The organism is Streptomyces sp. AC627_RSS907, assembly GCF_019049165.1.
Window position 1 is genome coordinate 69586 of record NZ_JAGMUE010000111.1, and the last position, 98798, is coordinate 168383.

General features: G+C 71.5%; 96 protein-coding genes, 4 tRNA genes, 1 pseudogene and 1 riboswitch (1 of these 102 running past the window's edge). Of the genes and pseudogenes, 41 read left to right on the plus strand and 60 right to left on the minus strand.

Annotation, left to right across the window (positions count from 1 at the left end; translation table 11 throughout):
• On the plus strand, positions 1-437 hold the 3' portion of the coding sequence (locus KUM32_RS23945; protein WP_217144003.1) for a hypothetical protein. Its footprint begins 133 nt before the window's first position; only the last 437 of its 570 coding nucleotides appear in the window; its start codon lies beyond the left edge, outside the window; its stop codon occupies positions 435-437.
• Position 438: 1 nt separating this feature from the next.
• Here KUM32_RS23945 and KUM32_RS23950 read toward each other — a convergent pair whose 3' ends face one another.
• Together KUM32_RS23950 and KUM32_RS23955 are read right to left on the minus strand one after the other, a co-directional pair.
• Positions 439-1308 carry a spermidine synthase gene (locus tag KUM32_RS23950; RefSeq protein WP_217144004.1) on the minus strand — a complete coding sequence of 290 codons (870 nt, stop codon included), beginning with the start codon at positions 1306-1308 and terminating at the stop codon, positions 439-441.
• A 52-nt stretch (positions 1309-1360) separates the two neighbouring features.
• Entirely contained in the window at positions 1361-1753 is a 393-nt protein-coding gene (locus tag KUM32_RS23955; RefSeq protein ID WP_217144005.1) for a hypothetical protein, read from the minus strand.
• Between the two features lie 316 nt (positions 1754-2069).
• Between KUM32_RS23955 and KUM32_RS23960 the strand changes: the two genes are divergently transcribed.
• On the plus strand, positions 2070-3599 hold the full coding sequence (locus KUM32_RS23960) for a hypothetical protein (RefSeq protein ID WP_217144006.1): 1530 nt from the start codon (positions 2070-2072) through the stop codon (positions 3597-3599).
• 123 nt (positions 3600-3722) lie between these two features.
• Here KUM32_RS23960 and KUM32_RS23965 read toward each other — a convergent pair whose 3' ends face one another.
• Positions 3723-4319 (minus strand): histidine phosphatase family protein, encoded by a 597-nt coding sequence (locus KUM32_RS23965; RefSeq protein WP_217144007.1) that lies wholly within the window; start codon positions 4317-4319, stop codon positions 3723-3725.
• 196 nt (positions 4320-4515) lie between these two features.
• Here KUM32_RS23965 and KUM32_RS23970 point away from each other — a divergent pair, with 196 nt between their 5' ends.
• From KUM32_RS23970 to KUM32_RS23985, 4 genes and pseudogenes are all read left to right on the plus strand, one after another.
• Complete coding sequence (locus KUM32_RS23970) at positions 4516-5469, plus strand: phosphatase PAP2 family protein (RefSeq protein WP_217144008.1); 954 nt, start codon at positions 4516-4518, stop codon at positions 5467-5469.
• A pseudogene (locus KUM32_RS23975) lies at positions 5366-6536 on the plus strand (hypothetical protein); the annotation flags it as partial. The gene KUM32_RS23970 and the pseudogene KUM32_RS23975, both read left to right, overlap by 104 nt.
• 262 nt (positions 6537-6798) lie before the next feature.
• On the plus strand, positions 6799-8397 hold the full coding sequence (locus KUM32_RS23980; RefSeq protein WP_217144009.1) for a hypothetical protein: 1599 nt from the start codon (positions 6799-6801) through the stop codon (positions 8395-8397).
• Entirely contained in the window at positions 8394-9755 is a 1362-nt protein-coding gene (locus tag KUM32_RS23985; protein ID WP_217144010.1) for an AAA domain-containing protein, read from the plus strand. Before KUM32_RS23980 ends, KUM32_RS23985 begins: the two co-directional genes overlap by 4 nt.
• 65 nt (positions 9756-9820) lie before the next feature.
• Here KUM32_RS23985 and KUM32_RS23990 read toward each other — a convergent pair whose 3' ends face one another.
• The gene (locus tag KUM32_RS23990) at positions 9821-11005 is read right to left on the minus strand and encodes a helix-turn-helix domain-containing protein (RefSeq protein ID WP_217144011.1); all 1185 of its coding nucleotides are present in this window, start codon (positions 11003-11005) and stop codon (positions 9821-9823) included.
• Positions 11006-11251: 246 nt separating this feature from the next.
• Here KUM32_RS23990 and KUM32_RS23995 point away from each other — a divergent pair, with 246 nt between their 5' ends.
• From KUM32_RS23995 to KUM32_RS24005, 3 genes are all read left to right on the plus strand, one after another.
• Positions 11252-11464 carry a hypothetical protein gene (locus KUM32_RS23995; protein WP_217144012.1) on the plus strand — a complete coding sequence of 71 codons (213 nt, stop codon included), beginning with the start codon at positions 11252-11254 and terminating at the stop codon, positions 11462-11464.
• 83 nt (positions 11465-11547) lie between these two features.
• Complete coding sequence (locus KUM32_RS24000; RefSeq protein WP_217144013.1) at positions 11548-12003, plus strand: hypothetical protein; 456 nt, start codon at positions 11548-11550, stop codon at positions 12001-12003.
• 67 nt (positions 12004-12070) lie between these two features.
• On the plus strand, positions 12071-12712 hold the full coding sequence (locus tag KUM32_RS24005; protein WP_217144014.1) for a bifunctional 2-polyprenyl-6-hydroxyphenol methylase/3-demethylubiquinol 3-O-methyltransferase UbiG: 642 nt from the start codon (positions 12071-12073) through the stop codon (positions 12710-12712).
• A 59-nt stretch (positions 12713-12771) separates the two neighbouring features.
• Here KUM32_RS24005 and KUM32_RS24010 read toward each other — a convergent pair whose 3' ends face one another.
• Positions 12772-13434, minus strand: a complete 663-nt coding sequence (locus tag KUM32_RS24010; protein WP_217144015.1) for a recombinase family protein — start codon at positions 13432-13434, stop codon at positions 12772-12774.
• A 389-nt stretch (positions 13435-13823) separates the two neighbouring features.
• On the opposite strand from KUM32_RS24010, the gene KUM32_RS24015 reads away from it, so the two are divergent.
• Positions 13824-14939 (plus strand): LLM class flavin-dependent oxidoreductase, encoded by a 1116-nt coding sequence (locus KUM32_RS24015; RefSeq protein WP_217144016.1) that lies wholly within the window; start codon positions 13824-13826, stop codon positions 14937-14939.
• Here the strand turns inward: KUM32_RS24015 and KUM32_RS24020 are convergent.
• A complete protein-coding gene (locus KUM32_RS24020; RefSeq protein ID WP_217144017.1) occupies positions 14915-16816 on the minus strand; it encodes a bifunctional diguanylate cyclase/phosphodiesterase in 1902 nt (633 codons plus the stop codon). The genes KUM32_RS24015 and KUM32_RS24020 overlap by 25 nt on opposite strands.
• 333 nt (positions 16817-17149) lie before the next feature.
• Between KUM32_RS24020 and KUM32_RS24025 the strand changes: the two genes are divergently transcribed.
• The gene (locus KUM32_RS24025; protein WP_374227545.1) at positions 17150-18478 is read left to right on the plus strand and encodes a M6 family metalloprotease domain-containing protein; all 1329 of its coding nucleotides are present in this window, start codon (positions 17150-17152) and stop codon (positions 18476-18478) included.
• An 83-nt stretch (positions 18479-18561) separates the two neighbouring features.
• Here the strand turns inward: KUM32_RS24025 and KUM32_RS24030 are convergent.
• From KUM32_RS24030 to KUM32_RS24045, 4 genes are all read right to left on the minus strand, one after another.
• Positions 18562-18635 (minus strand) — tRNA-Lys (locus tag KUM32_RS24030).
• Positions 18626-19234, minus strand: coding sequence for a bifunctional DNA primase/polymerase (locus KUM32_RS24035; protein ID WP_217144018.1), 609 nt, complete (start codon positions 19232-19234; stop codon positions 18626-18628). Before KUM32_RS24035 ends, KUM32_RS24030 begins: the two co-directional genes overlap by 10 nt.
• A 133-nt stretch (positions 19235-19367) precedes the next feature.
• Complete coding sequence (locus KUM32_RS24040; RefSeq protein WP_217144019.1) at positions 19368-19739, minus strand: hypothetical protein; 372 nt, start codon at positions 19737-19739, stop codon at positions 19368-19370.
• Positions 19740-19919: 180 nt separating this feature from the next.
• On the minus strand, positions 19920-20651 hold the full coding sequence (locus KUM32_RS24045) for an aspartate/glutamate racemase family protein (protein ID WP_217144020.1): 732 nt from the start codon (positions 20649-20651) through the stop codon (positions 19920-19922).
• Positions 20652-21316: 665 nt separating this feature from the next.
• Here KUM32_RS24045 and ehuB point away from each other — a divergent pair.
• From ehuB to KUM32_RS24080, 6 genes are all read left to right on the plus strand, one after another.
• Positions 21317-22246 carry an ectoine/hydroxyectoine ABC transporter substrate-binding protein EhuB gene (gene ehuB / locus KUM32_RS24055; RefSeq protein ID WP_217144021.1) on the plus strand — a complete coding sequence of 310 codons (930 nt, stop codon included), beginning with the start codon at positions 21317-21319 and terminating at the stop codon, positions 22244-22246.
• Complete coding sequence (ehuC, locus tag KUM32_RS24060) at positions 22243-22947, plus strand: ectoine/hydroxyectoine ABC transporter permease subunit EhuC (protein ID WP_217144022.1); 705 nt, start codon at positions 22243-22245, stop codon at positions 22945-22947. The genes ehuB and ehuC overlap by 4 nt, the downstream gene beginning before the upstream one ends.
• Positions 22944-23594, plus strand: coding sequence for an ectoine/hydroxyectoine ABC transporter permease subunit EhuD (ehuD, locus tag KUM32_RS24065; protein WP_217144023.1), 651 nt, complete (start codon positions 22944-22946; stop codon positions 23592-23594). The genes ehuC and ehuD overlap by 4 nt, the downstream gene beginning before the upstream one ends.
• Positions 23584-24369, plus strand: a complete 786-nt coding sequence (gene ehuA, locus KUM32_RS24070; RefSeq protein ID WP_217144024.1) for an ectoine/hydroxyectoine ABC transporter ATP-binding protein EhuA — start codon at positions 23584-23586, stop codon at positions 24367-24369. The genes ehuD and ehuA overlap by 11 nt, the downstream gene beginning before the upstream one ends.
• A 221-nt stretch (positions 24370-24590) precedes the next feature.
• Positions 24591-25391, plus strand: a complete 801-nt coding sequence (locus KUM32_RS24075) for an IclR family transcriptional regulator (protein WP_217144025.1) — start codon at positions 24591-24593, stop codon at positions 25389-25391.
• Between the two features lie 45 nt (positions 25392-25436).
• Positions 25437-25510: transfer RNA gene (locus tag KUM32_RS24080), tRNA-Lys, on the plus strand.
• Between the two features lie 43 nt (positions 25511-25553).
• Here the strand turns inward: KUM32_RS24080 and KUM32_RS24085 are convergent.
• The 3 genes from KUM32_RS24085 to KUM32_RS24095 form a co-directional block, all read right to left on the minus strand.
• The gene (locus KUM32_RS24085) at positions 25554-26159 is read right to left on the minus strand and encodes a lytic polysaccharide monooxygenase (RefSeq protein ID WP_217144026.1); all 606 of its coding nucleotides are present in this window, start codon (positions 26157-26159) and stop codon (positions 25554-25556) included.
• 119 nt (positions 26160-26278) lie between these two features.
• Positions 26279-27424, minus strand: coding sequence for an SPFH domain-containing protein (locus KUM32_RS24090; RefSeq protein ID WP_217144027.1), 1146 nt, complete (start codon positions 27422-27424; stop codon positions 26279-26281).
• Between the two features lie 59 nt (positions 27425-27483).
• Positions 27484-28812 carry a peptidoglycan-binding protein gene (locus KUM32_RS24095; protein WP_217144028.1) on the minus strand — a complete coding sequence of 443 codons (1329 nt, stop codon included), beginning with the start codon at positions 28810-28812 and terminating at the stop codon, positions 27484-27486.
• Between the two features lie 232 nt (positions 28813-29044).
• Here KUM32_RS24095 and KUM32_RS24100 point away from each other — a divergent pair.
• From KUM32_RS24100 to KUM32_RS24110, 3 genes are all read left to right on the plus strand, one after another.
• Positions 29045-29118, plus strand: a tRNA-Lys gene (locus KUM32_RS24100).
• Positions 29119-29399: 281 nt separating this feature from the next.
• Positions 29400-31388: a glycosyltransferase family 2 protein gene (locus KUM32_RS24105; RefSeq protein ID WP_217144029.1), complete on the plus strand. Its 1989-nt coding sequence runs from the start codon at positions 29400-29402 to the stop codon at positions 31386-31388.
• On the plus strand, positions 31385-33322 hold the full coding sequence (locus tag KUM32_RS24110) for a kelch motif-containing protein (protein WP_217144030.1): 1938 nt from the start codon (positions 31385-31387) through the stop codon (positions 33320-33322). Before KUM32_RS24105 ends, KUM32_RS24110 begins: the two co-directional genes overlap by 4 nt.
• A 90-nt stretch (positions 33323-33412) precedes the next feature.
• On the opposite strand, the gene KUM32_RS24115 is transcribed toward KUM32_RS24110, so the two are convergent.
• The 13 genes from KUM32_RS24115 to KUM32_RS24175 form a co-directional block, all read right to left on the minus strand.
• Complete coding sequence (locus KUM32_RS24115; protein WP_217144031.1) at positions 33413-34447, minus strand: glycoside hydrolase family 6 protein; 1035 nt, start codon at positions 34445-34447, stop codon at positions 33413-33415.
• A 118-nt stretch (positions 34448-34565) separates the two neighbouring features.
• Positions 34566-34994, minus strand: a complete 429-nt coding sequence (locus KUM32_RS24120) for a VOC family protein (protein ID WP_217144032.1) — start codon at positions 34992-34994, stop codon at positions 34566-34568.
• Between the two features lie 80 nt (positions 34995-35074).
• On the minus strand, positions 35075-35764 hold the full coding sequence (locus KUM32_RS24125; protein WP_217144033.1) for a class F sortase: 690 nt from the start codon (positions 35762-35764) through the stop codon (positions 35075-35077).
• A 3-nt stretch (positions 35765-35767) separates the two neighbouring features.
• Positions 35768-36331 carry a hypothetical protein gene (locus tag KUM32_RS24130; RefSeq protein ID WP_217144034.1) on the minus strand — a complete coding sequence of 188 codons (564 nt, stop codon included), beginning with the start codon at positions 36329-36331 and terminating at the stop codon, positions 35768-35770.
• A 110-nt stretch (positions 36332-36441) separates the two neighbouring features.
• On the minus strand, positions 36442-37221 hold the full coding sequence (locus tag KUM32_RS24135; protein ID WP_217144035.1) for an HAD-IIA family hydrolase: 780 nt from the start codon (positions 37219-37221) through the stop codon (positions 36442-36444).
• Positions 37222-37298: 77 nt separating this feature from the next.
• The gene (locus KUM32_RS24140) at positions 37299-38351 is read right to left on the minus strand and encodes a 2-aminoethylphosphonate ABC transporter substrate-binding protein (protein WP_217144036.1); all 1053 of its coding nucleotides are present in this window, start codon (positions 38349-38351) and stop codon (positions 37299-37301) included.
• 40 nt (positions 38352-38391) lie between these two features.
• Positions 38392-39189, minus strand: coding sequence for an ABC transporter permease (locus tag KUM32_RS24145; protein ID WP_217144037.1), 798 nt, complete (start codon positions 39187-39189; stop codon positions 38392-38394).
• Complete coding sequence (locus KUM32_RS24150) at positions 39176-40048, minus strand: 2-aminoethylphosphonate ABC transporter permease subunit (RefSeq protein WP_217144038.1); 873 nt, start codon at positions 40046-40048, stop codon at positions 39176-39178. Before KUM32_RS24150 ends, KUM32_RS24145 begins: the two co-directional genes overlap by 14 nt.
• Positions 40041-41207, minus strand: coding sequence for an ABC transporter ATP-binding protein (locus KUM32_RS24155; RefSeq protein ID WP_217144039.1), 1167 nt, complete (start codon positions 41205-41207; stop codon positions 40041-40043). The genes KUM32_RS24150 and KUM32_RS24155 overlap by 8 nt, the downstream gene beginning before the upstream one ends.
• Complete coding sequence (locus KUM32_RS24160; RefSeq protein WP_217144040.1) at positions 41207-41917, minus strand: phosphonatase-like hydrolase; 711 nt, start codon at positions 41915-41917, stop codon at positions 41207-41209. Before KUM32_RS24160 ends, KUM32_RS24155 begins: the two co-directional genes overlap by 1 nt.
• A 5-nt stretch (positions 41918-41922) precedes the next feature.
• Positions 41923-43068 (minus strand): TIGR03364 family FAD-dependent oxidoreductase, encoded by a 1146-nt coding sequence (locus tag KUM32_RS24165; protein ID WP_217144041.1) that lies wholly within the window; start codon positions 43066-43068, stop codon positions 41923-41925.
• A 110-nt stretch (positions 43069-43178) separates the two neighbouring features.
• Positions 43179-43934 (minus strand): GntR family transcriptional regulator, encoded by a 756-nt coding sequence (locus KUM32_RS24170; RefSeq protein WP_217144042.1) that lies wholly within the window; start codon positions 43932-43934, stop codon positions 43179-43181.
• Positions 43935-44081: 147 nt separating this feature from the next.
• Positions 44082-45494, minus strand: a complete 1413-nt coding sequence (locus KUM32_RS24175) for an ROK family transcriptional regulator (RefSeq protein ID WP_217144092.1) — start codon at positions 45492-45494, stop codon at positions 44082-44084.
• Positions 45495-45655: 161 nt separating this feature from the next.
• On the opposite strand from KUM32_RS24175, the gene KUM32_RS24180 reads away from it, so the two are divergent.
• From KUM32_RS24180 to KUM32_RS24190, 3 genes are all read left to right on the plus strand, one after another.
• Positions 45656-46759, plus strand: a complete 1104-nt coding sequence (locus tag KUM32_RS24180) for a Gfo/Idh/MocA family oxidoreductase (protein WP_217144043.1) — start codon at positions 45656-45658, stop codon at positions 46757-46759.
• The gene (locus tag KUM32_RS24185; RefSeq protein ID WP_217144044.1) at positions 46756-47250 is read left to right on the plus strand and encodes a heme-degrading domain-containing protein; all 495 of its coding nucleotides are present in this window, start codon (positions 46756-46758) and stop codon (positions 47248-47250) included. Before KUM32_RS24180 ends, KUM32_RS24185 begins: the two co-directional genes overlap by 4 nt.
• A gap of 103 nt (positions 47251-47353) precedes the next feature.
• On the plus strand, positions 47354-48229 hold the full coding sequence (locus tag KUM32_RS24190) for an LLM class F420-dependent oxidoreductase (protein ID WP_217144045.1): 876 nt from the start codon (positions 47354-47356) through the stop codon (positions 48227-48229).
• Positions 48230-48373: 144 nt separating this feature from the next.
• Here KUM32_RS24190 and KUM32_RS24195 read toward each other — a convergent pair whose 3' ends face one another.
• The 3 genes from KUM32_RS24195 to KUM32_RS24205 all read right to left on the minus strand — a co-directional run bounded on the left by KUM32_RS24195 (position 48374) and on the right by KUM32_RS24205 (position 50535).
• Positions 48374-49231 carry a fumarylacetoacetate hydrolase family protein gene (locus KUM32_RS24195; RefSeq protein ID WP_217144046.1) on the minus strand — a complete coding sequence of 286 codons (858 nt, stop codon included), beginning with the start codon at positions 49229-49231 and terminating at the stop codon, positions 48374-48376.
• Positions 49232-49392: 161 nt separating this feature from the next.
• Complete coding sequence (locus KUM32_RS24200; RefSeq protein ID WP_217144047.1) at positions 49393-50124, minus strand: YidC/Oxa1 family membrane protein insertase; 732 nt, start codon at positions 50122-50124, stop codon at positions 49393-49395.
• A 99-nt stretch (positions 50125-50223) separates the two neighbouring features.
• Positions 50224-50535, minus strand: a complete 312-nt coding sequence (locus KUM32_RS24205) for a DUF6412 domain-containing protein (protein WP_217144048.1) — start codon at positions 50533-50535, stop codon at positions 50224-50226.
• A gap of 448 nt (positions 50536-50983) precedes the next feature.
• On the opposite strand from KUM32_RS24205, the gene KUM32_RS24210 reads away from it, so the two are divergent.
• Both KUM32_RS24210 and KUM32_RS24215 read left to right on the plus strand, forming a co-directional pair.
• Entirely contained in the window at positions 50984-52027 is a 1044-nt protein-coding gene (locus tag KUM32_RS24210; protein ID WP_217144049.1) for an SEC-C domain-containing protein, read from the plus strand.
• 147 nt (positions 52028-52174) lie between these two features.
• Complete coding sequence (locus tag KUM32_RS24215; RefSeq protein ID WP_217144050.1) at positions 52175-52639, plus strand: SRPBCC domain-containing protein; 465 nt, start codon at positions 52175-52177, stop codon at positions 52637-52639.
• 1 nt (position 52640) lies between these two features.
• On the opposite strand, the gene KUM32_RS24220 is transcribed toward KUM32_RS24215, so the two are convergent.
• Entirely contained in the window at positions 52641-53510 is an 870-nt protein-coding gene (locus KUM32_RS24220) for an SDR family oxidoreductase (RefSeq protein WP_217144051.1), read from the minus strand.
• A 100-nt stretch (positions 53511-53610) separates the two neighbouring features.
• Between KUM32_RS24220 and KUM32_RS24225 the strand changes: the two genes are divergently transcribed.
• Together KUM32_RS24225 and KUM32_RS24230 are read left to right on the plus strand one after the other, a co-directional pair.
• Positions 53611-54363 (plus strand): TetR/AcrR family transcriptional regulator, encoded by a 753-nt coding sequence (locus KUM32_RS24225; RefSeq protein WP_217144052.1) that lies wholly within the window; start codon positions 53611-53613, stop codon positions 54361-54363.
• 182 nt (positions 54364-54545) lie between these two features.
• Positions 54546-57695, plus strand: coding sequence for a DUF3427 domain-containing protein (locus KUM32_RS24230; RefSeq protein ID WP_374227546.1), 3150 nt, complete (start codon positions 54546-54548; stop codon positions 57693-57695).
• Positions 57696-57726: 31 nt separating this feature from the next.
• Here the strand turns inward: KUM32_RS24230 and KUM32_RS24235 are convergent, their stop codons facing one another.
• Positions 57727-58386 carry an ATP-binding protein gene (locus KUM32_RS24235; protein ID WP_254406033.1) on the minus strand — a complete coding sequence of 220 codons (660 nt, stop codon included), beginning with the start codon at positions 58384-58386 and terminating at the stop codon, positions 57727-57729.
• 207 nt (positions 58387-58593) lie between these two features.
• Between KUM32_RS24235 and KUM32_RS24240 the strand changes: the two genes are divergently transcribed.
• Positions 58594-59436, plus strand: coding sequence for a helix-turn-helix transcriptional regulator (locus KUM32_RS24240; protein ID WP_217144054.1), 843 nt, complete (start codon positions 58594-58596; stop codon positions 59434-59436).
• Between the two features lie 6 nt (positions 59437-59442).
• Entirely contained in the window at positions 59443-59640 is a 198-nt protein-coding gene (locus tag KUM32_RS24245; protein ID WP_217144055.1) for a DUF397 domain-containing protein, read from the plus strand.
• A gap of 86 nt (positions 59641-59726) precedes the next feature.
• On the opposite strand, the gene KUM32_RS24250 is transcribed toward KUM32_RS24245, so the two are convergent.
• From KUM32_RS24250 to KUM32_RS24270, 5 genes are all read right to left on the minus strand, one after another.
• A complete protein-coding gene (locus KUM32_RS24250) occupies positions 59727-60533 on the minus strand; it encodes a DUF6551 family protein (RefSeq protein ID WP_217144056.1) in 807 nt (268 codons plus the stop codon).
• A 648-nt stretch (positions 60534-61181) separates the two neighbouring features.
• A complete protein-coding gene (locus tag KUM32_RS24255) occupies positions 61182-61445 on the minus strand; it encodes a gamma-glutamylcyclotransferase family protein (protein ID WP_254406034.1) in 264 nt (87 codons plus the stop codon).
• A 427-nt stretch (positions 61446-61872) separates the two neighbouring features.
• Positions 61873-62223: a hypothetical protein gene (locus KUM32_RS24260; protein ID WP_217144057.1), complete on the minus strand. Its 351-nt coding sequence runs from the start codon at positions 62221-62223 to the stop codon at positions 61873-61875.
• A 270-nt stretch (positions 62224-62493) separates the two neighbouring features.
• On the minus strand, positions 62494-63603 hold the full coding sequence (locus KUM32_RS24265; RefSeq protein WP_217144058.1) for a peptidoglycan-binding protein: 1110 nt from the start codon (positions 63601-63603) through the stop codon (positions 62494-62496).
• A gap of 459 nt (positions 63604-64062) precedes the next feature.
• Positions 64063-64533 (minus strand): carboxymuconolactone decarboxylase family protein, encoded by a 471-nt coding sequence (locus KUM32_RS24270; RefSeq protein ID WP_217144059.1) that lies wholly within the window; start codon positions 64531-64533, stop codon positions 64063-64065.
• A gap of 762 nt (positions 64534-65295) precedes the next feature.
• Between KUM32_RS24270 and KUM32_RS24275 the strand changes: the two genes are divergently transcribed.
• Positions 65296-66756, plus strand: a complete 1461-nt coding sequence (locus tag KUM32_RS24275; RefSeq protein WP_217144060.1) for a hypothetical protein — start codon at positions 65296-65298, stop codon at positions 66754-66756.
• A gap of 183 nt (positions 66757-66939) precedes the next feature.
• Complete coding sequence (locus tag KUM32_RS24280; protein ID WP_217144061.1) at positions 66940-67242, plus strand: hypothetical protein; 303 nt, start codon at positions 66940-66942, stop codon at positions 67240-67242.
• A gap of 209 nt (positions 67243-67451) precedes the next feature.
• Here the strand turns inward: KUM32_RS24280 and KUM32_RS24285 are convergent, their stop codons facing one another.
• The gene (locus KUM32_RS24285; RefSeq protein WP_217144062.1) at positions 67452-68969 is read right to left on the minus strand and encodes an MFS transporter; all 1518 of its coding nucleotides are present in this window, start codon (positions 68967-68969) and stop codon (positions 67452-67454) included.
• A 73-nt stretch (positions 68970-69042) separates the two neighbouring features.
• Complete coding sequence (locus tag KUM32_RS24290; protein WP_217144063.1) at positions 69043-70452, minus strand: DUF445 domain-containing protein; 1410 nt, start codon at positions 70450-70452, stop codon at positions 69043-69045.
• Between the two features lie 197 nt (positions 70453-70649).
• Here KUM32_RS24290 and KUM32_RS24295 point away from each other — a divergent pair, with 197 nt between their 5' ends.
• A complete protein-coding gene (locus KUM32_RS24295; RefSeq protein WP_217144064.1) occupies positions 70650-72014 on the plus strand; it encodes an SGNH/GDSL hydrolase family protein in 1365 nt (454 codons plus the stop codon).
• 110 nt (positions 72015-72124) lie between these two features.
• On the opposite strand, the gene KUM32_RS24300 is transcribed toward KUM32_RS24295, so the two are convergent.
• From KUM32_RS24300 to KUM32_RS24315, 4 genes are read right to left on the minus strand one after another with little or no spacing between them, the layout of a single operon-like run.
• A complete protein-coding gene (locus KUM32_RS24300; protein WP_217144065.1) occupies positions 72125-72958 on the minus strand; it encodes a DUF1707 domain-containing protein in 834 nt (277 codons plus the stop codon).
• 33 nt (positions 72959-72991) lie between these two features.
• Positions 72992-73996 (minus strand): ATP-binding cassette domain-containing protein, encoded by a 1005-nt coding sequence (locus tag KUM32_RS24305; RefSeq protein ID WP_308408708.1) that lies wholly within the window; start codon positions 73994-73996, stop codon positions 72992-72994.
• Between the two features lie 13 nt (positions 73997-74009).
• A complete protein-coding gene (locus KUM32_RS24310; protein ID WP_308408710.1) occupies positions 74010-74861 on the minus strand; it encodes an ABC transporter permease in 852 nt (283 codons plus the stop codon).
• A 19-nt stretch (positions 74862-74880) separates the two neighbouring features.
• Positions 74881-75687, minus strand: a complete 807-nt coding sequence (locus KUM32_RS24315; protein WP_217144066.1) for an ABC-2 family transporter protein — start codon at positions 75685-75687, stop codon at positions 74881-74883.
• Between the two features lie 238 nt (positions 75688-75925).
• Here KUM32_RS24315 and KUM32_RS24320 point away from each other — a divergent pair, with 238 nt between their 5' ends.
• Complete coding sequence (locus KUM32_RS24320; protein ID WP_217144096.1) at positions 75926-78331, plus strand: transglycosylase domain-containing protein; 2406 nt, start codon at positions 75926-75928, stop codon at positions 78329-78331.
• Between the two features lie 12 nt (positions 78332-78343).
• On the opposite strand, the gene KUM32_RS24325 is transcribed toward KUM32_RS24320, so the two are convergent.
• The 3 genes from KUM32_RS24325 to KUM32_RS24335 form a co-directional block, all read right to left on the minus strand.
• A complete protein-coding gene (locus KUM32_RS24325) occupies positions 78344-78664 on the minus strand; it encodes a multidrug efflux SMR transporter (RefSeq protein WP_189869176.1) in 321 nt (106 codons plus the stop codon).
• A gap of 32 nt (positions 78665-78696) precedes the next feature.
• Positions 78697-78767, minus strand: a riboswitch (guanidine-III (ykkC-III) riboswitch).
• Positions 78768-78840: 73 nt separating this feature from the next.
• On the minus strand, positions 78841-79197 hold the full coding sequence (locus tag KUM32_RS24330) for a co-chaperone GroES (protein WP_217144067.1): 357 nt from the start codon (positions 79195-79197) through the stop codon (positions 78841-78843).
• A gap of 23 nt (positions 79198-79220) precedes the next feature.
• Positions 79221-79553, minus strand: coding sequence for a DUF3618 domain-containing protein (locus KUM32_RS24335; RefSeq protein WP_217144068.1), 333 nt, complete (start codon positions 79551-79553; stop codon positions 79221-79223).
• A gap of 93 nt (positions 79554-79646) precedes the next feature.
• Here KUM32_RS24335 and bcp point away from each other — a divergent pair, with 93 nt between their 5' ends.
• Complete coding sequence (gene bcp / locus KUM32_RS24340) at positions 79647-80114, plus strand: thioredoxin-dependent thiol peroxidase (protein ID WP_217144069.1); 468 nt, start codon at positions 79647-79649, stop codon at positions 80112-80114.
• A 306-nt stretch (positions 80115-80420) separates the two neighbouring features.
• Positions 80421-80505: transfer RNA gene (locus KUM32_RS24345), tRNA-Leu, on the plus strand.
• A gap of 46 nt (positions 80506-80551) precedes the next feature.
• Here KUM32_RS24345 and rdgB read toward each other — a convergent pair.
• From rdgB to KUM32_RS24365, 4 genes are all read right to left on the minus strand, one after another.
• On the minus strand, positions 80552-81154 hold the full coding sequence (gene rdgB, locus KUM32_RS24350) for an RdgB/HAM1 family non-canonical purine NTP pyrophosphatase (protein WP_217144070.1): 603 nt from the start codon (positions 81152-81154) through the stop codon (positions 80552-80554).
• A gap of 49 nt (positions 81155-81203) precedes the next feature.
• Positions 81204-81611 carry a hypothetical protein gene (locus KUM32_RS24355; protein ID WP_217144071.1) on the minus strand — a complete coding sequence of 136 codons (408 nt, stop codon included), beginning with the start codon at positions 81609-81611 and terminating at the stop codon, positions 81204-81206.
• Between the two features lie 173 nt (positions 81612-81784).
• Positions 81785-82522, minus strand: coding sequence for a ribonuclease PH (rph, locus tag KUM32_RS24360; RefSeq protein WP_217144072.1), 738 nt, complete (start codon positions 82520-82522; stop codon positions 81785-81787).
• Between the two features lie 93 nt (positions 82523-82615).
• Positions 82616-82849 (minus strand): glucose PTS transporter subunit EIIB, encoded by a 234-nt coding sequence (locus KUM32_RS24365; RefSeq protein ID WP_217144073.1) that lies wholly within the window; start codon positions 82847-82849, stop codon positions 82616-82618.
• Between the two features lie 170 nt (positions 82850-83019).
• Between KUM32_RS24365 and KUM32_RS24370 the strand changes: the two genes are divergently transcribed.
• Positions 83020-84315 carry a PTS transporter subunit EIIC gene (locus KUM32_RS24370; RefSeq protein ID WP_217144074.1) on the plus strand — a complete coding sequence of 432 codons (1296 nt, stop codon included), beginning with the start codon at positions 83020-83022 and terminating at the stop codon, positions 84313-84315.
• A gap of 218 nt (positions 84316-84533) precedes the next feature.
• The gene (locus tag KUM32_RS24375; RefSeq protein WP_217144075.1) at positions 84534-85784 is read left to right on the plus strand and encodes a PTS transporter subunit EIIC; all 1251 of its coding nucleotides are present in this window, start codon (positions 84534-84536) and stop codon (positions 85782-85784) included.
• A gap of 114 nt (positions 85785-85898) precedes the next feature.
• Here the strand turns inward: KUM32_RS24375 and KUM32_RS24380 are convergent, their stop codons facing one another.
• Positions 85899-86651, minus strand: coding sequence for an MBL fold metallo-hydrolase (locus KUM32_RS24380; RefSeq protein ID WP_217144076.1), 753 nt, complete (start codon positions 86649-86651; stop codon positions 85899-85901).
• A gap of 204 nt (positions 86652-86855) precedes the next feature.
• Here KUM32_RS24380 and KUM32_RS24385 point away from each other — a divergent pair, with 204 nt between their 5' ends.
• Positions 86856-87320 (plus strand): type II toxin-antitoxin system PemK/MazF family toxin, encoded by a 465-nt coding sequence (locus KUM32_RS24385; protein ID WP_217144077.1) that lies wholly within the window; start codon positions 86856-86858, stop codon positions 87318-87320.
• Positions 87321-87330: 10 nt separating this feature from the next.
• Here the strand turns inward: KUM32_RS24385 and KUM32_RS24390 are convergent, their stop codons facing one another.
• From KUM32_RS24390 to clpS, 7 genes are all read right to left on the minus strand, one after another.
• Entirely contained in the window at positions 87331-88281 is a 951-nt protein-coding gene (locus KUM32_RS24390) for a PLP-dependent cysteine synthase family protein (RefSeq protein WP_217144078.1), read from the minus strand.
• 6 nt (positions 88282-88287) lie between these two features.
• The gene (locus tag KUM32_RS24395) at positions 88288-88575 is read right to left on the minus strand and encodes a MoaD/ThiS family protein (protein WP_217144079.1); all 288 of its coding nucleotides are present in this window, start codon (positions 88573-88575) and stop codon (positions 88288-88290) included.
• A 98-nt stretch (positions 88576-88673) separates the two neighbouring features.
• Positions 88674-88769 (minus strand): putative leader peptide, encoded by a 96-nt coding sequence (locus tag KUM32_RS45390; protein ID WP_310873142.1) that lies wholly within the window; start codon positions 88767-88769, stop codon positions 88674-88676.
• A 101-nt stretch (positions 88770-88870) separates the two neighbouring features.
• A complete protein-coding gene (locus tag KUM32_RS24400; protein WP_217144080.1) occupies positions 88871-89293 on the minus strand; it encodes a Mov34/MPN/PAD-1 family protein in 423 nt (140 codons plus the stop codon).
• A gap of 137 nt (positions 89294-89430) precedes the next feature.
• Positions 89431-90858, minus strand: coding sequence for an amino acid permease (locus KUM32_RS24405; RefSeq protein WP_217144081.1), 1428 nt, complete (start codon positions 90856-90858; stop codon positions 89431-89433).
• A 372-nt stretch (positions 90859-91230) separates the two neighbouring features.
• On the minus strand, positions 91231-91839 hold the full coding sequence (locus tag KUM32_RS24410; protein ID WP_217144082.1) for a DUF2017 domain-containing protein: 609 nt from the start codon (positions 91837-91839) through the stop codon (positions 91231-91233).
• Between the two features lie 41 nt (positions 91840-91880).
• Complete coding sequence (gene clpS / locus KUM32_RS24415) at positions 91881-92198, minus strand: ATP-dependent Clp protease adapter ClpS (protein ID WP_217144083.1); 318 nt, start codon at positions 92196-92198, stop codon at positions 91881-91883.
• Between the two features lie 179 nt (positions 92199-92377).
• On the opposite strand from clpS, the gene KUM32_RS24420 reads away from it, so the two are divergent.
• Both KUM32_RS24420 and KUM32_RS24425 read left to right on the plus strand, forming a co-directional pair.
• Positions 92378-93724, plus strand: a complete 1347-nt coding sequence (locus KUM32_RS24420; protein ID WP_217144084.1) for a nicotinate phosphoribosyltransferase — start codon at positions 92378-92380, stop codon at positions 93722-93724.
• A gap of 171 nt (positions 93725-93895) precedes the next feature.
• Positions 93896-94483 (plus strand): nicotinamidase, encoded by a 588-nt coding sequence (locus KUM32_RS24425; RefSeq protein WP_217144085.1) that lies wholly within the window; start codon positions 93896-93898, stop codon positions 94481-94483.
• A gap of 13 nt (positions 94484-94496) precedes the next feature.
• On the opposite strand, the gene KUM32_RS24430 is transcribed toward KUM32_RS24425, so the two are convergent.
• Both KUM32_RS24430 and KUM32_RS24435 read right to left on the minus strand, forming a co-directional pair.
• Entirely contained in the window at positions 94497-94841 is a 345-nt protein-coding gene (locus tag KUM32_RS24430) for a hypothetical protein (protein WP_217144086.1), read from the minus strand.
• A gap of 146 nt (positions 94842-94987) precedes the next feature.
• On the minus strand, positions 94988-97339 hold the full coding sequence (locus KUM32_RS24435) for an immune inhibitor A domain-containing protein (RefSeq protein WP_217144087.1): 2352 nt from the start codon (positions 97337-97339) through the stop codon (positions 94988-94990).
• A gap of 437 nt (positions 97340-97776) precedes the next feature.
• Between KUM32_RS24435 and KUM32_RS24440 the strand changes: the two genes are divergently transcribed.
• Positions 97777-98064 carry a hypothetical protein gene (locus KUM32_RS24440; RefSeq protein ID WP_217144088.1) on the plus strand — a complete coding sequence of 96 codons (288 nt, stop codon included), beginning with the start codon at positions 97777-97779 and terminating at the stop codon, positions 98062-98064.
• Positions 98065-98088: 24 nt separating this feature from the next.
• Here KUM32_RS24440 and KUM32_RS24445 read toward each other — a convergent pair.
• Positions 98089-98798: RDD family protein (locus KUM32_RS24445; RefSeq protein WP_217144089.1), on the minus strand; the 710-nt coding region annotated here is incomplete at its 5' end.

Consider the following 98798-nt stretch of genomic DNA (forward strand, 5'->3'; position numbering starts at 1 on the left):
CGGCCGACGCGTCCGCGCGCGACACCCGGGATCCGGACGGGCCGGCGGGCGGAACGGACTCGCGGACACCGGCGTCGTCCACCAGGCCGCTCCCGCCGTCGGGCAGTCCGTCGCCGACGCCGGGCAGGACCGCGAGGGAGCCGGATCCCGCCCCCTCGCGGACCGCGCCGCCCACCGCTCCCGCGGCCCCGAGGAGCCACTCCCCCACCGCGTCCGGGCAGGTGCGCAGCTACGACACCGACGGCGGTCGCGCGGTGTTCGACCTCGGCGCGTCGTCCGCGTCACTGGTGTCGGCGACGCCGGGCGCCGGCTGGTCGATGCAGGTGTGGAAGACGGAGTCGTGGATCCGGGTGCAGTTCACTTCGGGACCGGACCGGGTGTCGGTGTTCTGCACCTGGCACGACGGCCCGCCGCGGGTGGAGATCGGGAACTACTGAGTCACTGGAAGACGGAGGCCGGCGGCGCGGGCGAGTCCACCGCCGCCGCGTCCGTCACGGGGGCTGCGCCGCCGGTGAAGTCGGTCAGCGCGCGGCCGTGTTCCACGCGCGCGGGGTGCGGGTCGGAGGCGGCGCGGCGGGTGAGTTCGGCGACCGGCAGGGGGTGGTCGCAGGCGACGAGGACCGCGTTGCCGAAGCGCCGGCCGCGCAGCACGGCCGGGTCGGCGACCAGGGCGAGCTCCGCGAAGCGGGCGGCCGCGGTGGCTATCTGGCCGCGCAGATGGGCGAGCGGCGGGCCGTCGGCGAGGTTGGCGACGAAGACCCCGCCGGGCGCCAGCGCGCGCCGGACCTCGTCGAGGAACTCGGTGGACGTCAGATGGGCCGGGGTGCGGGCCCCGCTGAACACGTCCGCGACGACCAGGTGCGCCCAGCCGTCGGGCACCTTGGCCAGCCCGGCGCGGGCGTCGGCGGAGCGCACCCGGATCCGCGCGCCGGGGTCCAGGGGCAGCTCCCGCCGGACCAGGTGGACGAGCCGGGCGTCCCGCTCGACGACCTGCTGGGTGGAGCGGGGCCGGGTGGCGGCGACGTAGCGGGCGAGGGTGAGGGCGCCGCCGCCGAGGTGCACGGCCTGGACGGGCTTGCCCGGTGGGGCGGCCAGGTCGATGACGTGCCCGATGCGGCGCTGGTACTCGAAGGACAGGTACGCCGGGTCGTCGAGGTCGACGTGCGACTGCGGGGCGCCGTCGATCAGCAGGGTCCACGCCCGCGTCCGCTCCCGGTCGGGGATCAGCTCGGCGCGTCCGCCGTCCACGTCCTCGGCGACGGTCTCGGCGGCAGCGCGCCCGCGGCGGGCGTTCCTGGACTTTCCCATCCGGCCATTATCGGCGCACCGGGACGACGCCGTACCGGTGTGCCGGGGTGGCTCAGCGGCAGCTGTCCGCGGCCTCGATCAGCCGGGCCGCCTCCCCCAGCGCGGCCCGCAGCACGGCGGGGTCGGTCGCCGGGTCCGCCTCACCGGGCGGCAGCAGCCAGTCCGAGCCCCGCACCGGAGGCCCGGCGGCCGGGACGAGACTCAGTCCCCGGCCGTCCGTCTCCGTACAGGTGCTTCCCGGCACGTCCCATGCGGCGGCCGTGCCCGGCGGAACGACGAAGCCGAGGGTGTCGCAGCCGTCGTCGTGCATGACGGGGCCCACCGCCTCACCGTCCCCGCGCCTGAGGATGTCGACCGCTTCCAGACCCTGCCGGGTCGGCACGGTGACGACGTCACAGGCGTCACACGGGGGGTCGCTGATCCGTCCGGTCCGTCTGGTCTCCATTCCGGCCTCCACCACGGAACTCCTCCTTGGACGAGCGGGTCGGGAGTCGGGGACCTCCCGGCCCACGGGGTACAACGCGCCGGGCTGTCAATGGCTACGGCACAAGACAGCCGCAAAGGATGGCACTTCATGGCAGATCCTGGAGGAGATATCCGGTTTGTAGCCAAACACCGCGTGGCGGATCCGTCACAGCCGGTACGTTCTTGCTCGCCGGAAGCGGGGACGACAGAGGGGGAAACCCCTTATGTCACCCCAAGTGACCCTATGTCATTCCTTTTCCGGCATGGTTCGACGGTTCGCACGAGAGGACCCGGCCATGGCGTCGTCACCAGTGACCTCCGCCCAGCCCGACCGGCCCCCGCGGCCGAACCTCGCGTTCCGGCAACTGCGCGGACAGCGCTCGCCGGCCGAGTTCGCGGCGGCGGTCCGCCGGGCCGCACGCGAGATCGGCGAGCGGGTCAGCTGTGACGCGCGCTACGTCGGCCGGGTCGAGGCGGGCGAGATCCGCTGCCCCAACTACGCGTACGAACGGGTGTTCCTGCACATGTTCCCCGGCCGCACGCTCACCGACCTGGGGTTCGCGCCCCGCTCGTCGGTCCGCGGACGCCGGCCGGGCCCGACCGAGGACGCGCTCACCGCGCTCCCCGGCCGGCCACCGCGCGTCACGGGTGAGACGCGCGGGGCCGGCGATCCGTGTGCCACACGGGACACACGGGACACACAGGACACGCAGGACCCGTACGACCGGTTCGACCCGTACGACTCGCACGACCCGTACGACCCGTACGACCCGCACGACCCGCACGACCCGCACGACAACAACGAGGAGAGCGACGTGCTGCGTCGCGCATTCATGACGAGCGGGGCCACGGTGGCCGCCGCCTCACTGGGCCCCCTGGTGCTCGCCCTCGACGCCGCGGCGGCACAGCGCCCCGTGCGCCGGCCCGGGGCGGGCGACGCGGGCGCCCTGGAAGAAGCCGTCCGCCGCATCCGGCTGCTCGACGACCGGCACGGCGCCGACGGCCTCTACCGGCGCGCGGCGGCCCCGCTGCGCACCGCGTACGCGCTCCTGGACGCCGGCGCGACCCGGCAGACGACGGCGGACCGGCTGTACTCGGGCGCCGGTGAGCTGGCGATCTCCGTGGGCTGGCTGGCGCACGACTCGGGGCGCTTCGACGACGCGCGCTCCCACTACGCGGAGGCGCTCGCCACCGCCCGGATGACCGGCGACCCGGGCCTGGAGGCGCACACCTTCTGCAACATGGCGTTCCTGGCCCGCGACGCCGGCCGCCCGCGCGAGGCGGTACGGGCGGCCCAGGCCGCGCAGCGTGCCGCCCGCCCGCTGGGCTCGGCCCGGCTGATGTCCCTGCTCGCCCTGCGCGAGGCGGGCGGCTGGGCCGGGCTCGCCGACCGCGTCGGCTGCGAACAGGCGCTGGCCCGCGCGCAGGCCTTCTTCGGGCGGGGCCGCTCGGACGCCGACCCCGAGTGGATGAGCTTCTACGGCGAGGCCGAGCTGGAGGGGCTGGAGGCCCAGTGCTGGTCCACCCTGGGCGACTGGCCCCGGGCCGCCCGGCACGCACGGCGGGCCGTCGAGCTGCAGGGCCCGCACTTCACCAGGAACCTCGCGCTGTACTCGGCGGAACTGGCGGACGACCTGGCCCGCGGCGGGCGGCCCGACGAGGCGGCGGAGGCGGGCATGCGGGTGCTGGACCTGCTCGGCGAGGTGCAGTCCTCACGCGTCCACACGATGCTGGCGGGCACGGCACGGGTACTGCTGCCGCACCGGCGGGCGTCGGGGGTGTCGACGTTCCTCGACCGCCACGCCGCACTGCCCCGGCCGACGTGACATCCCTCACCCCGTGCGGGGCGACCGCCCGCATCCGCCGCGGCCTCGGACAGCCGTGCCACGGGTGGGCGCGGCAGCACGCCGCACCACCGGGCCGCCCCGCACGCCGGGCCTCGCGTGCCGTCAGCCGGCCAGATGTCCCACGTCGTTCCAGTTCTCCAGCGCCGGCTCCCCGTACGCCCAGCCCAGCACCGACAGCGACGTCGGGTTCAGCCGTATCCGCGCGGCGAAGTCCAGCGGCAGACCCAGCCAGCGGGCGCCGATCGACCGCAGGATGTGCCCGTGGGCGAAGACCAGGACGTCGCGGTCCGCCTCGCGCGCCCATGCGACGACCTCGTCCGCGCGCGCGGTGACGTCCGCCAGGGTCTCTCCCTCCGGGACCCCGTCCCGCCAGATCAGCCAGCCGGGACGGACGGCCTGGATCTCGTCCGGCGTCATGCCCTCGTACGCCCCGTAGTCCCACTCCATCAGCGTGTCCCAGGTGCGGGCGCGCTCGCCGAACCCGGCGAGTTCGCAGGTCTCCCGCGCGCGGGAGAGCGGGCTGGTGCGGACCTCGACGCCGGGCAGGCCCTCCAGCGGCGCCCGGTGCAGCCGCTCACCGAGCAGCTTGGCGCCGCGCCGGCCCTCCTCCAGGAGCGGCACGTCCGTCCTGCCGGTGTGCTTGCCGGACAGTGACCACTCGGTCTGTCCGTGCCGGGCCAGCAGGATGCGCGGTGCCATGAACGGGGCCTTCCCGGGAGAGCTGTCGGAGGGGACCCCTCCATCATCGCGCACGCGGGGCCCGGGCAACCCGGGGGGCGGAACCGGCGTCTCTCTGGGCCGAGGGCACTCCGCGAACCGGACGCAGGGAGGCCGTAGAGTGGCACGCCCGTGTCCGTAGTGGCGCGCGCGAGAACGAAGGGGGAGGGCGATCGGATTGCCGCACACCGAGACACCGGGCACCGAGGCGGCCCCGCAGACTCGGCTGCGCTGGTGGACCGAGCTACCGCTCATCGTCCTCGTGTACGCCTGCTACTCCGCCGGCCGCCTCGTCGTCCGGGGCGACGTCTCCGACGCCGTCGACCACGGCCTGGCGATCCTGCGCGTGGAGAAGATGCTCTTCCTCAACGCGGAGCACCCGCTCAACCGCCTCTTCACCCGGGAACCCTGGATCGGCATACCGGCCGACTTCTGGTACGCGTCACTGCACTACGCGGTCACCCCCGCGGTCCTGATCTGGATCTTCCGCTCGCGTGCCGTGCGCTACCGCGCCGCCCGCACCTGGCTGATGACGTCCACGTTCATCGGCCTCATCGGCTTCACGCTCCTGCCGACCTGCCCGCCCCGGCTGCTGGACGCGAGCCACGGCTTCGTCGACACGATGGCCCAGTACAGCTCGTACGGCTGGTGGGGCGGCGAGGCGAGCGCCCCGCGCGGCCTGGGCGGGATGACCAACCAGTACGCGGCCATGCCGAGCCTGCACGTGGGCTGGGCGCTGTGGTGCGGGGTGATGCTGTGGCGCCACGGCGGCACGCGCACGGCGAAGGTGGCCGGTGTCGTCTACCCGCTGGTGACCGTCATCGTGGTGATGGGCACCGCCAACCACTACTTCCTCGACGCGGTCGCGGGCGCGGCCGTGATGGGCACGGGGCTGCTGCTGACGCCGTTCGTGCTGCGGACGGCGGACCGGGTGCGGACCCGGCTCGCGACCCGTTTCTCGCCGGCCGCACCCGCCCCGGGCGGCGCTGGTTCCCCGATTGTCAGTGGTGGATGCCAGACTTCCGCGGGTGAGCGATTTCCACGCCAGCGCGAGCAGCGGCTCGGATCAGGAGCCGAGCCGGACCCCGCCCCCTCGGGCGCGGGGGACGGGGCTCCGGCACCGACTCGCTGAGCTGCGCGGTCCCGACGTACCGGCCAGGGCGCTGGACGCGCGCGCCCTGGCCGCCCTGGCCGCCAACCCGGGGTGCCGGCGCCGCGCCATCCTCGACGGCGCCGGGGTGGACAAGGCGTCGCTGGCGAGCGCGCTGGGCTCCCCGTCGGTCTTCGGGCAGTCGCAGTTCGCGTTCGTGCGGGGCAATGCCTTCGAGGCGCGGGTCAAGGCGGACGGCGGCGCCGAGCTGCTGCGGCTCGTGCACGAGAAGCTGGACCGGGGCGCCGAGCCGCCCGCCGGCGCGCACGTGCCCGACCTCACCGCGACCGGCCCCGAGGGCCGCGCGGCGCGGACGGCGCTGGCCCTGCGCGAGGCCACCGGCAGAGCGGGGACCTGGTCGTTGTTCGACCACCCGATGCTCGCCCTCGACGTCGCCGGCTCCCCCGCCTTCCTGGAGCCGGACGCCGTGGTGGTGCATCCGGACGGCAGCTGGACGGTCGTCGAGATCAAGTCCTTCCCCATGCTGGACGGCGCCGCCGACCCGGCGAAGGTCGGCGCCGCCGCACGGCAGGCCGCGGTGTACGTGCTGGCTCTGGAGCGGGTCGCGGCCCGGCTGGACCCCGCCCCGCACGTGCGTCACCGGGTCCTCCTCGTCTGCCCCAAGGACTTCTCCAACCTGCCCACCGCGTCCGCCGTCGACGTCCGCAAGCAGCGCGCCGTGACCGACCGCCAGCTGGCCCGTCTGACCCGCCTCGCGGACATCGCCGACGCGCTTCCCGAGGGCGTCTGCTTCTCCCCCGCGCTGCCGGCCGAGGAGCTGACGGCCGCGGTCGAGGCGGTCCCGGCGGCCTACGCGCCCGAGTGCCTGTCCGCCTGCGAGCTGGCCTTCCACTGCCGCGCCCGGTCCCGCGAGACGGGCGCGGTGACCTCGCTGGGCCGCCCGGTGCGCGCGGAGCTCGGCGGACTGTCGACGGTGGAGGACGTGCTGGCGGCGGCCCGCGGCGAGGCCGGCGACCCCGACGACCCGGCGGTGGCCGCCCTGCGCAGAGCGGCCGAGCTGCGCGCGGAAGCACTCGCGACAGCGGGCGACAGGCTCAGTGGGACGGTCGGCGGCGACGTCAGCGGGCAGTCCGGCGCTGGCGTCAACGGGCAGTCCGGCGGCGACGTCAGCGGGCTGTCCGGTGCCGGGGTCAACGGGCTGTCCGGTGCCGGGGTCAGCGGGATGACCGGGAGCCGGGCCAGCGGGATGACCGGTGCCGGGGTCAACGGGCTGTCCGGTGCCGGGGTCAGCAGGGTGACCGGGAGCGGGGGCAGCAGGGTGGCCGGGGGCGGGGGCAGCAGGGTGGCCGGGTGTCGTTGATCACCACGCTCGCCCGGCTGGAAGCCGTACGCGCCGGCCGCGCCCAACCTGCCGCCACCGTCCGGCACCGCCACCTGTCCGACCGCCCGCTGGTCTTCGTACCGCTGATCACCGCCGGTGAGGCGGGCGCCCCGCTGGGCGCGCTGGTCGGCACCGACCGGGACGCGCCGCACCTGCTGGTCGTCCCGCAGCCCCGCGACCGCGACCTGCGCTCCGCGTTTCTGGCCGACCTGGCCGGCATCGTGCTGCCGCACGTCGAGGCGTACGCCGACAGCGTCGAGACCGCCGAGCGCACCGAGACCGACCCGGAGACGGGCAAGCGGGTCAAGGTGGAGGTCGACCTGTGCGCGGACGCGGCGCAGCTGATCGTGCCGAGCCGCGCGGGCATCGACTTCGTACGGCTGCTGGGCCGCTCCATGCGGTTCCGGCGTACGGCGGAGCAGGACCCCGAGACGCCGCACCCCGCGCCGCCGAGGGTGCCGCTGCTCGGCCGGTGGCTGACCCACTACGGCGAGCGGGCGAGGGTGCCCGGCTCCTCCCTCCTCCTCGCCATGACCGACCTGCTGGGCCGGCACTGGGCGACCGGGCAGTCCACGCTGGAGGACCAGCACCTGGGGGCGTTGCTCGCCTGGATCGACCCGCGCGACGAGGGGCTGAGCGGCGCGGAGGCCGCCCGGCGGGCCGAACTCGCACGTGACGCCGACGGCCAGCTGCTGTGCCCGCCCGCGGGCCCGGCGACCGACCCGGCCTTCGACAACAAGCTGCTCGCCCCCGCCATCGAGCGCTACGACCGGGCCCGTACCGCGCTCGCCGCCGCCGAGGACGGCCTGGAGGCCGACGACCGGCTCGGCGCGCTCACCGCCGCCGAGCGGGAGATCCGCGCCCTGGTCGAAAGCCGCACGCGGCCCACCTGGGACGCGGTGTGGCGGGGCCTGGACCTGCTGCGGGAGCTGCCCGCCGGGGCGCACGTCGAGGACCGGTGGACCCGCGACCGCTGGTCCTTCACCTCCCACCGGGACCGCGTCCTGGCCGGCGAGCCCCCGCAGCCGCGCCGCGACGACGCGGTGACCGCGGCCAACAAGCTCGCCACGCGCGAGCGCGAGCAGGCCCGGCTGGAGGCCCAGGAGGCCCTGGACGATCCGCTGGTGATGGCCGGGCGGCGGCTGTCCGGGGAGGCGTTCGCGGGCGAGGTCACCGACGTGGTCATGGCGTACAGCGAGAGCAAGCGGCCCAGTCCGCGCCCGCTGGTCACGGTCCGCACGGACGACCGCCCGCACCTGGGCGAGCGGGTGAAGGTGTACCGGTCGCTGGGCGGCAAGCCGCAGGCGGCCGAGTACGTCGGGCAGGAGGACGAGGGTGTCCTCGTGCTGCGCATCGTGGACAAGATGGGCCGCGGCAAGGAGCCCGAGGCCGGGTCGGTGCCCGAGAAGGGCGACTTGGTCTGCTTCACCCTCTTCGAGCACGAGCAGCGGGGCGGCGCGAAGCTGCCCGACCCGGAGCAGACCCCGTGGACGCACGGCGGCCCGCCCGGCGAGACGGCCGCCGTGCCGGAGGCCGCCGACGCCCGGACCGAGGAGGACGTGCTGTGACCGCCGAGGCCCCCACCGCTCCCCTGGACCGGGCCTTCGACCCGGGTGCCGAGGCCGCCCGCGCCACCGCGGCGATCCTCCACGACACCCTGCACGGCGCCGAGCGCGGTGTGGTCGTGGACTCCCCGCCGGGCGCCGGGAAGTCCACGCTCGTCGTCCGGGCGGCGCTGGAGCTGGCCGAGGCGGGCCGCCCGCTGATGGTGGTCGCGCAGACCAACGCCCAAGTGGACGACCTGGTCCTGCGCCTCGCCGAGAAGAATCCCGACCTGCCGGTGGGCCGCCTGCACAGCAGTGACGCCGACCCGTACGACAAGGCGCTGGACGACCTGGTGAACGTGCGCAAGTCGGCGAAGGCCGCCGACCTCGCCGGGCAGGCCGTCGTCCTGTCGACCGCCGCGAAGTGGGCGCACGTCACGGTGGACGAGCCGTGGCGGCACGCGATCGTCGACGAGGCGTACCAGATGCGCTCGGACGCGCTGCTGGCGGTCGCCGGGCTCTTCGAACGGGCGCTGTTCGTGGGCGACCCGGGTCAGCTGGACCCGTTCGCGACGGTGGGCAGCGAGCAGTGGGCGGGCCTGTCGTACGACCCGTCCGCGTCCGCCGTGACGACACTGCTCGCCCACAACCCGGACCTGCCCCAGCACCGGCTGCCGGTCTCCTGGCGCCTGCCGGCGTCGGCGGCACGGCTGGTCTCCGACGCCTTCTACCCGTACACGCCGTTCCGCAGCGGTACGGACCACGGCGAGAGGAACCTGTCCTTCGCGGTGGCGTCGGACGGCTCGGGCCCCGACCGGGTGATCGACGAGGCCGCTCGCTCGGGCTGGGGCCTGCTGGAGCTGCCCGCACGGCACACCCCGCGCACCGACCCGGAGGCGGTGCGGGCGGTGGCGTCGGTGGTCCGGCGGCTCCTCGACCGGGAGGGTGCGGCCGTGTCCGAACGCTCACCCGACCCCGTCCCCCTGACCGCCGGCCGCATCGCCGTCGGCACCGCGCACCGGGACCAGGCGGCGGCGGTACGGGCGGCCCTGGCCGACCTCGGGGTGACCGACGTGACGGTCGACACGGCCAACCGCCTCCAGGGTCGCGAGTACGACGTCACCGTCGTCCTGCACCCCCTCTCCGGCCGCCCCGACGCCACCGCCTTCCACCTGGAGACCGGCCGCCTGTGCGTCCTGGCCTCCCGGCACCGGCACGCGTGCATCGTGGTCTGCCGGGAGGGAGTGGGCGAGCTCCTCGACGACTACCCGTCCACGGAGCCGGTCCAGCTGGGAACGCTGGTGAAGTTCCCGGACGGCTGGGAGGCGATGTTTACCACATGGGATCACTTCCAGGAACACAAGGTGTCCTGGCGGCCGTGACCGTGCAGACCCCAGGGCCTCTGACCAGCGTCTAAGCGTCGGTTAGTTCAGTAAGTTCGGTTTCCTCAGACAGGGATGCCGGACAGCTTGGACAGCCTCAGAAGCTCTGGGTTGCTGCGCCGATGCAGGGACGACAGGACCCGGAAGACCTCCCGCGCCATGGGGTGGATGCGGGCCATCTGGGGAGCGGCCTCCCACGCATCCGACAGGGACTCCAGAGCCCCGTCACGGTCTCCGACATCCAACCGGGCCCTGGCCAGGTTCATACGGGACGGAGCCACACGAGTAGCGGGCAAGCCCTCCAGGGCCGCGTCAAGGTCTTCTGCCACCCTCAGAGCCTCACGGGGCCGTCCCAGGTCCAGCCGAGTAGCCAGAACGTGTGTGGTCGTGTTCTGTGGGCCGAAGATCATGCTGTGACGGTTCCAATCCCGCTGGAACCACTCAGAGGCTTCCCAGGCCGACTTGATGTGCCGTTCCGCCTCCTTCTTTCCTTCCTTCTTGTCCTTGAAGCGTCCCGCCAAGGTCATTCCCCGCAGGTTCAGCAGTCCAACCGCAAAGGCCCTCTCCTGCCCTGACAGGCTGGCCTGTGCCTGGCTGATGGCCCGATCCACCACCATCAGGCCGCCTTCAAAGTCCCCGCCGTTCAGGTAGGCCCCTGCCCTATCCCTGGCAGCAATGGCCATGCCCAGGGGGTTGGTCTTCTGCTCGACGGCCCACCTCTGGCGAGTCACGGCCAGTTCCGCCATGTCCATCCACCTGTGCCGGGCAGCCAGCCAATAGATGCTGCTGTAGACCTCAGACAGGGCCATCCAGCTATCCACCGTGTTGGCGGCATGGGCGTACGTCGTGGCGTCCCTCAGAAGGCCGGGGAGCATCGCTAGGAGCCGGTCTACCTGGGCCTTGTCCCTGTGCTGCCCAGCGGCCTCTACAGAGGCCCTGAGATCGTCTTCCTGTACTTCCTGGCGTCCTGGTAGGTCGTAATCCCGGATAGCCGACCGGAGAGCGGACAAGCGCTCTTCGTCGTTCCTGGCAACAGAGGCTTTCCCCAGTACCTCAGCCATGCTCAGCCCCATGGGCTTGCCCAGGTCGGCAGCAACAGCCGGGGTCAGGGTTCGGTCCCCCACCTCGATCTTGGAGAGCAGAGACACGCTGATGTTGGCCAGCCTCGCTAGCTGGCTCTGAGTCAGTCCACGTTCCTTCCGGAGCGCAGCAAGGTTCGCGCCCGGTGCCAGTTCAGCGGTCTTTCCCATGTGATCAGCCCTACCCGGTAGGTACTCAGCGCACGCTGTGCGCCGCTAGACGGTCGCTGGAGCCATCGTCGCAAGGCTTAACGGGTAACCGCAGCAGGTTCCTTCACTCACCGCCTCTGAGGGCGTGTGGAGCACTGTGCAACTCGTGTGCAAGTTCCCCTGCACTCCCCGCCGTTGACTAGATGCAGTCACCAGCGAAAGGCGGAGGGCATGAGACAGGGAATCGTGTGTGAGCCCGGTACAGCCGTGTTCGACAACGCCAGTCAGATGGTCGGCGTCGTCCAGGCACAGCAGGGCTCCATGCTGATCCTGATTCGCCCCTCCGGCCTCCGCTGGCAGACCCGTGCCATCTCTGTACGTCCCGTCAACGACAGGGAACGCATTCAGCTTGCTGCCTTAGCCCGACACCACCAGCAGGCACGGACGTTGGCGAAGTTGAGACGGCGCGTGACCCACTGAACCCCCGCCCTGATCACCCAGGCACGTACGGGTGGCCGGGGCGGGTCCATCACCCGAGCACGACCACGTGAAGGGAACCACTGATGGCAACAGCGGTACAGGTCCGAGACCCCCGCACCTGCGTCCCCTCCCAGGTGTGGGACAGGGAAGTCCGACTCATCATGCGGGACCACGCCATGGGGCGTGACCTGGCAGAGCGCATCTTCGGTCAGGCCGTCGCCTACCTGGTGACCTCCGCCGAGTGCCCCGAGGTCCGCATGGGGCCCTCTCAGGCCGTGGACCTGGGCGTCCACTCGTTCGTGCTCGACTCGATCAACTACATGGCGTTCTGCGACCAGCACGCGGGCCGCTACATCCACCACGTCCCGCACCTGCCCGGAGAGGGGACCGGGGAGCCCCCCGCCCTGCGGGACACGGTCAAGGCCATCCAGGCTTCCGGCTTCGAGATCGACCCGGAGCTGTGGGTCATGAAGGACGCGGCCGACTGCTCCCAGTGCCACGCTGGGTGCACCGACAGCCCCAACAGCGGGAAGAAGTAGCACAACGCTGACAGTGGCGACTCCCCTCGGCGACGGGGGGAGTCGTCCCCATGAGGAGAGGTTCCGTATGGAGGTCGTTGATGCCTGGGAGCGATACGCCCAGGGACGGACGCCACGGAGAGAGGCCAACGCTTCTGGTGCCCGTACGTGGTTGAACTGGACCCAGTACCCCGACCACGGCCCCGATGAATCGATCCTCGGAGACCTCCAGGGCCGTACCGTCCTGGAACTGGGATGCGGTACCGGCTGCAATCTGGCCCACCTGTCCACCCTTGGGGCGACCTGCACTGGGGTCGATATCGCTCCGAGCCAGCACGAGAAGGCCGTAGCCCGATGGGGACACCTGCCCGGACTCACGTTCCACACGGCAGAGGTGACCGACTACCTGAGCCACACAGAAGGCCCCTTCGATGTGGTCCTGTCCATCTTCGGGCCCGTCTGGTTCACGGACCCTGAACAGCTTCTCCCCCTGGTCCGTAAGAGGCTTTCCCCTGGTGGCGTGCTGGCCTTCTCCCACAAGCCCCCAACGGCCGGCACTCAGCCCGTGGGCCAGCTAAGAGAGGCCAAGGCAGTGACCAGGTGGGACTACACCCCAGAGGAGTGGTCGGCCCTTCTGGCCTCTTCCGGGTACTCGGATATCAAAGCCGAGGTCACCTCTCCCCCGGAAGGGAAGGGCGTAGGAACCCTCTTGGTAAGGGCCTATGTGTGAGGGCTTAACCCCGGAAGGATTCCCCCTACTTTCCCGGTAGGGGGTTTCTTTATGATCGCTTATGAATTGTGACCTAAATCACCTATTCTTCCCCGAGCGTTCCAATCCTTACAGAGCTGGCCCATGTTCCAGCCCTGCTCCGCTATCCGCTCGTACGCTTCCCGGATCAGGGGACCAGTCACGGGGTCAGTGACCAGCTTGTAACGCTGCTTGCCCTTGTGCTCCTGCACGACAGGCCGGTATCCGAACGGCCAGGTACCGCCGCCCCAAAGGGCTTCGTCTCGGTAGTACTGGGTCTGCTTGCGCCGCTTCTTGACGATGGCTTCCCGGTACTCCTGCGCCTGAGTCGCCTTGATGTACGCGATCATGCGGCCCGTGGGGGTGTGGATGTCCAGGGCCGGGTCATCAAGGCAGATGATCTCTTTCCCGCCCTGGTGGCAGCGCTCAGCGAACCTGTCCCAGTGGTGCTGGTTCCTGGTGATGCGGTCCAGGGACGTGACCATGAGGGCGTCCCAGTCGTGCCAGTGGGGAGCCTTCATCCAGCGGCCCAGGCTTGGCCTGTCGTCCAGGTTCACCGCACCTGACACGGTGCTGTCCTCGACCTCACCGGCCACGATCAGGCGGTGTTCCTCGGTGGCTGCGTCCAGCTCCTCACCCTGCCGGACCAGGGCTGAGCTGTCTTCGGTGTCTCGGCTGATGCGCCGCACCTTCAGGACGCGCATACCGGGTAGGACTCGTGTGCTCACTCGTTCAAGCCTCTCACTAGAGGCCCTGGGCCCACTCCGTGTGGTGATCCTGTTTTCCCAGGGCTGGGAGGCGAACCATGCGGTGCTGGCCCACCTCGGGGAACACCGGGTGGCGTGGCGCCACTAGTCCCGGTCGAGCATGGCGTTGACCGCCGCCTGGAGTGGCGGCCAGGCCGGGACCGTCGGGCTCGCGGTCGTCACCGTTGCCAGGTTCCAAAACCCCCGCCCGAGCCGTCCTCACCTTCCCCGCCCCGCCTTCGCCGTCTTCCTCGCCACCCTCAGGGCCCTCGCCGGGGAATAACCGGAGGCTCCCTCCTGTTACGTGGCGCAGCGACCCGTACGCCCATCACAGGAGGCACCCCGCCATGGCCCCAGACGCCGCAGGCACAAGCGCCGCAGAGGAGATCCGGGGCACCGCCCACGGCACCGCTCCCGTCCCCCTGTCCGTACTGGACCTGGTGACCGTCGGTGCCGGCCGGACCGCCACCGACGCCCTGCGGACCAGCGTGGACATCGCGCGCCTCGCAGAGCAGCGCGGCTTCCACCGGTACTGGGTCGCCGAGCACCACTCCATGCCCGGCGTCGCCTCCTCGTCGCCCGCGGTGATCCTGGCCCACCTGGCCGCCCACACCGACCGCATCCGGCTCGGCTCGGGCGGCGTCATGCTGCCGAACCACGCGCCGCTCGTGATCGCGGAGCAGTTCGGGACGCTGGAGGCCATGGCCCCCGGCCGCGTCGACCTCGGCCTCGGCCGGGCGCCCGGCACCGACGGGGCCACGGCCGCCGCCCTGCGCCGCACCGACCGGCTGAACGAGGGCGCCGACGACTTCCCGCAGCAGCTCGCGGAGCTGATCCGGTTCCTGGACGACGACTTCCCGGACGGGCACCCCTACCGCCGTATCCACGCCGTCCCCGGCCCCGTCCAGGCGACCTCCCCCGGCGGCGTCCAGTCCCCGCACCGGCCGCCGGTCTGGCTGCTCGGTTCCTCCGGGTTCAGCGCCCGGCTGGCCGGCACCCTCGGGCTGCCCTTCGCCTTCGCGCACCACTTCTCGGCGCAGAACACCATCCCGGCGCTCGAGCTGTACCGGGAGTCCTTCCGGCCGTCCGCCGTCCTGGACGCCCCCTACGCCCTCATCGGCGTCTCCGCGCTCGCGACCGACGACGAGAAGGAGGCCCGCCGGCAGGTGCTGGCCGCCGCGCTGAACATGGTCCGGCTGCGCACGGGCCGCCCCGGGCTGGTGCCGACGCCCGAGGAGGCGGAGGCGTACGACTTCAGCCCGATGGAGCGGGAGTTCGTGGACTCCTGGAACTCCAACGTCATCCACGGCACCGCCGAGGAGGTCCGGGCCGGGCTCGACGACCTCCACAAGCGCACCGGCGCCGACGAGCTCATGCTGACCGCCAACGCCCACGGCGGCGACGTGCGCCTGCGCTCCTACGAGCTGATCGCCGACGCCTACGGCTTGCCGACCCCGGCCTGAACCCCGGCCGCGCCGGGCCCGGCGGAGCCCAGGAGCGCGGAGATACGATCCGGCGCCACCGGTCGGGAGTACAGCCAGCCCTGACCGGTGTCGCAGCCGATGCGGCGCAGACGGGTCGCCTGGTCGGAGGTCTCCACGCACTCGGCGGTGACGGTGAGGCCGAGGCGGTGGGCGAGCTGGACCATCGCCTCGACGATGACCTCGTCGGCCGGGTTCGCCGAGGACGCGTCGGCGCTCGCGCCGGTGTCCGGGTCCGCCCCGGCGTCCGGGGCCCCGTCGTACTGGAAGCCCCGGACGAAGGCGCCGTCCAGCTTCAGGACGGAGACCGGCAGCCGGCTCAGGTAGGCGAGGTTCGAGTAGCCGGTGCCGAAGTCGTCGATGGCGATCTGGACGCCCATGTCGCTGAGCGCCTTGAGGGCCTGCAGCGGGCGGCCCGCCGACCCCATCACCGCCGACTCCGTCAGCTCCAGCTGGAGCAGGTGCGGGGCCAGCCCCGTCTCCTCCAGGGTCGCCGCCACGTCGGCCACCAGGTCCGAGTCCCAGACCTGACGGACCGCCACGTTGACGCTGACGAAGATCGGCGGGTCGTCCGGGTGGGCCAGCTGCCAGCGTCGGGCCTGGTGGCAGGCCGTGCGCAGGATCCAGCGGCCGAGCGGGACGATCGAACCGTCCTCCTCCGCCAGTGCGATGAACCGATTCGGCGACAGTACGCCGAACTGGGGATGGTTCCAGCGGACGAGCGCCTCGACGCCCCGCACCCGGCCGTCCTCCATGCTCACCAGCGGCTGGTACTCCAGCGCGAACTCACCGCGGTCGATGGCCGGACGGAGCGTGGCGGCGAGGGCCTGGCGGGTCATCCGGTTCGCGTTGCGCTCGGGGTCGAAGAGCGTCCAGCGGGCCCTGCCGTCGGCCTTGGCCCAGTACAGGGTGGTGTCGGCGGCCTGCATCAGGGCGGTGGCGGTGGTGCCGGCGGTGTGGCGCTCGACGACCCCGACCGAGGCGGTCACCGAGAGACGGCGGTCGCAGAGCTCGAAGGGCGCCTGGAGGGCCGTCAGCACCGATTCGGCCAGTTCGGCGAGCTGGTCGGTGCCCGTGGAGTCCTCCACGAGGAGGGCGAACTCGTCGCCGCCGAGCCGGGCCACCAGCGGGGCGCCGGAGCGCGCGTGGGCGGCCTCCTCCGCGCACCGCGTGAGGCGTTCGGCCACGGCGGCCAGCAGCCGGTCGCCGACCCGGTGGCCCAGGGTGTCGTTGACGGCCTTGAAACCGTCCAGGTCCAGGTAGCACAGGCCGATCCGGCCGGTGCCGCCGTGCTCGTACGACTCCGCCTCCAGGGCGCCCGTCAGACGCTCGAAGAACAGGGCGCGGTTGGGCAGGCGGGTCACCGGATCGTGCATCTGCAGGTGCCGCAGCCGTGCCTGGAGCTCGCGCCGGGCGCTGATGTCGGCGACCGAGAGCAGCAGGCCGGGCCCGTCCCCGCAGTCGGCCAGGGGCTCGATCGTCACCTGCGCCCACAGCGAGTGCCCGTCGGCTCCCTTCAGGCGCCGGGTGCAGCGCAGCCGGGGCCGGTCGCCCCGCAGCACCTCGCGGTAGGCGTGCCAGGTGCCGGTGTCGGAGGCCAGGTCGACGAGGTCGGCCGCCGCGCGGCCGGCCAGCGCGGCCGGGTCGGTGCCGAGCAGGGCGCCCAGCGTGTCGTTGGCACTGACGACCTGTCCCTCGGCGTCGACGACGGCCATGGCGAGGGGAGCGGTCCGGAACACCGAACGGTAGGCCGTGGCCCCCGTGCACGGCGTACGAGCCGCCAGGCCGTCGCCACTCTCCGTGACGGTCGACCGGTCGAGGCCTGCCACGGGCGCCGGCCCTTCGGAGGTTCCGTTCACCGCTCGCTCCCGCAGTGCCTCGGTCTCTGTTCGTGCTCTGGTCGTGCAGGAAAGTGTGCCGATCATAGAGGCTGGCAAGAGGCCCTTCCAGCCGCCGTCCCGCCTTCGGGACCGGGCGATCTCCCCGACAGATCGTTCCTGCTCACATCTGGACGGGTTCTTCAGGGCTCCGACCAGTTGTGACGTTCCGTGTACGACTCCGGGATGCCCGGTCGGGAGCCTCCGGTGAATTTCCGGGTGACTCACCCATCCGGTGCAAGCGAACAGGGCGCGGTATGACAAACATGCACAAGCTGGGTGCGGCGTCCCGTTCTACCGCACCCGGAGGTCCCTGTGCCGCGCCAGCTCCCCCTGAGGCGACTTCCCCGGGAGGCACTCAAGGGGTTCGGCGCGGGCCGCCGGGCGGTGGGGACGGCGCGGCCCCGGCTGCGCAGTACGGCGGCGGTGTGCACCACGATGTCGGCGCTCGCCGCGACCTCCCTGTTCACCGCCCCCTCGGTCGCCGAGCCCTTCTCCCCGCGGCCCTGCGCCCTCCAGCGCACCGAGGTGCACCACTCCGAGGGCCTGGACACCTGGAACGCCTCCTATCCGCGGCCGGTCCGCGCGCTGGACGCGGTGATGGTCTTCCTGTCGTTCCCCGACTCCCGGCCGCTGACCGGGCCGGCCGAGATCGCCGCCGACCACTTCCCGGCCACCACCCGCTTCTTCGAGCGCGCCTCCTACGGCAGGTTCACGATCCGCCCGCACCGGCCGCGCGGCTGGATCCCCATGCCGCGGCCGTCGACGGCGTACGACATAGAGCGCGACTGGAGCCCCCGGCACCGGGCCGCCTTCCTGCGCGACGCGCTCGCCGCCGCCGACCGGCACGTCGACTTCTCCCGCTACGACGTCGTCTACCTCATCGCCGACCCGGACGCGCCCGGCGTGGACTCCGACGCCACGAAGGTCGTCAACCTGGACACCCCGATGCGGGCCGACGGCACCGACATCCCCCGGATCGTCACGGTCTTCGAGAACCATCCGCCGGACCGCCTGGTCCTGGCCCACGAGACCGGGCACGTCTTCGACCTGCCCGACCTCTACCACCGGCCCGTGGACGGCAAGGGCGACTGGGACACCCACGTCGGCGACTGGGACCTGATGGGCAGCCAGTTCGGGCTGGCCCCGGACCTGCTCGGCTGGCACAAGTGGAAGCTGGGCTGGCTGGAGCCCCGGCAGGTGGCGTGCGTACGGGGCAGCGGTCCGACGCGGCTGACGCTGGAGCCGCTGGGGGCGGGTCCTGGGGTGGCGGTGACGGGAGCCGCCGGGGCGCCGTCCTTCGGCCTCGGGCGCGGTACGAAGCTGGCGGTGGTGCGCACCGGCGCGGACAGCGTCCTCGCCTTCGAGGCGCGGGGTCCGGTCGGCAACGACGCCGCGGCCTGCCGGGCGGGGGTGCTGGTGTACCGGGTGCGCAGTGCGGCGGAGTCCGGGGACGGGCCCGTCGAGGTGATCGACGCCCATCCGGACACCGAGGCCTGCTGGGAGAACTCGGTCTACCCCCCGCTCGCCGACGCCCCGGTGGGCCTCGGCGAGAGCTTCACGGTGCCGGGCGAGGGCGTGCGGGTGGAAGTGGAGGGACGGACGGTGTCGGGAGCGTGGACGGTGCAGGTCACACCGGGGTGAGCCGCTCACCGTGAGGGCGTGCGCAGACACAAGGATGGCGAGGCCGGTCCGCTTACCGCGAAACCGCCTCGCCATCGGCAACGTGCGCCGCCAGGGACTCGAACCCCGGACCCGCTGATTAAGAGTCAGCTGCTCTAACCAACTGAGCTAGCGGCGCCTGCTGACGTCGTAGACCTTAGCACCCTGGTCGGCGGAGGGAAAAATCGAGATACGGACGGCGGCACGGGCCGCCCGCACCGCGGCCCAGAGCAGCACCTCCGGTCCGGGAAGCCACGGCCGACGGGTATCCGGGGCCACCAGCCAGCGGGAATCCGGGCCGGCGGACGCGCCCGCGGGGGGCGGCACGGTCACCGCGTCCCCGGCGCCGTGGCAGAGCAGCGGCGGCACCGCGCCGGTACGGCCGCCCGCACGGCCTCGCGCGCCCCACTCCTCCCACTCCAGCAGCGACGGCAGCCGCTGGGCCGTGCCCGCCGCGGCGAACAGCAGCATCCGGCCCCGGAACTCCGCCACCGGACCCGACCCCGGCCCCTCTCCCCACATCCGGTCCAGCATCCGGCGCCCGAAGACCGCGGGCGCGCTCACCACGTCGAAGGCGGAGCCGCAGGGCAGGACGACCGGGGCCTCGGGCCGCTCCTCCCAGAGCGCGAGCGTGCCGCGCGGGTGGGCGGCCGCCGAGGCGAGCCAGGCGGCGCCGTCCGAGGTGACGTCCGTGACGTGGAGGGTGTCGTCGAGGGGGGCGTTGTGTGCGCTGCTCATACCGCACACATCTACCGGTTGTGAGGAGGCGGCTCCGCTGGGTTGCGGGAAACCGGGACATGTGCCGGGAGGAGGGGGTATCTTGCCCAGCCGCCTGGCATATGCGGGCGGGGTACCCGGCCGGCCCGTCGCGTCACGCGGGGTCGGCGTGCCCCCGGGCGCCGTCCTCGCCGCCGCGCATCAGGCCCCGGCCGAACTCGACCATCTTCTTGGCGTAGTCCTCGGTCCACTCGGCCCGCTCGGCGATGTCCGCGGCCGTCAGCCGGTCGAACCGCCGGGGGTCGGCCAGCTGCGCCGCGGCCATCGCCTGGAACTCCATCGCCCGGTCCGCCGCCGCCCGGAACGCCTGCGTCAGTTCGGTCGCCCGGTCCAGCAGGGCCCGGGGGTCCTCGATCGAGTCGAGGTCGAAGAAGTGCTCCGGATCGGCGGCCGCCTCGGCCGGCTCGAAGAGCAGGGGCGCGGGGCGTAGCCGCGGCTGGTGACGACGCGGCGCGGGCTCCGCCATGTCTTCTCCTCCTGGTGCGTCATGAACGGCCCCCGTGGAGTGGGCCACCGTCCATTGTCCCGCGCCCGCGCAAGAGGGTCCCGGCCCGGACGTCCGCGCCCGCGGTCGCCGTGCTCCTCGGCGACCGCCTCCCGCACGGCGGGTGCGGTGCGCGCCCGCACCCGGCCGCACGGCCGGGCCTCATACCTGGACCACCGGTTCCCGGGTGAACAGCGCCCCGAGCTCCGGCGCGTTCACCCGCCGGTCGGCCAGCCTGAGGCACTCCCAGACGGTGACCTGGTTCGCGGTGAGGACCGGCTTGCCCAGTTCCTTCTCCAGGAGCGGGATGTGGGCCGCCGTGTGCAGCGCCGTGTTCGGGAGCAGGACCGCCTCCGCGTCCGGGTGGTCGGCGGAGCGGGCCAGCGCCAGGACCTCGGACTCGGTCCAGGTGGCGGCCTCCGCCGCCGTGACGGTGCCGGAGCCGACGGCGGCGACCGTCTCGATGCCGGCGGTGCGCAGGAAGTCCGCGAAGAGCTCGGCCACGTCGTTCGGGTAGGTCGCGCCGATCGCCACCCGCCGGGCGCCGATCTCGCGCGCCGCGTGCACGAAGGCGAAGGAGGTGGAGGAGGCGGGGAGGCCCGCCGTCCGGGCCAGGTCCCGCACCTGCTGCTGGGCGCCCTCCCAGCCGTGCACGAAGCCGCCGCTGGTGCAGGCCCACACCACGGCGTCCGCGCCGGCGAGCCGGAGTTCCGCGGTGCCCGCCTCGAGCCGCTGCGGTGAACCCATCGCGCGCAGCGCGTCCACCCCGAGCGCGTCCTCGCCGATGTCCGTGTGCACCAGGTCCACCCGGATGTCGCTGCCCAGGAGCTGCTCGATGCGTGGATAGTCGTCCTCGCCACAGTGGCCCGGGTACAGGAATCCCAGTGCTGTCATGTCCACCCTTCCTACTGCGGTCCGTCGCCGGAACTCGCGGAGCTTCCGGCAGTACGGTGCCGGCCGTGCCCGGCACCACGGGGCCGGTGCGCGCCGACGGATCGGCCGGCGCCGGATACGGCCCCACGGCACGGGTACCCAGTCGGCGCAGCGCCGCCCACATCGTCACCGGGTTGGCCGAGAACACCGGGATCACCGGGATCCGGAGCCCGGCCGCGGCGGCGAAGCGCGGACCTCGCGGTCGTGGCCGTACGCCGTGGTGCCCGACCCGGCGCCCGCGCGGGCGAAACGGCACGGGTCGCCCGGGATGGGCGTGACGGCCGGGTTCTCCCGTGGCGGGCGCGATGGCCGGGTTATCCCGTGGTGGTGCGGATGTCGTGATGAGCCGGAAGGGAGCGCGGATCCCGTTACGGGCTCCTATGGCGTGATGCGCGTCGCCGGTCGGGGGAGCCGCGTTCCGGCCCGCCGCGCAGGTGACCGGGCACGGTCGTCCGGCGGTCGGGCCGTGCCCGTGATCCCCCGTGTGACCAGCGAGACTTCGGCGCGTCGATCGGCCACGCCCGCCACGGCAGGGGGCCGGGGCGGCGCGGCCCGGGGCGCCGTGCCGTCGGATCGGGCCGAAAAGGACCGGCATAACCTTCGGGGCTTCGGGTAGCTGCGCGCCCATGGCTCCACCACACAGAACCCCTCCATGGGGCATATCCGTCCGCAGGCCCGGGAGTTCGGGGCCCACTCGCCGATCGCTGCTCGCGGGGGTCGCGGCGCTCGGCGCGCTGGGAGCCGCCGGCTGCTCGCGGGTGGCCACGGCGTCGGACGTGGAAGGCGGTGACCTGCTCGACCGCCTCCGGGCGCAGGGCGTGGTCCGGCTCGGCATCGCGGGCGAGATCCCCTTCGGGTACATCGACAGGAACGGCGAGCTGACCGGCGAGGCACCGGAGCTGGCGAAGGTCATCTTCAAGCGGCTCGGAGTGGACCGGGTGCAGCCGGTGCCGACGGAGTTCGGCTCCCTCATCCCGGGGCTGGCGTCACAGCAGTTCGACGTCGTGGCGGCCGGGATGTACATCAACCCGGACCGCTGCGAGCAGGTCATCTTCTCCGACCCCGACTACCAGATGCTCGACTCCTTCATCGTGCGCAAGGGGAACCCCCTGGGCCTGCGCGACTACCGGGACGTCGTGGAGAAGAAGGCCAGGTTCGCGACCGGCACCGGGTACGCCGAGATCCAGTACGCGGTCGAGGCCGGGTACGAGGAGGGCGACATCCTGATCGTGCCCGACCAGGTGGCCGGCCTCAACGCCGTCGAGGCCGGGCGCGTGGACGTCTTCGCGGGCACGGCGCTGACCACCCGCGAGGTGGTGAAGAAGTCCTCGAAGACCGAGGTGACGGAGGCGTTCAAGCCGGTCGTCGACGGCAAGCCGCACGTCGACGGCGGCGGTTTCGCCTTCCGGCCGACCGAGACCAACCTGCGGGACGCCTTCAACGGCGAGCTCCGGAAGCTCAAGAAGAGCGGTGAACTGCTCCGCATCCTCGAGCCGTTCGGGTTCACCGAGGACGAGATGACCGATCTGACCGCGAAGGAGTTGTGCGGCGGATGACGTCCGGACTGTGGGAACTCGTGCTCCAGGGCACCTGGGTGACGATCCAGCTGCTCTTCTTCAGCGCGCTGCTGGCGACGGCCGTCTCCTTCGTGGCCGGCGTCGCGCGCACCCACCGGCTGTGGATCGTCCGCTTCGTCGCGGGCTTCTACACCGAGGTGTTCCGCGGGACCTCGGCGCTGGTGATGATCTTCTGGGTGTTCTTCGTGCTGCCGCCGGCCTTCGGCTGGCAGCTGGTGCCGATGTGGGCGGGCACGCTGGCCCTCGGCCTGACCTACGGGGCGTACGGATCCGAGATCGTGCGCGGCGCGCTCGGCGCGGTCGACCCGGCGCAGAAGGAGGGCGGCATCGCCCTCAGCTTCACGCCCTGGCAGCGGATGAAGCTGATCCTGCTGCCGCAGGCGGTGCCGGAGATGATCCCGCCCTTCTCGAACCTGCTGGTCGAGCTGCTCAAGGGCACCGCCCTGGTGTCGGTCATGGGCATGGGCGACCTGGCGTTCAGCGGCAACCTGGTGCGTCTCGCGCTGCAGGAGAGCGCGGAGATCTACACCTACGTCCTGCTCATCTACTTCGTGATCGCGTTCCTGCTCACGCGGCTGATGCGCGGGCTGGAGAAGAAGCTGAAGGCGGGCGTCGGGAAGGCGGCGCCGAAGCGCGGGGCCGGCACTCCTGAGCCGGCCGGGATCGGGGGTGTCCGATGAAGTGGGACTGGGGCGCGGTCTCCGACTTCATGCCGCACTTCTGGGACGGGCTGCTGGTCACCCTGCAGATCCTGGTGCTCGGCTCGCTGGTCTCGTTCGTGCTGGGACTGGTGTGGGCGCTGCTGATGCGGGTGCCGAGCCGCTGGGTGACCTGGCCCGTCGGCGTGGTCACCGAGTTCGTGCGGAACACTCCCCTGTTGGTGCAGCTCTTCTTCCTCTTCTACGTGCTGCCCGAGTGGGGGCTGACCTTCTCCGCGCTCACCACGGGTGTGGCCGCCATCGGCCTGCACTACTCGACGTACACGATGCAGGTCTACCGGGCCGGCATCGAGGCGGTGCCGGTCGGCCAGTGGGAGGCCGCGACGGCGCTGAACCTGCCGCTGGGACGGACGTGGACGGCGGTCATCCTGCCGCAGGCGATCCGCCGGGTGGTGCCCGCCCTCGGCAACTACGTGATCTCCATGCTGAAGGACACGCCGTTGCTGATGGCGATCACGGTGCTGGAGATGCTCGGTGAGGCACGGCTGTTCTCCCAGCAGAACTTCCAGTTCACCGAGCCCCTGACGGTGATCGGCGTGGCCTTCGTCATCGTCTCCTACCTGGCCTCCCTTGCCCTGCGAGCCCTGGAGCGACGCCTTGCCCACTGACACCCTCCCCAACCCCGAGAAGAGCCCCGAGCGCAGCTCCGGCGAGCTGATCCGGCTGGAGCGGGTCACCAAGCGGTTCGGGGACAACACCGTCCTCGACCACCTGGACTTCTCCGTCGACGCCGGCCGGCACGTCACCCTGATCGGCCCCTCCGGGTCGGGCAAGACGACGATCCTGCGGCTGCTGATGACGCTGCTCAAGCCCGACGAGGGCACGATCACCGTCGACGGGCAGCAGCTGTTCCCGGCCCCCGAGAAGCAGCGCCGCGAGGTGCGCAAGCAGATCGGGATGGTCTTCCAGCAGTTCAACCTGTTCCCGAACATGAGCGTCCTGCGCAACATCACCGAGGCGCCGGTCACGGTGCTCGGGATGTCCAGGGACGAGGCCGTGGAGCGGGCCGAGGGCCTGCTCGACATGGTGGGCCTGGCCGACAAGTGCGACGCCCGCCCGGCCCAGCTCTCCGGCGGACAGCAGCAGCGCGTGGCGATCGCCCGGGCACTGGCGATGCGGCCGAAGGTGCTCCTCCTCGACGAGGTGACCTCGGCGCTGGACCCGGAGCTGGTCGCGGGCGTCCTCGACCTGCTGCGGGACATCGCCCGCAGCACGGACATCACGATGCTGTGCGTGACCCACGAGATGAACTTCGCCCGGGACATCTCGGACCAGGTCCTGATGTTCGACTCGGGACGGGTCATCGAGGCGGGACCGCCGGAGAAGATCTTCAGCGAGCCGGAGCACGACCGGACGCGGGAATTCCTCAGCGCCGTGCTGTGACCCCGTGCTGCCGCGCCCCCGTGGCCGTCGCCGCCCCAACGCCCGAGGCCGGGGCATTGGGGCACGCCTCTGGCATATGCCAGTGGGCCGGCTCCGCAGATGGGAGCCGGGTAATCCCGTCAACTCCCCCTCGCGCCCGCATGCTTGGCGGCTATCGTGAGGGGGATCCGCTGCCCGGATCGGGGCAGGGGCCTCGCTGGCTAGCGCAGGGGGAGACCACCGTGGCGCTGCAGGACCAACCGACCGCGCCGCACCACTGGGCCCAGGGCGCCCTGCGCGTCCTGGAGACGGTGGCGCGGCACACCACCGGAATCACCGGCACGGAACTCGCCCGGCACACCGGCCTCGGCCGGGAGCGACTGACCACGCTCCTGGGCCTGCTGCACCGGGAGGGCTACGTCGAGCGGACCACCGAGGGCACGTACGTCACCGGGGAGGCCCTGGCCCGCCTGGGCTCGGCCCACGGCGGCGAACGGGCCCCGCGCGAGATGCTCCAGCGCACCCTGGACCGCCTGCGCGACGCGGTGGGCGCCGCCGTCTACGTCGGCCGGTACGTCGAGGGCGAGGTCAGCGTCGTCCAGTACGCCGACGGTCCGGCCACCCCCAGGGTGCACGAGTGGGTGGACTTCCGTGACGCGGCGCACGCCACCGCGCTCGGCAAGAGCCTGCTGACCCAGCTGGACCGCGCCGGCCGCCGCGACCATCTCGCCCGGCACAGGATGGCCCGGCTGACCTCGCGCACCATCACCAGCGACGAGCTCCTGCTGTCCCGGCTGGAGTCCCATCCGCCGGCCGCGCCCGTCCTCGACCTCCAGGAGTACGCGGTGGGCACGGTCTGCGCGGCCGTCCCGGTCACGGCCGGTTCCGCCGTGGGCTGCCTGGCCCTGTCCCTCCCGGTCCAGCAGGCCCACCGGCTGCGGCGGGCCGCGGACGAGCTGAACCGGAACGCGGCGCCGGTACTGCTGTCCCTCGCGATCCAGCCCGCGGGCGCCTGGTCACGAGCACCCCTCGGGACCGGGTAGTATTTTCTTCGTCGCCGACCGCGGGAAGCGGACGGCGGGAGTCATGCGCCGCTAGCTCAGTTGGTTAGAGCAGCTGACTCTTAATCAGCGGGTCCGGGGTTCGAGTCCCTGGCGGCGCACAGAAGGAGGGCCCCTCGCTCAGGCGAGGGGCCCTCCGCTCGTTCAGAAGGTCACGTCCGAGCACGCGTAGAACGCGTTGCCCGTGTCGGCGACCGTCCACACCGCGAGGACGACGTGGTGCCCGCTCAGCCCGGACGGCAGCGTGCCGCTGTGGGAGAGCGTGGCCGGCGGGCGCTGGCCGCCGTAGGGCACCGTGAAGAACGGCGTCAGGTTGAGGTCGGACCGGGCCAGGCTGTGGTTCTGGTTCCACCCCTGCTTGGTGACGTAGTACCTGAAGTCGGTCGTGGCGTGCCGGGCGGTGAACTGCCAGCGGAAGGTGTAGCTCTGCCCGCCGTTCACCTTGGTGGTCGGCCACGCCTGGCCGTCCGGCCGCCTGGGGCTGTCGAGCGCGGCGAACGGCCCGTGCCCGGCGGAGCAGATCTTCCCGTCGGCCGGTCCGGAGGCCGGGAAGCCCTTGGGTCCCTCGACGCTCTGCGGCTCCCACTGGATGGCACCGCATCCGGTGACGGTGCCGTTCTGGCAGACCTTCTGCCGGCTGACCGGGAGGTCGGTGTAGCCGTGGCCGCTGGCACCGCCGGACGAGAGCACGAGGGCTCCGGTGGTCGCCATGCCCACCGCGGCGGCATACAACTTGGTCCTTGTGCGCATACTGCTGCTCCTGTGACGTGGGGGAGATTCAGTGAGCCGTGCAGGTCTAGACCAAGTCCCAGATTATGAGCGCACTTTGAACATGTCCATACCAATCGCGGCACGGGTCGGACGCGGGGTCAGACCCCCGGGTCACCCCGCCCCGCGCAGAACGCCACCGTCAGGTCCTTCACCAGCACCTTGCGTTCGTAGTCGTCCAGTTCGACCAGCCCGCGCATGGTCAGCCGGGTCACCGTGTCCTCCACCGAGTCCACGACCGAGGTGAGCACGCTCGCCCGCTGCGCCGCGTCCAGCGCGGCGATCCGGCGCCGGTGCATCGCCGCGGCGACCTCGGGGGCGTACTCCACGCGGACCGGCCGCACCGAGAACACCTCCAGGCCGACCGGCGCCACGTCCGCCGCCACCAGCCGGGTCAGCGTCTCGCCGGCCACGTCCGCCGCACTGCGCACCGTGCCGAGCGGCTCCACCGGGACCCGGGCCAGCGCCGCCTCGACGCACTCGCGCAGATACGTCTCGTGGTCCTCGATACCCAGCGTGGCCCGCGCGGTCTCCCGCACCCGCCACACCACCAGCGTCACCACCCGCAGCGCGACCCCGTTGCCGTCGGCCGCGGGCATCGGTTCGCTGCGCCAGTGCCGCAGCCGGACGTCGACCCGGCGGCGCAGCAGCAGCGGGTTGACCCACATCAGGCCGGTGCGCCGGACGGTCCCCCGGTAGCGGCCGAACAGGCCGAGCACCCAGGCCTGCCCGGTCCGGCCCCGGGCCAGTCCGCCGAAGCCGAACAGCCCCAGCGCCCCGGCGGCCAGATACGCCGCCCACTGCGCGGGCCCGAGCCCCGCACCCCCGTACGCGGGCAGCCCCGGCGCCCCGGCCGCGAGCGGCGGAAGGACCCCCGCCCACCAGGAGGTCACCGCGCAGCCGGCCGCTCCGCAGACCCCGGCGGCCACGCCCGCCACGCCGGGCAGCACCCGGGCCGGGCGCTCCCTCAGCTCCGGGTCGGCCCGCAGCACGGGGCGCGGGCGCGCGGCGCCGGGGCGCCGTGTCCGGGGCCGCTCCCCCGTGCCCTGCCGACGGCCGACGACCGCGGGCCGCAGCGGCACCGGCGTCGGATCGGGGTCGTCGCGGAACAGCAGGTGGACGGGGATCTCGGTGGTGGCCTCGTTGTGGATGACCCGGTTCGGCCGGGGACCGGACTCCGCCGCCGCTTCGGGCCGGGGAGCGGCCGGTGGCCTGATGTCCGGGTTGGTGGAAGAGGTCGTACTCATGCGTGCTCCAGCCTCCGCGCCAGATGCGCCATGAACGGGTGGTCACCGTCGGCGGACGGTCATGAGAAGAGCCGCCGCCAGGTCTCCGGGCCCGGGTGGCCGTTCGCCGCGCCACCGCGCCAGCCCTGGGCACGCTGGAAGGCCTCGACACCCCGCCGGTCCGCCTCGCCCCAGCGCGGACCCGGTCCGGTCGTGTAGTACTCGCCGAATCCCTTCTTCACCAGCTGCCGGCCGAGCCGGGTGACGTACGGGTTGTCCGCGCCCGGTCCGAACAACGCCCGGCCGGGGTAACCGGCCACGCCGTGCGAGGCGGGGCGCGCGGCCGGGGCCGGGATGTCCTTCCCCCTGCCCTCGGCCAGGAGCCGCCAGGTCTTCGGACCGGGCAGCCCGTCGGCGTCCGGGCCCCGCCAGCCCTGGGCCAGCTGGAACGCCCGGGTCGCCCTGCGGTCCGCCTCCGACCAGCGCGTGCCGGGCCCGGAGGGGTAGAAGTGTCCGCCGCCGCGGGCGACGAGCATCCGGCCCAGCTCGGTGATGTGCTCGCCGCTCGCGCCGGGGCCGAAGGAGGACGCTCCCGGGTAGGCGGAGAGCACCCCCCGGGAGGAGGGGGACGCTCCCGGGGCGGAGGCGGCGGACGGCGCCCCGGCCGCCGTGCGCGCCGTGACCCCCTTGTAGCGGTAGGGCAGGTACTTGTCGGAGTTGCTCCAGTAGGCGTAGGGCGTGGCCAGCTCGCGGGTGTGCGGCGGGGTCTGCTCGTAGGCCGTGTAGGTGGTGTGCGCCTGGTCCGTCCAGCCGCCGAAGATCACCACGTGCGAATCCCGCTGCGGGTCGGACGCGTTGTGGAACAGCAGGATGTCGCCGGGTTCGAGTTCCTCCTTGGTGATCCGGTCCGCGAAGGCGCCGAGGCTCCCCGTCCATTCGTTGGTGGGCAGTTTCCACGCCATCGACACATAACCCGAGCAGTCCTGCCGGTAACCGTCGGACCAGTACGCGGTCGTGCTGTACGGGACCTTGGCGGTGACCCAGGCCTTGGCCCGTTCGATGATCTCCGCACGGGTGAGGGCGACCGGTGCCACCGCGGTCGGGGGCGCCACCGGCCTGCCGGTCCGGCCGTGCAGCGCGGCCCTGGGCCCCTGCGGGGTGTCGACGCCCTGGCCCGCGAAGACGCCGCCCGGCCGGGGCGCGGCGTGGGCGGCGGCCGGGGCCGCCGCGGCCTGGGTCGTGACGAGGGCGGAAGCGGCGGCGGCGGCCACGACCAGCACGCGGTGGGCCGCCGGATGGGCGGGGGCGTGGCCGGCCGGGGAATGCGGCAGCACACGGCGCCAGTGCCGGCAACCGGGGCAGTCGCAGTCGCTCGCGGGCTCGAATTCCTCGAATACCGGAGTCTCCATGCGATTCCCCTCACACACCAGGTGGAAATGTCAGCGGCGCTGCACGTCGACGGAGCGCGTCGGTGCGCGGTGATCAGTTTCTCAACCGTCTTGCCCGCGCGCATGTTGACGGACCGAAGGATGCACCCGGGCGGGCGCACGGGAGGACGCCGCCCCGCCCGCCGCCCGCCGCCGACCCCGGGGGACGGTCCGAGCACCCTCCGGGGTCGGGTAGAGTTGTGCAGGTCAGCAGGCGCCGCTAGCTCAGTTGGTTAGAGCAGCTGACTCTTAATCAGCGGGTCCGGGGTTCGAGTCCCTGGCGGCGCACAGACGACTGAAGGCCTCCTGTACCACACGGGAGGCCTTTGGTGTACCCGGACGCGGACATCTTGCGATCACACCGACGGCCGTAGAACCCTGGTCCGGTTGGGGGGACGGATGCCGAGGGGGGCATCATGCAACCGGGGGCCGTCATTCCGTGTCTAGATAAGCTGTGGACGCCGTGGTGACCGCCACCCACCACTGTGTCGTCCGTGACGGTCGAGGGGGACCGGCGCAGGCGAAGGAAGCTACGAAACACGCGTGACGCGCGTGTGGGGGGATGACTCATGACGTCGACGCCGACGGGCGCCGGGCAGGACCACGACCCGTCCCGGACCACCCAGCTCAGGGCGGTCTCGCACCGGAACTGGAACACCGGCTCGTTCCGTCGAATAAAGAAGACCCTGCCGCGGTACGACTACGAGCACTACAGCCGGCTCGCGGGCCCCCTCACCCAGCCCGACCCGCACCGGCCGTACAAGGTCCAGTACCGCTCGCTGATCTCCCAGGAGCCGCACCGCTTCCGGGTCGCCCTGATGCTGGCCGCGGCGCCGCTGCTGTCGGTGGTGCTGCTGGTGTGGCTGCTCCAGCCGGAGCACTGGACCGACCGCGACTACCCGGCCTTCGACTGGCTGCCCGCGCTCGACATCGTGATGCTCGTCGCGATCGGCCTGATCGAGCTGTTCCGCTGCCTGAACGTGCTGTCGAACGCGCACGCCACGCTGGTCGCCCGCGACCCGGTCCCGGTGGTGCCCGAGAGCGGCACCCGCGTCGCCTTCCTCACCTCCTTCGTGCCCGGCAAGGAGCCGCTGGAGATGGTGACGAAGACCCTGGAGGCGGCCGTGAAGATCCGCCACCGCGGTCTGATGCACGTCTGGCTCCTCGACGAGGGCGACGACCCCGAGGTCAAGGCGGTCTGCGCGCGCCTCGGCGTGCACCACTTCTCCCGCAAGGGCGTCGCGAAGTGGAACATGCCCAAGGGCCCGCACCGTGCCAAGACCAAGCACGGCAACTACAACGCCTGGCTGGAAGCCCACGGCGACGAGTACGACTTCTTCGCCTCCGTCGACACCGACCACGTGCCGCTGCCCAACTACCTGGAGCGGATGCTCGGCTTCTTCCGCGACCCGGACGTCGGCTTCGTCATCGGCCCGCAGGTCTACGGCAACTACGACAACCCGATCACCAAGGCCGCCGAGTCGCAGCAGTTCCTCTTCCACGCCCTGATCCAGCGCGCGGGCAACCGCTACGGCTCCCCCATGTTCGTGGGCACCTCCAACGCGGTGCGCATCAAGGCGCTCAAGCAGATCGGCGGTCTGTACGACTCGATCACCGAGGACATGGCGACCGGCTTCGAGATCCACCGCCACAAGAACCCGGCCACGGGCCGCAAGTGGCGCTCGGTCTACACGCCGGACGTGCTCGCGGTCGGTGAGGGACCCAACGCCTGGACGGACTTCTTCACCCAGCAGATGCGCTGGTCGCGAGGGACGTACGAGACGATCCTCAAGCAGTACTGGAAGGGCTGGTACTCGCTGCCGCCGAGCAAGCTCTTCAACTACACGATGATGATCATCTTCTACCCGATGTCGGCCCTGAACTGGATCCTGGCGGCGCTCAGCTGTGCGCTGTTCCTGGGTCTGGGCGCCTCGGGTGTGAACATCGACCCCGCGGTCTGGCTGATGCTCTACGGCAACGCCTCCGCGCTCCAGATCGGCCTGTACGTCTGGAACCGCCGCCACAACGTCTCGCCGCACGAGCCGGAGGGCTCCGGCGGCGTGGCCGGCATGATCATGTCCGCCCTGTCGGCGCCGCTGTACGCGAAGGCGCTCATCGACTCCGTGCTGCGCCGCAAGAGCAAGTTCGTGGTGACCCCGAAGGGCGACTCGGCCAGCCCCGACACGCTGTTCGGGACCTTCCGGTACCACTGGTACTTCATCCTGATCTTCGCCGGTTCGATCACCGCGGGCTTCGTACTCGGGCACTCCCACCCCGCCATGATCATCTGGGCGACGTTCGCCCTGCTGATCACCGCCTCGCCGATGTTCGCCTGGCGCCACGAACTGCGGAAGGCGAAGAAGAAACCGCCGGTCGTGGCGGCGGAGCCGGCACCGCCGGTCCCGCCGCAGCAGCAGTCGGTGCCCGAGCAGGCGCCCGAGCAGGCGTACGCGCCGCACGCGGCGCGGCGGAAGCCCGACTGGGCTGCCCCCTCCGACGGGGACAGCGACCAGACCATGCAGATCGCCCTTGGTGGACTTGGGGGACGTAAGGAATGAAAGACCGTGCCGGCCGCCGCCGCGCCCGTCGCTTCGCGATAGGTACGGCGGTGGTAGTCGCGCTGGCCGGGATGAACGGGCCGTGGCTCTACCGCTTCGGAACCGAGAAATACCACCAGTACAAGATCAACAAGCCGGAGTACAAGGCCGCCAACGGCAAGTGGGAGATCATCGAGTTTCCCGAGGAGTACCGGCAGAACACCATCCACGCGGCGCTGCTGCGCACCGGCAAGGTGCTGCTGGTGGCGGGGTCGGGCAACAACCAGGACAACTTCGACGCGAAGCAGTTCGACACCCGGATCTGGGACCCGGTCAAGGGGACCGTCAAGAAGGTGCCGACGCCGACCGACCTGTTCTGCACGGGCCACACCCAGCTCGCCAACGGCAACCTGCTGATCGCGGGCGGCACCAAGCGGTACGAGAAGCTCAAGGGTGACGTCACCAAGGCCGGCGGCCTGATGATCGTCCACAACGAGAACCCGGACAAGCCGATCACCCTGCCGGCCGGCACCAGGTTCACCGGCAAGGAGAACGGCAAGACGTTCGTCTCCAAGGACCCGGTCCTGGTGCCCCGCGCCAAGAAGGTCTTCGACCCGGAGACCGGCGCGTTCCTGCGCAACGACCCGGGCTTCGGCCGGATCTACGTCGAGGCGCAGAAGAGCGGCGCCGAGTACGAGACGGGCACGCAGGACAACTACACCGTCCAGGGCCTGTCGGGCGCGGACGCGCGCAACACCTACGGCATCGCGCAGAAACTCGCCCTCGACAAGAAGGACTTCCAGGGCATCCGGGACGCCTTCGAGTTCGACCCGGTCGCCGAGAAGTACATCAAGGTCGACCCGATGCACGAGGCCCGCTGGTACCCGACGCTCACCACCCTGAGCGACGGCAGGATCCTCAGCGTCTCCGGTCTCGACGACATCGGCCAACTGGTGCCGGGCAAGAACGAGATCTACGACCCCGAGACCAAGAAGTGGACCTACACCGACAAGGTCCGCCAGTTCCCGACGTACCCGGCGCTGTTCCTGATGCAGAACGGCAAGGTCTTCTACTCGGGTGCGAACGCCGGCTACGGCCCCGACGACGTGGGCCGTGACCCGGGCATCTGGGACGTGGAGACCAACAAGTTCACCAAGGTCCCCGGCATGAGCGACGCGAACATGCTGGAGACCGCCAACACGGTGCTGCTGCCGCCGGCGCAGGACGAGAAGTACATGGTGATCGGCGGCGGCGGGGTCGGCGAGTCCAAGCTGGCCAGCGAGAAGACGCGGATCGCCGACCTCAAGGCCGACGACCCGAAGTTCGTGGACGGGCCGTCACTGGAGAAGGGCACGCGCTATCCGCAGGCCTCGGTCCTGCCCGACGACAGCGTGCTGGTCTCCGGCGGCTCGGAGGACTACCGGGGCCGCAGCGACTCCAACGTCCTCCAGGCCCGGCTCTACCACCCGGAGACCAACGAGTTCGAACAGGTCGCCGACCCGCTGGTGGGGCGCAACTACCACTCCGGTTCGATCCTGCTGCCCGACGGTCGCCTGATGTTCTTCGGCTCGGACTCGCTCTACGGCGACAAGGCGAACACCAAGCCGGGCAAGTTCGAGCAGCGCATCGAGATCTACACGCCGCCCTACCTGTACCGGGACTCGCGGCCGGACCTGTCCGGTGGCCCGCAGACCATCGAGCGCGGCGCGTCGGGCACGTTCACCTCGCGGGCGGCCTCGACGGTCAAGAAGGTGCGGCTGATCCGGCCGAGCGCCTCGACGCACGTCACCGACGTCGACCAGCGGTCCATCGCGCTGGACTTCAAGGCGGACGGGGACAGGCTGACGGTGACGGTCCCGGAGAACAAGAACCTGGTCCAGTCGGGCTGGTACATGATGTTCGTGACGGACGGGGAGGGGACGCCCTCCAAGGCGCAGTGGGTGCACGTCCCCTGACGCTCCCGCAGGCTGTGCCTCGGGGTGCGGGAGCGCTGCGGCTCGTCGCGCGCACGCGGCGGTGGCCGCACCTGTCACAGCCCCGCGCCCCTAGGGGGTCGTCCCTTGCGCCAGCTTCAGTGCGTACTCCGGCCACCATTCGCCGGCCTTCGGGCCGCCCTTGCACTCGCCGTCCGACTCCCCGGGGCGCTTGACCCACAGGTAGGCGTCCACGAGGGGGTCGGCCGTCTTCGTCGTCGGGGTCTCGCCGAGGGCGCGGCCCGGCGGGTTGCACCAGCGCTCGCCCGGATCGCCCTCGGTGTAGGGGCCGTTGCCGTTGCGGCTGGTGTCGATGACGAAGTGCTTGCCGCCGACCTTGGCGGACAGCTGCTTGCCGTAGGCGATGGAGTCCTCGGTGGTGTAGAAGTTCGAGACATTGACCGAGAAGCCGTCGGCCTGGTCGAGGCCGGCCCGCTTCAGCGGTTCGAAGATCTGGTCGGGGTGGCCCCAGCCGGCGTTGCCCGCGTCCAGGTAGACCTTGGTGTTCTTCAGGGCCGTGAGCTTGGCGACGGCGCCCTTGAGGAGGTCGTAGCGCTCCTCGTGGAACTCCTGGGGGGTGCAGCCGTCCACCAGGTGCAGCACCGCGTCCGGTTCCAGGATGACGGTGGCGGCGCGGTCGCCGATGCCCGCGGCCACGCCGTCGACGAAGGCGCGGTACGCGTTGCCGTCGGCGGCGCCGCCGCCCGAGTACTGGCCGCAGTCGCGGTGCGGGACGTTGTAGAGGACGAGCAGCGCGGTGCGTCCGGCCTCGTGGGCGGCCTCGGTGAAACCGCGGGCCTGCTCCTCGGGGTTCTCCGGGCTGATCCACTCGCCGGTCGGCTGCTCGGCGATCTTGCGGATCCTCGCGGCCTGCTCCTTCTTCCCGGACTTCTCCAGGGAGGCCACCTGCCGGGCCGCCGTGCCGTCGGGGTTGACCCAGAACGGGTCGGTCTCCCTGGGCTGCTGCGTGATCCCCGCGCCCGCGTTCTTGTCCTCGTCGTCCCCGTCCCCGGAGGACGAGCAGCCGGCGAGCAACAGCACCGCCCCCAGCACCGCCGCGGACGCTCGCCTCGTGGACAACGCTCCGGCCCCCCTGCTGCCGTACATCCGACCCCCCTGGGTGCACTGTTCCAAGGCTCAATCGTGACATACGCCCACGACAGGCCACGAGTGCGCCGAGGAGCCGTTGCGGGCGGCGCCGGTCAGGGGCCGAGCCGGAGACGTCTCAGTCGATACAGAACTCGTTGCCCTCGATGTCCAGCATCGGGATGCACGAGTCGGTGCCGTCGTACAGCGTTCGCACGTGTACCGCGCCGAGTGGGACCAGTCGCGCGCGTTCGGCCTCGAGCGCGGCGAGGCGCTCCTCGCCCACGAGTCCGGTGCCGACCCGCACATCGAGGTGCACCCGGTTCTTGGCGGCCTTGCCCTCGGGGACGCGCTGGAAGTACAACCGCGGGCCCACGCCGGAGGGATCGACGCAGGCGAACCAGGAATCCCGCTGCTCAGGCGGCTGCGCTTCCTTGTAGTCGTCCCATGTGGCGAACCCCTCGGGCGGTGGCGGTACGACGTACCCCAGCACCTCGCACCAGAAGCGGGCGAGGCGCTCCGGTTCCGCGCAGTCGAAGGTGACCTGGAACTTCTTGGTCTCTGACATCGGCGCACAGTATCAAGGGGCTCTGCCGCCGCTCACGCCCCATGGGCCGGTTTCCCGGCCGACCGTCCTCGTGCCGACGGTCAGTCACGGGCCGCCCCCTGGGCGCCCGTTCCGGTCAGGTACGCCGAGACGATCACGTTGGCCGTGTAGGTGCCGGTGGCGCGGTCGAAGGTGCCGCCGCAGGTGATCAGGCGGAGTTCGGCGCGTCCCGTGCCGCGCGGACCGTAGGCCTGCCGGGCGTCGAAGCCGTCGCGGGCGAGGACCTGGACGTCGTCGACCGTGAACTCGGCGACCTCGGCGTCGTCCCGGACCACCCGGATCGTCTCGCCGGGCTCCAGGGTGCTGACCTCGTAGAAGACGGCGGGCCGGGTCTCGGTGTCGACGTGGCCCACCAGCAGCGCGGTCCCGGCCGCGCCCGGTGTCACGCCGTCCGCGTACCAGCCGACGGTGCCGGGCCGGTCGTAGGGCGGCGGTTCGATGGCGCCCCTGGTGTCGAGGCCGCGGGCCACGACCGGGGCCCGCAGGCCGAGTCCGGGGATGTCCAGCCGCTGCGGCGGCGCCTCGTCGAGCGGTGCGTGGGCGGGCGGCAGCGGTATGTCGGGGGGCCGGCCGGCCGCCGCCATGTCGCCGGTGGCCGGCCGGGGCACGCCCGCGCGCACGTCGGTGGCCTCGCGGCCCCACAGCCACAGCCCGAGCAGCAGCACCACCCAGGCGATGCCGGTCACCGTGCGGCCGGAACCGGCGGGGCTCCGCTCGTCCTGTCCGGACACGGGTCAGCCCGCCCCGCCGTTGCGGCTGCGGACGCCGCGCAGCGCGACGGCGACGGCGGCGATGGCCGCGAGGACCAGGCCGGTCACGGTGTGCGCCGTGCCGGGAGGCGCGGGCCGGGCCTCGTCCCGGGTGTCCGGGGCGGCCAGGCGCACGGCGCCGCCACCGCCCGCGTCGACGGGGGCGACGGGCGAGGCGGGGGCGGTGGGAGTCGCCGGGCGGCGCCGCTCGGCGACGGTGACGGTGCCCCGGCGGACGGCGTCGCCGCACGTGACCCACACGGCGTGGGCGTCGGCGTCCGTGGTGGAGCGGATCCGGCCGGAGCCGACGAGCTCCCCGTCCTCGCCGGCCGGGGAGAGCCGTACCTCGGAGTCGAACGCCGCCGACGTGGCGAGGGCCGTCGTCGCGGCGCAGTCGGACACGCGCAGCGTGACGTCGCCCCCGGGGGCCGGGGAGGACGGAGTCACCGAGACTCCGCCGCCGTCCGCCGCGTACGCGGCCGGGGCGACCGGCGTGAGCACCAGGGCCAGTGCCGCACCGGCACAGACAGTGACCTTCAGCGAACTCATCGTGCACCTCCAGTTACCTGGAGGCTCCCCCGCGAGGCGGGCCCCCGCATCCTGCGCGAGGGCCCGACTGCTCCGATCGGGCTGTCCCCGGGGTCCGCGGGTTTACGGGTTCAGATCAGCTCGACGAGGTCCGCGATCGAGTCGACCACCTTGGACGGGCGGTACGGGAAGTCCTCGATCTGCTCGGGCCGGGTCAGGCCGGTGAGCACGAGGAAGGTCTGCATCCCGGCCTCCATGCCGGCCAGCACGTCGGTGTCCATGCGGTCACCGATCATCGCGCTGGTCTCGGAGTGTGCGCCGATCGCGTTGAGCCCGGTGCGCATCATCAGCGGGTTGGGCTTGCCGGCGAAGTACGGCTGCTTGCCGGTCGCCTTGGTGATCAGCGCGGCCACCGCGCCGGTCGCCGGGAGCGGCCCCTCGGTGGAGGGGCCGGTCTCGTCGGGGTTGGTGCAGATGAACCGGGCGCCGGCGTTGATGAGCCGTACCGCCTTCGTCATGGCCTCGAAGGAGTACGTGCGGGTCTCGCCGAGGACCACGTAGTCGGGGTCGTGGTCGGTGAGGATGTAGCCGATGTCGTGCAGGGCCGTGGTCAGCCCGGCCTCGCCGATGACGTAGGCCGAGCCGCCGGGGCGCTGGTCGTCCAGGAACTTGGCGGTGGCCAGCGCCGAGGTCCAGATGGACTCGATCGGCACCTCCAGGCCCATGCGGCGCAGCCGGGCGTGCAGGTCGCGCGGGGTGTAGATCGAGTTGTTGGTGAGCACCAGGAAGGGCTTGCCGGACTCGCGGAGCCTCTTGATGAAGGCGTCGGCGCCGGGGATCGGCACGCCCTCGTGGATGAGGACCCCGTCCATGTCGGTGAGCCACGACTCGATGGGCTTGCGGTCTGCCATGTGCGGGATCTCCTGCCGTACGCGGTCCTGCGTGCGCCCCAGCCTAAACAGAGCAGGATCTTGTGGGAACGGCCGTCTCAGCTTCCGGTGGCCTCCTTCCAGGCGTCGATGTAGGAGGTGAGGTTCTTCTCGATGTCGTTCCAGTCGGGCTCGAAGACCTCGACGCCGTCCATCAGCTTGGTGAGGGCGATGGCGTCGGCGTCGGTGGCCTTGACGTCCTGGCGGGCCGCGAAGCCGCCGCCGACCTCGCTGACCTGCGCCTGCGCCTTCTGGCTCAGCATGTAGTCGAGGAGCTTCCTGCCGTTGTCGCCGTGCGGGGCCTTGGTGACCAGGCCGGCCGCGTAGGGCAGGGCGAAGGTGGTGGGCCTGCCGCCCTCGCGGGCCGGGAACCAGATGCCGAGGTTCGGCATGGTCTTGGACTGGGCGTAGTTCATCTGGACGTCCCCGTTGGCGACGAGCAGTTCGCCCTTGTCGACCTTGGGGGCGAGCTTGCCGGTGGAGGCGGACGGGCCGACGTTGTTGGCCTGGAGCTTCTTCAGGTACTCCATGGCGGGCTTCTCGCCGCCGAAGTCGTGCATGGCCTTGATGAGGACGGCGGTGCCGTCGCCGGCGACGCCGGGGGTGGAGTACTGGATCTTGTCCTTGTACCTGCCGTCGAGTAGTTCCTCCCAGGTGGTGGGGGCCTGCTTCAGCTCCTTGGTGTTGTGGACGAACCCGAAGTAGTTGTTGACGACGGCGGTCCAGGTGCCGCCCGCCGCCTTGTCGGCGCCGTCGACCCGGTCGGCGCCCTCGGGGACGTACTTCTGCAGCAGGCCCTTGGTGTCGGCCTGCTGGATGAACGGCGGGAGGGTGACGAGTACGTCGGCCTGCGGGTTGCGCTTCTCGCGGACGGCGCGCTGCACCATCGCGCCGGAGCCGCCCTCGACGTACTCGACCTTGATGCCGGTCTCCTTCTCGAAGTCCTTGAAGATCCGGTCGTACCAGCCGTCGCCGTGCTCGCCCTTGAGGCCGTCGGCGCTGTAGACGGTGACGACGTTCTCGTCGGAGGCGGCGGAGTTGCCGCCGCAGGCGGTCAGCGGGAGGGCGAGGACGCAGAGGGCGGCGAGCGGCTTGGCGGTGTTCCTGGGCATGGCGAGGTGAACTCCTTGCACGGGGTGGGTGTGCGGTCGGTCAGCGGTACGAGGCTCTGGTGCGGATCCGGGAGACCGCGAGCAGCACCAGGAGGGTCGCCGCCATGAGGACCACGGCGACGGCGGAGCCGGCGAACAGGGCGCCGCGGTCGGTGGCCGCGTAGATCAGCACCGGCAGCGGGGTCCAGTCGGGCGGGTAGAGCATCATCGTGGCGCTCAGCTCGCCCATGGACAGGGCGAAGCACAGGCCGGCGGCGGCGCTCAGGGACGGCAGCAGCAGCGGCAGCCTGACCCGCCACAGGACGTGGGCCGGGGAGGCGCCGAGGGAGGCGGCGGCCTGCTCGTACGCCGGGTCGAGGCGGGTGAGCGCGGCGGAGACGGACTGGTGGGCGAAGGCGGTGACCAGGACGGTGTGGGCGATGATCACGATCCAGCGGGTGCCGTTGAGCAGCATCGGCGGCTGGGAGAAGGCGACCAGGGTCGCGAGGCCGACGACGACGGAGGGCACGGCGAGGGGCAGCACGAACAGGGCGTCGAGCGCCTTGCGGTGCCGCTTCCTCATCGCCGCCGCCGCGAGCGCGGCCCAGGTCCCGGTGGCGAGGGCGAGGAGGCTGGCGGTGACGGCGGTGACCAGGCTGGTGGTGAGCGCCTGGAGGGCCTCGCCGCGGGTGGCCGCCTGGTAGTGGGCCGTGGTGAGGCCGGAGGGCAGGACGCTGGACCAGTTGGTGGCGAGGGAGGCGCCGAGGACGACGAGGAGCGGGAGGGCGAACAGGGGCAGGAAGAGGAGGAGGAAGACCGTCCACACGGCCCACCTCGCCCTGCGGCTATGCACCAGCACGACGGCTCACCACCCGGTAGAGGCCGTACAGGCCCACGGAGATCAGGACGTTGACGACGGCGACCACGCAGGCGCCCGGGTAGTCGGACTCCAGGATCGCCTTGCCGTAGACGAGCGTCGGCAGGGTCGTGACGCCCTTGGCGCCGGTGAACAGCACGATGCCGAACTCGTTCAGGCACAGGACGAGGACCAGGCTCCCGCCGGCCGCGAGGGCGGGCAGCGCCTCCGGCAGGATCACCTGCCGGACGATGCGGGGCGCACGGGCGCCCAGCGAACTGGCGGCCTCCAGCTGAGCGGTGTCCAGCTGGGAGAAGGCGGCGAGCAGCGGGCGCATCACGAACGGCGTGAAGTACGTGATCTCCGCGAGCAGCACGCCCCAGGGCGTGGTGAGGAACTGGAACGGCCCCTCGGCGGCGCCCGTGACGTCGGTCCACGCCCCGTTGGCCATGCCGACCGAGCCGTAGACGAAGAGCAGGGCGAGCGTGATCAGGAAGGACGGGAAGGAGAGGAAGACGTCGATGAACCGGGAGACGGCGCGGGCGCCCGGGAACGGCACGAAGGCGATGACCAGGGCGAGGACGAAGCCGAGGACCAGGCAGCCGGCGGTGGCGGCGACCGCCAGCCACACCGTGGTCCACAGCGCCTCCCGGAAGGCTTCCGAGGCGAAGACGTCGGCGTAGGGCTGGAGGGAGGTGCCGCCGGTGTCGGGCTGGAAGGACTGCTGGACGACGAGGGCGAGGGGGTAGAGGAAGAAGAGGGCGAGGAGGGCCACGGGAGGCAGGGCCCAGACCCAGGCCGGGACCGTGGCACGGGTCCGTTCCCCGGTGGCCGGGGTGCCGAGCGGCGTCGTCCTAGCCATGCCCGCCCACCTCGGCCGCGAGCAGTACGGCGTCGTCCGGGGCGAAGTGCAGGGTGACCTTGTCCCCGTGGGCGGGCGGGTCCCGCAGCTCGCGCAGGTCGGCCATCACGCGGTGGCCGGCCACCTCGACGTACAGCCGGTGTGTGGAGCCCCGCCACTGGATCTCCCTGAGCGTCCCGGTGAGCCGGTTGGGCCCGTCACCGAGCCCGACCAGGTGCGGCCGTACGCACAGGGTGGCCGACGCGCCCCGCGCGGCGCCTCCCGTGTCGACCTTGATCTCGGTGTCCCCGAGGACCACTCCCCCGCCGCCCACCGTCACCGGCAGCAGGTTCGCGTTGCCCACGAAGGACGCCGTGAACTCGTTGGCCGGCGCCCGGTACAGCTCCCGCGGGGTGCCGCAGGCCTGGAGGCGGGCCTTGTCCATCACGGCGATCCGGTCGGCGAGGGTCAGTGCCTCCACCTGGTCGTGGGTGACGTACAGGAGGGACACGTCGGGCAGTTCGCGGTGCAGGCGGGCCAGTTCGGCGAGCATGCCGGAGCGCAGCTGGGCGTCGAGCGCGGACAGCGGTTCGTCGAGGAGGAGGACGTCCGGCCGGATGGCGAGCGCGCGGGCGATGGCGACGCGCTGCTGCTGGCCGCCGGACAGCTCGCGGGGGTAGCGGCGGGCGTAGGCGCCCATGCCGGTCATGTCCAGCGCCTCGGCGACCCGCTCCCGGATGCCGGCCCGGGGGACCTTGCGGGCGCGCAGCCCGAAGGCGACGTTGTCCGCCACCCGCATGTGCGGGAACAGGGCGTACTGCTGGACGACCATGCCGATGCCGCGCCGGTGCGGGGGCACGTCGGTGACGTCGCGGTCGCCGAGGAACACCCGCCCCGAGGCGGGCCGCACGAACCCGGCGACCGCCCGCAGCGCGGTGGTCTTGCCGGATCCGGACGGCCCGAGGAGCGCCATGACCTCGCCGGGTTCGACGGTGAGGTCCAGGTCGTCGAGCACGACGTTGCCGTCGTAGGCGACGGTGACGTGGTCGAAGCGGATGCCGCTGGTGCCGGTGGGCTTGCCGGTCCCGGTGGTCCTGGTGGGCCCGGTGGTCTTGCCGGTCCCGGTGGGCCCGGTGGTCCCGCTGGTTCCGCTGGTTCCGCTGGTTCCGCTGGTGGCCATCAGCCGGCTCCCCGCAGGAGGGCGGGCAGGCCGGTGACGGAGTCGAGGACGTGGGTCGCGCCCGCCGCGCGGAAGGCGTCGTCGCCGTGCGCGCCGGTGCGTACTCCGGCGACCAGTCCCGCGCCGGCCCGTACGCCGCTGAGCACGTCGTACGAGGTGTCGCCGACGACGGCGACCTGGCGTACGTCGTCGGCGGCCCCGGTGCGCAGGAAGGCCTCCAGCACCATGTCCGGGTAGGGCCGTCCGCGTCCCCCGGCGTCGGCGGGGCACAGGGTGAGCGGCACCAGGTCGCGCCAGCCGAGCGCGTCGAGGATGGCGTCCTGGGTGACGCGGGCGAAGCCGGTGGTCAGGACGACGGTACGGCCGCCGTCCAGGAGTTCCCCGATCGTCTCGCGGGCGCCGGGGACGGGGGCGACCAGGCCCTCGTCGACGAGGGCGCCGTACGCCTTCTCGAAGGCGGTGTTGGCGTGCTGGGCGCGGTCCTCGTCGCCGAACAGGTGCCGGAAGACGGAGATCTTGGACTCGCCCATGGTGGCGCGGACGTAGTCGAGCTTGTGGGTGTGGTCCGGGGTGCCGGGCTCGACGCCGAGCTCGCGGGCGGCGGCGTCGAAGGCGCGCTCGACAAGGCCGCCGTCGGCGACGGTGGTGCCGGCCATGTCGAGGACGACGAGGCGGATGTCGGGGGCGGGGGTGGCGTCGGGGGTCGTCATGGTGTTCACCAGCCCAGTTCGTTCGCGGTGGTCTCGGCTATCGCGGGGGAGCAGGTCATGCCGCGCCCGCCGGGCCCGGTGACCAGCCACACCCCGTCGCGCACCCGCTGGCGGTGCACGACGCGGCTCTTGTCGGTGCACTGCGCGTACACCCCGGCCCAGCGGCGGCGGATCCTGGGCAGCGGGCGGCCGAGGAGGGACTCGACGACACCGGTGAGGTGCTCGTAGGGGTCCTCGACGGTGTCGAAGGCGAAGGGGTGCTCGTACTCGTGGGTGTCGCCGATGGTCAGGCCGCCGTCGGCGCGCTGGACCATCAGCAGCTGCATCTTGTGCTCCGCGGCCGTCGCGGGCTGCGGCTGCCGCGCGTTCAGCTCGTCCAGGGCGGGCGAGCCGTACGCGGGGTAGTAGCGGAAGCTGTCGGCGTCGGCGACCGAGGTGGTCAGCGGTTCGCCGAGGGGGTCGGTCTGCATCATCTGGAGGCGGACCCGGCGCACGGGCAGGTCGGGCCCGGCCAGCTCGCGCACGAGGCCGCCGAGCCAGGCGCCGGTGCACAGGACGACGACGTCGCCGGTGTGGGTGTCGCCGTGGTCGTCGCGGACGGCCCGCTCGCCGACGACGTCGCGGACCTCGCGGCCGGGCAGGAAGGTGTAGCGCGGGGACTTCAGCAGCTCGGCGCGCAGGGCGAGCTGGGCGGTGCGCGGTTCGACGGCGGCGTCACGCTCGCAGTACAGCGCGGCGTCGAACTCGCCGCGCAGGGCGGGGTTGAGGGCGCGGGCCTCACCGGGGGTGAGGAGCTTGTGGCCGCGGGCGGCGGCGTCCGGGCGGGCGACGGCCGCCTCGGCGACGGCGCGTTCCAGGTCGCCGCGCAGGGGGGTCAGGGAGCCGTTCGGGCGGAAGCCCAGCGCCGGGACCCGGCCGCCGATCTCCTCCCACAGCTCCCGGGCCCGCAACGCGGTCTCCAGCTCCTCGCCACCCGCGCGGCCACTGACCCAGATCTGGCCGAAATTGCGCAGCGAGGCGCCGCGCGCCTCGGTCTCGCGCTCGATCTGTACGACCTCGTGGCCGCGGTTCACTGCGTGCCAGGCGTGCATGGTGCCCACCACGCCGGCTCCGACGACTATCACTCTCACGACCGCCACGCTCCTTGACATCGGGGAACCGGAGGAATCCGGCCGACAACGGGAGCGTGAACTGGTCATCACGTTTGGGCTAGACCCGTTATCTTTTCGTTATGAAAACGGGTATGCGACAGGGGTGGTTTTCAGCCACCCAGGTGGGTCGTGAAGGAGAAGCGGTCGCCCCGGTACAGCGTCCGGACGCGTTCCAGCGGGCGGCCCTCCGTGTCCCGCGAGACGCGGTGGATGAGCAGCATCGGAAGGGCCGGCGGGGTGCCGATGAGCAGGGCCTCGCGCGGGGTGGCGAGCACGGTCTCGATGCGTTCGTCGGCGTCACCGAAGGCGATGCCCTGCGCGGCGAGGTGGGCGTAGAAGGACGAGTCCGGGTCGAAGGCGGTGTCCAGGCCGGGGACCCGGGCGACGGCGACGTAGGTGCTCTCCAGGCCGACCCGCTCGTCGTCGGCGAGCAGCACGCGCTCCAGGTGCCAGACGGGCTCCCCGCGGGTGAGGCCGGTCTCGGCGGCGAGCGCGTCGGGGCAGGGGAAGCGGTCGAGGGTGACGAGCGCGCGGCCGGGGGTACGGCCCTGGCGCCGGACGCCCTCGGTGTAGCTGGCCAGGGAGAGCGGCTGCTCCAGCTTGGGGCCCGCGACCACGGTGCCGCGCCCCTGCCTGCGCAGCTTGCCCTCCAGTACGAGTTCGCGCAGGGCCTGGCGCACGGTCTCGCGGGCGACGCCGTACCGCTCGGAGAGGTCCCGCTCGGTGGGGATGGCGCCGCCCTCCCCCAGTTCGCCGACGAGACGGTCGATCCGCGCCTTGACGGCGTAGTACTTCGGCACGCGGCCGTGCTCCGGGATCCCGGAGCGGACGGGGGCGCCCGGGGCCTGGTCGTTCGGGTAGTCCACGCAGGGATGGTCGCAGACGGGGGTGACGGGGGAGCCGCCGCCTCCACCCGGCTCGGCCCCGTCCCTCCGCCGAGGGCGGGTGGGACCGGCCAGGGGCGAGTGGTTGCCGGCCAGGGGCCGAGTGGGCTTCCGTGCCCTCCGGTCTGCTCAGCCTCCGTTCCCCCGTCCGAACAGCGGCGCCAACAGGAGCTGGGCCGCGCCCTCCGCGACCGCGCGGGTCCCTCCGGGCGCGATCCGCACCGGTACGGCGCCGTGGCCGCCCTCGCGCCGGGCGCGGGCGTCGAGGACGGCGCCGACGCCGTGGACGAACGCCTCGGGCGCGGCGGCGACCGTCCGGCCACCCAGCAGGACCAGGTCGATGTCCAGCAGCCCGGCGAGGTTCGCGGCCCCCGCGCCCAGCACCCTGGCCGCCTCCGCGAGGTCGCCGCGGGCGACGGCACCGAGACACAGGGCCTCTACGCAACCGCGGGCGCCGCAGGTGCAGGGCGGCCCGTCCAGCTGGATGACCTGGTGCCCGAACTCCCCCGCGCCGGTCCGTGCGCCCCGGTGCACGGAGCCGCCGATCACCAGGCCGGCGCCGAGCCCCGTACCGAGGTGCAGGTAGGCGAAGGAGCCCCCCGCGCCACCCTCCGCAGCGCCTCTCGCGCCCGCGCCACCACCCGGGGTGCCCACCGCACCGCCCGCGCCGCCCGCGCCGGCACCCGCGGCGTTCCGCGTACCACCGCCTGTCCCGCCGACTTCATCACCACCGGCACCACCGGAGCCGCCGTCTGCCCCACCGACACCACCGGCACCACCGGAACTGCCTGCACCGCCTGCACCACCGGCACCACCTGAACTGCCAGCACCACCGGCACCGCCTGCACCACCGGCACCACCGGCACCACCCCCCCAGCCGCCACCACGCCCCACCCCGCCGACCGCGAGACCGAGCGCCGCCGCGTTGGTGTCCTTGTCGACGACGACCGGCACCCCGAGCCGCCGCGCCAGGGCGTCCCGCAGCGGGAAGCCGTCCCACTCCGGAAAGCCCGTGACCCGGTGCAGCACGCCCCGGACGTGGTCGAGCGGGCCGGGCAGGGCGACGCCGAGGCCGAGGAGGGTGGGGGCCGCGGCGAGGGCACCGCCCGGTGGACGCAGGGTGTCCGCCGCCAGCTCCCCGGCGACCCGCGCCACCGCCTCCACCACGGCCGTCGCGCCCGCGCCCAGGTCCAGCGGGGAGCGCCGCTCCCCCACCACGGCGCCGTCGAGATCGACCAGCACCGCCCGCAGCTCGTCCCGGTCCAGGTGCACGCCGAGCGCGTGGCCCGCCTCCGGCACCAGCCGCAGTACCGTGCGCGGCTTGCCGCCCGTGGACGCGCGGCGCCCGGCCTCTGCGGCGAGGCCCTCCTCCCGGAGCCGGGCGGTGATCTTGCTGACCGCCTGCGGGGTGAGCCCGGTCCGCTCGGCGAGTTCCAGCCGGCTGATGCCCTCGGCGCCGGCGGTGCGCAGCAGGTCGAGCACCAGGGCGGTGTTGTGGCTGCGCAGGGCGAGCAGGTTGGCGCCGCCCGCCGCGCCCCGCATGCCGCTGCCCGACGCCGTCCCCCTCACACCGCGCGCCGCCGCGCGCCGCACGCCCGCGCCCCGCGCGGGGACCGCACCCGTACCTCCGCCGTTCGTCCTGTTCACGCCCCCATTGTCTCCGGCGCTTGCACTTTGGCAACACCGTTGCGAAAGTAGGGGGCATGACTGGTACTCCTCCCGGCAATCCCACCGGCACCGCCCCGGGCGGCCCGCTGCGCGTCGGCCTCGTCGGCTACGGACTCGCGGGTTCCGTCTTCCACGCCCCGCTGATCGCCGCCACCGAGGGCCTGGCCCTGGACACGGTGGTCACCTCGAACCCCGAGCGGCAGCAGCAGGCCCGCGCCGAGTTCCCGGAGGTGCGGACCGCCGCCACCCCCGACGAGCTGTTCGACCGGGCCGCCGAGCTGGACCTGATCGTCATCGCGTCCCCGAACAAGACGCACGTGCCGCTCGCGAGGCGCGCCCTGGAGGCCGGTCTGCCGGTCGTGGTGGACAAGCCGGTCGCGGGCACGGCGGCCGAGGCCCGCGAGCTGGCGGCGCTGGCCGAGGAGCGCGGCCTGCTCCTGTCCGTCTTCCAGAACCGCCGCTGGGACAACGACTTCCTCACCCTGCGCAAGCTGCTCGCCGAGGACGCGCTCGGTGACGTGTGGCGCTTCGAGTCCCGCTTCGAGCGCTGGCGGCCGAAGCCGAAGGGCGGCTGGCGCGAGTCCGGCGACCCGGCAGAGATCGGAGGTCTCCTGTACGACCTCGGCAGCCACGTCGTCGACCAGGCGCTCGTCCTGTTCGGCCCGGCCACGCAGGTGTACGCCGAGTCGGTCGTGCGGCGCGCGGGCGCGGAGGCGGACGACGACACGTTCATCGCGATCACGCACGCGAACGGCGTCCGCTCCCACCTCTACGTCTCCTCCACCGCCGCCCAGCTCGGCCCCCGCTTCCGCGTGCTGGGCTCGAAGGCCGGCTACGTCAAGCACGGCCTGGACCCGCAGGAGGCGGCGCTGCGCGAGGGCAAGCGGCCCGGCCCTGGCTGGGGCGAGGAGGACGAGTCGCTGTGGGGCCGCGTGGGCGCCGGGGAGTCCCCGGTGACCGGCGGCGGAAGCGTGGTGGAGACCGTCCCGGGCGACTACCCCGCCTACTACGCGGCGGTGGCGCGGGCCCTGCTGGCCGGCGGCCCGAACCCGGTCGGCGCCCAGGAGGCGGCCGCCGCGCTGGACGTGCTGGAGGCGGCCCGCCGGTCGGCCCGCGACTCAGCGGTGGTGGCCCTGTGAGCCCCGGCCGCGACAGGTCCCCGTCCTCCCCCGCCCCGACCGTCGAGGAGCTGGAGGCGCAGGAACGCCGCCTGGTCTTCCGCCGGTTCACGAACGACGACGCGTGGGCGCTCGGCTCCCTCCTGGTCGAGCTGGCCCGGGAGCGGCAGGCCCCGGTCGCCATCGACATCCACCGCGCGGGGCAGCAGCTCTTCCACGCCGCCGTGCCCGGTTCGACCCCCGACAACGACGCCTGGATCGCCCGCAAGCGCCGGGTGGTGGAGCGGTACGGCTCCGCGTCGTACCTGGTCGGCTCCCGTTTCCGGGCCAAGGGCACGACCTTCGAGGAGTCCTCGCGGCTCGACGCCGACACCTACGCGGCGCACGGCGGCTCCTTCCCGATCACGGTGGCCGACGTCGGTGTGGTCGGCGCGGTGACGGTCTCCGGGCTGCCGCAGGTGGAGGACCACCGGCTCGTGGTGGAGGCGCTGGAGCGTTTCCTGGGCGAGTAGCCCGTACGGCGGCCCCCGGGAATGCACTCCCCGGTCCCTCCGGTTGGCACGCGGTGCAGGCACGAGGAACGATCACGACACCCCACCGGAGGGATCGCAGCCCATGAACGACGAGACGGCTTCCGTGAAGGAATCGATCGGGCGGTACGGCATCTGGAGCGCGGGCCTGCGCGCCGAGGACCCGGAGCGTGCCGGCGAACGGGCCGAGGCCGCCGCCGAGGTGGAGCGGCTCGGGTTCGGTGCCGTGTGGCTCGGCGGCAACAGCGCCGCCCGGAACGCCGCTCCGCTGATCGAGGCGACCTCGCGCATCGTCGTCGCCACCAGCATCCAGAGCATCTGGGACCACACGGCCTCCGAGGCGGCGGCGGGCTTCGCCGAGCTGGAGGTGGCCCACCCCGGCCGCTTCCTGCTCGGCCTCGGCGTGAGCCACGGCCCGCGGGTGGAGGGGTACAGCCGCCCCTACTCGACGATGGTCGGCTACCTCGACGACCTGGACAAGGCGGGGATGCGGGCCGGTCACCGCGTCCTGGCCGCGCTCGGCCCGAAGATGCTGGAGCTGTCCCGGGACCGGGCGGCCGGCGCGATCCCGTACCTCGTCACGCCCGAGCACACCGCGCAGGCCCGCGAGACGCTCGGCGAGGGTCCGCTGCTCGCCCCGGAGTTCAAGGTCGTCCTCGACGCCGACCCCGCCCGTGCCCGCGCGACGGCCCGCGCCTACCTCGCCCGGTACCTGGAGTTCCCGAACTACACCAGGAACTTCCTCCGCCTCGGCTTCACCGACGCCGACGTCGCGGACGGCGGCAGCGACCGCCTGATCGACGCCGTCTTCGCCTGGGGCGACGACGACACGATCCGCTCCCGCATCGACGCCTTCCACGACGCGGGCGCCGACCACGTGGCCCTCCAGGTGGTGGAGGACGCCGACGCGGACCCCCTCCCGAGAGAGGGCTGGCGCAGGCTCGCCTCCCTCCTGGCGTAGCGGAAAGCCCCTCTGGGCGCGGGGCCGTGGCGTGTGCGGCTGCGCCGCGTGGGCGCGACCAGCCGCACACGGCCCGCGGCCGACGGCACACCGCGGTCCCCCGCGCCCCGGCGGGGCGCCTACGCGTCCTCGAGTTCCTGGCGCCTACGCGTCCTTGAGTTCCTGCCGCTGCCGGCCGAGCCCGTCGATCTCCAGCTCGACGACGTCCCCGGCCCGCAGGTACGGCTTCGGCTCGGGCCGCCCCATCGCCACCCCCGCCGGCGTCCCGGTGTTGATGACGTCACCGGGACGCAGCACCATGAAGCGACTGACGTACCGCACGACCTCTCCCACGGGGAAGATCTGCTCCGCCGTGGTCCCGTCCTGCTTCAACTCCCCGTTCACCCACAGCCGCAGCGACAGCCGCTGCGGGTCGGGGACCTCGTCGGCGGTCACCAGCCACGGCCCCAGCGGGTTGAAGGTCTCGCAGTTCTTGCCCTTGTCCCAGGTCCCGCCGCGCTCGAGCTGGAACTCCCGCTCGGACACGTCGTGCGCGACGGCGTACCCGGCGACACACGCGAGCCCTTCCTCCGCCGACCCCAGGTAGCGGGCCGTGCGCCCGATCACGACCGCCAGCTCCACCTCCCAGTCGGTCCTGGTCGAGCCGCGCGGCACGAGGACGGTGTCGTCGGGCCCGACCACCGTGTCCGGCGCCTTGAAGAAGACGACGGGCTCGGCGGGCGGCTCGGCCCCCGTCTCCCGGGCGTGGTCGTGGTAGTTGAGCCCGATGCACACGATCTTGCCGATGCGCGCCACGGGCGGCCCCACCCGCAGCCCCGTGGCGTCCAGGGCGGGCAGCTCACCGGCGTCGGCGGCGGCCCGTACCCGGCCGAGCGCGGCCTCGTCGGCGAGAAGGGCCCCGTCGATGTCCGTCACCATGCCCGACAGGTCTCGCAGAATCCCGTCGGCGTCGAGCAGCGCGGGTCGCTCCGACCCCGCCGTACCGACTCGCAACAGCTTCATGATCCCCAACTCCTCGATCGCGGGCGGCCCGCCCGATGAGGTGCGACCTGGATGCGGCAGTGCGCAGCCATCGGAGGACTGGTCGATCGTCCAAGGTCGGGGTCCACTCCGCAATACCCCGTTCACGTACTGGACCGTAGCCCCGCCGCTCGCGCCTGACTTCAGCGGTACAGAACGGCCCGTTCGACGGCGCTCCACGTCGTGCTGGTGACGACGTACAGCGCGGCGGCCAGCGGCACCACGGCCACGGTGACGAGGGTGAAGAAGGACATGAACGGCATGACCTTGGTGACCGCCGTGACCGCTTGCTGCCCCGGCACCTGCTCCCCGTCACCGGCGCGGCCGGGCGGCAGCACCGGACGGTCGGCCATCGTCCGCCGGGTGAGCCGGTAGCTGAAGACGGCGACCCCGGCGACGCACGCGAACAGCACGGCGTAGACGAGCCCGGCGTCCCCGGCCACCCCGCCGTCGCCGAGCGCGTCGGCCCACCGTCCGCCGAGCGGGGCGGCGAGGAGCTGGTGCGAGAGCAGCGCGTTGGCCTCGCCGCCGATCGAGGTGCTGGAGAAGAGGTGGTAGAGGAGGAAGAAGGCGGGCACCTGGCACAGGCTGGGCAGGCAGCCGGACAGCGGCGACACCTTCTCCTCGGCGTGCAGTTCGAGCACGGCCCGCTGGAGCTTCTCGGGGTTCTTCGCGTGCTTGCGGCGCAGTTCGGCGATCCTCGGCTGGAGCTCGGTGCGCGCCTTCTGCCCGCGCGCCGCGGCCCGGGACAGCGGGTGGACGAGGAGCCGTACGAGGGCGGTGAACAGGACGATGGCGGCGGCCGTGGCCGAGGCTCCGAACAGCGGCTGGAGCAGGTCGGCGAGGCGCTCGACCAGGCTGGCGAAAACGGACATGGGTGGGTGAGCCCTCCGGGGGTCTCGTCGTGCCGGGCAAGGGGAACGGCGGCATGACGACACGACCCGCGCAGGGGGTGGCCTCGGTGGAGGGGTGCCCTACGCGGCGGTCGCCGGGAGGGCGTGTCCGGGCGCTCGGGGCCGGCGGCGGCCGGGGGCGTCGGGATCACGTTGGGGCAGGAATGCCGTACGAAGGTCCCGGTCCCTGATGGCCGTACGCACCCGGGTGCGCGGCACGGCGGGCGCGCAGCGGGCGGCGACGACGGCGCAGAGGGCGAGCGCGGAGCCGACCGCGGTGGTCGCGGCGAGCGCGACGGTGGCGGAGAGGCTGCCCACGTCGACGAGCGCGACGGGGACGAGGACGAGCAGCAGGACGAGAAGGGGACGCAGGACGGCCCGGCCTCGGGTCATCGGCGACTCCTCCCGTACACGCGTTTGCCCCAGTTGTAGCCCCAGTTATACAGGACGAGAGGGGGCCGCCCCTGGGCCGTCCTCCGCCGACGGCCCAGGGGAGCGTGCGGGCACGGCGGGCGTGCGCCCCTGTGCACGCGTGCCACCGCGGGCAAGCGCCACCGCGTTGCCGCTGTGCGGCGCCGTGCCGTGCCGGTGTGCGGCGCCGGTCCGTTGTCGGAGTGCGGTGCCGGTGCCGGTCCGTTGCCGGTGCCGGCGCCGTGCCGGTGTGTGGTGCCGGCCCGTTGCCGGTGTGCGGTGCCGGCGCGGTGCCGGTGCGCATGCGGGCGGGGGCCGCCGCGTTGCACGCGCGCCTCCGGGCGGATGCCCCCGTGGGCGTCCGGAGCTGCGGGCACGAGGGCCCACAGGGCCCTCACCTTCGTCACCTCGCGGCAGTACGGTGTCATCCATGCGCCCCGACACGCCCGCCGAGAACGTCGACCACACCGCCGAAGCGGCACGCCTGGAGCGGACCGCCGGCCTCTACCCCGAGGACGCCGAGGCCCTGCTCCTGCGCGCCGCGGCCCACCTGGAACTGTCCGGCGACCGCACGGCCGCGACCAAGCTCTACGACCGCCTGCTCGCCTCCGACGCCGGCCCTTCCGCACTGGAGAACCCGTCCCTGGTCCGCGCCCTCAAGGCGTCGAACCTCTGGGAGTACGGCCACGAGGCGGAGGCCCGGGCGATCATCGAGGGCGTCCGCACGTCGGCGCCGCGCGACCCGGCCCCCTGGGTGATCGTGGCCGAGTCCCTGGAGGCCCACGACGAGCTGGAGGCGGCGCACGAGACCTTCACGGAGGGCGCCCGTCTGCTCCTGACGGACGTGCCGGAACCGCCGTACGCCACGCACCCCCTCCTCTACGGCCGCCACCGGGTCCGCAGGATGTTGGGCCTCGCCCACGACGAGTGGGACGCCCTCGCCGACACCCTGCACTCGATGCCCGTCTCCCTGGACGAACTGCACGACCCGAAGCGCGTGTGGTCCCTGGGCTCGGACAACCCGGCGGACCTGGAGGCGGAGATCTCCCGCCTGCGCGCCGAACTGGGCGCCTACCGCGAGGCCCTCTCCCGCCCCTTCCCGGTGGCGATGCTCCACTGGCCGGCGGACGAGCTGACGGAACTGGTCGGGGCGTACCCGCCGCTGGCCGCCGAGTACCCCTCGTACGAGGAGCACCTGGCGGCCATAGAGGCGGCACTGCGCGAGCTGGCGTCCTCGGGCACCCCGAACCTGGGCGTCGTACGGGGCACGGTGCCGTCGTACGAGGCCTTCGCGGCCTCGGAGGGCGCCTCACCGGCCGACCCGACGCTGCTGCCGCAGTACGCGACGACACTGGCGGCGCGGGGGCGCGCGGTGGCGTGGCCGCCGCAGCTGGGGACGGCGTGCTGGTGCGGCTCGCAGCGGCCGTACGGGGAGTGCCACGGCCTCGGGGAGACCGCCACCGCGGACCGATGAGTTTCCGCACCGGCGGCCGTCTACAGGTGCGACAAGCCCACGCAGTAAGTGAAGCGCACGACCCGAAGCGCACGACGCGAGACGCTTGACGCCTGACGTGAGGCGTCGGGCACGAGCAGGTCGACCGACCCGAGGAGACAGGACGACATGAGCACCGAGCAGACCTCCACCTCCACCTCCACCCCGGCCAGCGGCTTCTCCTACACCCTGACCCGCACCCTGGAGGCCCCCGCGGCGCGGGTCTGGCAGGCCTGGACCACCCCCGACCAGTACGCCCAGTGGGCCCACGCCGCCCCCGGCTCCGTCGAGATGGACGTCCGTCCCGGTGGTGCCTGGAAGTCCACGATGCTCACGCCCGACGGAGGAGAGTTCCCGCTGACCGGCTCCTACGCGGAGGTCGTCGAGAACCGCCTCCTGGTCACCGCCATGGACGTCCCGGGGCGTCCCGAGCCCGCGACGATGACCATGGAGCTCACCGAGCAGGGCCCGCGCAACACCCTGATCGTCCTCCGCCAGACCTGTGACACGGCCCAGGAGCGGGACATGGCGGAGCAGGGCAGCACCATGCTCCTCGACGCCCTGACGGCGTTCCTGGACGGGTCGGGCCACTGAGTCACCCGCCGCACAGCCGCTCGCGCAGCACCGCGCCCAGGGTGACCGGTTCGCGGCCGAGCAGGGCGGTCAGGGTCGGGTCGACGGTGGCGAACTCGTCGGCCCGGCTGGCGGCGAAGATGCCCAGCAACTGGTCCGCCGTCTCCGCGGGAACGCCCTGGTCCACCAGCTGATCGCGGAACCGGCCGTCGGGTGCGGTGGACCTCGTGAAGGTGCGGCCGGTGAGCTCGGTGGCGAGGCCGGCCATGTCGTCGAAGGTGAGCGCCTGCGTCCCGGTGAGCGGTGGTGTGGGACCGTCGAAGCAGCCCTCGTCGGCCAGGATGGCGGCGGTCGCCTCGGCGAGGTCGGCGTGCGCGGTCCAGGCGACCGGCCCGTCGGCGGGGAGCTCGATCCGGCCGGACTCCACGGCGTGGTCGAGGAAGTGCATCGCGCTGGCGGCGTAGAAGCCGTTGCGCAGCGAGGTGAACGGCACGCCGCAGTCGCGCAGTGCCTCCTCGGTGGCGGCGTGGTCGCGGCACGCCTGGAAGCGCGACGCCGCGCCGGCCCCCATCTGGCTGGTGTAGAGGATCCGGCGGGCGCCCGCCGCGACGGCTCCCTCGATCGCGGCACGGTGCTGCTTGACGCACTCGTCGCCCATCTTGTCGACGGAGACGATGAGCACCTGCGTGGCGCCCTCGAAGGCGTGGGCGAGGCTGCCGGCGTCGGTGAAGCTGCCCTGCCGCACGCGCACCCCCTGCTCGGCGAACGCCTTGGCCTGCGCCTTCCGCGGGTCACGGACGCTGACGCCGACCTGGTCCGCCGGCACGCGCGCGAGCAACCTCTCGACGACCTGACGGCCGAGCTGTCCGGTGGCTCCGGTCACGATGATCACAGTTCTCTCCCCACGTCACAGCCCACTGCTTCCAGTGGAAGCACGTACACGCTAACACCGATACTAACGACGGCACCACCCCCGCCGGTATCATCGATACGTGCCTTCGCATCCACGCCGCCGGACCGGCGCCCCCGACGACAAGCCCGACTCCGCGCTCCCGGACGGCCGGGAGCAGCCGCCCCGGCAGCGGGTCATCGATGCCGCCATCGGCCTGCTGACGCGCGGGGGCCGCGACGCGGTCACCACCCGCGCGGTCGCCGACGCGGCGGGCCTGCAGCCGCCGGCCATCTACCGGCTGTTCGGCGACAAGGAGGGACTCCTCGACGCGGTGGCCGAGTACGGCTTCACCGCGTTCCTCGCCACCAAGCACGTCGACCCGGACCCGCCGGACCCCATCGCGGACCTGAGGGCCGGCTGGGACGTCGCGGTCGAGTTCGGCCTCGCCAACCCGGCGCTGTACATGCTGATGTACGCCGACCCCACCAGAACCCGGTCGGCCGCCTTCAAGGCCGGCATGGAGATCCTGAGGGGCCGCATCCACCGCCTCGCCGCAGGGGGCTGGCTCCGCGTCGACGAGGAGCTCGCGGCGCAGATCATCCACGCCACGGCGCGCGGCGCGGTCCTCACGTGGCTGTCCCTGCCCGAGGACCGCCGCGACCCGGCCCTCCTGACCACCCTGCGCGAATCCATGGTCACCGCGATCACCGACGAACGACCGGCCGTCCAGACCCCCGGCCCCAAGGGCGCCGCCCGCGCCCTGCGCGCGGCCCTGTCCGACCAGACACCCCTCAGCGGGGCGGAGCAGCACCTACTACGGGAGTGGCTGGACCGGCTCGCGAACGAAGGGTGAGGGGGCGGAGTGGCTCGCTCTTTTTCCCGGTGAGAGGCCGAGCGTTTCATGCCTTGAGCCCGGCACGGCCTCTTGCCCGCGGAGAAATGGAACCTTCCCTTCCACCTCCCCAGGCCGCCCACATCCTTTGAATGTCAGCGCCTGCTGTTAGAACTAAGCAACGTTGACGCGTCGAGGGGGTCGTGGTGAAGAAGACGGGTGTCGCGGCACAGCCGGTTGCCGGGGTTTACGAGAAGCTGGTCACCGAGCGCGTGCGCGACGAGTTGGAGCAGCTCGAAGCCATCGGCTGGAAGCCCGTCGACGCAGAGGTCAGCGCGGAGTCCTCCGCTCACGTGCTGGCTCGGCACATCGGTGACATGGTCGCTCACCGCCTCAACCAGCTCCCTGCCGACCAACGGGTCCCCTACGTCAACCGGATCCTGGAGTCGCTGGCCGCCGACCCTGCCGATCAGAGCGGTACCGAGCCGGTCAGCACCATCGTTGACGGGCCTCGGCAGTTGCTGGCGCTGGCCGAGCAGGAGGCGCCCGGAGCCTACGCGATCCGTCCGCTCACCCCGCTCTCCGAAACGTCGCTGCTCACCAACTCGCCGGAGGACCTCAGCCTGGGCTCCGAGCTCAGGGCCGAGTTGGCGACCGCGGACCGCATCGACCTACTCTGCGCGTTCGTGAAGTGGTACGGAATCCGCGTGCTGGAGGACTCCCTGCGTGCCGCCAAGGAGCGCGGGGTTCCGATCCGGGTCATCACCACCACGTATATGGGCGCCACGGACCGCCATGCGCTCGACCGGCTCGTACGCGACTTCGGTGCCACCGTGAAGGTCAACTACGAGATCCGCTCGACACGACTGCATGCGAAGGCTTGGCTGTTCCGACGCAGGACAGGCTTCGACACGGCATATGTCGGCAGTTCGAACCTGTCTCGCGCGGCGCTACTCGACGGCCTGGAGTGGAACGTGCGTCTGTCGTCGGTGGCGACACCCGCGGTTCTGGACAAGTTCGAGGCGACCTTCGACGCCTATTGGAACGACACGGCCTTCGAGACGTACGACCCCGATCTCCACGGTGAGCGCCTCGATGAAGCACTGGCACAGGCGAGTGGGACCACATCGACTACCGATCTCAAGATCAACCTCTCCGGCCTTGAGGTACGCCCCTTCCCACATCAGCGGGACATGCTGGAGCGGCTCAGCGTCGAGCGCGACATCCGCGGACGGCACCGCAACCTGCTGGTCGCGGCCACGGGTACCGGGAAGACCGTGATGGCCGCCCTCGACTACCGCCACCTGTGCAAGGAGTCGACCGACGGTCGGCCGAGGCTGCTGTTCGTGGCGCATCGCAAGGAGATCCTCAAGCAGTCCCTGCGCACCTACCGGGAAGTGCTGGACGACGCCTCGTTCGGTGAGTTGCTGTATGGCGGCGCGGACCCGCACGCGTGGGACCACGTCTTTGCCAGTGTGCAGTCACTCAACGTCCAGCGGCTGGAGCAGTTGGCTCCGGACCACTTCGACGTCATCGTCATCGATGAGTTCCATCACGCCACCGCCTCCACCTACCGGCGGGTGATCGACCATTTCGCGCCGAAGGAGCTGCTGGGTCTCACCGCCACCCCGGAGCGGATGGACGGGCTCAATGTCCAGGACGAGTTCTTCGACGGCCGCATCGCTGCCGAGATGAGGCTCTGGGAGGCACTGGAGAACGACCTGCTGTGCCCCTTCCACTACTTCGGCATCCCGGACGGCACGGATCTGACGAACCTCACCTGGCAGAAGGGCTCCTACGCCGACCAGGAACTCGGCAATCTCTTCACGGGGAACACCGCGCGGGCCCGCATCGTCATCAAGCAGATCCAGGACAAGGTCTCCGATCCCGGCGCCATGCGTGCACTCGGCTTCTGCGTCACCAAGGCCCACGCCCACTTCATGGCGTCCTACTTCCGCGAGGCCAACTTCCGGGCCGTGGCACTCGATAGCGACTCACCTGCCGACGTACGGGCCAAGGCGCTGTCCGACCTGCAGAAGGGCAACCTTCAGGTGATCTTCTCGGTGGATCTGTTCAACGAAGGGCTTGACATCCCGGACGTCGACACCCTGCTCCTACTGCGGCCCACCAACAGCGCCACCGTCTTCCTCCAGCAGCTTGGACGAGGGCTGCGACGCACCGAGACTAAACCGGTGCTCACGGTTCTCGACTTCATCGGACAGCACCGGGCCGAGTTCCGCTTCGAGGAACAGTTCCGGGCCGTGACCAACCTGTCGCGGAACCGGCTGCTCGAACATATCGAGCGTGACTTCCCGCAATTGCCGTCCGGCTGCCAGATCATCCTAGAGGGCAAGGCCAAAGAACTAGTCCTCGACAACATCCGAACCCAACTGGGCGCTACAGTCCGGACACTGGTGAAGGAGGTCAAGGAGTATGACACCTTCCGTCTCGCCGACTACCTCCGGGAGAGCCGCCGAGAGATCAAGGAGCTGTACAAGAGCGACAACTCCTGGACGACCGTCCTGCGCCGAGCCGGCCGAATCACCGAGACCGCCCCTTCAGGCGAAGCGGCACTGCTCAAGCGGGTCCACGCCTTCCTACACGTGGATGACCCCGAGCGCGCGCAGGCCTACCTGCGCATCCTTGAGGACGATGCTCCACCGTACGAAGCGCTCAGCCCTACCGACCAGGCATACGCCCGCATGCTGTTCTTCAACTTGTGGGACAACGCGGGCGGCTTCACGAGCTTCCAGGAGGGCCTGGCATCCCTGCGCCCGCAGCGAGCGCTGCGGGACGAACTCCGGCAGGTGTTGTCGTACGTCATCGAGCGGGCCGACCACTTCCCCATCGCGCTCTCCGGGCGCCTTGGCCAGATCCCGCTGAAGGTCCACAGCGCGTACAACCGGTCGGAGGTCCTGGCGGCGCTCGGCGTCGCACGCTTCGGTGGGCGGATGCCCCGAACCTTCGCCCAGGGCGTGGAGTGGTCCGAGGAGTTCCAGACGGACGCGCTCCTCATCACCCTGGAGAAGAACGAGAAGGATTTCTCCCCCGCCGTCCGCTACAAGGACTATGCACTGAGTCCCTCCCTCTTCCACTGGGAGTCCCAGAACTCGACGGCAGCCGACTCCCCTACGGGCTTGCGTTACCAGCAGCACGCGCGCCGGGGCAGCCATGTCCTGTTGTTCATGCGTCGCTACAAGAACACGGACATAGGCAAATCCCAGCCGTGGATGCTCCTCGGCCCGGCGACCTACGTGAAGCACACCGGCAGCAAGCCGATGGCGATCACCTGGCACCTAGAGCACCCCCTCCCGGCCGACGTGTGGACGTACTCGGCTATCCAGGCGAGCTGATCCGGACACGTCGACCGCGGCGCGATTGCTTTCAGAGGGGACGAGCGGCACTTTCCGCTTCGAAGTGGGCTTGGGCTCGGTCCAGGACATCGTCAACGTCCCGCCCGTGCACGCGGAACCAGTAGAGGAGGTCGGTGATGACGTCGATCGCCGCCTCCTCTGCCACCGCCGTATCCAACCGCCCGCGACCGACCGGGTACGGCGTCGAGTCCGAACCGTTGTACAGACTCAACACATCGGCTGCTCGGGCAAGTCGAGGCCTGGGTACGTCACGGTCAGCCCCGGCGACGTTCATCTGGAACTCGCACCACGTCACCTTGCGGTCGCCGGTCAACTCGACACCCCAGCGGTCACTCATGGCGTCGACCAGTACCATCCCTCGCCCCTCCTCTGCGTCGAGCCCCGTACAGACGAGAGTAGGCAGCGCGCGAGGGTCGGGGTCGTGGACCTCGACGCGCAGTTGGGGGCCGTTCAGCGAAGCGATGAGCGTGGACGGCGTCCCCGCCCCGACGTGTTTGATGACATTGGCGACCAGCTCGCTGACGCAGAGTTCGGCGGCGTCTGTCAGTTCGTGCAGCCCCCAGTACTCCAGATGGTTCCGCAAAGCGCGCCGCAAGGGCGACACCTGTTCGACGGACGCCAGAAACGGCATGTTCCACGGCCGCGTCGGCACCCATAGAGAGCTTTCCATGCCTTACCTACTCCCTTCCCTGACGCCTCTGGTAGCGCGCTGTGATTTGGACACCACCTAGAGTTGCAGTGAAACTCTCAAAATGGAACTCTCATCACGGGCGGACGGAGGTGCACATCTCTGTCGCGCGCCCCCGGCGCACACCGTCTTGCCGTCGCCGAGGACCGAGCACGACGATCTACTGGACCGACACGAAGGGCCGCAGACATGGCAGTTGGACCCACCACCCGCAGGCGCCAACTCGGCGCCGACCTGCGACGACTCAGGGAAGTCAAAGGGCTGACCCTTGAGGAGGCGGGCGCACGCGTCGGCATCTCGAAGGCAACGCTGAGTCGCTACGAGACCAAGGAAGGCACGGTCAAGTGGCCGGCCGTAGACGCACTCTGCCGTGAATACGGCGCGACGGACGCGGAGCGCATGGCTCTGGTGGAACTAGCGAAGGGCGCCAAGATCCAGGGCTGGTGGCGCTCCCTCGCCGACCCCATCCCCGAGTCCATGAACCTCATGCTCACCCTGGAAGACGAAGTCGTACGCGAGGACCACTACGCCTGCATGTACGTGCCCGGGCTTCTCCAGACGCGTGCTTACGCGGAGGCCGTCCACCGGGCTTCGGAAGTGCAATGCGACGAGCGCGAAGTGCAACACATGGTCGACATCCGCATGAAGCGCCAGGAACTGCTGGACCGCGACGACCCACCACACATCTGGTGCGTGATCGACGAGGCCGCGATCCGGCGGCGGGTAGGGGGCTGCGAGGTCATGCGGGAACAACTCGCACACCTGCTCACCATCGCCGAACGCCCGCATGTCACGGTTCAGGTCCTGCCGTTCGCCCGGGGCGCCCATGCAGCCGCCGTCGGCAGCTTCGCCATCCTTCGCGGCCAGGCTGCTGAACTGGACGTGGTGTACGTGGATCTCCTCGGCGGTGGACTGTTCATGGAGAAGCCCGAGGAACTGGAGCGCTATAGGTTGGCGTTCCAGTACCTCAGCGCCCAGGCACTCGACCTCGAGTCCTCCACCGAACTCATCGACAGGGTAAGCAAGGAGTGAGACTTGATGACGGCAACGTCAGAGCATCAGTGGTTCAAGTCCTCGTACAGCGGCGGCAGCGGCACGGAGTGTGTGGAGTGCGCACATGGTGATGACGACACCCTCATACGCGACTCCAAGCAGGCAGAAGGCCCCACGATGCGGGTTCGGAAAAGGACGTGGCACACGTTCGTACGAGCGTTGGCGCGAAATGGGCTGAGGTAAGCATCGACCCAACTTGAGAAGGGGCCTGCCACAGTTGCTCAGGCCCCTCCCGCAATCCAGTGCCCGGCGTTGGGGGTTTGGCGACCTCAGCCCTCGATCTTGTTGGCGGCTCGGCGCCCCTTGTTCCACGCATCGAGAACGAATCGGTAGGCGACGCTTATCCGGGACCCCGTCCCGCTGTTGTTGAAGCCCCCGTTCGACGAGGCACTCAGGATCTGAGATCGCCACTTCGCGGCCGTACCGACACGCTCCAGCTTCTTCGCAAGCTCCGAGTCGTTGACGAGGTCGCCGTGTCGACCGAGGAACATTCCGATGCCGCCCAGGAGCATGCCATCCCAGGACTCAGCGGAGCGGCCCCATGCTTCTTCCGCAATGGTGAGAGTACGGTCCAGTACGGTCGGCCCGTAACGGTCCGTGATCTGGAGAACTCCCGAGACCGCACCGACACTATTGGTCGAGGAGGACCCCAGGCTGAGTTGGTGAGCCTTCAGGACCCGGTCGGTGTCGACGAACAGCGGGACCCCTCCCGTAAGACCAACGTGGTACTCGTCGATCGGCCGTGGTTTGTGAGACTCACGGTTCTTGATCAGGAAGAGAATGGCTTCCTGTTCCTGGGTGAGCCCGTAGTGGATGTCCGCCCTGATGGTCTCCAGCCCTGCCAACTCAGAGGCACGCTTCCGGTGCTGACCATCGACGATGTACCGAGACCCGTCTGCACGCTCAGAGACGATGATGGTTCCGATCGCCTCACGGACAAGGTTGCTCGCGATCGTCTGGGCACGCCGTTCGTTCAACGTGCGCTGCGCCTGGGGGTCGATGAGGAGCTCGGCGACCTTTACCTCCACGCCGTGATCAACGTCGTGTTTGGGCAGGTCGTAGGTGTATTTGGGCATGACTGGTCCTCCTGACGCCGCGTTAAGGGATGTAGGCAGAAGCCGGGTTGAGGGATGGGCGTCTGGACGGAAGTTAATCATCTGATCGCACATCAGGCAGTCGAATTTTCGCGTTCGCAGCCGTATCTACGGGCCACGCGCAGCAACGGTCGACTGGTGATGGACGCTCGGGTAGCCGGTACTTGTGGGAGGCGAAACGGAGCACCGCCCCAGAGGATCGGGTGGGCACGGTCCGTTTCAGACGTCACTGGATGGTGTGGGAGGTGATCGACCTATATCGGTGGCGCGCTCAGGTGAGCGGCCCGTGAGCGTTTCCCCCGGTATTGCTCACGTCGGAAGCGGGGCACCCGAGAGGCGTCATCGGCGTGGACGTGGTGACTGGCGGTGACGGGCCGCCGGTGCCGGTTCGGCGTTCCGGTGGGGCGCGAGGCGGCGCGCATGGCGCGTACCGCGGTTGGCGGGCGGCGTCGGCGGAGGCGGTCAGGGCACGTCGGGTGGAGGCTGTGCGCGGGGCGCTTCAGTAGTGGCTGGTTGGGGACCTGTGCGGGCCCGTTCTCCGCTCCCCCGTCGTGCGGCGCGTTCAGCCCTGTGGGCTCAGCAGGTAGGTGGTCGCGGGCCCGTGGCCAGGAGCGTATGACGCCCGTCGGGTCAGGAGGGAACAGCGCTCGGGGCGGACTCCAGGTACGCCCACGCCTTGGTGCCCGACGCGAGGGTCACCTCGACGCGGGCGTAGTCGTCGACCTCGTAGTCGTCCGCCGCGGCCAGATCCTCGTCGGTCAGCTCCAGTACGGCGCCCTCGACCGCGTCGGTAGGGTCGTCGGACGGTATGACGAGCAGGTGGCGGTCGGTGCCGCTGACCGCGACGACGTCGGGGTCCGTGATCCTGATCTCCGTCGTGCGGTACCCGGGCAAGGCGTCGCGGCGGCCCTGGAGGAGACGGCCAAGCGTGCGAGCTGGACCTCGCGCGTCTGCAGCGTCCCGTAGGTGAAAAGGGCGTGGGGGGCGGAGAGCGTCATGTCGGCGGAACCTGAGCTTCTGTCGGCGAGGAGGCCGGCAAGCTAGCAAGCTCAGGGAGGAGGGGCTTCCCGCCTTCCCGTCATCGGCCGGACCGACCGGTGAGGGGAGCGTCCGCGCGTCGCTCCTGCACGGGTGCCGGTCGGGCCGCGTCCGGTGGAGGCCGTGGGTGCCCGCGAGGGCGGGCGCGTGCGGCCGGCTCAGGACGCCACGCACGGGTGGTCCGGCCGACGCGGTCGAGGAGCGGAGCATCCTGTGGATGTTCCGCTCCTCGGGTTCACCTCGCACGGCCGTTGGGGCGGGCGCCACGGCCCGCCCCCGAGAGTCAGGCGATCGCCAGGCGCACCTCCGCCTTCTTCGTCTTGGCGAAGCTGTGGGAGAACTGCTTCCGGACGCCGGACTTGCAGGCCTCCGCCCTCTTGGTCACGCCGTTGCCGCCCACGATGCGGACCACGGCGCACTTCCCGTCCATGCGGGTGTCTTCGACCCAGCCGGACACCTTCACCGTGCCGCCCGAGCAGCTCAGCGACCAGCTGGCCCTCGCGCCGTCGATCACCGGGGAGGCGGACGACGGGCACGTGGCCGCGCTCGCCGGGCCGGCGGCGCCGACGGCCAGCCCACCGGCGAGAACGACGGCCGTCACTACGGACGTGAGGGTCTTGCGGACAGCAGACATGGAGATACCCCTTCGGGCGGAGAACCGACAGGAACCGGACCGGAACGAGCCCCGTACGCATCGCCCGCCGACGAGGGCGGACCGTCCGGGAGCACCGGTCGCAGCACCAGCATCACCGGGGGCTCCGGGTGAGAGAACGCGATGCGGGGCGCTTGCCCAGGCACATCCATGCACCCTGCATCACGCGGCTCTCACCTGCGGTTATGCCATCCGCATAGGGGACGGTGCGTCATGTGCGGCCCCCCTGGACGGGCCCCCACGCCGCCCCCCTCACGCGGACGTGGGCGGAGGCAGGCTCGTGGCCCTCTGGTACGCCGGAGCCTTGACGGGCGGGAGCTGTGCCACCAGCAGGGCCAGCCAGGTCTCCGTGTCCGTCCTCCCGGTCACCGGGAGTCCATGGGTGCGCTGGAAGTGCCTCAGGTCCTCCGCGGTCACCGCCGTGAACCTGCCCGACACCACCGTGCCGCCCTGACCCACGTTGTTCAGGAGCTCCTGGAGGGCCAGGACGTGCGGGCCCTGGGCTCCGGATCCGGCCGTCTTCACCAGTTCCGGCCAGGTGTCGTCGCCCACCTTGCCGTCGGGCGACAGGTCCCGCCCGCGCTGGAAGTGCATGACGGCGTCCCGGGTCTCCTCACCGAAGAAGCCGTCCGCCCTGATCTCGTAGCCGTGCGCGTTCAGCAGGTGCTGCAGGGCACGGCAACGGGTGTACTGGTCCTCCTTCTTCATCCGCAGCAGAGGCCAGCGGGGCGGCTCCTCGCTCACGGGCAGGGCACCGGCCGCACCGGCAGCGGTGACGTCGTGGCTCGGCGCGACCAGCTCGCGCACGCCCGCCCCGGCGACGAAGGCCAGGATCACGGCCGCCACCATCAGCGCCGGCAACGCCCGCCCGAAACGGGGAGTGCCCGATGTGCCGGCCGCGTCCGCCGCGTCCGCCTCGGCAGTCCCGGGGGCAGGGCCGGCCCCGGTCGCGGGAGCCGTGCCCCGTCGGATGGTGGGGCCGGGTCCGTCGCCGGCACCGGTCCCGTCCGCCGACCCGTCCGCGACGGTGGCCTGCCTGCCGCCGGCGCCGCGCTGGCGGTTGCTCTCCGCCAGCGCGGCCCGGCACAACGCCCGCGCCCTCTCCAGCTCCGCCGCCGGGGCGCACAACTGCGCGTGCAGGGCCTCCACCACGCGCGGGGGCGCGTTCGACGTGTGCTTGGGATTCAGATAGCGCGAGAGGGTGGTCTGGTCGACCCCCACCCTGTGGGCCAGCGCCTGCTGGGTCGGTCGCACACCGCCGGGGGCGTTCCCTGCCCCTTCCCACCACTGCCGGAGCAGCCGCGCCAACTGCACCCCCGGTGGCTGCTCCCGGCCGCCCGAGCCCTCGTGCTCGTACGCCATGTCGTCTCTCTCCCCGTCATCCGGCAGAACGGCCGCGTGTCCATACCGCTGCATGACGGCATAGCGGCAGGTCAGCCACGTCATGTGAGGGCATGCATGGACGCAACGGCCTACAGCGGCGCAGAGCGTAGCGTCGGAGGCGCCGCGCCGGGCCACGCCCGCTGCGGGGCCGTCCGTCTCGTGCCCCGGCCGACGGGGGTGCCGCGGCCCGTCGGTGAGGCGGTCGTCGCACGTGGGGAGGGCCGCGCCGGGGCCCGGCGGCGAGGGCGGCGGCGTTCATCCGGAAGAGTGCCTGGTGGGGAGCTGGTCCAGACGCGCCGGTCACCCGTTTGGAGGAACCGGGCCTGTCCGCCGGGCGGGGCGGTGGGGGCTTCGCGCGGTCCGGCCGTACAGGAGTGGGCTGCCGGCACGGCCCGCCCCGGCCGACGGGGCGGGCCGTCCGCCGGTGCGCCACGGGCGTCAGCCGAACATCCCCGGCTCGTACTCGCCCCCCGGCTGCCGGGTGATGACGTTCAGGCGGTTGTACGTGTTGATCACTGCGATCAGGCCCACCAGGGCGACGAGCTGCTCCTCGTCGTAGTGCTTCGCCGCCTCCGCCCAGGCCTCGTCGGTGACACCGCCGGCGTCGGCGATGCGGGTGCCCTGCTCGGTCAGCTCCAGGGCGGCGCGTTCGGCGTCGGTGAAGACCTTGGCCTCCCGCCACGCCGCGACCAGATTGAGGCGCAGCGCGGTCTCCCCCGCCTTCGCGGCGTCCTTGGTGTGCATGTCGAGGCAGAGGCCGCATCCGTTGATCTGGCTGGCGCGGATCTTCACCAGCTCCTGCGTCGTGGCGGGCAGAGGGGAGTCCGTCAGGACCTTGCCCGCGGAGTTGATGTGCCGCATGAGCCGGCCTGCGAGCGGGTTGTCGAAGATGTTGAGTCGAGCATCCATGGTGTGGCCATCCGTCGTCGGTCGCTGGTGGTCGTCAGTCGTCGCCCGTGGGCGTCACACGGCTACAACGGGGCGTGCGAGTGGGATGTGACGGTCTCGGACGAACGCTGTCATGGCATCTATGCCTCTTCTGCCCGGAAACGGCCGGTTGTCGGGCCGGTCGGCCCACGAGCGTTCACCCCGGCGCGTGCGGCGTGTCCGGTGCCGACCAGCCTCGGTGCGGGAAGCGGCGCGGCGGGTGGGAAGCCGCGCGGCAGATCAGCCGGACACTCGGGCATCCGGACGCTCAGGCGGTCAGCAGGCGGTCAGCAGGTGGTCGGACGACGCGTCCCACAGCGTCCGTGAAGAATTTCCCCGCCGCACCCCTTCTGTTCGCCATGCCTCGCTACCTTCGCCTCGCCCGGCCCTGCGCAGGAGAGGTACATCCCCATGAGCACTCCGGTCCACCACACCTCGACTCGGCCGTCCGTGGCCACGCTGGCGTCGGACAGGCAGCGTCGGGAGGGCAGGGGGAGCCAGACCGGGACCTCGGCGCAGCAGGCCTTCCTTCAGTTCCAGTCCACCGTCGGCAACCGGGCCGCGACCGCCATGGTGCAACGCGTCAGAGGCGCGACCTTGGAGCGGGCCCCGGAGACCCCCGAGACGTCCCGGCCAGGCACGCCGGAATCCTTCGTGACCGCCCGGTCAGAACCGGAATCTGTCATGACCAACCGGTCAGAAACAGAATCCGTCATGACCAACAGGTCAGAAACGGAATCCGTCATGACCAACGGGTCAGAAACGGAATCCTTCGTGACCGCCCAGGAGCAGGCCGACGAGACGGCGGCCGAGGCGGCGGCCGACGCGAAGGCGACCGACGAACTCCTCAAGAAGGCCACCGAACTGCTGGACAAGGTCAAGAAGAACCTCGAACCCACGGACAACATGGCCAAGGGTGCCCAGGCCCCCACCAGCGCCGGCCTCGGCCAGACGGCCGGCTCCTCGGGGAACGGAGCCCTGACGCACGACGCCGCCGCGGCGGGGACGTCCGGCGCGTCGTGGAACCTCCTCACAGAGCTCACCGGCGTCGTGGTCAACAGCTTGGATGCGCTCAAGAACCTGAGGGATTCCAAGAAGAAGAAGACCGGGGCCGCACACCACACGGCCAGCAAGAAGTCCAAGGTCAAGGGGGCCGACGCGGTCGTCGGGACCGCCAGTACGGGGTCCTACGGCGCCGCCATCGCCAAGGACGCGACCAAGCTCCAGGCAGCGGCGGACACCGCGACCGCCGCCGAGGTGAGCGGCATCTTCAGCGCCATCACCGGCCTGTGGAAGGGCGCCCGTGCCGCGGGCCGGGTCGGGGGAGCGACCCGCAAGTACAACAGGATAAAGAACCTCGGAGATGCCGGCACCGTCCACGCCGAGTGGCTGACCCGGCTGCTGGCCGAGGAGACCCAGGCGGCGCAGCAGGTCGAGGAGGCGCAGGCGAACGTGACGGCCATTGTGGAGGCCAACCGAGGTCGCCGACCCGCGCTGTGGTACCCGGCCGCTCAAGCCGCCAACGAAGCCCTCGGCGAGGCGTACACCCGCGCCCGCGAGGCGCACGCCCGCGCCCATGACGCCCAAGCACACGCGCGTGCCCAACGGGAGGTGGAGACCCTGGGCCAGGCGCAGCAGTACGCGAAGAAGAAGCAGCTCACCAAGATCGGCAAGGAGACGGTGGGCGGCGTGGTGGGCGAGCCCGCCAAGGCCGCGGGTGGCGTCGTGGCAGCGGTCACCGCGGCGGGGGCGCTGGGGAGCAACCCGGCCGGTTGGATCACCGCCGCGGTGGGGGCCGGACTGGTCCTCGGCGTCGCCGGCTACAAGGGCGGCCGCGCGGCCAAGAAGCGTTTCGAAGAGGCCCACCACCCCGAGCGCTACACGCCGGAGGGCGAGGAAGTGCCGGAGGCCAAGTCCAGCTGGGACTCGCTGAAGCACTCGCTGAAGGTCTGGAAGAAGGTGTCGAGGCACGAGCGCCAGTTGATGGCGCACAAGATCTACAGCCTGGCGGCGGGTCCCGACATCCCCGGCAGCTCCGACACGACGCCCGAGGTGCGGCGGTCCGCCCGGGAGCTGCTCGTCGCGCTCAAGGCGGGCCCCGATCAGCACAAGATGGAACAGGAGGACTGGGAGACGACCCTCAACGACCCGGAGCACACGTCCGCTTGGCTCAAGGAGATCGCCGAGCAGCTGGCCTCGGGGTGACGAGGAGAGGTCGTCCGCCGCGCGAGGGCGCGCGGCCGGCGTCCGTACGGTGCTGCTCCTGGGCGCTGGGCATGAGGCGAACACCCCGGCGCGGGCCCCGGGGCCGGTGCGGATTAGCCTCGGTCGCAGGAAGCGGCGCGGCGGGCAGGAAGCGGCGCGGCAGACAGTCAGCAGGAGGCAGGCATGGCGAAGGTTCCCAGCGCGGTGGTCGCCGCGAGCGGGCTGGTCGGCGGGTACGGCGTGGCCCGCTGGACGAAGAAGCGGCAGCTCGGCGGGGCCGTGCTCGCCGTCGCCGGGGCCGCCGCCGCGCAGCAGTGGCGGCAGCGGGCCGGCGGGAAGGCCGCGGGCGCCCTGACGGCCGCCTACGTCGCCGGCTTCGCGGGATCCCACCCGCTGGCCAAGAAGGTCGGCGCCTGGCCGGCCGTGTTCGGCGTCGCCGGTGCCGTGGCGCTGGCCTCGTGGGCGGTCGCCGACCGGCGGGCCTGAACGCGGCGGTCACCGACCGGCGGGCCTGAACGCGGCGGTCACCGGCCGACGGGCCTGAACGCGGCGATCGCCGACCGACGGGCCCGAGACGCGGCGATCGCCGACCGACGGACCTGAGCACGGCGATCGCCGGCCGGCGGCGGCTCCTCACGGTCGCCGGCCGGCGGGCCGTACAGGCGTACGGGGCGCGCGGGACGCGCGGGACGCCGCTACCTGGTCGCCGCGCCGGAACCGGCGGTTCCCCGGGCTCCCGCCTCCACCGTCGACAGCGGTTCCGCGATGTCCTCCAGCGAACGGCGTTCCGCCTTCACCGCCAGGAACGCCGCCACCAGACCGGCCGCGCACATCAGCCCGGCGCCGATCTGGAAGGCCAGGACCGTGTCGCCGACCACGCCCGACTCCGTCAGGTCGGCGAAGAGCAGCGGGCCGCTGATACCGCCGGCGGCGGTGCCGAGGGCGTAGAAGAAGGCGATGGCCATGGCGCGGGTCTCCATGGGGAAGATCTCGGAGACGGTCAGGTACGCGCTGGAGGCGCCCGCCGACGCGAAGAACAGCACCACGCACCAGCAGGCGGTCATCGTCGACGCCGTGAGCGAGCCGCGGTCGAAGAGGTACGCCGTGCCGAAGAGCAGCAGGCCCGACAGCAGGTACGTACTGGAGATCATGATGCGGCGGCCGACCGTGTCGAAGAGCTTGCCCAGCAGCAGCGGGCCCAGGAAGTTGCCGGCGGCGATGACGGCGAAGTAGTAGCCGGTGCTGCCGGTCGGCACGTCGAAGAAGGTGATGAGGATGGTGCCGAAGCCGAAGGTGATGGCGTTGTAGAGGAAGGCCTGGCCGATGAAGAGGGACAGGCCGAGGACCGCGCGGCGCGGGTAGCGGCGGAAGACGGTCCTGGCGATCAGGCCGAAGCCGATGCTCTTGCGCTGGTGGATGGTGATCTCACCGGCCGGCCGCGGCAGCCGCTCCCCCTTCTCCGCCTCGATCTCCCGTTCGACGGACGACACGAGTCGGTCGGCCTTCTCGCCCTGGCCGTGGATGAACTGCCAGCGCGGGCTCTCCGGGACGTGCCGTCGGACCAGGAGGATGACCAGGCCCAGGACCACACCGAGGCCGAAGCTGAGCCGCCAGCCGAGGTCCTTGGGGAAGATGCCGGTGTCCAGCATCACGATGGACAGCAGGGCGCCGCCGATCGCACCGAGCCAGTAGCTGCCGTTGATGATCAGGTCGACCCGCCCCCGGTACGGGGACGGGATCAGCTCGTCGATCGCGGAGTTGATGGCCGCGTACTCGCCGCCGATGCCGAAGCCGGTCAGGAACCGGAAGAGGAAGAACCACCAGGACTCGAAGGACAGGGCGGTCAGCGCGGTCGCCGCCAGATAGACGACCAGCGTCACCATGAAGAGCTTCTTGCGGCCGTGGCGGTCGGTCAGCCAGCCGAAGAACAGGGCGCCGGAGCACGCGCCCGCCACGTACAGCGCGGCGGCGAGGCCGGTGATCTGGGCGGAGCTGATGTCCAGGCCGCTGCCGTCCTCGGCGATCCGTCCGGCGACGTTGCCGACGATCGTGACCTCCAGGCCGTCCAGGATCCAGACGGTGCCCAGGCCGATCACGATCATCCAGTGCCAGCGTGACCAGGGCAGCCGGTCCAGGCGGGCCGGGACCGCGGTGGTGACCGTACCGGTGGAGGCGGGCACCGCGGCCGGTGACGACGACGATTCTGCTGTCATGGCTCCCTCTCCGTCGAGCGAACGCTTCCCGTGTGCCCTGGACCGGGAGCGACACGCCCGCCGCGCCGGGAGGCTACGCCCCCAGGATGCGGGAGACCGTGTAGATCAGCAGCCCGGCCAGCGAGCCGACCACCGTGCCGTTGATCCGGATGAACTGGAGGTCGCGGCCGATGTTCGCCTCGATCTTCTTCGTGGTGTGCTCGGCGTCCCAGCTCGCCACCGTGTCGGTGATCAGGGAGGTGATCTCCCGGCGGTAGGTGGTGACGACGTACACCGCGGCGCCCTCGACCCAGGTGTCGACCTTGCTCTGGAGCCGGTCGTCGGAGGCCATCCGGGCGCCCAGCGACAGCAGCGAGGCGCGGACCCGCAGGCGCAGCTCGCTCTGCTCGTCCTCCGCCGCCGAGACGATCATGGACCGTACGGCCGTCCAGGCGGAGGCGATCAGGTCCTGGACCTCGCCGCGGCCCAGCACCTCCGTCTTCAGCCGCTCCACGCGCGCACGGGTCTCCGTGTCGGACTGGAGGTCGGAGGCGAAGTCGGTGAGGAAGCGGTCGAGGGCGCCGCGCGCGGGGTGGGCGGGCATGTCACGCATCTCGGTGACGAAGCGCAGCAGCTCCTTGTAGACGCGCTCGCCGACCTTCCGGTCCACGAACCGGGGCGTCCACCCGGGCGCCCCGCCCTGCACGGCGTCCATCACGGAGTCGCCGTGCAGGACCAGCCAGTCGTGGGCGCGGGAGACGATCAGGTCGACGGCACGCCGGTGACCGCCGTCGGTGACGACCCGTTCCAGCATCTTGCCGATGCCGGGCGCGATCTCCTGCGCGCCCGCACGGCGCGTGATCGCCTCCCCCACCACCGCCTGGACGTCGGAGTCGCGCAGCACAGTGAGGGCGCCGCGCAGGGCGGCGGACAGCTCGGCCGTCACCCGGTCGGCGTGGTCGGGGACCGCGAGCCAGGCGCCGAGCCGGCTGCCGATGCCGACGGCGCGCAGCCGCTGCCGTACGACGTCCTCGGAGAGGAAGTTCTCCCCGACGAACTCACCGAGCGAGACGCCCAGCTGGTCCTTCTTCTTCGGGATGATCGCGGTGTGCGGGATGGGGATGCCCAGGGGGTGGCGGAAGAGGGCGGTGACCGCGAACCAGTCGGCGAGGGCGCCGACCATGCCGGCCTCGGCGGCGGCGGAGACATAGCCCGCCCAGGCGCCCGCGCCCCGGTGGGAGGCCCACTCGGCCAGGACGTAGACCACGGCGACGAACAGCAGCAGACCGGTCGCGGTGAGCTTCATGCGGCGCACGCCCCGGCGCTTGACCTCGTCGGCCGGGCTGAAGGACGTCATCGCGCGGTCGCGTACGGCGCCGGAGGCACCCGGTGTTCCCGGGGTGCCCGCCGCCGTGGCACCGGCGGCTCCGTGGCCGCTCCCGGCGCCTCCGGGCACCTCGGCACCCGAGGAACCGTCCCGGTGTTCCGCTCTCGTGCGTTCCATCCGCTCCACCGTTCGCTGATCCGCCCCGCACACATTGTCCCTTCCTGACCGACTCCCGGAACGGAACACAAGTTCCCGGCGCCTGTCCGGGAGGGGAACGCCCCGGGCCCCCGGCGCCCTGCCCCGGCCCATGCCGCATCATGGATGCGTCGGACCGGAGCCTCGCAGCTCCCCTCGCCCGAGGAGAACAGCACAGCATGACCCGGGGTCGTGACGGAGGTACGGGGGCGCCTCCCACCAAGCACCGTGCCCTGCTCGCCGCGATCCTCACCCTGGTCGTGGCGATCTCCGCGGCCATATACGCCGGGACGCCCGCCGGCGACGGCACGAAGGGCCGCACCCCGCCCGCCGGGGACGGGTTCCCGCGCGGCAACGCCGCCCCCGCCTCCGCCGGCACCTGGGTCGGGGCCTGGTCCACCGCCCCGGCCGCGGCCGAACCGGGCACCGGGACGACCGGCATGGCGGGCCGCTCGGTGCGCAACGTCGTGCACGCGAGCGCCGGCGGCACCAGCGCCCGGGTCACCCTGTCCAACCACTACGGCCGGTCCCCGCTGACCGTCACCCACGCCTCCATCGCCCTGGCCGACGGCACCGGCACCGCCGCCGCCCTCGCCGACACCATGCGCCGGCTCACCTTCGGCGGCAGCGCCCGGGTCGTCATCCCGGCGGGCGGACAGGTCATGAGCGACATCGCCCGCATCGCCGTCCCCTACGGTGCGGACGTCCTGATCACCACGTACTCCCCCGTCCCGTCCGGCCCGGTCACCTTCCACCCGCAGGCACGGCAGACCAGCTACCTCGCCGACGGCGACCGCGTCGCGGACGTCACCGCGCTCGCGTACACCACCGAGACCCGGTACTGGCGCTACGTGACCGCGCTGGACGTGCTGAGCCACGAGGCCGACGGCACCGTCGTCGCCATCGGGGACTCGATCACCGACGGCTTCGGCGCCAAGACCGACGCCAACCACCGCTGGACCGATGTCCTCGCCGAGCGGCTGCACGAGGCGGCCGAGGACGGGCGGGACGCGCCCCGCTACAGCGTGGTCAACGCGGGCATCAGCGGCAACCGGATCCTGACCGGCAGGTCCGGCCGGCCCGCCGACAACCCGAGCGCGCTGAGCCGGTTCCCCCGGGACGTCCTGGGCCGCACCAACGTCAAGGCCGTCGTCATCGTCCTCGGTGTCAACGACGTCCTGCACAGCCCGGAACTCGCCGACCGGGACGGCATCCTCGCCGGCCTGCGCGCCATGACCGACCAGGCGCACGCCCGCGGGCTGAGGGTCGTCGGCGCGACGATCACGCCGTTCGGCGGCCACGACGGCTACACCCGGGCCCGGGAGAGGATGCGGCAGGAGGTCAACGAGGAGATCCGCTCGGGCCGCGTGTTCGACGCGGTCGTCGACTTCGACAAGGCCCTGCGCGACCCCTACGACCCGCGCCGGCTGCGCGCCGACCACGACAGCGGCGACCACCTGCACCCCAGCGACAAGGGGTACGCGCGGATGGGCCGGACCGTCGACCTGGACGACCTGAAGGGCGCGGCACCGGTCCGGCTGTGACCGGACCGGGGCCCCGGCCGCACGGCGCGGCACGGCCCACAGGGCAACCCGCCCGACGCCGCCCCAAAACGTGGCCCGGACGTGCCCCGGACCCGCGCCCGGCGGGGCGGTCAGTCGTCGTGCCCGCGGCGGTCCCGTTCCTCGCGGCGCAGCTCGCGCTCCTCGCGGCGTGCGTCGCGGTGCTCGCGCAGCATGTCCCGGTGGCCCTCCAGCATCCCGCGGTGGGCCTCCTCCACGTCCTCCCGGAAGGAGGCGTGCAGCTCCCTCCTCGCGGCCTTGCGCTCCAGCTTCTCCTGCCGGCGCTCCTCCTTGAGCCGCTGCCTCTCCGCCCGCGTCAGCTTCCGCTCGACGCCGACCCCGCCGCAGAAGGCGAAGCCCGTCACGACGACGCGCGGGGCGCCCGGGTCCCCGGGGACGCCCTCCTCGCGGTGGTCGAAGCCGCCCATGATGCCGATGCCGCGCACGACCACCTCGACGCCCGGCGGCACGATCACGTTCATCCCGCCCATGACGGCGATGCAGTTGATCACGACCTCGCCGTCCGCGAAGTTCGCCTCGCGCAGGTCGATGTCCCCGCCGCCCCAGAACGCGAAGGAGTTGAAGCGCTTCGGCACCGTCCAGCGCCCCTTGCGCTGGAAGCCGGACATCACGGCGACCGCCCAGGACGACGAACCCTCGCCGCCGGTGATCCGGCCCGCCCAGTCCCCGCCGCGCTCGGGCTCCTTCGTCATCGACACCCGCGGCGCCACGTCCGCCGTACCGACCGGCAGGTCCCGGGTGATCGGCGCCAGTTCCCCGTACGTCCGCGCGCTGTACGTGGCGTCCAGCCGCTCCTCGAACTCGCTCATGTCCAGCCGCCCCTCCGCGAGGGCGTCCCTCAGGACCTCGGCGACTCGTTCACGGTCGGCGTCGGATGCGCGGAGCTCCGGGGCGTCGTCGGTCATGTACAGCAGCCTACGAGGTCACCGCGGCGGACACTACGCGCCCGCGCGTTCCGCGTACATCTTGGCGATCACCGACTCGATGTCCGGCTCCCGCACCGACAGGTCCACCAGCGGGTACTCCGCCGCGACCCGCGCCACCAGCCCGGCCGCCGACGCCGACGCCGGGAACGCCAGCCACTGCCGCGGCCCCTCCACCCGCACCACCCGCGCCGGCGCCGGCGCCTCGATCGGCGGCAACTCCCGCTCCAGGTCCACCACCAGCGTGCGCTCGCTCTCCCCCGCCTCGTGCAGCCCGGCCGGCGTGCCGTCGTACATCAGCCGCCCGTGGTCGATGACCATCACCCGGGAGCACAACTGCTCGATGTCCTGCAGATCGTGCGTGGTCAGCAGCACGGTCGTGCCGCGCTCCGCGTTCAAGTCCCGCAGGAAGCCCCGCACCTTGGCCTTCGACACCACGTCCAGGCCGATCGTCGGCTCGTCCAGGTACAGCACCTCCGGATCGTGCAGCAGCGCCGCCGCGATGTCGCCGCGCATCCGCTGCCCCAGCGACAGCTGCCGCACCGGCACGTCCAACAACTCCTCCAGCTGGAGGAGTTCCACACACCGGTCCAGGTTCTCCCGGTAACGGGCGTCCGGGATGCGGTACATGCGGTGCATCAGCCGGTAGGAGTCGATCAGCGGCAGGTCCCACCACAGCGTCGTCCGCTGCCCGAACACCACCCCGATGCGGTGCGCCAGCCGGACCCGCTGCCGGGACGGGTCGATGCCGGCCACCCGCAGCCGGCCCCCGCTCGGCGTCAGGATGCCCGTGAGCATCTTGATCGTCGTCGACTTCCCGGCACCGTTCGGCCCGATGTAGCCGACCATCTCACCGCGCGCCACGGTGAACGACAGCCCGTCCACCGCCCGCACCTGCCGCCGCTCCCGCCTCAGGAAACCGGTCCGCTTGCGCACCTCGAAGACCTTCTCGACACCGTCCAGCTCGATGAAGGCCGCCCCGGGCGCCCCACGATCGGTGTCCACCTCTGCCGACTCCACGACCCCGACTCCCCTAACTGCCTGTACTCCGGTACGAACGAAGCCCCGCCCGCCACGCCAGCCCCGCCGCCCCGAGGCAGGCCACGGCCACGAGCGGCGGCGTGAACGCCACCCACCCCGGCAGGTCGAGCGGATACGGCCGACCCAGCACATAACTCGCCGGCAGCCAGTTCACGAAGGCCAGCGGCACCACGAACGTCACCCCCCGCACCATCTCCAGCGCGAACACCGTCGGCGGGTACTGCAACATCGTCGTACCGCCGTAGGTGAAGGCGTTCGACACCTCCGACGCGTCCTGCGCCACGAACTGGAACGCCGCCCCCGCCACGAACACCGCACAGAAGATCCCCGCGCCGCTGAGCAGCATCACCGGCAGCAGCAGCAGCTTCGCCGGCGTCCAGTCGATGTCCACCAGCGTCAGCGCGTACCCCAGTACCAGCAGGCCCTGCGTCACCCGGCCCAGCCGGCGCAGCGCGAACCGGTCCGCCGCCACCTGCGCCAGCACCGGGGCCGGGCGCACCAGCAGCGTGTCCAGCGTGCCGTCCCGCACCCGGCGCCCCAGCCGCTCCATCGAACCGACCGCCAGGTCGGCCAGCCCGAAGGAGACCCCGGAGAGCCCGTACAGGAACGCCACCTCGGACAGCGAGTAGCCGCCCAGCGCGTCGACCCGGGAGAACATCAACAGGATCGCCACGAAGTCCAGCGCGGTCATCGCGAAGTTCCCGAACGTCATCAGCACGAAGGACGTCCGGTACGCCATCGTCGACCGGACCCACATCGCCGCGATCAACCCGTACGCGCGCAGCCCCTCGGCGACCCGGCCGCCCCGTGCCCCCTGCTTCCCCCGCCCGGCCGCCTCCGTCACCCCGGTCGCCCCGGTCGCCTCAGCCACCCTGCACCACCACCCGACGCGTCGCCGCCGACTGCACCAGCCGCCCCACCGCCAGCAGCGCCACCGCCCACCCCGCCTGGAACGCGAACGTCCCCAGCCAATCGGCCTCCCCCAGCAGCACGTCCGCCGGCGCCTGGAGCAGCGACGACCACGGCAGCGCCCGGACCACCTCGCCCAGCGCACCCGGGACGACGTTCAGCGGCAGCAGCATCCCCGAGCAGAAGAGGCCCGCGATCCACGCCATCTGCGTCACCCCGGTGCCGTCCATCAGCCAGAACGCCGACAGCGCCACCAGGTACCGCAGCGCGAAGCCCACCACCATCGCGAGCAGCACCGCCACGAGGAACGCCAGCCACGTGCCCGCCTCACGCGGCAACGACACGGGGAAGAACAGCGACCCGAACGCGAACGGCACCACCCCACGCCCCAGCAACTGGAACAACGCCCGCCCCACGTCCGCCGCCAGCCACCACAGCTGGAGGTCCACCGGCCGGTACAGATCGACGGCGATGTCACCCGTACGGATGCGTTCCATCAGCTCGTCCTCCATACCGCCGCCCCCGATCGCCAGCGCCGCCAGCAACGCCTGCCCCAGCCACACGAAGGTGACGGCCTGCGCCTGGTCGTAGCCCCCGAGCTGAGGCTTCTCGTCCCACAGGGCCAGATAGGTGTAGACCAGAACCAGCCCGAAGACCGTGTTGGTGAACACCCCGGCCGCCGTGGCCGCCCGATACGTCGCGTACCGTCTGAATCCCCCGGCCGCGACGGCCGCGTACAACCGCCCCGAGCCCACGCCCACAGCCCTCCTCCACCGACCGGCACCAAAGCGCACGAGCCTAGGGCGACGGCCACGGACCACGCCACGCAATATCCGGGCACGGTGCACCGGACGCCGGACGGATGGCACCCGTTTTCGCGGGTGTGCCGCCGAGCGGGAACGGAACGCCCGGTGCGAGAGTCTTCATCAGAGGGCGCAGAAGCGTACAAGGCCGTACGAGACCAGTCCGTACGACGCGAAACAGGAGTCCGTGCACGAGATGAGCGACGAGCCGCAGCGGCAGCAGCCGAGCTGGGCGCCGGAACCGGCGACGGAGAAGAAGCCGAAGAAGCCGAAGAGGCCCAAGCGCACCGGATGGCGCCGGCTGATCCCCACCTGGCGCATGGTGCTCGGCACCGTCGTCGTCGGCCTCCTGCTGATCATCGGCGGCTTCTTCCTCGGCTACTCCCTGGTCCAGATCCCGTCCGCCAACGCGCTCGCCACCAAGCAGAGCAACGTGTACCTGTACGCCGACGGCAGCGTCCTCGCCCGCGACGGCGAGGTCAACCGCGAGAACGTCGACCTCGCCCGCATCTCCAAGGACGCCCAGCACGCCGTCCTGGCCGCCGAGGACCGCGACTTCTACACCGAGTCCGCCATCGACCCCCAGGCGATGATCCGGGCCGGCTGGAACACCGCCACCGGCAAGGGCAAGCAGTCCGGCTCCACGATCACCCAGCAGTACGTCAAGAACTACTACCTGGCCCAGGACCAGACCATCACCCGCAAGGTGAAGGAGTTCTTCATCTCGATCAAACTCGACCGGGAGAAGAGCAAGTCCGACATCCTCGAGGGCTACCTCAACACCAGCTTCTTCGGACGGGGCGCCTACGGCATCCAGGCCGCCGCGCAGGCCTACTACGGCATCGACGCGACGAAGCTCACCGCCGCCCAGGGCGCCTACCTCGCCTCACTGCTCAACGCCCCCAGCGAGTACGACGTCGTCGCCCACCCCGAGAACAGGCCCGCCGCCGAGGCCCGCTGGAACTACGTCCTGGACGGCATGGTCAAGAAGGACTGGCTCAGCCGGACCGAACGCGCCGGCCTGACGTTCCCCATGCCCAAGGAGACCACCGTCTCCACCGGCATGTCCGGCCAGCGCGGCTACGTCGTCAGCATCGTCAAGGACTACCTGATCAAGAACGACATCGTCAGCGAGGAGGACCTCGGCCGCGGCGGCTACCGGATCACCACCACCCTCCAGAAGGACAAGCAGGACGCCTTCGTCAAGGCCGTCGACGACAAGCTGATCTCCCGGCTGGACAAGGACCGCAAGGTCGACACCTACGTCCGCGCCGGCGGCGCCTCCGTCGACCCGAAGACCGGCAAGGTCGTCGCGATGTACAACGGCATCGACTACGTCAAGCAGTACACACCCAACGCCACCCGCCGCGACTTCCAGGTCGGCTCCACCTTCAAACCCTTCGTCTTCACCGCCGCCGTCGAGAACCGCGCCCAGACCCAGGACGGCCGCAGGATCACCCCGAACACCATCTACGACGGCACCAGCGAACGCCCCGTCCAGGGCTGGAGCGGCGGCCGCTACGCCCCGGAGAACGAGGACCACCACGACTACGGCGACGTCACCGTCCGCGAGGCCACGGACAAGTCCGTCAACGCCGTGTACGCGCAGATGGCCGTGGACGTCGGCTCCGACGACGTCAAGCAGACCGCGGTCGACCTCGGCCTCTCCGAGAACACCCCCGAGCTGACGCCCTCCCCCTCCATCGCCCTCGGCGTGGCCACCGCCAGCCCCCTCGACATGGCCGAGGCGTACGCGACCCTCGCCAACCACGGCCGGCACGGCACGTACACCCTCGTCGAGAAGGTCACGAAGGACGGCAAGGAGGACGTGGAACTGCCCGAGCGGCAGGAACGGCAGGCCGTCAGCCGCGAGGCCGCCGACACCACCACCTCCGTCCTGCGCAGCGTCGTCGAGAACGGCACCGCCACCGCCGCCCAGGCCGCGGGCCGCCCGGCGGCCGGCAAGACCGGCACCGCCGAGGAGGACACGGCCGCCTGGTTCGCCGGCTACACCCCCGAGCTCGCCACCGTCGTCGCGGTGATGGGCCAGGACCCGGTCACCGCCGCCCACAAGTCGCTGTACGGCGCGATGGGGCTGGACCGGATCAACGGCGGCGGCGCGCCCGCGGAGATCTGGGGCCAGTACACCCGCAACGCCCTCAAGGGCGAGCCGGTCACCGACTTCGACCTCCAGCTCCAGGCCGGCGCCGACGTCACCGAGGCCCCCTCCGACGACACCTCGGACGGACCGGGCACCGGTGAGAGCAGCGGCGACCCGGACGGCCAGGACACCGGCGGCACCGCCGACACCGGCGACACCGGCGACGACGACACCGGCACCGAGACCCCGGGCCGGACCGGCGGCGCCGGCACCCCCACGGGCGACACCGGCACCGGCGACACGTCGACCAACGGCCCCACCACGGGCGGCGCCACCATCCAGCCCGGCCCCACCGGCGGCGCCGGCACCGGGAACGGCGACGGCGGCGACTCGCAGAACGGGGGCGCCACCGAGGGCGGCGGCGAGACCCGCGGAGCGGGCGGCGGCGACACGGACACCGGAACGGTCGCCGGCCTCCCCCTCACACCCGGGGGTCAGTGACGCCGCGCCGGGTCAGTGACCCGAGGTCGCCTTCAGTCCCACCACGGCGACCAGCAGCAGACAGATGAAGAAGATCCGGGCGGCGGTCGCCGGCTCCCCCAGCACCACCATGCCGAGCACCGCCGCACCGGCCGCGCCGATGCCCACCCACACGCCGTAGGCGGTACCGATGGGCAGCGTCCGGGCCGCGTAGGACAGCAGCACCATGCTGGCCACGATCCCGGCACCGGTGAGCAGACTGGGGACGAGACGGGTGAAACCGTCGGTGTACTTCATCCCGATGGACCAGCCGACCTCGAGCAGACCGGCGACGACGAGCAGAACCCACGCCATGACGAGCACCTCCGTGGAGCGAACTGAACGGTGGTGCGTCGTCTTTGCCTTCAACCCGGTACGGCGCGTCTCGTCGGGTGCCTCCACGGTAGCAAAGGCAGCACGGAGGGGCTGGTGACACCGGTCACCAGCCCCTCCGTGCTGCCTTTGCCTTCTACAGGTACAGCCCGGTCGAACTACAGGTACAGCCCGGTCGAATCCTCCGACCCCTCGAACCGGTCCGCGGCCACCGCGTGCAGGTCCCGCTCGCGCATGAGCACGTACGCGGTGCCCCGCACCTCGACCTCCGCACGGTCCTCCGGGTCGTACAGCACCCGGTCGCCCGGCTCCACGGTCCGGACGTTCTGCCCCACGGCGACGACCTCGGCCCAGGCCAGCCGCCGGCCGACCGCCGCCGTGGCGGGGATCAGGATGCCGCCCCCGGAACGCCGCTCGCCCTCACTGGTGTCCTGCCGCACGAGTACGCGGTCGTGCAGCATCCGGATGGGCAGTTTGTCGTCCGGGGAACTGTGCTGGTTTCTCTTGGCGCTCACGCCCTGAACCTACCTGGCCCCGCTCAGCGCCCGCGCCGCCGGGTACCGCCCAGGGCGAGCAGCCCCACCACGCCGACGACGACGAGCGCGACGGGCACGACCCGCTCCAGCCGCGGCGCGCCCTGCTCGTCCACGAACTGCGACTTCACGTCGCTGACGAGGCGGTTGACCCCGACGTACGCCCGTCCGAGGGTGTGATCGACGCTGGAGGCGACCTTGGCCTTCGCATCGTCCATGATCGTCTTCGGGTGCACCCGCATCCCGAGCTCGTCGAGCGTTTCGGCCAGCACCTCGCGGCGGCGCTTGATGTCCGCCTCGATCTGCGCCGGGGTTCTGATGTCCGACGTGTCCGCCACCGTACGGCCTCCGAAGTCTGCTGACGCTGTCCCGGACAGTCTGTCAGCTCCGGCTCGCGCCGCACTGTCAGGACCCCCCGTTACGCTGGATCGATGAGCGAGCGACTGCAGCCGGGGGACCCGGCCCCCGCCTTCACCCTCCCGGACGCCGACGGCAACGAGGTGTCCCTGGCCGACCACAAGGGCCGCAAGGTCATCGTCTACTTCTACCCCGCTGCCCTTACCCCGGGCTGCACGAAGCAGGCGTGCGACTTCACGGACAACCTGGAGCTGCTGGCGGGCGCCGGGTACGACGTGATCGGCATCTCCCCGGACAAGCCGGAGAAGCTCGCCAAGTTCCGCGACGCCGAGTCCCTCGGGGTGACCCTCCTCGCCGACCCGGAGAAGAAGGTCCTCGACGCGTACGGCGCCTTCGGCGAGAAGAAGAACTACGGCAGGACGTACGTGGGCGTCATCCGCTCCACGATCGTGGTGGACGAGCAGGGCAAGGTCGAACGCGCCCTGTACAACGTCCGCGCGACGGGCCACGTAGCCAAGATCATCAAGGACCTGGGCATCTGAGACCGCGTGGAAGGGGCCGTACCGGACGCCCCGGTACGGCCCCTTCCGTATGTTTCGGAAGCCACGCAACCGGACCCGTGCGACAGGGAACGGCTCGCACATGCCGTCGCCGAGTCCCGCAGGGCGGACCACCACCTCGACGGGAACCCGCGGGACAGGCGCGGGGAGAACCCGCGGTACCTCTGCCCCAACTGCCACACCCCGACGGAGACCTGTGGCCGCCGGAAGGACAGAACGCCCCTCGCAGGGTGCCCCGTTCCCCCCGTACACTGAATGCCGCCGGTCGAGCACGATGACCGTTTCTGAGCGGCCGTGATGGAATTTGGCAGTCATGCTGGGTTTAGGTCCCAGTGGGTTCACACCCGTGTGGGTTCGAGTCCCACCGGCCGCACGCGCACCCCGGGGGGCCGCTCACCAGGCGGCCCCTCTGTCGTCGCTCAGCCCAGCAGCTCCCGCACCACCGGCACCAGTGCCCGGAACGCCTTGCCGCGGTGGCTGATCGCGTTCTTCTCGGCCGGCGTCAGTTCCGCGCAGGTGCGGCTCTCGCCCTCCGGCTGGAGGACCGGGTCGTAGCCGAAGCCGCCCGTGCCGGCGGGGGTGCGGCGGAGGGTGCCCCGCAGGTGGCCCTCGACGACGCGTTCCGTGCCGTCGGGCAGGGCCAGTGCCGCCGCGCAGGCGAAGTGGGCGGCGCGGTGTTCGTCGGCGATGTCGGCGAGCTGGGCCAGGAGCAGGTCCAGGTTGGCCTTGTCGTCGCCGTGGCGGCCGGACCAGCGGGCGGAGAAGATGCCGGGGGCTCCGCCCAGGACGTCGACGCAGAGGCCGGAGTCGTCGGCGACGGCGGGGAGGCCGGTGGCCTGCGCGAGGGCGTGGGCCTTCAGGAGTGCGTTCTCGGCGAAGGTGACGCCGGTCTCCTTGACGTCGGGGATCTCCGGGTACGCGTCCGCGCCGACGAGTTCGTGGGGCAGGCCCGCGTCGGCGAGGATGGCCCTCAGTTCGGTGATCTTTCCGGCGTTGCGGGTGGCGAGGATCAGGCGGGTCATGGGGTCCAGTATCCCGGGCTCCCGCCGGACCGCTCTCACCAGCTCTCCCTTACGGCGTGCAGACCTTCGTCAGCTCGCCCGCCGCGTCGGTGACGGGGCTGAGGTCGGGGGTCTTGTCGCCCTTCTCGACCGAGGCGCGGATGTTGTCGACGGCCTTGCCGAGGTCGTCGACCGCCTTGTTGACGTCGGCGTCGTCGGTCTGGTCGCCGATCTTGTCGAGGTTCTTGTCTATGGAGTTGAGGGATTCCTCGAGTTGCGCCGGGTCGTTGGAGGCGTTCTCCACGGCCTGCTGGAGCGCGGTGACGCTGTCGGCTATGGCGTCGGCGGTGCGCACGCAGTCGAGTGCCTTGTCGACGGCGTCGCAGCCGGTGGTGAGGCCTGCCGTGAGGGCGATGGCCGCCACGGTCGTGGCGGCGACGGTGGTGCGGCGAAGGCGGCGGTGGCGGGGCGCGGCCATGGGTCTCGGTCCTTCCCTTGAGACAGGGCCGGGCGGCCCGTGTGCGGTGCGGCGTCGTGCGTACGGCGGGTGAGCCGTACGCACGACGTGGTGCTCTACTGCTACTGACGCGCCGGTGGGCGGCGGAGTTGCGTGCCCCGTCGCCCTTTCTTGATGCGCCCTTGGTGCTCTCTTTACCTTTCGAGGACCGTGTCGAGTGCCTTGCGCTGGAGCTCGGCCAGTTCGGCGCAGCCGGCGGTGGCGAGGTCGAGGAGGGCGTTGAGCTCGTCGCGGGCGAAGGGCTCGGCCTCTGCGGTGCCCTGGACCTCGACGAAGCGTCCGTCGCCGGTGCAGACGACGTTCATGTCGGTGTCGGCGCGTACGTCCTCCTCGTAGCGGAGGTCGAGGAGCGGGGTGCCGTCGACGATGCCGACGGAGACGGCGGAGACGGTGCCGGTGAGGGGCTTGCGGCCGGGCTTGATGAGCTTCCTGCCCTGGGCCCAGGTGATGGCGTCGGCCAGGGCGACGTAGGCGCCGGTGATGGCCGCGGTGCGGGTGCCGCCGTCGGCCTGGAGTACGTCGCAGTCGAGGACGACGGTGTTCTCGCCGAGGGACTTGTAGTCGATGACGGCGCGCAGGGAGCGGCCGATCAGGCGGCTGATCTCGTGGGTGCGGCCGCCGATGCGGCCCTTGACGGACTCGCGGTCGCCGCGGGTGTTGGTGGCGCGGGGGAGCATGGCGTATTCGGCGGTGACCCAGCCTTCGCCGCTGCCCTTGCGCCAGCGGGGGACGCCTTCGGTGACGGAGGCGGTGCAGAGGACTCTGGTGTCGCCGAAGGAGACGAGGACGGAGCCTTCGGCGTGCTTGCTCCAGCCGCGTTCGATGGTGACGGGGCGGAGCTGCTGGGGGGTGCGGCCGTCGATGCGTGACATGCCGGTGAGCCTAGCGGCCCACGGGGAAGGGCCCGTTCCCGTGGGAGGGCCCTTCGGCGTGCGCGGCGCTGCGGGGTGCAGTGCCGGTGGCGTTTACATCATGTCTTCGATTTCCGCGGCGATGGGGTCGGCGTCGGTGCCGATGACGACCTGGATGGCGGTGCCCATCTTCACGACGCCGTGGGCGCCTGCGGCCTTGAGGGCGGCGTCGTCGACCAGGGCGGGGTCGTTGACCTCGGTGCGGAGGCGGGTGATGCAGCCTTCGATCTCGTCGATGTTCTCGATTCCGCCGAGGCCGGCGACGATCTTCTCAGCCTTGCTGGCCATGTTCCTTCTCCCTGATCCGAACCGCTTTGTCGCAGTAACCCACAGTCGGCCCATCTTCGCGAGCGGTCATGCGGTGTGTACCGGATGATGGCGTCACGACGGCGGAACCGTCCTCAACTGGTCTACACCACGCCACTGACAGCCGCCAAACCGCCTCCCCTGGAGACCGGATGAGTGCCGACAGCACGGTCAGTCCCGTTCGCGTCCGCTGGAACAAGGCGTTCCAGGGGTTGCAGAAGATGGGGCGCAGTCTGCAGCTGCCCATCGCGGTCCTGCCCGCCGCGGGCATCCTCAACCGGCTGGGGCAGCCGGACGTCTTCGGGGAGGACGGGCTGGGCTGGTCGAGCGTCTCGAAGGTGATGACCGGCGCGGGTGGGGCGCTGCTGGACGGTTCGCTGGGGTTGCCGCTGTTGTTCTGTGTGGGTGTGGCCATCGGGATGGCGAAGAAGGCGGACGGTTCGACGGCGTTGGCGGCGGTGGCGGGGTTCCTCGTCTATGTCAACGTGCTGCGGCAGTTTCCGGAGGACTGTCCGGAGGGGTCGCGGGCGGTGCCGCAGATCGGCTGTCAGCTGACCGACGGGTCGGGGACGGTGACGGCGTTCACCTTCCAGAACCCGGGGGTGTTCGGCGGCATCGTGATGGGGTTGCTGGCGGCGTACTTCTGGCAGCGGTTCCACCGTACGAAGCTGGTGGACTGGCTCGGCTTCTTCAACGGCCGGCGGCTGGTGCCGATCGTCATGGCGTTCGTGGCGATCGCGTTCGCGGCGTTGTGTCTGTGGGTGTGGCCGCCGGTCGGTGACGCGCTGGAGGGCTTCAGTGACTGGCTGACGGGGCTGGGCGCGTGGGGTGCGGGGGTGTTCGGGCTGGCGAACCGGGCGTTGCTGGTGATCGGTCTGCATCAGTTCCTGAACGTGCCGATGTGGTTCCAGTTCGGTTCGTACACGAAGCCGGACGGCACGGTGGTGCACGGGGACATCAACATGTTCCTGGCGGGCGATCCGGACGCGGGCCAGTTCACGACGGGTTTCTTCCCGGTCATGATGTTCGCGCTGCCGGCGGCGGCGCTGGCGATCACGCACTGCGCGAAGCCGCACCGGCGCGAGGAGGTCGGCGGTCTGATGCTGTCGGTGGCGTTGACGTCGTTCGTCACGGGGATCACGGAGCCGCTGGAGTACTCGTTCCTGTTCGTCGCGCCGTTGCTGTACGCGGTGCACGTGGTGCTGACGGGTGTGTCGATGGCGGTGACGTGGGGGCTGGGGGTGAAGGACGGGTTCAGCTTCTCGGCGGGACTGATCGACTACGTGATCAACTGGAACCTGGCGACGAGGCCGTGGCTGATCATTCCGGTCGGGCTGGGTCTCGCGGTGGTGTACTACGTCGTCTTCCGGTTCGCGATCACGAGGTTCGATCTGCGGACTCCGGGGCGGGAGCCCGAGGAGGAGGTGGAGGACGTCACCAAGGTGTAGCGCTCACGTACCCTTGGGGTGTGGTCTTGCGAAGGCCCCCGGACCGTCGGTCGTCCGGGGGCCTTCGGCACGCCCTCGCGCGGGCGCGCGCGGGGTGTTGAAGGGGCACGGCGCGTAGCGCCTCCGTCTCGCAATCACGGGTTCCTTACGCAGCCTTCATCGTGCTACAACAGGTCTACACCACTGAGTGGTGTAGACCATCACCCGATGGAGGACGTATGAGCACCGCCACCGCAACGGCGGCCCCCGCAAAGAAGCGGGGACAGGGCCTTATCCAGGGCCTGCAGAAGGTCGGCCGCAGCCTGCAGCTCCCGATCGCCGTACTGCCGGCGGCGGGCATCATGGTCCGGCTCGGCCAGGACGACATCTTCGGCAAGGACGGCCTCGGCTGGGACAAGGTCGCCGCCGTCTTCAACAACGCCGGCGGTGCCCTCACCGGCTCGCTGCCGATCCTGTTCTGCATAGGTGTCGCCATCGGCTTCGCCAAGAAGGCGGACGGCTCGACGGCGCTGGCCGCGGTGGTCGGTTTCCTCGTCTACAGCAAGGTGCTGGAGGCCTTCCCGGTCACCGAGGCGGTGGTCAAGGACGGTCCGGACGTCGCCGCGACGTACAACAACCCCGGTGTGCTCGGCGGCATCATCATGGGTCTGCTCGCCGCCGTGCTGTGGCAGCGGTTCCACCGCACCAAGCTGGTGGACTGGCTCGGCTTCTTCAACGGCCGCCGACTGGTGCCGATCATCATGGCGTTCGTCGGCATCGTCGTGGGTGTCTTCTTCGGTCTGGTCTGGGAGCCCATCGGCGACGGCATCTCCAGCTTCGGCGAGTGGATGACCGGCCTCGGCGCCGGCGGCTCGGCCCTCTTCGGCGGCGTCAACCGCGCGCTGATCCCGGTGGGCATGCACCAGTTCGTGAACACCGTGGCCTGGTTCCAGCTCGGCGACTTCACCGACGCCGCCGGCCAGGTCTGGCAGGGTGACATCCCGCGCTTCCTGCACGGCGACCCGTCCGCGGGCATGTACCAGTCGGGCTTCTTCCCGATCATGATGTTCGGTCTGCCGGCCGCCGCCCTGGCCATGGCGCACGCCGCCCGTCCCGAGCGCCGCAAGGCCGTCCTCGGCATGATGGTCTCGCTCGCGCTGACCTCCTTCGTCACCGGTGTGACCGAGCCGATCGAGTTCTCGTTCATGTTCATCGCGCCGCTCCTGTACGTCATCCACGCGGTGCTCACCGCGGCTTCGATGGCGGTGACGTGGGGCCTGGGCGTGCACGACGGCTTCAACTTCTCGGCCGGCTTCATCGACTACGCGCTGAACTGGAACCTGGCCACCAAGCCATGGCTGATCATCCCGATCGGCCTGGTGTTCGCGGTGATCTACTACGTGACGTTCCGCTTCGCGATCGTCAAGTTCGACCTGAAGACCCCGGGCCGCGAGCCCGAGGAGGAGGTCGAGGACCTCACGAAGGCGTGAGTCCCCGCCGTACGGCATGACGAAGGCCCCGGAACCGCGATGGTTCCGGGGCCTTCGTCGTACCCGCGTGCGGTCCGCGGCCCGCCGTTCGGGGCGCGCCGGCGTCGCGGGGCCCTAGATCTCGTACGTCGCCCCCGGCACCGCCAGGTGCACCGGGCCGTCGTAGGCCCGCCGGGCGTCGGCCAGGTTGATCTGGGGGTCGGTCCACGGGGGGATGTGGGTGAGGACCAGGCGCCGGGCGCCGGCGCGGGCGGCGCTCTCGCCCGCCTCGCGGCCGTTGAGGTGCAGGTCGGGGATGTTCTCCTTGCCGTGCGTGAAGGCGGCCTCGCACAGGAACAGGTCGGTGTCGCGGGCGAGTTCGTCCAGCGTGGCGGTGACGCCCGTGTCGCCGGAGTAGGTCAGCGACCTGCCGTCGTGCTCGACGCGGACGGCGTAGGCCTCCACGGGGTGGGCGACGCGTTCGGTGTGCACGGTGAAGGGGCCGACCTCGAAGGTGGACGGCTTGACCGTGTGGAAGTCGAAGACCTCGCTCATGGACGAGGCGGAGGGGGTGTCGGCGTAGGCGGTGGTCAGCCGGTGCTCGGTGCCCTCGGGTCCGTAGACCGGGAGGGGGTCGCAGCGGCCGCCGTCGTGCCGGTAGTAGCGCGCCACGAAGTAGGCGCACATGTCGATGCAGTGGTCGGCGTGCAGGTGACTGAGGAAGATCGCGTCGAGGTCGTAGAGACCGCAGTGGCGCTGCAGCTCGCCGAGGGCACCGTTGCCCATGTCGAGGAGCAGCCGGAAGCCGTCGGCCTCTACGAGGTAGCTCGAGCAGGCCGATTCCGCGGACGGGAACGACCCCGAGCAGCCGACGACGGTGAGCTTCATGAAGCAGAAACCTCCGCTGGCGCGTGTGGAGAGACGGGGGTCGTGCGGTTTGTCGAGCGTAAGGCGCGAAACCTTTGGTCGCTCCTCCGCCAGGGGCCGTTGTGGGCGAACTCACCTGTGGTGTCACCGGTTCGGCTGGAAGTGGGGCGCTCGGGCCCGCCGTGGGGGCGCGTGCGCGGAGTGCGCGCCGGTACCGTCGTCGGTATGGACACGTCCTGGTGGCTCGCTCTCGCGGCGGTGGTGGTGCTCGCGGTCATCGTCGCGGTCGCCGACGGCCGGGGCCGGGTGCGGCGCCCGCCGCGGCCCGGTGGCAGCCGGCGTCCGCCGGGCCGGCCCACGGGGCCGCGGGGCCGGGCGGCCCGGCCGCGGCCCGCGGAGATCTGGTGGGCGAACGTGCCGTACGAGGACACCGCGGGTGCGAAGGACCGGCCGTGTCTGGTGATCGCGGTGCGCGGGCGGCGCGTCCTCGTCGCGAAGATCACCAGCCGGTACCGGGACGAGCGGGCCGGGGTGATCCCGTTGCCGCCGGGCGCGGTCGGGGACGCCCGGGGGCGGAAGAGCTTCCTGGAGACGGACGAGCTGCGGGAGGTTCCGGTGGGGAACTTCCGGCGCCGGGTGGGGGTGGTGGACCCGGCCCTGTGGGACCAGGTCCGTCACCTCGCGCGGTAGTGCCGCCCCGTCAGGCCCAGAGCTGGCCCTGGAGGGTCTCGATGGCCTCTTCGGTGGTGGCCGCCGTGTAGACGCCGGTGGAGAGGTACTTCCAGCCGCCGTCGGCGACGACGAAGACGATGTCGGCGCTCTCGCCGGCCTTCACCGCCTTCCTGCCGACGCCGATCGCGGCGTGCAGGGCGGCACCGGTGGAGACGCCCGCGAAGATGCCCTCCTGCTGGAGGAGCTCCCGGGTGCGGGTGACCGCGTCGGCGGAGCCCACGGAGAAGCGGGTGGTGAGCACGGAGGCGTCGTAGAGCTCGGGCACGAAGCCCTCGTCCAGGTTGCGCAGGCCGTACACCAGGTCGTCGTAGCGCGGTTCGGCGGCGACGATCTTCACGTCGGGCTTGTTCTCGCGCAGGTAGCGGCCGACGCCCATCAGGGTGCCCGTGGTGCCGAGGCCGGCCACGAAGTGGGTGACCGAGGGGAGGTCGGCGAGGATCTCCGGGCCGGTCGTCGCGTAGTGGGCGCCGGCGTTGTCCGGGTTGCCGTACTGGTAGAGCATCACCCAGTCCGGGTGCTCGGCGGAGAGTTCCTTGGCGACCCGTACGGCCGTGTTGGAGCCGCCCGCGGCCGGGGAGGAGATGATCTCCGCACCCCACATGGCGAGCAGGTCGCGGCGCTCCCGCGAGGTGTTCTCCGGCATCACGCAGACGATGCGGTAGCCCTTGAGCCTGGCGGCCATCGCCAGCGAGATGCCGGTGTTGCCGGAGGTGGGCTCGAGGATGGTGCAGCCGGGCGTGAGGCGGCCGTCCTTCTCCGCCTGCTCGATCATGTGCAGGGCGGGACGGTCCTTGACGGAGCCGGTCGGGTTGCGGTCCTCCAGCTTGGCCCAGACGCGGACGTCGTCGGACGGCGAGAGCCGCGGCAGGCGCACCAGCGGGGTGTTGCCCACCGCGGCCAGCGGGGAGTCGTAACGCATCGCCGGTCAGGCCATACCGCCGGCGACGGCCGGCAGGATCGTGATGCTGTCGCCGTCGGTCAGCTTGGTGTCGATGCCGTCCAGGAAGCGGACGTCCTCGTCGTTCAGGTAGACGTTGACGAAGCGGCGCAGCTGGTCCCCGTTCGCCTGGTCGACGAGGCGGGCCCGGATGCCCGCGTGCCGGGTCTCGAGGTCGGCGAAGAGTTCGGCGAGGGTGTCCCCGGTGCCCTCCACCGCCTTCTGACCGTCGGTGTACTGGCGGAGGATGGTCGGGATGCGGACCTCGATGGCCATGGCTGAGGGCTCCTGTCGGATGGTGTCGTGGGTTCGGGAGCGCGCGGCGGCACGCTACAGCCCGCCTCGGCTCACGGCCGTACGGCGGCAGCGGAAGATCAACAGATGGCGCTGTTCAGCCTGCACAGGTCGACGTGCAGCCGCGCCACGAGCAGCGTGCCCGGCGCCTTTTCGCTCACGTCGAGAAGAACCATGGGGTCATCGTATCGATTCCCGGTCCGGCTTCCCGAGTGTGATCTCACCGTGCGGACAGATTTCATCCGCCATTCGGGATCCGGCGGGGATCGGGCCGGGATCAGTACGCCTCCACGACCTTGACCTCCTCCTCCGTCACCTCTCCCTCCACGATCCGGAACGACCGGAACTGGAAGTCGCCGGCGCCGTCGGTGTCCGCCGTGGACACCAGGACGTAGTGGGCGCCGGGCTCGTTGGCGTAGCTGATGTCGGTGCGGGAGGGGTAGGCCTCGGTGGCCGTGTGGGAGTGGTAGATGACCACCGGCTCCTCGTCGCGGTCGTCCATCTCGCGGTAGAGCTTCAGGAGGTCCTGCGAGTCGAACTCGTAGAAGGTGGGCGAACGGGCCGCGTTGAGCATGGGGATGAACCGCTCGGGGCGGCCCTCCCCCACCGGGCCGGCCACCACGCCGCACGCCTCGTCGGGGTGGTCCTCGCGCGCGTGGGCGACGATCTGGTCGTACAGGGCCTGGGTGATGGTCAGCATGCGGCCAGCATAAGCAGAAGGGCCGGTCCGTACCGGTGGGTGGTACGGACCGGCCCACATGCCGGACATCCTGAGTGGTGGCCGGGTCCGGGGGGCCACGAGCACCCCGTGCGGCCGGACGTCCGCGGCGCCGCGGATCAGCCGATCTTCTCGAACTCCGGCTCGCCGCGCCGCTCGGTGACCTCGGGGTTGCGCCTCTTGAGCACCACCCAGCCGACGCCGAGCGCGACGGCCCAGCCGGCCATCACGTAGAGACAGACGCGGGCGTCGGCGTCATAGGCGATCAGGCCGGTGACGAAGAGCAGGAAGGCGATGGCGACGTAGGAGCACACCGCGCCGCCCGGGGCCGGGAAGGAGGAGGCGGGCAGGCGGCCCGCGACGACCTTGCGGCGGTAGAGGACGTGGCTGACCAGGATCATCAGCCAGGTCCAGATGCCGGCCGCGGTGGCGACGGAGGTGACGTAGCCGAAGGCCTTCTCCGGGACGACGTAGTTCAGGATCACGCCGATGCCCATGAAGACGACCGAGACCCCGATGCCGAACGCCGGGGTCTTGGTCGACGACAGCCGGCTGAAGACCCCGGGGGCCTCGCCGTTGTCCGCGAGGGTGCGCAGCATGCGGCCCGTGGAGTACATGCCGGAGTTGCAGGAGGACAGGGCGGCGGTGAGGACGACGAAGTTGACGATGCCGGCGCCGGCCGGGATGCCGATGACCGTGAAGGCCTTCACGAAGGGGCTGACGCCCTCGGCGAACTCGGTCCACTTCACCACGGCCAGGATGACGGTGAGGGCGCCGACGTAGAACAGGGCGATGCGCCAGGGCAGGGTGTTGATCGCCTTGGGGAGGGTCTTCTCCGGGTTCTCGGACTCGCCGGCGGTGACGCCGACCAGCTCGACGGCGAGGTAGGCGAACATGACGCCCTGGAGGGTCATCAGGGAGGAGCCGATGCCGTTGGGGAAGAAGCCGTCGAACTCCCACAGGTTGGAGACGGTGGCGGTGTCCCCGGCCTGGCTGAAGCCGAGGGTGAGCACACCGACGCCGATCACGATCATGCCGATGATGGCGGTGACCTTGACCATCGAGAACCAGAACTCGATCTCGCCGAAGAGCTTCACCGAGATCAGGTTGGCCGCGAAGAGCACGACCAGGAAGACCAGGGCGGAGACCCACTGCGGGATGCCGGGGAACCAGTAGTGGATGTAGATGGCGGCGGCGGTGAGCTCCGCCATGCCGGTGACCACCCACATCAGCCAGTAGGTCCAGCCGGTGAAGTAACCGAAGAAGGGGCCGAGGAACTCGCGGGAGTACTCGGCGAAGGAGCCCGAGACCGGACGGTAGAGCAGGAGCTCGCCGAGCGCCCGCATGATGAAGAAGATGATCACGCCTGCGAGGGCGTACATGAGGATGATGCTGGGACCGGCCTTGGCGATGTTGGCCCCGGCGCCCAGGAAGAGGCCGACGCCGATGGCGCCGCCGATGGCGATCATCTGGACCTGGCGGCTGCCCAGCCCGCGCTCGTAGCCCTCTTCGGGGGCTTTCTCCGTGTCGACCTGCGCAGAGGTCATGTGTGGTGCGCCTTTCTCCATGCCGATCCGGGCCTGTCGTCGGCCTCGGACCGGTTCTCGATCCCCCCGGATGATGGAGCTGAGCGGGCCTCACGTCCCGCTCGTGCCTGGCCGGCGGTCCGCCGGCTCGGTGGCGCACCCGGCCGAACATTCGGGTGGTGTTCGCCGGGCGGTCGTGAAGATTTACCACGTCCGCAGCGCTGATCACAGGGACGGACTGTGACGCGCCACACAGACAGAAGCGGACAAAAGGCGCCCCTGAGGTGCAAAAAAGGGCGCCGTTTTGATGGGATCGTTATCCGGATGTGAGGCTCCGCTGAGCGGACGCGGAGAAGGGGCCGACCCGCCCCGCTCCGGGCTCGGCCGTCTCGTTCAGGGCACGAGGGTCGCGACGAGCGACTCCTGGAGTCCGCCGAGCCACAGGTACGCCATCACCATCGGCTTGCGCGGGTCCTCGTCCGGGAGCCGGTAGAGCAGGTCGGTGTCGTCCTCGTCGGTGATCTCCAGCCGGGAGCCGATCGCCAGGCGCAGGTCGTTCAGGGCGCCCAGCCACTGCCGGGACTCCTGGGCCGACAGCTTCAGCACCGCCTCGCTCCCGCCCGCCGCCTCGGGCGCCAGGGCGTCCAGGGCACGGATCACCGCGAGCGCGTTCTCGCGCTTGCCGGCGCGCAGGTCGTTCTCGGTGTAGCGGCGGAACTCCGCGGAGTACGCCCGCTGCTCCTCGGCCTCCCTGGGCTGCGGGGTGCCCCGGGGGTCGCCGTAGGCGTCCGGGAACAGGCGGCGCAGCACGGGGTCGGAGGGCGGCTCGCTCGGCCCCTCGGCGAAGAGTTCGGCGAGCGGGTCGTCGGAGGCGTCCTCGGCGGGACCGGGTCCGATCAGCTCCAGGAGCTGGACGGCCAGGGACCGGATGATGGAGATCTCGACGTCGTCGAGGGCGACGGCCGCGCCGCCGCCGGGGATCGGTTCGAATTGTCCGGGCATGAAGGCGATTCAGCTACTTCCGTCCTGCGGGCGGGCGTGGGTCATTTCCGGTCCTGCTGGAGGGTGGCCCACAGACCGTAGCCGTGCATGGCCTGGACATCCCGCTCCATCTCCTCGCGCGAGCCACGGGACACGACCGCCCGGCCCTTGTGGTGGACGTCGAGCATGAGCTTGGTGGCCTTGTCCTTCGAGTATCCGAAGTAGGACTGGAAGACGTACGTCACGTAGCTCATCAGGTTGACGGGATCGTTGTGCACGATCGTCAGCCAGGGCACGTCGGGCTCGGGTACGGCGAAGACCTCCTCCGCCGACTCGGTCTTCTCGATCTCCATGGGTGCGGCTGCCGTCACATGGCCCATGCTGCCACCACAGGGGGGCACCCGCACAAACGGGGCTGTGGGGCACGCCACTGGACCAGAAATCGTCAGACTGACGAAATGGGGTTACGATTCTTGCCATGCCGCATAGACCGGGGGACGGCCCCCGGACCCCCGGCCGTCTCGGGGGGCACCCGGCGAGTCACGGCTAGGAGAGTTTGGTGGGCGTAGCGGACCTTGGGCTGCCGGTGGACGTCCCGTCGACGGCGCTCTTCACGGACCAGTACGAGCTGACCATGCTGCGGGCCGCCCTGAAGGCGGGCACGGCCGGGCGGCGGAGCGTCTTCGAGGTGTTCACCAGGCGGCTGCCGAACGGGCGGCGCTACGGCGTCGTGGCGGGCACCGGCCGGGTGCTGGACGCGGTGGAGAACTTCCGCTTCGACGCGGGCGTCCTGCGCTTCCTGCGCGAGCGGGGCATCGTCGACGAGGAGACCCTGGACTGGCTCGCGCAGTACCGTTTCAGCGGGGACATCTGGGGCTACCCCGAGGGCGAGGTGTACTTCCCGGGCTCGCCGATCATGCGGGTCGAGGGGAGCTTCGGCGAGTGCGTGCTGCTGGAGACGGTGCTCCTGTCCATCCTCAACCACGACTCGGCGATCGCCGCCGCGGCCTCCCGCATGTCCTCCGCCGCCGGGGAGCGCCCGCTGATCGAGATGGGCGCCCGCCGCACCCACGAACTGGCCGCGGTGGCCGCCGCACGCGCCGCCTACGTCGGCGGCTTCGCGACCACCTCCGACCTGGCCGCCGGCTTCCGCTACAACATCCCCACCGTGGGCACCTCCGCCCACGCCTTCACCCTGCTGCACGACAGCGAGCGCGACGCCTTCCGGGCCCAGGTGGACGCCCTCGGCGCGGACACCACGCTCCTGGTGGACACCTACGACGTCGCCGAGGCCGTCCGCACGGCCGTGGAGGTCGCCGGTCCCGAGCTGGGCGCCGTGCGCATCGACTCCGGCGACCTGCTGCTGGTGGCGCACCGGGTGCGGCAGCAGCTCGACGAGCTGGGCGCCACGGAGACGAAGATCGTCGTGACCTCGGACCTGGACGAGTACGCCATCGCCTCGCTGGCGGCGGCGCCCGTGGACGCGTACGGCGTCGGCACCCAGCTCGTGACCGGCTCCGGGCACCCGACGGCCTCGATGGTCTACAAGCTCGTCGCCCGCGCCGAGTCCGGCGACGCCGACGCGCCGCTGGTGCCGGTGGCCAAGAAGTCCAGCGGCGGCAAGACCTCGATCGGCGGGCGCAAGTGGGCCGCCAGGCGGCTGGACGAGGCCGGCTACGCCGAGGCCGAGGTGGTCGGCACCGGACCGGTGCCCGCCGGCCTCGCCGACCGGCAGCTCCTGGTCGAGCTGGTCAAGGGCGGCGAGGTGGTCGCCCGCGAGCCGCTGGACGCCGCCCGGGACCGGCACGCGGCGGCCCGCGCCAACCTGCCGCTGTCCGCCACCCAGCTCTCCCGGGGGGAACCCGTCATTCCGACGGAGTACGTGCACGGAGGCTCGGGTAACTAAAGCTGGTGCGGCCCGACAGGCCCCGCACCCGCTCGACCACCCGCCCTCGCCCGTTCCGCCCCGGCCCGCCGTCCCGCACTCCGCCCCCGCCAGTCCCACAAGTCCCATGAGTCACACAAGTCCCACCGACCCCACAGTCGCCCCAGTCGCCCCAGTCGAAGGACACCGACCATGCGCCGCGCCTTGATCGTCGTCGACGTGCAGAACGACTTCTGCGAGGGAGGCAGCCTTGCGGTGACCGGCGGTGCCGACGTGGCCGCCGCCATCACCGAGCTGATCGGGCAGGCGCCCGCCGGCTACCGCCACGTCGTGGCCACCCGCGACCACCACGTCGCACCGGGCGGCCACTTCGCCGACAACCCCGACTACGTCCACTCCTGGCCGGCGCACTGCGTCGCCGGCACGGAAGGGGTCGGCTTCCATCCGAACTTCGCCCCCGCCGTCGCCTCCGGTGCCATAGACGCCGTCTTCGACAAGGGTGCGTACGCGGCCGCCTACAGCGGCTTCGAGGGCACCGACGAGAACGGCACCAAGCTCGCCGACTGGCTGCGGGACCGGGGGATCGACGAGGTCGACGTCGTGGGCATCGCCACCGACCACTGCGTACGGGCCACCGCCCTGGACGCCGCCCGCGAGGGCTTCCGTACGCACGTGCTGCTCGACCTGACCGCCGGGGTGGCCGCCCGGACCACCGAGCGGGCGCTGGAGGAGCTGCGCGGGGCGGGCGTGCGGCTGTCGGGGAAGCCGGTCGTGCAGTAGGCCGGCCGACCGGTCACGTCTGTGCCGTCGGGCGTCTCAGCAGCGCCCGGATCGGGTGCCACAGCTCCTGGACCAGGTCCCCGCCGCCCGCGACACCGGCCACCGGCGCCGTGCGCCATATCAGGCCGTCCGGGTGGTGCAGGACCGCCGTGATCTCGTCGGGGCTCGGCGGGGCGGCGTTGCCCCGCAGGTAGACCGACCGCAGGCCCAGGTTGCGCAGCCTGGTCAGGGCGCGCGCCCGGTTGTGGGCGTGGACGAGCACCCGGACACCGCCCGGCCCGTCGGCGGCGGGGCTGGGCAGGTTCAGTGCCACCACCACGGTGCCGTTCGGCAGCTTGCAGAAGCCTCCTGCGGCCATGCGGTCATACCCCCGTGTCAGCCGGTGCCGGTCCGGTCGCCGGACCGGGTGTCAATAAGAGAACCACAGGACGCACCTAAACACGGATCGGCGGCGACCCGCCAGGGGGTCACCGCCGATCATGCTCTGACCTGGGCAGATGCTATTTACCTGCCCGCGGGGCCCACCTCGAGCTCGATCGTCGAGCCGTCCTTGGCCTCCTTGGTGATCTCGACCTTCGTGTTGGTGTCAGTGACCTTGACGCCGCCGGTCGGGTTCGACTCGTCGTAGTAGTCGCTGGTGCGGTCGTTGAAGACCGAGACGCCCTTCGAGCCCGGGAAGTACGTCGCCACGTCCCCCTTGTGCAGCGTGATGGCGTCCGTGCGGTAGAGGCTGAACGGCGAGTCGTACGCCTGGACGCGGTTGCGCAGCAGGGTGCCGTCCTTCCACTTCATCGCGGTCGGGTGCGAGTCGACCGGCAGCAGCAGACCGGTGCCCGGGTGCCGGCTGGTGTTGTTGTCCGCCTGGGAGGTGTCCCACTTCCAGATCAGCAGGCCGTTCTGGTACGCGTAGTGCTCCACCCAGTTCGGGCGCGTCGTGAAGCCGAAGTTGTACGGGCCGGTCTTCAGCGTCTTGTCGTACGACACGTACTGCCGGTTCTCGGCGATGTAGTACTGCGCGTAGTCCTTGGTGAAGGAGGCGCCGACGCGGGAGAAGCCGGTGGCCGTCCAGGCGGCGTCCGCGCTCTCGGCGTTGTCGGTGAACAGCGCCTCGCCGTCCGCGGTGACCGAGACCGCGTCGGCCGTGAAGCCCTTCTGGGCCACGCCGCCGTCGGTCTGGTAGCGGAAGCGGACGTCGACCTTCTTGCCCGCGTAGGCGTCCAGGGAGTACGTGAACTTCTTGTGGCCGTCGAGCGTGCCGTGCAGGGCCGGCTTGTCGGCGGCGTCACGCGGGATCGGCTGACCGTCCACCGTGCCGTCGACGGCGGTCCAGTTGGCGCCGCCGTCGGTGGAGACCTCGGTGTAGAGGTAGTCGTAGTTGGCCTCGATGTCGTACCAGCCGTCGAAGGTCAGCTCGGCCTTCGACGCGCCGGTCAGGTCGACCGAACGGCTCAGCGTGTTCTTGAGGTTGTCACCGCTGCCGCTCCACCACTGGGTCTTGCCCTCGGCCGGGGCGACGATCTCGGTGGTGACCGCCTTCTTCGGCAGCTGGACGACCAGGCCCTGCTTGTGCTTGGTGTTGTACTCGGCGACGCCCAGCTTGTGCCAGGAGTTCACGCCGGCCTTGGCGGTGTCGTAGTTCAGCCAGCCGAGCTGGAGCTTGTCCCAGGCGGTCATGTCGCCGGGCAGGTCGCCGATCTCGTTGCGACCGGTGCCGAGCCAGGAGCCGGAGGACATCAGCGTCCAGAAGCCGGTGGAGTTGTCGCCGCCGGCCGTGTCGTAGTGGTCCGGCAGACCGAGGTCGTGGCCGTACTCGTGGGCGTAGACGCCGAGTCCGCCGTTCTCCGGCTGGATGGTGTAGTCGCCGACCCAGACGCCGGTGGTACCGATCTGCGCGCCGCCGAGCTTGTTGTCGCCCGGGCCGGTGGCGCCGGCGTCGGTGCCGAAGGCGTACCAGCGGTGGGCCCAGATGGCGTCGGTGCCCTGGGCGCCGCCACCCGCGGACTCGTCCTCGCCGGCGTGCACGATCTGGAAGTGGTCGATGTAGCCGTCGGACTCGTTGAAGTCGCCGTCGCCGTCGAAGTCGTAGCGGTCCCACTCGTCGAAGCGGGCCACGTCGGCCTTGATCTGGGCGTCGGTGCGGCCGGCCGCCTTCTGCTGGGCGACCCAGGCGTTCAGGCCGTCGCTGACGACGTTCCACACGCTCGGGCAGTTGGTGTCGCCGCAGGCGTTGTTGCCGTAGCGGGCCTCGTTGTAGGGGACCTTGACCCAGTCGGAGACCTCGCCCTCGACCGAGTAGCGGCCGGAGGACTGCTTCTCGTAGTACGTCTTGACCGAGTCGACGCCCTTGCCGGAGCCGAAGTACAGGTCCTGGAAGTGCTGCTGGTCGTAGTCGGCCTTCCAGGCCGTGGAGTTGTCCGTCCTGCGGTCGGGCTTGGCTATCCGGTTGTGCAGCGGGCCCGCCTCGCCGCCGAAGCGGCTGTCGACCTTGTCGCCGAACTCGACCAGGATGGTGAAGATCTTGTCGGTCTTCTCCCGGCCCAGCTCGACGTACTTGCTGTCGCCCTTCTTGCTCTTGAGCTGGACGACCTTGGAGCCGTCCTTGTTCTTCACCGAGGCCTTGCCGGATATGACCTGGTTCAGAGCCTCCTCGCGCTGGGCCTCCTGCGTCTTGCTCAGCGGGCCCTCGAGGTCGTGGGAGTGCGAGCCCTTCTCCGGGTGCGGGTCGTGGCGGTCCACGGCTTCCGGCCGGGCGGGCGAGTCCGCCTGCGCCACACCGGCCGCGGAGAGCGTGGCGGTGGCCGCGGCGAGCGCGACGGTCGTCGCCGCCGTTCTGAACGTCCAGGATCTGCTGGTCACTTGAGTTCCTCCCCCGCGTTCACGCGCGCGGAAGGGGGGACAAGGACATGGCAGAGTCCGCGCACACGTGATCAACGCGTGTAGTCAAGTGACGACATTTGACTAGAGGTTCTTCAGAAAAGACAGACCTTGACTTGAGCAGAACAAGTGCACTATGCGGAGCGGGCGTTCGCTTTACGGACGCCGGAAGGGGCTGTGCCCTGTTCGCCGCCACCGTCGACGAGGCCTCCGACGGGCGCGTGCGGCCGTCCACTTCCCGGACGTCATGAATCCGTGCGCCCCCCGTGCATCGGCCCTGTCGGTCAGGTCACGCTTACCGCCGGTTCCGCTCGGGCACACAGCCCGTTAGAGTCGCTCGGCAGAACGCCCGGAAACCGGTGGAATGCCAGGCCGAGAGCACGTCTCACCCCAGATTGCCTTCCGAGGACACGATGGCCATGCCCCGTCCGACTGCCGCACAGTTCGCCTACGGTTCGTGCACCGTGATCTTCTCGACGCTCGCCATGCTGCTGCTGTCGCAGACGAGTTCGGGCCCCGGAGTCGCTGTCGTCGCCGTCGCGGCGCTCGCCCTCGGGCTGCTGGTCGCCATGACGGTCCCGCTGCCCAGGGCGCGCACGGTGGCCGCCGTGCCGGACCGCACGCCCGCCGCCGCGGCCCAGGAGCCGGTGCCGGCGGCGCCGGTCGCCGCGGGATCGGGCGAGCCGGCACGCGGGCGGGCCGCCTGACGTTCCGGTGGGCTTCCCGGCCCGTCAACGGGTGCTGACCACCACCGTCTTGGCCGCCTTGTCGTGCAGGCCCTGCTTGTAGGGACGGTCGAAGAAGCTCCAGCCACCCGTGATGATCGTCCAGACGCAGGCGCAGCAGAACGCGAACGGGAGCCACAGCACCAGGGCGCGGATCAGCGACGTCTGCACCGAGGGCGTGGCGCCGTCGTGCAGGTTGGCCACCCGGAGGCCGAGCCACTTCTTGCCGAGGGTCTGGCCCCTGCTGGTGGTCATGTAGGTGTCGTAGGTGATGTAGAGCACGGCGGCGATCAGGGACTGCCCGAAGGACTTGCCCGCCTCGACCTGGTCGCCGTCCACGTCGTACTCCTGGACGTTGAACGCCCAGCTGAGCAGCCAGACCACGATGCCCACGAGGATCATGTCGATGATCCGCGCGAGCGTGCGCCGACCGCTGTCGGCGAGCGGGGGCATGCCGGCGAGCGGATCGGTGGGGAAGGAACCGCCGCCGTACGGATCACCGTCGTAGGGCCCGCCGCCGCCGTCGTAGGGCCCACCACCGCCGCCGTCGTATGGGCCCCCTCCCCCGCCGCCGCCGTCGTAAGGGCCCCCTCCGCCACCGCCGTAGGGCCCCCCTCCGCCGCCGGGGGGCGGGGGGTGGCTTCCGCCGTACGGTGGCGGCTGGCCGGTGCCGGGCGGGGGTGGGCTGCCGTACGGCGAGCCCGCGCCGCCCGCAC

Excerpts from the sequence above, each read along its gene's own strand:
- KUM32_RS23950 (WP_217144004.1), bottom strand. The coding sequence starts at position 1,308 with ATGGGAAAGTCCAGGAACGCCCGCCGCGGGCGCGCTGCCGCCGAGACC.
- KUM32_RS23955 (WP_217144005.1), bottom strand. The coding sequence starts at position 1,753 with ATGGAGACCAGACGGACCGGACGGATCAGCGACCCCCCGTGTGACGCC.
- KUM32_RS23960 (WP_217144006.1), top strand. The coding sequence starts at position 2,070 with ATGGCGTCGTCACCAGTGACCTCCGCCCAGCCCGACCGGCCCCCGCGG.
- KUM32_RS23965 (WP_217144007.1), bottom strand. The coding sequence starts at position 4,319 with ATGGCACCGCGCATCCTGCTGGCCCGGCACGGACAGACCGAGTGGTCA.
- KUM32_RS23990 (WP_217144011.1), bottom strand. The coding sequence starts at position 11,005 with ATGGGAAAGACCGCTGAACTGGCACCGGGCGCGAACCTTGCTGCGCTC.
- KUM32_RS24000 (WP_217144013.1), top strand. The coding sequence starts at position 11,548 with ATGGCAACAGCGGTACAGGTCCGAGACCCCCGCACCTGCGTCCCCTCC.
- KUM32_RS24005 (WP_217144014.1), top strand. The coding sequence starts at position 12,071 with ATGGAGGTCGTTGATGCCTGGGAGCGATACGCCCAGGGACGGACGCCA.
- KUM32_RS24010 (WP_217144015.1), bottom strand. The coding sequence starts at position 13,434 with ATGCGCGTCCTGAAGGTGCGGCGCATCAGCCGAGACACCGAAGACAGC.
- KUM32_RS24015 (WP_217144016.1), top strand. The coding sequence starts at position 13,824 with ATGGCCCCAGACGCCGCAGGCACAAGCGCCGCAGAGGAGATCCGGGGC.
- KUM32_RS24035 (WP_217144018.1), bottom strand. The coding sequence starts at position 19,234 with ATGAGCAGCGCACACAACGCCCCCCTCGACGACACCCTCCACGTCACG.
- KUM32_RS24040 (WP_217144019.1), bottom strand. The coding sequence starts at position 19,739 with ATGGCGGAGCCCGCGCCGCGTCGTCACCAGCCGCGGCTACGCCCCGCG.
- KUM32_RS24045 (WP_217144020.1), bottom strand. The coding sequence starts at position 20,651 with ATGACAGCACTGGGATTCCTGTACCCGGGCCACTGTGGCGAGGACGAC.
- ehuB (WP_217144021.1), top strand. The coding sequence starts at position 21,317 with ATGGCTCCACCACACAGAACCCCTCCATGGGGCATATCCGTCCGCAGG.
- ehuC (WP_217144022.1), top strand. The coding sequence starts at position 22,243 with ATGACGTCCGGACTGTGGGAACTCGTGCTCCAGGGCACCTGGGTGACG.
- ehuD (WP_217144023.1), top strand. The coding sequence starts at position 22,944 with ATGAAGTGGGACTGGGGCGCGGTCTCCGACTTCATGCCGCACTTCTGG.
- KUM32_RS24085 (WP_217144026.1), bottom strand. The coding sequence starts at position 26,159 with ATGCGCACAAGGACCAAGTTGTATGCCGCCGCGGTGGGCATGGCGACC.
- KUM32_RS24090 (WP_217144027.1), bottom strand. The coding sequence starts at position 27,424 with ATGAGTACGACCTCTTCCACCAACCCGGACATCAGGCCACCGGCCGCT.
- KUM32_RS24095 (WP_217144028.1), bottom strand. The coding sequence starts at position 28,812 with ATGGAGACTCCGGTATTCGAGGAATTCGAGCCCGCGAGCGACTGCGAC.
- KUM32_RS24105 (WP_217144029.1), top strand. The coding sequence starts at position 29,400 with ATGACGTCGACGCCGACGGGCGCCGGGCAGGACCACGACCCGTCCCGG.
- KUM32_RS24110 (WP_217144030.1), top strand. The coding sequence starts at position 31,385 with ATGAAAGACCGTGCCGGCCGCCGCCGCGCCCGTCGCTTCGCGATAGGT.
- KUM32_RS24115 (WP_217144031.1), bottom strand. The coding sequence starts at position 34,447 with ATGTACGGCAGCAGGGGGGCCGGAGCGTTGTCCACGAGGCGAGCGTCC.
- KUM32_RS24120 (WP_217144032.1), bottom strand. The coding sequence starts at position 34,994 with ATGTCAGAGACCAAGAAGTTCCAGGTCACCTTCGACTGCGCGGAACCG.
- KUM32_RS24130 (WP_217144034.1), bottom strand. The coding sequence starts at position 36,331 with ATGAGTTCGCTGAAGGTCACTGTCTGTGCCGGTGCGGCACTGGCCCTG.
- KUM32_RS24135 (WP_217144035.1), bottom strand. The coding sequence starts at position 37,221 with ATGGCAGACCGCAAGCCCATCGAGTCGTGGCTCACCGACATGGACGGG.
- KUM32_RS24140 (WP_217144036.1), bottom strand. The coding sequence starts at position 38,351 with ATGCCCAGGAACACCGCCAAGCCGCTCGCCGCCCTCTGCGTCCTCGCC.
- KUM32_RS24150 (WP_217144038.1), bottom strand. The coding sequence starts at position 40,048 with ATGGCTAGGACGACGCCGCTCGGCACCCCGGCCACCGGGGAACGGACC.
- KUM32_RS24155 (WP_217144039.1), bottom strand. The coding sequence starts at position 41,207 with ATGGCCACCAGCGGAACCAGCGGAACCAGCGGAACCAGCGGGACCACC.
- KUM32_RS24160 (WP_217144040.1), bottom strand. The coding sequence starts at position 41,917 with ATGACGACCCCCGACGCCACCCCCGCCCCCGACATCCGCCTCGTCGTC.
- KUM32_RS24165 (WP_217144041.1), bottom strand. The coding sequence starts at position 43,068 with ATGTCAAGGAGCGTGGCGGTCGTGAGAGTGATAGTCGTCGGAGCCGGC.
- KUM32_RS24175 (WP_217144092.1), bottom strand. The coding sequence starts at position 45,494 with ATGCGGGGCGCGGCGGGCGGCGCCAACCTGCTCGCCCTGCGCAGCCAC.
- KUM32_RS24180 (WP_217144043.1), top strand. The coding sequence starts at position 45,656 with ATGACTGGTACTCCTCCCGGCAATCCCACCGGCACCGCCCCGGGCGGC.
- KUM32_RS24190 (WP_217144045.1), top strand. The coding sequence starts at position 47,354 with ATGAACGACGAGACGGCTTCCGTGAAGGAATCGATCGGGCGGTACGGC.
- KUM32_RS24195 (WP_217144046.1), bottom strand. The coding sequence starts at position 49,231 with ATGAAGCTGTTGCGAGTCGGTACGGCGGGGTCGGAGCGACCCGCGCTG.
- KUM32_RS24200 (WP_217144047.1), bottom strand. The coding sequence starts at position 50,124 with ATGTCCGTTTTCGCCAGCCTGGTCGAGCGCCTCGCCGACCTGCTCCAG.
- KUM32_RS24205 (WP_217144048.1), bottom strand. The coding sequence starts at position 50,535 with ATGACCCGAGGCCGGGCCGTCCTGCGTCCCCTTCTCGTCCTGCTGCTC.
- KUM32_RS24210 (WP_217144049.1), top strand. The coding sequence starts at position 50,984 with ATGCGCCCCGACACGCCCGCCGAGAACGTCGACCACACCGCCGAAGCG.
- KUM32_RS24215 (WP_217144050.1), top strand. The coding sequence starts at position 52,175 with ATGAGCACCGAGCAGACCTCCACCTCCACCTCCACCCCGGCCAGCGGC.
- KUM32_RS24235 (WP_254406033.1), bottom strand. The coding sequence starts at position 58,386 with ATGGAAAGCTCTCTATGGGTGCCGACGCGGCCGTGGAACATGCCGTTT.
- KUM32_RS24240 (WP_217144054.1), top strand. The coding sequence starts at position 58,594 with ATGGCAGTTGGACCCACCACCCGCAGGCGCCAACTCGGCGCCGACCTG.
- KUM32_RS24245 (WP_217144055.1), top strand. The coding sequence starts at position 59,443 with ATGACGGCAACGTCAGAGCATCAGTGGTTCAAGTCCTCGTACAGCGGC.
- KUM32_RS24250 (WP_217144056.1), bottom strand. The coding sequence starts at position 60,533 with ATGCCCAAATACACCTACGACCTGCCCAAACACGACGTTGATCACGGC.
- KUM32_RS24260 (WP_217144057.1), bottom strand. The coding sequence starts at position 62,223 with ATGTCTGCTGTCCGCAAGACCCTCACGTCCGTAGTGACGGCCGTCGTT.
- KUM32_RS24265 (WP_217144058.1), bottom strand. The coding sequence starts at position 63,603 with ATGGCGTACGAGCACGAGGGCTCGGGCGGCCGGGAGCAGCCACCGGGG.
- KUM32_RS24270 (WP_217144059.1), bottom strand. The coding sequence starts at position 64,533 with ATGGATGCTCGACTCAACATCTTCGACAACCCGCTCGCAGGCCGGCTC.
- KUM32_RS24275 (WP_217144060.1), top strand. The coding sequence starts at position 65,296 with ATGACCAACGGGTCAGAAACGGAATCCTTCGTGACCGCCCAGGAGCAG.
- KUM32_RS24280 (WP_217144061.1), top strand. The coding sequence starts at position 66,940 with ATGGCGAAGGTTCCCAGCGCGGTGGTCGCCGCGAGCGGGCTGGTCGGC.
- KUM32_RS24285 (WP_217144062.1), bottom strand. The coding sequence starts at position 68,969 with ATGACAGCAGAATCGTCGTCGTCACCGGCCGCGGTGCCCGCCTCCACC.
- KUM32_RS24290 (WP_217144063.1), bottom strand. The coding sequence starts at position 70,452 with ATGGAACGCACGAGAGCGGAACACCGGGACGGTTCCTCGGGTGCCGAG.
- KUM32_RS24295 (WP_217144064.1), top strand. The coding sequence starts at position 70,650 with ATGACCCGGGGTCGTGACGGAGGTACGGGGGCGCCTCCCACCAAGCAC.
- KUM32_RS24300 (WP_217144065.1), bottom strand. The coding sequence starts at position 72,958 with ATGACCGACGACGCCCCGGAGCTCCGCGCATCCGACGCCGACCGTGAA.
- KUM32_RS24320 (WP_217144096.1), top strand. The coding sequence starts at position 75,926 with ATGAGCGACGAGCCGCAGCGGCAGCAGCCGAGCTGGGCGCCGGAACCG.
- KUM32_RS24325 (WP_189869176.1), bottom strand. The coding sequence starts at position 78,664 with ATGGCGTGGGTTCTGCTCGTCGTCGCCGGTCTGCTCGAGGTCGGCTGG.
- bcp (WP_217144069.1), top strand. The coding sequence starts at position 79,647 with ATGAGCGAGCGACTGCAGCCGGGGGACCCGGCCCCCGCCTTCACCCTC.
- rdgB (WP_217144070.1), bottom strand. The coding sequence starts at position 81,154 with ATGACCCGCCTGATCCTCGCCACCCGCAACGCCGGAAAGATCACCGAA.
- KUM32_RS24355 (WP_217144071.1), bottom strand. The coding sequence starts at position 81,611 with ATGGCCGCGCCCCGCCACCGCCGCCTTCGCCGCACCACCGTCGCCGCC.
- rph (WP_217144072.1), bottom strand. The coding sequence starts at position 82,522 with ATGTCACGCATCGACGGCCGCACCCCCCAGCAGCTCCGCCCCGTCACC.
- KUM32_RS24365 (WP_217144073.1), bottom strand. The coding sequence starts at position 82,849 with ATGGCCAGCAAGGCTGAGAAGATCGTCGCCGGCCTCGGCGGAATCGAG.
- KUM32_RS24370 (WP_217144074.1), top strand. The coding sequence starts at position 83,020 with ATGAGTGCCGACAGCACGGTCAGTCCCGTTCGCGTCCGCTGGAACAAG.
- KUM32_RS24375 (WP_217144075.1), top strand. The coding sequence starts at position 84,534 with ATGAGCACCGCCACCGCAACGGCGGCCCCCGCAAAGAAGCGGGGACAG.
- KUM32_RS24380 (WP_217144076.1), bottom strand. The coding sequence starts at position 86,651 with ATGAAGCTCACCGTCGTCGGCTGCTCGGGGTCGTTCCCGTCCGCGGAA.
- KUM32_RS24385 (WP_217144077.1), top strand. The coding sequence starts at position 86,856 with ATGGACACGTCCTGGTGGCTCGCTCTCGCGGCGGTGGTGGTGCTCGCG.
- KUM32_RS24390 (WP_217144078.1), bottom strand. The coding sequence starts at position 88,281 with ATGCGTTACGACTCCCCGCTGGCCGCGGTGGGCAACACCCCGCTGGTG.
- KUM32_RS24395 (WP_217144079.1), bottom strand. The coding sequence starts at position 88,575 with ATGGCCATCGAGGTCCGCATCCCGACCATCCTCCGCCAGTACACCGAC.
- KUM32_RS45390 (WP_310873142.1), bottom strand. The coding sequence starts at position 88,769 with ATGGTTCTTCTCGACGTGAGCGAAAAGGCGCCGGGCACGCTGCTCGTG.
- KUM32_RS24400 (WP_217144080.1), bottom strand. The coding sequence starts at position 89,293 with ATGCTGACCATCACCCAGGCCCTGTACGACCAGATCGTCGCCCACGCG.
- KUM32_RS24405 (WP_217144081.1), bottom strand. The coding sequence starts at position 90,858 with ATGACCTCTGCGCAGGTCGACACGGAGAAAGCCCCCGAAGAGGGCTAC.
- KUM32_RS24410 (WP_217144082.1), bottom strand. The coding sequence starts at position 91,839 with ATGCCCGGACAATTCGAACCGATCCCCGGCGGCGGCGCGGCCGTCGCC.
- clpS (WP_217144083.1), bottom strand. The coding sequence starts at position 92,198 with ATGGGCCATGTGACGGCAGCCGCACCCATGGAGATCGAGAAGACCGAG.
- KUM32_RS24425 (WP_217144085.1), top strand. The coding sequence starts at position 93,896 with ATGCGCCGCGCCTTGATCGTCGTCGACGTGCAGAACGACTTCTGCGAG.
- KUM32_RS24430 (WP_217144086.1), bottom strand. The coding sequence starts at position 94,841 with ATGGCCGCAGGAGGCTTCTGCAAGCTGCCGAACGGCACCGTGGTGGTG.
- KUM32_RS24440 (WP_217144088.1), top strand. The coding sequence starts at position 97,777 with ATGCCCCGTCCGACTGCCGCACAGTTCGCCTACGGTTCGTGCACCGTG.